General features: G+C 42.6%; 93 protein-coding genes and 1 riboswitch (1 of these 94 running past the window's edge). Of the genes, 81 read left to right on the forward strand and 12 right to left on the reverse strand.

The window, feature by feature from the left end:
- Nucleotides 1-390 precede the first annotated feature (390 nt).
- The 8 genes from WMO37_RS00005 to WMO37_RS00040 all read left to right on the forward strand — a co-directional run bounded on the left by WMO37_RS00005 (nucleotide 391) and on the right by WMO37_RS00040 (nucleotide 9,792).
- Complete coding sequence (locus tag WMO37_RS00005; protein WP_022433043.1) at nucleotides 391-1,599, forward strand: NADP-dependent isocitrate dehydrogenase; 1,209 nt, start codon at nucleotides 391-393, stop codon at nucleotides 1,597-1,599.
- A 21-nt stretch (nucleotides 1,600-1,620) separates the two neighbouring features.
- A complete protein-coding gene (locus WMO37_RS00010) occupies nucleotides 1,621-2,217 on the forward strand; it encodes a CDP-alcohol phosphatidyltransferase family protein (protein ID WP_022433044.1) in 597 nt (198 codons plus the stop codon).
- A 32-nt stretch (nucleotides 2,218-2,249) separates the two neighbouring features.
- On the forward strand, nucleotides 2,250-2,828 hold the full coding sequence (locus WMO37_RS00015; protein WP_022433045.1) for a putative ABC transporter permease: 579 nt from the start codon (nucleotides 2,250-2,252) through the stop codon (nucleotides 2,826-2,828).
- A gap of 99 nt (nucleotides 2,829-2,927) precedes the next feature.
- On the forward strand, nucleotides 2,928-4,733 hold the full coding sequence (locus WMO37_RS00020) for a glycerophosphodiester phosphodiesterase family protein (protein WP_349153948.1): 1,806 nt from the start codon (nucleotides 2,928-2,930) through the stop codon (nucleotides 4,731-4,733).
- Between the two features lie 27 nt (nucleotides 4,734-4,760).
- Nucleotides 4,761-6,494 (forward strand): phosphoenolpyruvate--protein phosphotransferase, encoded by a 1,734-nt coding sequence (ptsP, locus tag WMO37_RS00025; protein WP_227089463.1) that lies wholly within the window; start codon nucleotides 4,761-4,763, stop codon nucleotides 6,492-6,494.
- A 148-nt stretch (nucleotides 6,495-6,642) separates the two neighbouring features.
- A complete protein-coding gene (gene hflX, locus WMO37_RS00030; protein WP_349153949.1) occupies nucleotides 6,643-7,902 on the forward strand; it encodes a GTPase HflX in 1,260 nt (419 codons plus the stop codon).
- A 175-nt stretch (nucleotides 7,903-8,077) separates the two neighbouring features.
- Entirely contained in the window at nucleotides 8,078-8,569 is a 492-nt protein-coding gene (locus WMO37_RS00035; protein WP_227089465.1) for a dihydrofolate reductase, read from the forward strand.
- A 41-nt stretch (nucleotides 8,570-8,610) separates the two neighbouring features.
- Nucleotides 8,611-9,792: a hypothetical protein gene (locus WMO37_RS00040; RefSeq protein ID WP_349153950.1), complete on the forward strand. Its 1,182-nt coding sequence runs from the start codon at nucleotides 8,611-8,613 to the stop codon at nucleotides 9,790-9,792.
- A 102-nt stretch (nucleotides 9,793-9,894) separates the two neighbouring features.
- On the opposite strand, the gene WMO37_RS00045 is transcribed toward WMO37_RS00040, so the two are convergent.
- Nucleotides 9,895-10,824 carry an N-acetylmuramoyl-L-alanine amidase gene (locus WMO37_RS00045; RefSeq protein WP_349153951.1) on the reverse strand — a complete coding sequence of 310 codons (930 nt, stop codon included), beginning with the start codon at nucleotides 10,822-10,824 and terminating at the stop codon, nucleotides 9,895-9,897.
- A 93-nt stretch (nucleotides 10,825-10,917) separates the two neighbouring features.
- On the opposite strand from WMO37_RS00045, the gene WMO37_RS00050 reads away from it, so the two are divergent.
- The 5 genes from WMO37_RS00050 to WMO37_RS00070 all read left to right on the forward strand — a co-directional run bounded on the left by WMO37_RS00050 (nucleotide 10,918) and on the right by WMO37_RS00070 (nucleotide 14,863).
- Nucleotides 10,918-12,189, forward strand: a complete 1,272-nt coding sequence (locus WMO37_RS00050) for a peptidoglycan-binding protein (protein WP_227089466.1) — start codon at nucleotides 10,918-10,920, stop codon at nucleotides 12,187-12,189.
- Nucleotides 12,190-12,487: 298 nt separating this feature from the next.
- Entirely contained in the window at nucleotides 12,488-12,982 is a 495-nt protein-coding gene (gene infC, locus WMO37_RS00055; RefSeq protein ID WP_022433053.1) for a translation initiation factor IF-3, read from the forward strand.
- A gap of 39 nt (nucleotides 12,983-13,021) precedes the next feature.
- Nucleotides 13,022-13,219 carry a 50S ribosomal protein L35 gene (rpmI, locus tag WMO37_RS00060; RefSeq protein WP_022433054.1) on the forward strand — a complete coding sequence of 66 codons (198 nt, stop codon included), beginning with the start codon at nucleotides 13,022-13,024 and terminating at the stop codon, nucleotides 13,217-13,219.
- Nucleotides 13,220-13,256: 37 nt separating this feature from the next.
- The gene (gene rplT / locus WMO37_RS00065) at nucleotides 13,257-13,613 is read left to right on the forward strand and encodes a 50S ribosomal protein L20 (protein WP_022433055.1); all 357 of its coding nucleotides are present in this window, start codon (nucleotides 13,257-13,259) and stop codon (nucleotides 13,611-13,613) included.
- A gap of 203 nt (nucleotides 13,614-13,816) precedes the next feature.
- The gene (locus WMO37_RS00070) at nucleotides 13,817-14,863 is read left to right on the forward strand and encodes an FKBP-type peptidyl-prolyl cis-trans isomerase (protein WP_349153952.1); all 1,047 of its coding nucleotides are present in this window, start codon (nucleotides 13,817-13,819) and stop codon (nucleotides 14,861-14,863) included.
- 219 nt (nucleotides 14,864-15,082) lie between these two features.
- On the opposite strand, the gene WMO37_RS00075 is transcribed toward WMO37_RS00070, so the two are convergent.
- Genes WMO37_RS00075 through nrdG form a run of 3 tightly spaced genes read right to left on the reverse strand, consistent with a single transcriptional unit; the run spans nucleotide 15,083 to nucleotide 16,794 of the window.
- Nucleotides 15,083-15,772, reverse strand: a complete 690-nt coding sequence (locus WMO37_RS00075; protein ID WP_349153953.1) for an MgtC/SapB family protein — start codon at nucleotides 15,770-15,772, stop codon at nucleotides 15,083-15,085.
- A 31-nt stretch (nucleotides 15,773-15,803) separates the two neighbouring features.
- Entirely contained in the window at nucleotides 15,804-16,247 is a 444-nt protein-coding gene (gene dut / locus WMO37_RS00080; RefSeq protein WP_349153954.1) for a dUTP diphosphatase, read from the reverse strand.
- Nucleotides 16,248-16,275: 28 nt separating this feature from the next.
- Entirely contained in the window at nucleotides 16,276-16,794 is a 519-nt protein-coding gene (gene nrdG, locus WMO37_RS00085) for an anaerobic ribonucleoside-triphosphate reductase activating protein (protein ID WP_227089469.1), read from the reverse strand.
- Between the two features lie 454 nt (nucleotides 16,795-17,248).
- Between nrdG and WMO37_RS00090 the strand changes: the two genes are divergently transcribed.
- From WMO37_RS00090 to WMO37_RS00215, 26 genes are all read left to right on the forward strand, one after another.
- Complete coding sequence (locus WMO37_RS00090) at nucleotides 17,249-19,669, forward strand: hypothetical protein (protein ID WP_349153955.1); 2,421 nt, start codon at nucleotides 17,249-17,251, stop codon at nucleotides 19,667-19,669.
- A 65-nt stretch (nucleotides 19,670-19,734) separates the two neighbouring features.
- Complete coding sequence (locus WMO37_RS00095) at nucleotides 19,735-20,571, forward strand: sugar phosphate isomerase/epimerase family protein (RefSeq protein WP_022433061.1); 837 nt, start codon at nucleotides 19,735-19,737, stop codon at nucleotides 20,569-20,571.
- 72 nt (nucleotides 20,572-20,643) lie between these two features.
- Entirely contained in the window at nucleotides 20,644-22,947 is a 2,304-nt protein-coding gene (locus WMO37_RS00100) for a RelA/SpoT family protein (RefSeq protein WP_022433062.1), read from the forward strand.
- 233 nt (nucleotides 22,948-23,180) lie between these two features.
- Nucleotides 23,181-23,813, forward strand: coding sequence for an MBL fold metallo-hydrolase (locus tag WMO37_RS00105; RefSeq protein WP_349153956.1), 633 nt, complete (start codon nucleotides 23,181-23,183; stop codon nucleotides 23,811-23,813).
- A gap of 49 nt (nucleotides 23,814-23,862) precedes the next feature.
- Complete coding sequence (hemZ, locus tag WMO37_RS00110) at nucleotides 23,863-25,284, forward strand: coproporphyrinogen dehydrogenase HemZ (protein WP_349153957.1); 1,422 nt, start codon at nucleotides 23,863-23,865, stop codon at nucleotides 25,282-25,284.
- A gap of 20 nt (nucleotides 25,285-25,304) precedes the next feature.
- Nucleotides 25,305-25,934, forward strand: a complete 630-nt coding sequence (locus WMO37_RS00115; protein WP_022433065.1) for an HD-GYP domain-containing protein — start codon at nucleotides 25,305-25,307, stop codon at nucleotides 25,932-25,934.
- Between the two features lie 24 nt (nucleotides 25,935-25,958).
- The gene (gene aspS / locus WMO37_RS00120; RefSeq protein ID WP_022433066.1) at nucleotides 25,959-27,752 is read left to right on the forward strand and encodes an aspartate--tRNA ligase; all 1,794 of its coding nucleotides are present in this window, start codon (nucleotides 25,959-25,961) and stop codon (nucleotides 27,750-27,752) included.
- Between the two features lie 249 nt (nucleotides 27,753-28,001).
- Nucleotides 28,002-30,524: a methyl-accepting chemotaxis protein gene (locus WMO37_RS00125; RefSeq protein ID WP_349153958.1), complete on the forward strand. Its 2,523-nt coding sequence runs from the start codon at nucleotides 28,002-28,004 to the stop codon at nucleotides 30,522-30,524.
- 130 nt (nucleotides 30,525-30,654) lie between these two features.
- Nucleotides 30,655-31,896: a serine hydroxymethyltransferase gene (gene glyA, locus WMO37_RS00130; RefSeq protein WP_227089476.1), complete on the forward strand. Its 1,242-nt coding sequence runs from the start codon at nucleotides 30,655-30,657 to the stop codon at nucleotides 31,894-31,896.
- Nucleotides 31,897-32,098: 202 nt separating this feature from the next.
- A complete protein-coding gene (locus tag WMO37_RS00135) occupies nucleotides 32,099-33,625 on the forward strand; it encodes a sodium/proline symporter (protein ID WP_349153959.1) in 1,527 nt (508 codons plus the stop codon).
- A gap of 26 nt (nucleotides 33,626-33,651) precedes the next feature.
- Nucleotides 33,652-34,575, forward strand: coding sequence for a hypothetical protein (locus tag WMO37_RS00140; RefSeq protein ID WP_349153960.1), 924 nt, complete (start codon nucleotides 33,652-33,654; stop codon nucleotides 34,573-34,575).
- Nucleotides 34,472-35,566, forward strand: coding sequence for an SPL family radical SAM protein (locus WMO37_RS00145; RefSeq protein ID WP_349153961.1), 1,095 nt, complete (start codon nucleotides 34,472-34,474; stop codon nucleotides 35,564-35,566). The genes WMO37_RS00140 and WMO37_RS00145 overlap by 104 nt, the downstream gene beginning before the upstream one ends.
- The gene (locus tag WMO37_RS00150; RefSeq protein ID WP_022433072.1) at nucleotides 35,554-36,303 is read left to right on the forward strand and encodes an SDR family NAD(P)-dependent oxidoreductase; all 750 of its coding nucleotides are present in this window, start codon (nucleotides 35,554-35,556) and stop codon (nucleotides 36,301-36,303) included. The genes WMO37_RS00145 and WMO37_RS00150 overlap by 13 nt, the downstream gene beginning before the upstream one ends.
- 74 nt (nucleotides 36,304-36,377) lie before the next feature.
- A complete protein-coding gene (locus tag WMO37_RS00155) occupies nucleotides 36,378-36,572 on the forward strand; it encodes a hypothetical protein (RefSeq protein ID WP_022433073.1) in 195 nt (64 codons plus the stop codon).
- 12 nt (nucleotides 36,573-36,584) lie between these two features.
- A complete protein-coding gene (gene nifJ / locus WMO37_RS00160) occupies nucleotides 36,585-39,890 on the forward strand; it encodes a pyruvate:ferredoxin (flavodoxin) oxidoreductase (protein WP_349153962.1) in 3,306 nt (1,101 codons plus the stop codon).
- A 15-nt stretch (nucleotides 39,891-39,905) separates the two neighbouring features.
- Nucleotides 39,906-40,286 carry a thiamine pyrophosphate-dependent enzyme gene (locus WMO37_RS00165; RefSeq protein WP_349153963.1) on the forward strand — a complete coding sequence of 127 codons (381 nt, stop codon included), beginning with the start codon at nucleotides 39,906-39,908 and terminating at the stop codon, nucleotides 40,284-40,286.
- A gap of 169 nt (nucleotides 40,287-40,455) precedes the next feature.
- Nucleotides 40,456-41,379 (forward strand): LysR family transcriptional regulator, encoded by a 924-nt coding sequence (locus WMO37_RS00170; protein ID WP_022433078.1) that lies wholly within the window; start codon nucleotides 40,456-40,458, stop codon nucleotides 41,377-41,379.
- Nucleotides 41,380-41,543: 164 nt separating this feature from the next.
- Nucleotides 41,544-42,608 (forward strand): FIST signal transduction protein, encoded by a 1,065-nt coding sequence (locus WMO37_RS00175; protein WP_022433079.1) that lies wholly within the window; start codon nucleotides 41,544-41,546, stop codon nucleotides 42,606-42,608.
- Nucleotides 42,609-42,671: 63 nt separating this feature from the next.
- Nucleotides 42,672-43,634 carry a methyl-accepting chemotaxis protein gene (locus WMO37_RS00180; protein ID WP_022433080.1) on the forward strand — a complete coding sequence of 321 codons (963 nt, stop codon included), beginning with the start codon at nucleotides 42,672-42,674 and terminating at the stop codon, nucleotides 43,632-43,634.
- A 22-nt stretch (nucleotides 43,635-43,656) separates the two neighbouring features.
- Entirely contained in the window at nucleotides 43,657-45,117 is a 1,461-nt protein-coding gene (locus tag WMO37_RS00185; protein WP_349153964.1) for a 4Fe-4S dicluster domain-containing protein, read from the forward strand.
- Nucleotides 45,118-45,270: 153 nt separating this feature from the next.
- Nucleotides 45,271-45,831, forward strand: coding sequence for an NUDIX hydrolase (locus WMO37_RS00190; RefSeq protein WP_227089487.1), 561 nt, complete (start codon nucleotides 45,271-45,273; stop codon nucleotides 45,829-45,831).
- A 17-nt stretch (nucleotides 45,832-45,848) separates the two neighbouring features.
- Complete coding sequence (locus tag WMO37_RS00195; RefSeq protein ID WP_227089488.1) at nucleotides 45,849-46,634, forward strand: leucine-rich repeat domain-containing protein; 786 nt, start codon at nucleotides 45,849-45,851, stop codon at nucleotides 46,632-46,634.
- A 31-nt stretch (nucleotides 46,635-46,665) separates the two neighbouring features.
- Complete coding sequence (locus tag WMO37_RS00200; protein ID WP_022433084.1) at nucleotides 46,666-47,589, forward strand: alpha/beta fold hydrolase; 924 nt, start codon at nucleotides 46,666-46,668, stop codon at nucleotides 47,587-47,589.
- A gap of 12 nt (nucleotides 47,590-47,601) precedes the next feature.
- Nucleotides 47,602-48,162, forward strand: a complete 561-nt coding sequence (locus WMO37_RS00205) for a DJ-1 family glyoxalase III (RefSeq protein ID WP_022433085.1) — start codon at nucleotides 47,602-47,604, stop codon at nucleotides 48,160-48,162.
- Between the two features lie 5 nt (nucleotides 48,163-48,167).
- Nucleotides 48,168-49,247: a D-alanyl-D-alanine carboxypeptidase family protein gene (locus WMO37_RS00210; RefSeq protein WP_022433086.1), complete on the forward strand. Its 1,080-nt coding sequence runs from the start codon at nucleotides 48,168-48,170 to the stop codon at nucleotides 49,245-49,247.
- A 109-nt stretch (nucleotides 49,248-49,356) separates the two neighbouring features.
- On the forward strand, nucleotides 49,357-49,566 hold the full coding sequence (locus tag WMO37_RS00215; RefSeq protein WP_022433087.1) for an alpha/beta-type small acid-soluble spore protein: 210 nt from the start codon (nucleotides 49,357-49,359) through the stop codon (nucleotides 49,564-49,566).
- 120 nt (nucleotides 49,567-49,686) lie between these two features.
- Here WMO37_RS00215 and WMO37_RS00220 read toward each other — a convergent pair whose 3' ends face one another.
- A complete protein-coding gene (locus tag WMO37_RS00220) occupies nucleotides 49,687-50,166 on the reverse strand; it encodes an acyl-CoA thioesterase (RefSeq protein WP_022433088.1) in 480 nt (159 codons plus the stop codon).
- A gap of 213 nt (nucleotides 50,167-50,379) precedes the next feature.
- On the opposite strand from WMO37_RS00220, the gene tig reads away from it, so the two are divergent.
- The 5 genes from tig (at nucleotide 50,380) to yihA (ending at nucleotide 56,613) form a co-directional block, all read left to right on the forward strand.
- Nucleotides 50,380-51,669, forward strand: coding sequence for a trigger factor (gene tig / locus WMO37_RS00225; RefSeq protein WP_022433089.1), 1,290 nt, complete (start codon nucleotides 50,380-50,382; stop codon nucleotides 51,667-51,669).
- 26 nt (nucleotides 51,670-51,695) lie between these two features.
- Nucleotides 51,696-52,277, forward strand: a complete 582-nt coding sequence (gene clpP / locus WMO37_RS00230) for an ATP-dependent Clp endopeptidase proteolytic subunit ClpP (RefSeq protein WP_022433090.1) — start codon at nucleotides 51,696-51,698, stop codon at nucleotides 52,275-52,277.
- 72 nt (nucleotides 52,278-52,349) lie between these two features.
- A complete protein-coding gene (gene clpX, locus WMO37_RS00235; RefSeq protein ID WP_227089492.1) occupies nucleotides 52,350-53,612 on the forward strand; it encodes an ATP-dependent Clp protease ATP-binding subunit ClpX in 1,263 nt (420 codons plus the stop codon).
- A 22-nt stretch (nucleotides 53,613-53,634) separates the two neighbouring features.
- A complete protein-coding gene (gene lon, locus WMO37_RS00240; protein ID WP_349153965.1) occupies nucleotides 53,635-55,989 on the forward strand; it encodes an endopeptidase La in 2,355 nt (784 codons plus the stop codon).
- Nucleotides 55,990-56,031: 42 nt separating this feature from the next.
- Nucleotides 56,032-56,613, forward strand: coding sequence for a ribosome biogenesis GTP-binding protein YihA/YsxC (gene yihA / locus WMO37_RS00245; RefSeq protein WP_349153966.1), 582 nt, complete (start codon nucleotides 56,032-56,034; stop codon nucleotides 56,611-56,613).
- Nucleotides 56,614-56,764: 151 nt separating this feature from the next.
- On the opposite strand, the gene WMO37_RS00250 is transcribed toward yihA, so the two are convergent.
- The 3 genes from WMO37_RS00250 to WMO37_RS00260 are packed head-to-tail and all read right to left on the reverse strand — an operon-like array spanning nucleotide 56,765 to nucleotide 59,406.
- Nucleotides 56,765-57,280, reverse strand: coding sequence for a DUF4364 family protein (locus WMO37_RS00250; RefSeq protein ID WP_022433094.1), 516 nt, complete (start codon nucleotides 57,278-57,280; stop codon nucleotides 56,765-56,767).
- The gene (mnmL, locus tag WMO37_RS00255) at nucleotides 57,277-58,248 is read right to left on the reverse strand and encodes a tRNA modification radical SAM protein MnmL/YtqA (protein ID WP_349153967.1); all 972 of its coding nucleotides are present in this window, start codon (nucleotides 58,246-58,248) and stop codon (nucleotides 57,277-57,279) included. The genes WMO37_RS00250 and mnmL overlap by 4 nt, the downstream gene beginning before the upstream one ends.
- Nucleotides 58,249-58,251: 3 nt before the next feature.
- Entirely contained in the window at nucleotides 58,252-59,406 is a 1,155-nt protein-coding gene (locus WMO37_RS00260) for an NAD(P)-dependent malic enzyme (RefSeq protein ID WP_349153968.1), read from the reverse strand.
- 239 nt (nucleotides 59,407-59,645) lie between these two features.
- Between WMO37_RS00260 and rho the strand changes: the two genes are divergently transcribed.
- The 14 genes from rho (at nucleotide 59,646) to WMO37_RS00330 (ending at nucleotide 76,899) form a co-directional block, all read left to right on the forward strand.
- Nucleotides 59,646-61,187, forward strand: coding sequence for a transcription termination factor Rho (gene rho / locus WMO37_RS00265; RefSeq protein ID WP_022433097.1), 1,542 nt, complete (start codon nucleotides 59,646-59,648; stop codon nucleotides 61,185-61,187).
- A gap of 186 nt (nucleotides 61,188-61,373) precedes the next feature.
- On the forward strand, nucleotides 61,374-61,580 hold the full coding sequence (gene rpmE, locus WMO37_RS00270; RefSeq protein WP_022433098.1) for a 50S ribosomal protein L31: 207 nt from the start codon (nucleotides 61,374-61,376) through the stop codon (nucleotides 61,578-61,580).
- A 76-nt stretch (nucleotides 61,581-61,656) separates the two neighbouring features.
- Complete coding sequence (locus tag WMO37_RS00275; RefSeq protein WP_022433099.1) at nucleotides 61,657-63,177, forward strand: DUF1385 domain-containing protein; 1,521 nt, start codon at nucleotides 61,657-61,659, stop codon at nucleotides 63,175-63,177.
- A gap of 11 nt (nucleotides 63,178-63,188) precedes the next feature.
- Nucleotides 63,189-64,052, forward strand: a complete 864-nt coding sequence (prmC, locus tag WMO37_RS00280) for a peptide chain release factor N(5)-glutamine methyltransferase (protein ID WP_349153969.1) — start codon at nucleotides 63,189-63,191, stop codon at nucleotides 64,050-64,052.
- Between the two features lie 49 nt (nucleotides 64,053-64,101).
- Nucleotides 64,102-65,175 carry a peptide chain release factor 1 gene (prfA, locus tag WMO37_RS00285; protein ID WP_227089785.1) on the forward strand — a complete coding sequence of 358 codons (1,074 nt, stop codon included), beginning with the start codon at nucleotides 64,102-64,104 and terminating at the stop codon, nucleotides 65,173-65,175.
- 164 nt (nucleotides 65,176-65,339) lie between these two features.
- On the forward strand, nucleotides 65,340-67,346 hold the full coding sequence (locus WMO37_RS00290; protein ID WP_349153970.1) for a hypothetical protein: 2,007 nt from the start codon (nucleotides 65,340-65,342) through the stop codon (nucleotides 67,344-67,346).
- A gap of 353 nt (nucleotides 67,347-67,699) precedes the next feature.
- On the forward strand, nucleotides 67,700-69,667 hold the full coding sequence (locus WMO37_RS00295; protein ID WP_349153971.1) for a methyl-accepting chemotaxis protein: 1,968 nt from the start codon (nucleotides 67,700-67,702) through the stop codon (nucleotides 69,665-69,667).
- Between the two features lie 202 nt (nucleotides 69,668-69,869).
- Nucleotides 69,870-69,995 (forward strand): hypothetical protein, encoded by a 126-nt coding sequence (locus WMO37_RS00300; RefSeq protein ID WP_349153972.1) that lies wholly within the window; start codon nucleotides 69,870-69,872, stop codon nucleotides 69,993-69,995.
- Between the two features lie 130 nt (nucleotides 69,996-70,125).
- The gene (locus tag WMO37_RS00305; protein ID WP_349153973.1) at nucleotides 70,126-70,356 is read left to right on the forward strand and encodes a hypothetical protein; all 231 of its coding nucleotides are present in this window, start codon (nucleotides 70,126-70,128) and stop codon (nucleotides 70,354-70,356) included.
- A gap of 54 nt (nucleotides 70,357-70,410) precedes the next feature.
- Complete coding sequence (locus tag WMO37_RS00310; protein ID WP_349153974.1) at nucleotides 70,411-72,138, forward strand: Hsp70 family protein; 1,728 nt, start codon at nucleotides 70,411-70,413, stop codon at nucleotides 72,136-72,138.
- Nucleotides 72,131-73,186, forward strand: a complete 1,056-nt coding sequence (locus tag WMO37_RS00315; protein WP_349153975.1) for a hypothetical protein — start codon at nucleotides 72,131-72,133, stop codon at nucleotides 73,184-73,186. Before WMO37_RS00310 ends, WMO37_RS00315 begins: the two co-directional genes overlap by 8 nt.
- Before the next feature lie 168 nt (nucleotides 73,187-73,354).
- Nucleotides 73,355-74,800, forward strand: coding sequence for a carbon starvation CstA family protein (locus tag WMO37_RS00320; RefSeq protein WP_022431091.1), 1,446 nt, complete (start codon nucleotides 73,355-73,357; stop codon nucleotides 74,798-74,800).
- 205 nt (nucleotides 74,801-75,005) lie between these two features.
- Nucleotides 75,006-76,013, forward strand: coding sequence for a hypothetical protein (locus tag WMO37_RS00325; RefSeq protein ID WP_022431092.1), 1,008 nt, complete (start codon nucleotides 75,006-75,008; stop codon nucleotides 76,011-76,013).
- 118 nt (nucleotides 76,014-76,131) lie between these two features.
- The gene (locus WMO37_RS00330) at nucleotides 76,132-76,899 is read left to right on the forward strand and encodes an ECF transporter S component (RefSeq protein ID WP_349153976.1); all 768 of its coding nucleotides are present in this window, start codon (nucleotides 76,132-76,134) and stop codon (nucleotides 76,897-76,899) included.
- 153 nt (nucleotides 76,900-77,052) lie between these two features.
- Here the strand turns inward: WMO37_RS00330 and WMO37_RS00335 are convergent, their stop codons facing one another.
- Entirely contained in the window at nucleotides 77,053-78,705 is a 1,653-nt protein-coding gene (locus WMO37_RS00335; protein WP_349153977.1) for a sensor domain-containing diguanylate cyclase, read from the reverse strand.
- 229 nt (nucleotides 78,706-78,934) lie between these two features.
- On the opposite strand from WMO37_RS00335, the gene hcp reads away from it, so the two are divergent.
- The 11 genes from hcp (at nucleotide 78,935) to hisS (ending at nucleotide 95,514) form a co-directional block, all read left to right on the forward strand.
- Nucleotides 78,935-80,608: a hydroxylamine reductase gene (gene hcp / locus WMO37_RS00340; RefSeq protein WP_349153978.1), complete on the forward strand. Its 1,674-nt coding sequence runs from the start codon at nucleotides 78,935-78,937 to the stop codon at nucleotides 80,606-80,608.
- A 303-nt stretch (nucleotides 80,609-80,911) separates the two neighbouring features.
- The gene (locus tag WMO37_RS00345; protein ID WP_349153979.1) at nucleotides 80,912-82,630 is read left to right on the forward strand and encodes a HAMP domain-containing methyl-accepting chemotaxis protein; all 1,719 of its coding nucleotides are present in this window, start codon (nucleotides 80,912-80,914) and stop codon (nucleotides 82,628-82,630) included.
- 129 nt (nucleotides 82,631-82,759) lie between these two features.
- Nucleotides 82,760-84,439, forward strand: a complete 1,680-nt coding sequence (locus WMO37_RS00350; RefSeq protein WP_349153980.1) for an EAL domain-containing protein — start codon at nucleotides 82,760-82,762, stop codon at nucleotides 84,437-84,439.
- A gap of 207 nt (nucleotides 84,440-84,646) precedes the next feature.
- Nucleotides 84,647-85,090, forward strand: a complete 444-nt coding sequence (locus WMO37_RS00355) for an Hsp20/alpha crystallin family protein (RefSeq protein WP_022432860.1) — start codon at nucleotides 84,647-84,649, stop codon at nucleotides 85,088-85,090.
- A 381-nt stretch (nucleotides 85,091-85,471) separates the two neighbouring features.
- Nucleotides 85,472-86,056 (forward strand): TetR/AcrR family transcriptional regulator, encoded by a 585-nt coding sequence (locus WMO37_RS00360; RefSeq protein ID WP_349153981.1) that lies wholly within the window; start codon nucleotides 85,472-85,474, stop codon nucleotides 86,054-86,056.
- 14 nt (nucleotides 86,057-86,070) lie between these two features.
- The gene (locus tag WMO37_RS00365) at nucleotides 86,071-87,555 is read left to right on the forward strand and encodes a DUF6937 domain-containing protein (protein WP_022432858.1); all 1,485 of its coding nucleotides are present in this window, start codon (nucleotides 86,071-86,073) and stop codon (nucleotides 87,553-87,555) included.
- Nucleotides 87,556-87,558: 3 nt separating this feature from the next.
- On the forward strand, nucleotides 87,559-88,923 hold the full coding sequence (locus WMO37_RS00370) for a glycoside-pentoside-hexuronide (GPH):cation symporter (RefSeq protein WP_022432857.1): 1,365 nt from the start codon (nucleotides 87,559-87,561) through the stop codon (nucleotides 88,921-88,923).
- A gap of 32 nt (nucleotides 88,924-88,955) precedes the next feature.
- Complete coding sequence (locus tag WMO37_RS00375) at nucleotides 88,956-91,340, forward strand: alpha-galactosidase (RefSeq protein WP_349153982.1); 2,385 nt, start codon at nucleotides 88,956-88,958, stop codon at nucleotides 91,338-91,340.
- A 63-nt stretch (nucleotides 91,341-91,403) separates the two neighbouring features.
- A riboswitch (M-box (ykoK) riboswitch) is annotated at nucleotides 91,404-91,573 on the forward strand.
- A 163-nt stretch (nucleotides 91,574-91,736) separates the two neighbouring features.
- Entirely contained in the window at nucleotides 91,737-93,068 is a 1,332-nt protein-coding gene (gene mgtE, locus WMO37_RS00380; protein WP_022432855.1) for a magnesium transporter, read from the forward strand.
- Nucleotides 93,069-93,266: 198 nt separating this feature from the next.
- Nucleotides 93,267-94,151, forward strand: a complete 885-nt coding sequence (locus WMO37_RS00385; protein ID WP_227089510.1) for an NAD(P)/FAD-dependent oxidoreductase — start codon at nucleotides 93,267-93,269, stop codon at nucleotides 94,149-94,151.
- 109 nt (nucleotides 94,152-94,260) lie between these two features.
- Nucleotides 94,261-95,514 carry a histidine--tRNA ligase gene (gene hisS / locus WMO37_RS00390; RefSeq protein ID WP_022432853.1) on the forward strand — a complete coding sequence of 418 codons (1,254 nt, stop codon included), beginning with the start codon at nucleotides 94,261-94,263 and terminating at the stop codon, nucleotides 95,512-95,514.
- Between the two features lie 56 nt (nucleotides 95,515-95,570).
- Here the strand turns inward: hisS and WMO37_RS00395 are convergent, their stop codons facing one another.
- Nucleotides 95,571-96,038: a hypothetical protein gene (locus WMO37_RS00395; RefSeq protein ID WP_022432852.1), complete on the reverse strand. Its 468-nt coding sequence runs from the start codon at nucleotides 96,036-96,038 to the stop codon at nucleotides 95,571-95,573.
- Nucleotides 96,039-96,143: 105 nt separating this feature from the next.
- On the opposite strand from WMO37_RS00395, the gene WMO37_RS00400 reads away from it, so the two are divergent.
- Both WMO37_RS00400 and addA read left to right on the forward strand, forming a co-directional pair.
- Nucleotides 96,144-99,470, forward strand: coding sequence for a PD-(D/E)XK nuclease family protein (locus tag WMO37_RS00400; protein WP_349153983.1), 3,327 nt, complete (start codon nucleotides 96,144-96,146; stop codon nucleotides 99,468-99,470).
- Nucleotides 99,415-103,080, forward strand: coding sequence for a helicase-exonuclease AddAB subunit AddA (addA, locus tag WMO37_RS00405; protein WP_349153984.1), 3,666 nt, complete (start codon nucleotides 99,415-99,417; stop codon nucleotides 103,078-103,080). Before WMO37_RS00400 ends, addA begins: the two co-directional genes overlap by 56 nt.
- Nucleotides 103,081-103,157: 77 nt before the next feature.
- Here the strand turns inward: addA and WMO37_RS00410 are convergent, their stop codons facing one another.
- Complete coding sequence (locus WMO37_RS00410; protein WP_349153985.1) at nucleotides 103,158-103,886, reverse strand: FUSC family protein; 729 nt, start codon at nucleotides 103,884-103,886, stop codon at nucleotides 103,158-103,160.
- A gap of 216 nt (nucleotides 103,887-104,102) precedes the next feature.
- Between WMO37_RS00410 and WMO37_RS00415 the strand changes: the two genes are divergently transcribed.
- Entirely contained in the window at nucleotides 104,103-104,615 is a 513-nt protein-coding gene (locus WMO37_RS00415; protein ID WP_022432849.1) for an HD domain-containing protein, read from the forward strand.
- Between the two features lie 17 nt (nucleotides 104,616-104,632).
- Complete coding sequence (locus tag WMO37_RS00420) at nucleotides 104,633-104,830, forward strand: hypothetical protein (RefSeq protein WP_349153986.1); 198 nt, start codon at nucleotides 104,633-104,635, stop codon at nucleotides 104,828-104,830.
- A 79-nt stretch (nucleotides 104,831-104,909) separates the two neighbouring features.
- On the opposite strand, the gene arcC is transcribed toward WMO37_RS00420, so the two are convergent.
- A complete protein-coding gene (gene arcC, locus WMO37_RS00425) occupies nucleotides 104,910-105,848 on the reverse strand; it encodes a carbamate kinase (protein ID WP_349153987.1) in 939 nt (312 codons plus the stop codon).
- Nucleotides 105,849-106,162: 314 nt separating this feature from the next.
- On the opposite strand from arcC, the gene WMO37_RS00430 reads away from it, so the two are divergent.
- The 8 genes from WMO37_RS00430 to WMO37_RS00465 form a co-directional block, all read left to right on the forward strand.
- Complete coding sequence (locus WMO37_RS00430; protein ID WP_349153988.1) at nucleotides 106,163-106,999, forward strand: S8 family peptidase; 837 nt, start codon at nucleotides 106,163-106,165, stop codon at nucleotides 106,997-106,999.
- 139 nt (nucleotides 107,000-107,138) lie between these two features.
- The gene (locus tag WMO37_RS00435) at nucleotides 107,139-107,882 is read left to right on the forward strand and encodes a hypothetical protein (RefSeq protein ID WP_349153989.1); all 744 of its coding nucleotides are present in this window, start codon (nucleotides 107,139-107,141) and stop codon (nucleotides 107,880-107,882) included.
- A 142-nt stretch (nucleotides 107,883-108,024) separates the two neighbouring features.
- Nucleotides 108,025-108,723 (forward strand): ABC transporter ATP-binding protein, encoded by a 699-nt coding sequence (locus WMO37_RS00440; protein ID WP_022432844.1) that lies wholly within the window; start codon nucleotides 108,025-108,027, stop codon nucleotides 108,721-108,723.
- 18 nt (nucleotides 108,724-108,741) lie between these two features.
- Nucleotides 108,742-111,012: an ABC transporter permease gene (locus tag WMO37_RS00445; RefSeq protein ID WP_349153990.1), complete on the forward strand. Its 2,271-nt coding sequence runs from the start codon at nucleotides 108,742-108,744 to the stop codon at nucleotides 111,010-111,012.
- Between the two features lie 108 nt (nucleotides 111,013-111,120).
- Nucleotides 111,121-111,837, forward strand: coding sequence for a response regulator transcription factor (locus WMO37_RS00450; protein ID WP_349153991.1), 717 nt, complete (start codon nucleotides 111,121-111,123; stop codon nucleotides 111,835-111,837).
- A gap of 26 nt (nucleotides 111,838-111,863) precedes the next feature.
- Nucleotides 111,864-113,969 (forward strand): sensor histidine kinase, encoded by a 2,106-nt coding sequence (locus tag WMO37_RS00455; RefSeq protein WP_349153992.1) that lies wholly within the window; start codon nucleotides 111,864-111,866, stop codon nucleotides 113,967-113,969.
- Between the two features lie 52 nt (nucleotides 113,970-114,021).
- Nucleotides 114,022-114,798, forward strand: coding sequence for a ZIP family metal transporter (locus WMO37_RS00460; protein WP_369426201.1), 777 nt, complete (start codon nucleotides 114,022-114,024; stop codon nucleotides 114,796-114,798).
- A 215-nt stretch (nucleotides 114,799-115,013) separates the two neighbouring features.
- Nucleotides 115,014-115,343 carry the 5' portion of a CarD family transcriptional regulator gene (locus WMO37_RS00465; RefSeq protein ID WP_022432839.1) on the forward strand. Its footprint extends 186 nt past the window's final position, so the window shows 330 of its 516 coding nt (coding positions 1-330); the start codon lies at nucleotides 115,014-115,016; the stop codon falls past the right edge of the window.

Genomic DNA, 115,343 nt, shown 5'->3' on the forward strand with positions numbered 1-115,343 from the left:
CTGCCCTAAGCAGGAGCAGAGGAATTTGCCTCCTTGTTTTGCGAAGCAAAATGCGACTGCCCTAAGCAGGAGCAGAGGAATTTGCCTCCTTGTTTTGCGAAGCAAAATGCGACTGCCCTAAGCAGGAGCAGAGAAATTTGCCTCCTTGTTTTGCTGCGAAGTTAAAATACACGTTAAAGATTATAACAAACAAATTTGCCGATTACAATTAATAATAAAAGTTTTTCCGCCGGAATGTGATTTATACGGTAAAATTATTGAAAATGCAGCCATAGAATCACTACGAAGGACAAATGGATATGACAGCAGAACAAGGGTTTACAAAATATAGAAAATACATTATAATAAAATGAAAATTTGAATAAATATAGACAGAGAGGAAAAATGCGCATGGAAAAGATAAAGATGACAACACCGTTAGTAGAGATGGACGGAGATGAAATGACAAGAGTTCTGTGGCAGTTAATCAAAGATGAACTGCTGACTCCTTTTGTAGATTTGAATACAGAATACTACGATTTAGGTCTGGTTCACAGAAACGAAACCAACGACCAGGTAACAATCGATTCTGCTGAAGCAACTAAGAAATACGGTGTTGCAGTCAAGTGTGCAACCATTACACCGAATGCAGCACGTGTTAAAGAATATGACTTAAAAGAAATGTATAAAAGTCCGAATGGAACAATCCGTGCACTGCTTGATGGAACTGTTTTCCGTGCGCCGATTATCGTAAAAGGCATTGAGCCATATGTAAAGACATGGAAGAAGCCGATTACCATTGCAAGACATGCTTACGGTGATGTATACAAGGCCAGTGAAATGAAAGTACCGGGTGCCGGAAAAGCAGAACTGGTATTTACGGCAGAAGACGGTACACAGACCAAAGAACTGATTCATGAATTTAAGGGTGCCGGTGTATTACAGGGCATGCACAACTTAAACGGTTCTATTGAAAGCTTTGCAAGAAGCTGCTTTAACTTTGCACTGGAAACAAAGCAGGATTTATGGTTTGCGACAAAGGATACCATTTCCAAGAAATATGACCATACTTTTAAGGATATTTTCCAGGAAGTTTACGATAACGACTATAAAGCTAAATTTGAAGAAGCAGGTATTACGTATTTCTATACACTGATTGACGATGCCGTAGCCCGTGTTATCCGTTCAGAAGGCGGCTATATCTGGGCATGCAAGAACTATGACGGCGATGTTATGAGTGATATGGTAGCAACAGCGTTCGGTTCACTTTCCATGATGACATCCGTACTCGTATCACCAAACGGATACTACGAATATGAAGCTGCACACGGAACAGTTCAGAGACATTACTACAAGCACTTAAAGGGTGAAGAAACTTCAACCAACCCGATTGCAACCATTTTTGCATGGACAGGTGCGTTAAGAAAACGCGGTGAACTCGATAACATTCCGGAATTGTGTGCATTTGCGGATAAGCTGGAAAAAGCCTGCATTAAAACCGTTGAAAACGGTGAAATGACAAAAGACCTTGCACTGATTACAACACTGGACAATGCAAAGACATTAAATACACAGGATTTCATCAAAGCAGTCAGAAAGACATTAGAAGGACTTCTTTAAGATGAACGGAGGCAGATCAGAGTGAAATTTAAGTTTGAAATAAAAGATTTATTCAAGCTTCCAAATATCCTTTGCTACCTTAGAATACTGATGGTGCCGCTGTTTCTGCACGTTTATTTTACAGCAGAAACACCGCACGACTATTATCTTGCAACATTGATAGTGCTGGCATCGGGAATTACCGATTTTTTAGACGGGCAGATTGCAAGAAGATGTAATATGATAACGGATCTGGGAAAGGTCATTGACCCGGTTGCGGATAAGCTGATGCAGCTTGCGATGCTTGTGGCGCTGATGTTCCGCGTTCCGTACATGTATCTTCTGGTCATTTATCTGGTTGTGAAAGAAGTGGTTTCGACCGTATTTGCTTATATCAGCTGGAGGACGGTGCATCGCAGGCTCAATGGTGCAAAGTGGTATGGGAAAGTGTGTACAGCCCTGCTGTATGCAGTTATGCTCATTATGGTAGCCTTCCCACAGCTTTCAGATGGGTATCAGAAAATGCTTCTGCTGGTATGTGCAGGAGCGATGACGCTTTCTTTTGTAATGTATCTTCGCATTTACATTACAATGTTTATTGACGGCAGAACCGGTAAGAATGATAAGGTCATTTATTAAATCAAGAAAGGTTATGGGAACAGAATAAGGTTATGATAGGCTATACTTTTCATGGCATGAATATGAGCCAGCTGGCATTGTGGTTTTTTATCTACAGCTTCTGCGGCTGGGCAATGGAATGTGTTGTAATCCGCATCCAGCTGGGCAGATGGGAAAACAGAGGATTTGCAAAGCTTCCGTTTTGTGTCATTTACGGCTTTGGTGTGTTTATTGCATATCATTTATTCCAGCCGATTGAACACAATTATGTGGCACTGTATATCTGGGGCTGCATTGCCGCCACGATTTTTGAATATCTGACAGCACAGGTGATGCTCCGGCTGTTTGATGAAGTGTGGTGGGATTATACACATAAAAAGATTAATTATAAAGGAATTCTATGCCTTCAGAGTACACTGGGCTGGGGATTTCTTGCGTTGTTTATCTTTGGGATTTTCAACCAGCTGGTAGAAAATCTGGTATTTGCACTGGACGAAAGATTTGTCTGCTTTTTCGGGGCAGTGCTTACAATATCCTATCTCATTGATTTTACGATACATTTTATACAGAATATCCAGAACAGTGAGAGTTTTAAAAATATGGATATTTTATCCAGAATTATAAGACATTAAGGAAAATACCGCCCATAGGGCGTTGGGTAGAGCGCAGTTGCCATATCGGTAAAGGCGCTTTTGCCATTTTTGAAACAAAAGTAACGGAGATTGTAGAAAATGTTAAAAAAGGCAAAGGAAGATTTGAGTCTGCTGACGCGCAGCGGAAAGCACATATTTGTTTTTGAACTGACATATAAGCTGGCAGCAACGGCGATTGTCTATCCGCTGGCGGTACTGGTATTAAATCTGGTGTTTAGCTTTGCAGGAATCAGTTATCTTACAAATGAATACATTTTAAAAGCGGTTACAAATCCGGCAGTGATTCTGACACTGGTTTTATTAATTGTTCTGTTTGTACTATACTGTAGCTATGAAATGTCTTTTTTAACAACCTGTTTTGAGCTAAAAAGACAGGAATGTACAGCTTCCATTATAGAAACGGGACTCACGGCATTAAAGCATATCCGTCCGTTGTTTCAGATAAAAAATATTCCACTCGCCCTGTTTTATTTTATTATGATTCTTACGATTAACGTGGCGATTTGTGGAAATGTACTCTATTCCCAGACTGCGGTGAATCTGTTTAAGACGTATATTCTGCGAAACACATGGTTTGTAAAAGGTGCATTGATTGCAGGTACGCTGATTATTTATACTGTGATGATTTTTGGGATTTATTCTTTCCATGTGTTTATGCTGGAAGGTGTGGATTTCAGACAGGCTTATAAAAAGAGTGCTGCAATTGTCAAAAAACATTTTGTGGGAACACTTGGTTCACTTGTAATGTACAATCTGGGTGTGCTTGTGATAATCGGTATTTTTTATGTGCTGATTTCAGCAGTTCTGATTGCAGGCGTGAAACTGCTTGCAATGGCGTATATGGGAAGTGCGGTTTATTTATCCGTTCTGCGTGCTATCCGGAGCGGGACGAAATTGTTTCTGGTGTTTATCGCCATTCCCGTATCCTATACGGTGATTTCGCGTATGTATTATAAATACAATACGCAGCCGGTAGATTTTAGTGTCATTTATATCAGAAACCGTTATTACCGGTTAAACAGAACCATCTACTTCGGAGTGCTGATTTTGTCCGTTGTGTTAAATGCAGTTTATGTGGTAGGTTCATTTAATAAAAATCCGTTTGATAAAATTGCTATTTTCCATGAAACGACCATTACGGCACACCGCGGCGCATCTACGGAGGCACCGGAAAATACGCTGGCAGCATTTAAAAGAGCCATGGATGATATGGCAGATTACATTGAACTGGACGTGCAGCTGACCGCTGATGATGAAGTGGTTGTTATGCATGATGCAAGTGCGGCAAGAACAACAGGCGTTGACAGAAAAATTTCAGAAATGACACTGGAAGAAGTTAAACAGCTTGATGCAGGTAGTTCATACAGTGCAGAATATGCCGGAGAACAGGTGCCGACACTGGAAGAAGTATTTCAACTGACGGATGGAAAAATCCGCATTAATATTGAGTTGAAAACGACGGCTTCCAGTGTAAAACTGGCAGAAAAAGTGATAGAATTAATTCATCAGTATAATATGGAAGATAAATGTGTGATTACATCATTTGACTATTATGCATTAAAATATGCAAAGCACTATGATACAAAAATCCAGACGGGATATATTTTGTCGGTGGCATACGGGGATTATTTTAATATGCCGGATATCGACTTTTTCAGCATGAATGCTTCGTTCTTATCCAAAAGAACGGTGGATGCCATTCATCAGTCCGGTAAACAGGTTTTTGCGTGGACGGTCAACAACGAAGTATCTATTAAGAATCTGACGAATAAGGGCGTAGACAATATTATTACGGACAACCCGGTACTGGCACGTGAAACCGTCTATTCAAGGGATACAAGCGAAACACTGATTAATATGATTAAATATGTATTTAACGGCTAAGCGTAAAATGCGGAAACGGGGGCTTATATGATTAGAGGAATAGGTACATCAAAAGGAATCGGAATGGGACGGGCTTTGATTGTAGAAAGTCCGCAGATGGAAATTTCCGTTAAAAAAATCGAAGATACGGCGGCAGAGCAGGAACGTTATAAAAAGGCAAAGGCGCAGTTTATTGAAGAAACACAGCAGATGATAGAGCAGTTAAAACAGCGGCTTGGCGAAAAGGACAAGACAGCACTGATTCTGCACAACCAGATTTATCTGATTAATGACGCGGAAATGGACAACGGCATTTTACAGATGATACAGGAGCAGAAGGTCTGCGCGGAAGCGGCAGTTGAAGAAACGTGTAATCTCTATATTAAGATTTTTGAAAATTCGGGCAGTGAGGCGGTAGCACAGCGCATTGCGGATATTATTGATTTAAAAGACCGTCTGGCGGGCATTTTACTGGGTGTGCATAGTGTAGACCTGACACATCTGCCGGAAAATACGATTATTATTGCAAAGGAACTCCAGCCGTCCATTACCGCGGTTATGGATACAGCGCATGTGGCAGGAATCGTGGCGGAAAAAGGTGGGGAAACCTCGCATACGGCCATTCTTGCAAGAGCGCTTGAAATTCCTGCGGTATTAAGCGTAAAAGATGCGTTGGAAAAAATCGGTAACGGCGATACGGTGATTGTAGACGGTGAATACGGAGAAGTCTTTGTACAGCCGATTCCAAAGACGATAGAAATATATCGCAAAAAACGCAAGTTATATGAAGAACAGGTGCAGGAGCTAAAGAAATATATCAATAAAGATACAGTCACACAGGATGAAAAACGAGTGTGCCTTGCCGCAAATATCGGAAATGCAGAGGATGCCGTCAAGGCGATGGAATCCGGGGCAGAATGTGTCGGCCTGTTTCGGACGGAGTTTCTATTTATGAACGGTGTTTCCATGCCGACAGAGGAAGAACAGTTTGAAGTCTATAAGCGGGCAGCGGTCATCTGTAAGGACAAGGTTTTAACAATCCGTACACTGGATATTGGCGGAGATAAGGACATTCCGTACATGGGGCTGACAAAGGAGAGCAATCCGTTTTTAGGATACCGTGCCATCCGGTTCTGCCTTGGCAGAATCGATGTCTTTACAACACAGCTGCGGGCAATCCTGCGGGCAAGTGCCTACGGCAATATCCGCATTATGCTTCCGTTAATTACCGGTGTGAGTGAAGTGCGCAGCGTGCGGACAATTTTGCAGAATGTCATGCGGGAACTTGACAGTAAAGAAATTCCGTATGATAAGGATATTTTGTTAGGCGTCATGATTGAAACACCGGCGGCGTGTATGCTTGCCGACATTTTAGCAAAGGAAGCCGACTTTTTCTCTATTGGTACGAATGATTTAACGCAGTACACAATTGCGGTTGACAGGGGCAATGAAAATGTTGCTTATCTGTATTCGGCATTCCATCCGGCGGTACTGCGCTCTGTGAAGCGTATTATCGAGTGCGCAAAACGGGAAAATATTGAAGTCGGCATGTGCGGGGAAGCCGCAGGCAATCCGGCAATGATACCGCTGCTTTTAGCATTCGGATTAGATGAATTCAGCGTGACGGCATCAAAAGTACTGGAAACAAGAAAAAATATTGCTTCATGGACGATGAAAGAAGCCGCTGCCGTTACGGATACGGTGATGGGCATGAGCACAGAAAAGGAAGTTTCAGCTTATCTGAGTGATTATATTGCAACAAAAATGTCAAATGGAAAATAAAGGAGAAAGTGTGAAGAATCCTTAAATTAAAGATTCTTCACACAGATATTTGTGCCGCAGGCAGCACAAATATCTTTTTATCGCAGGACTGAATAAATTCAGCCCGCGGTTCCTCCGGCATTGAAATGCCTGCGGAAAAGAGGAATGAATGGCACAGGGATATGATACAGAGGAGCAGAAGGAACGTGTTTTACTGGTTGGCGTACAGTTAGACAATCAGGAAGACATGGAAAGCTCACTTGAAGAATTAAAAGCACTTGCAAAGACTGCAGGTGCGGAAACGGTTGGGAAGGTAATCCAGCCGCGTGATGCGTACCATCCGGCAACTTATATCGGAAAAGGAAAATTAGAGGAAGTCCGCAGTCTTATAGAAGAAACAGGGGCAACGGGCATTATCTGTGACGATGAACTTTCTCCGGCACAACTTAGGAATCTTGAAGATGCACTGGGGACAAAGGTTATGGACAGAACCATGGTCATTCTCGATATTTTTGCTTCGCGTGCAACGACCAGTGAAGGAAAGATACAGGTTGAGGTAGCACAGTTAAAGTACCGCTCCACCAGGCTGACAGGACTTGGGACAACGCTTTCAAGACTGGGCGGCGGTATCGGTACGAGAGGACCGGGCGAAAAGAAGCTCGAAACAGACAGACGAATTATCCGTGACAGAATCAGCCGTCTTTCTAAAGATTTAGAAGAAATCAAGAATCACAGAGAGGTTGCAAGACAGAACAGAAGCCGCACGGCAGTTCCGGTAGCGGCGATTGTGGGATATACCAATGCAGGAAAATCCACACTGTTAAATTATATGACTGATGCGGGAATCCTTTCGGAAGATAAGTTGTTTGCAACACTTGACCCGACAACAAGGGCAATGAATCTTCCAAACGGTGAAAAAATCCTGCTGACCGATACGGTCGGATTTATCCGCAAGCTTCCGCATAATCTGATAGAGGCATTTAAGAGTACGCTCGAAGAAGCAAAGTATGCGGATATAATTGTGCATGTGGTGGATGCATCCTCACCGGACAGGGATATCCAGATGGATGTCGTATATAAAACCTTAAAGGAACTTGAAGTCGGTGATAAGCCGGTAGTGACCTTGTTTAACAAGTGTGATAAGTTTGAAAATGGAGATACGGAAGCGCCGGTTTTACGGGATTTTAAGGCAGATGAAACGGCGTATATTTCCGCACGTACCGGAAGCGGTATTGCAGATTTTGAAGCAATTCTGGAAAAGATTATCCGGGAGAGCCGTGTGCATCTGGTACAGACCTTTGCATACGCCGATGCCGGAAAAATCCAGCAGATCCGCGCACAGGGACAGCTTATCAAAGAAGAATACACAGAAAACGGAATTGAAGTGGAAGCGTATGTGCCGAAAGCACTGTATCAGAAGCTTCAATAGTAGTTGCTTCGCGACAAAGTCGCTCAGAAAAGGAGAAATGCGAAAATCCTTAAATCAAAGATTTTCGCATAACAGAATTGTGCCGCAGGCGTCACAATTCTGGATTTATCGCAGGACTGAATAAATTCAGTCCGCGAATCCTCCGGCATTAGAATGCCTGCGGAAAAGAGGAAGTATGAATTTAATTGCAGCAGTAGATAGGAACTGGGCTATTGGGAAGGCTGGCAGAGAGCTGGTCAATATCCCGGAGGATAAAAAGTTTTTCCGTGAGGAAACGACGGGCAAGGTGATTGTCATGGGACGAAAGACATTTGAGAGTCTGCCGGGGGCAATGGCACTGGCGGGCAGAACCAATATTGTATTGTCTGAAAATCCGGGCTTTGCACCGAAAAATACAATCGTATGCCGGTCATTTGAAGAAACAAAAGAAGAACTGGCAAAGTATCCGACAGAGGATATTTATATCATCGGCGGGGGCAGTATTTACAAGCAGTTTCTGTCGCTGTGTGATACGGCACACATTACAAAGGTAGATTATAAATACGATGCAGATACGTATTTCCCGAATCTGGACAAGCTTTCTGAATGGGAAATCAAAGAAACAAGCGAAGAAAAGACTTATTTTGATATGATTTACGAATTTGTCAGATACAGCAGAAAGAAGTAAACAGACAGAGACCGCAATGTGCGGCAGATAGGAGGTTTTTCTTGGCAAACTATAATAAAAAGAAAAGAAAAGGACTGGCAGCAATTCTTGTGATGGCAATTGTCATCGTGCTTGGCGGAGGTACGGCATTTGCATATCCGTATCTGGAAACGGCATATTCCCCAAAGGCACAGGTATTGGCTGCTTTACAGACAGCGGGAGAAGAATCAAAGCAGGGCATGCAGACCATGATTTCCGAAGTATCGGATTTGCTGACCGGTCAGACACAGCTGGCGGGAAATGTGACATTTACCAGAGCCGAACTGGACGGAAAAGATTATTTAAAAGAGCATGGCTTATCAAAAGGAACATTCAAACTGCAATTAGATGCCGCGAAACGCACGGTAAACGGAAATATAACGGCAGAAGGCAGTGAAAAGAAACGGGAAGCAGAAGTATCTGTGGGCGAAAAGGATTTAAAAGAATTCTTAAAGGAAGCAGGGTACGAATCATACTATAATAGACTGCATACGATATTAAACAGTGTTGATGCGGATACCATGCAGGAGTATATGCAGGTAGCCGATAAGCTGACAGAGCAGGCTTACGGGGCAGCAGGCACGGTGCTGAATCAGAGTACCTATGAAAAAGAAGGGAAAGAAACGCTGGAAATCAACGGCACACAGCTTTCAACGGTTAAATATACCGTAACTGTCGGAAAAGAAGCGTGGATGGCGGGTGTGGAAGACTTCTTAAACCGTGTGTATGCGGATAAAGAGTTAAATTCTTATACCACGATGCTTGCAACGTTTACCGGTTATTCCAAATATGATTTACAGCAGCAGGCAGAAACACTGTTTTCAGATTTTACACAGGTAAATCTATATGTTTATTTAGATAAGGATAAAAATCTTGTTCGCCTGTCAACGTCATTTGACACAGGCTTCTGCGAGGCTGTTTTGGAAGCACAGGGACTTGAAAAATGGAATGAGCAGACAGCAGTCCGTATAAAAAGTGAGCGCTCCGAGCTGACAGCAGTCGGTGAAAATACGGATATGGTATCTAAGGTGAACCTTAATGTCAGATACCATGAAGCCGGCAGCCAGCCTTCCGGTACGGTGGCGCTGACGGTAGAAAAGCAGAACAATTATCTGTCCTGTACTTTAGGAAAAGTGACGGCAAAGGCGAAAGGACATGAGGCGGCAGTTGAATTTACCGGTGAATGTACGTATCAGTTTCGTTAAAAATCAGATAATCAGGTAAAAGCAGTACGGAAAGTTTATTTTTCGTACTGCTTTTTTTGGGGTGCGCCTAGCGGCGCACGCCGGTGATGCAGAAATATAAAATCAGTTATATACAATGAATGTACTGTAGCGGAAGCAGCGGAGACGGCGTTCCATTTTGATTGCATTGGAAAGATATCGGAAAGCCCCCACCTGTACTTTATACAACCCGTCTTCATAAATCATAAATGCAGGAAAACCTTCCATCAGAAGCGAGTTGAGCATACGTTCTGCATTGGATTTATCGCGGAAAGAGCCGACCTGGACACGGTAGAGTTTTTCGGGATCATTGTCTTCCATTGGATTCTGCATCCGGTAAGGAACGTTCATGCCAGGACGTGTTGCAGGACTTGGAGGCAGGGTGGTATCCTGTGCATTCCCCTGATATGCGCCGTTAAAGGCTTCCGGTTCCGGCATATTTTGTACATAATCTGGGATTTCATTAAAATTGATGTCCTGTGCGTAAAGTGTCTTTAAAATACCATCGGCAATGGCCTGTGCAATTTTATTGAAATTTTCATCAAAAATACGGTTATCTTCATCGTCGTTGATAAAACCTGCTTCAATCAGTACGGCTGGCATTTTCGTACGTTTTAAAACGACAAGATTCGGGCGTTCGGTTACACCGAGATTTTTAAAGCCTGCCTTTTCAAGTTCCTCATTGATATTGCGCGCAAGCACGGCTTTGATGCCGGAATCGTTGTATACAAGTGTTTCCACACCATTGTACTGGTTCGGGCGCTCTGAGGAATTGCGGTGAATGGATACAAAGTAATCCGCACCGGCATTATTGGCATCGGTTGCCTTTTTAAATGGGGTTTCATACTCATCATCTTCGCGTACATAGTAGACATTGATACCGCTGTTTTCAAGAATTTGTCCGACAGCGCGGGTCAGCCGCAGTGTATCGTCTTTTTCTTTACGGCTTTTATAAACAGCGCCGGAGTCGCTGCCGCCGTGTCCGGAGTCAAGTGCTATCGTTATTTCAGACATAAAGCCTCCATAACAGTCTTATCACAGTTATATTATTCATCACTTTCCCAATCGTTGCATATATTGATACAAAAATTACCAATGGAGATAGAAATGAACGTAGGGTATGTACACACACTTGAAACACCGGACAATGCGGTTGACCGGGGAACACTGCGTGTCAGTGTTATTGACAGGGATACGAATCAGCCGGTTCAAAATGCAAGGGTGGAGGTTTCTTATACAGCAGACCCGGAGTCAGTGCTGGAGGTGTTAGACACGGATAACAGCGGACTGACAGAGGATGTCGGGCTTGCTGCGCCGCCGTTAGAGTACAGCATGGAACCGGGGATTGAACAGCCGTATGCGGAATATACCGTGACGGTCAGGGCGGAGGGTTATGAGGCATTCAGTGTGTCGGCTGTCAATGTGCTTTCAGGGGAATTAAGCCTGCAGAATATGCCGATGGAACCAAGACGGGTGTCGGAATCACCGAAAAATATTGTAATTGGACCGCATACGTTATTTGCGGAATATCCGCCTAAAATTGCTGAAAGTGAGATAAAGCCGGTCGGAGAACCGGGAGAAATTGTATTAAGCCGGGTGGTGGTGCCGGAAATGGTTGTTGTCCATGACGGCACGCCGGCCGATTCCACAGCACAGAATTACTATGTGCGTTACAGGGATTATATTAAAAATGTGGCAAGCAGTGAAATCTATTCAACATGGCCAAGACAGACATTGGAGGCCAATATCCATGCCATAATGTCCTTTACGTTAAACCGTGTGTATACAGAGTGGTATCGCAATCAGGGGTATAATTTTACGATTACGTCCTCTACGGCATATGACCATAAATGGATTGCAGACAGAAATGTATTTGGGAATATTTCACAGGTTGTAGATGAGATATTTGATACGTATCTGTCAAGACCGAACGTCAAACAGCCGATATTAACACAGTATTGTGATGGAAAAAGAGTCAGCTGTCCACAGTGGTTAAGCCAGTGGGGCAGTAAATACTTAGGCGACCAGAATTATAGTGCGATTGAAATTTTGCAGTATTACTATGGGGATACTATTTATATCAATACGGCGGAAGAAATCAGCGGGATTCCGTCTTCATGGCCGGGAGCGGATTTAGATATCGGTTCATCAGGGCAGAAGGTTAAACAGATACAGGAACAGTTAAATCTAATTGGAGAATTTTATAATGCCATTCCGGTGCTGGTTGCAGACGGTATTTACGGAGAACGTACGGCAGAGGCAGTAAAGGTCTTCCAGCGGATTTTTAATCTGCCGCAGACCGGCGTTGTGGATTTTCCGACATGGTATAAAATTTCCGACCAGTATGTGCGCCTTTCGGGCATTGCAGAGCTGATGTAAAAAAATGCCGTGGAAAATACAAAAAGGTTATTGACAAAGAAACGATAAGATGTTAAACTATAACAGTTGTAAAACGAAGCAGGGTATCCACTCTCACCTTAGCGCAGCAGGCGACTCGGGTTTATATTTTATGAATGATATAATTTTTCACTGGATTTGTGGAGAATACAAGATATTAGGATTAGAGTAGAGCGGATAACGGGAATTGGTTATTCGTTCTATTTTTTTATGAGGAATAGACCTGTTTGCTATTTCAACATCATGCTAATTATGGAGGTGCACTACTATTAGTGAATTAATGATTAACGAACAAATCCGCGACAGAGAGGTTCGTGTTATTGGAGAAGAAGGACAGCAGCTTGGTGTGATGCCACCAAAGGAAGCAATGAAGCTGGCAAAGGAAGCCAATGTGGATTTGGTAAAGATTGCTCCATCAGCGAATCCACCGGTGTGTAAGCTTGTAAATTACGGAAAGTACAGATATGAGCTTGCAAGAAAAGAAAAAGAAGCAAAGAAAAAACAGAAGACAATTGAAATCAAGGAAGTCAGATTATCACCGAATATTGATGTGAATGATTTGAATACGAAGAATAACGCAGCCAGAAAGTTCATTGAAAAAGGCAACAAGGTTAAAGTAACACTTCGTTTCCGTGGACGTGAGATGGCACATATTGACAGCAGCAAGCACATTTTGGAAGAATTTGCTGAGAAGTTAAGTGATATTGCAGTTGTTGAAAAAGCTCCAAAACTCGAGGGCCGGAGCATGATGATGTTTTTAACTGAAAAACGTTAAAATAAATTGAAATTATAGAGAACATTTAGGAGGATTATTATGCCAAAGGTAAAAACAAAAAAAGCAGCCGCTAAGCGTTTTAAAATGACTGGAACAGGAAAGTTAAAGAGAATGAAAGCTTACAAGAGCCATATTCTTACAAAGAAGACAACAAAGAGAAAGAGAAATTTAAGACATGCAGCTATGACAGATGCAACAAATGTAAAGACAATGAAGAAGATTATGCCTTATCTCTAATATGAGGTTGTGTGAATTTTAAGGAGGAATATAGAAAATGGCAAGAATTAAAGGCGGTATGAACGCAAAGAAGAAACATAACAGAGTATTAAAGCTCGCTAAAGGATATAGAGGAGCACGTTCTAAGCAGTACAGAGTTGCAAAGCAGTCTGTAATGAGAGCGTTAACAGAATCATACAAGGGCAGAAAGCAGAAGAAGAGACAGTTCAGACAGTTATGGATTGCCAGAATCAATGCTGCTGCAAGAATGAATGGTTTATCATACAGCAAGTTCATGTATGGTTTAAAGCTTGCAAACATCGACTTAAACAGAAAGGTATTGTCAGAAATGGCAATCAACGATGCAGAAGGTTTTGCAAAGCTTGCAGAACTTGCAAAGTCTAAGTTAGCATAATTTAATCAGCAAAGCTGATAAAATGCCCTCGTGTATGCGGGGGCATTTGTAATATAAAAAATGTGTAATATGTGTGAAAATTGTGTGCAATACCTATGAATTTTATAAGAAATGTGGTATAAACATAAATGATATTGATGGGATTTACCGTCAGCAGCATAAATTACATGATGGGAGGACCGTCTGGTGGCGGTAGAACAGGAATGAAAAAAACAGGATTATTAAAAAGAGCAGGTGTAGCTGTGATGACAGCGGCACTGATGGTGACAGCTGTGGCTTGTAATACTAAGATTAAAGTGAATTTTGAAGCAAAAGCAAGCGACTATGTCAAATTAGGACAGTATAAAGGGATTACCGTATCGGTAGACGAACAGGCAATTGAGAATGAACTGATTGAAAAAAAAGTTCAGAACGACCTGACATCCAATACGACTTATGATGAGGTTTCAAGAGAAGCAAGGGATAAGGATCAGGTAACGGTAGACTTTACCGGAACAATCGGCGGTGAAGAAGTTTCAGGCTTCAGTAACGAAGATTACTCGCTGATTTTAGGAACAGATACATTTGTCATTGACGGATTTATTGATGCATTATACGGCATGTCGGCAGGTCAGACAAAGGTTGTAATTTTAACCGTGCCGGAAGATTTTGAAGATGCACCGGAATATGCGGGCAGCCGCATTGTATACAATATTACAATGAAAAAGGTTGAACAGCCCAATGTACCGATGATTACCGATGCGTATGTACAGGAATATTTTTCATGCAATACGGTAGCAGAATACAGACAGTCTATCAAAGATGATATTCAGGAAACGATTGACGAACAGATTGAAGATGCCAAGAAAGAAGCAGTTCTTACAAAGCTTCAGCAAAACTGTGAAATTACAGGCTATCCGGAAGCATATCTGTCAAGCAAGCAGTCAGAATTAGAAACATCCATTAAGTTCTATGCACTGATGCAGGGCTTATCAAATGATGAGTATTGCCAGAAATCTTTTGGTATTTCATTTGAGGAATACGTAAAGCGTGCCGTAGCACAGGATTTGATTTTCCAGTCTATTATTGAACAGGAAGATTTAAGTATTACAGATTATGAATACAAGGGCGATTTGGAAAGCTTTGCGGATAAGATGGGCTTTACCAATAAAGACAGTTTTGTTGAAAAGTATGGAAAAGATAAGATTGTACGTGCCATGCTCTTACAGAAGGCCCAGGACGTTGTGATGAACAGTGCCGTATACGAATAGCCATATAAATAGTACACCGGCACGCAGCATGGACGGATACAGTCCAAAATAAAAGTCTGAAATTTATATTGTAAAATAAAAGAGATTTACGAGGAAACGGTTTAATAATGACCGGCTTCGTAAATCTCTTTTTTGGTAAGCTGAAATTTTGATAAGTACAATCTGTGAATCCGTAAAGGCAGGCAGCCCAAACCGGAAGATATCCGATATCCGGATAATTCAACGGATTTCTTCGATAATCAGTGAATTAGAAAGACCGCGGATATCCGTTAAAACAGTTTGGCGCATAATGGGATTCTGTACACGCACATAAAATGTGGCAAAACCGGAACGCTGCTCATGGGTCGGATAAATTTCCAGATTATGTAATTCGTAATTATGCAGGTTGCAGTATTCAATCAGGTTCTTGATAAAGGAAGAATCCTGATATTCTGCATAAATGGAGATGTACTTGTTAAAACGCATCAGCCGTTTGTCAACGCGCGACAAAATACGCAGAGAAAATATAATCATAACCGTACATAAAACAGCACCGCAGTAAAAGCCGGAGCCCACGGCAATGCCAATCGTGGCACAGCACCAAAGCCCTGCGGCAGTGGTCAGACCGCGGACATGATTGTTGCGCGTGACAAGAATCGTTCCAGCGCCGAGGAAGCCGATACCGCTGATAACCTGTGCCGGAATCCGGGCAGGGTCTGTGCCGCCAAGCCGTTCACACATATAAAGATTGGTGATACAGGCAAGAGTTGCACCCAGACACACAATCACATAAGTACGAAATCCGGCGGGGTGTTGTTTCTGCTCGCGTTCAATTCCCAGTGCACCGCCTAAAATCAGGGCAAGCGCAATTCTGAATAAAATAGAAAATAAATTCAATTCGCTAAAAACAGGAATATTTTCAAAATACATAGAACCTCATTTCAAAGCAGTTTCGTTGCATCTATTTTGTTCCGGTAGAACCAAAGCCGCCGTTTCCACGGTCTGTTTCGTCTAAAGAATCGGCTTGGTCAAAAGCGGCGGTAATAAACGGTGTCAGTACAAGCTGTGCAATGCGGTCGCCCGGTTCAACGGTAACAGCTTCATTTCCATGGTTATAGAGTGCAACCATGATTTCACCGCGGTAATCGGCATCAATGACACCGACCTTGTTGGCAGGAGCAATGCCTTTTTTACATGCCATGCCGCTTCGTGCATACACCAGACCGACCAGTCCTTCCGGAATGGCAATGGCGATACCGGTGTGGATAAATTCAGTTTTTCCCGGTTCAATTGTTACAGGCTGTTCCATGCCGGAATAAAGGTCTGCACCGGCAGACTGGGCAGTACCGTAAGTCGGAATAATAGCATTTGGTGTCAGTTTTTTTAATTTTACAATTGTGTTCATAAGATAATCTCCATTCGTTATTTTTTTATTAGAAAAGCAAAACGGGACTTCCCTTGGCAAGGGATTCCTGTACCAGAATTGTGCGCTGGTTGGAAGAGCCCTTAAATTTTAAATTCAGGCTTTTGAGTTCCTGCATAAATTTTCCGTCCACAAGGACATCAATATAGGAAAGCATTTCGCGGGTGACATCCCATTTTTCACACATCTGTTCACAGATGTCTTTGTCAAAAAGGTATCCGGTAAAACACCAGATATTTTTTTGCGGAAAGCGGCTTTTGGTCTGCTGTAACAGCGGAAGAAGCCCCTGCTGGTTGGCATATTCAAACGGTTCGCCCCCAAGCAGTGTCAGCCCGGCAATATAACCGGGTTCTAATGAAGCCAGTATAGCATCGATGGTTTCCTGCGTAAACGGCTTTCCGTATTCAAAATCCCATGCGATTTCATTAAAACATCCCGGACAGTGGTGTGTACAGCCGCTTACAAACAAAGAAGTGCGCACTCCCGGTCCGTTGGCAATATCACAGTATTTAATTTCAGCGTAGTTCATATTAATCCCCATTTCCGCAGGCATTTCGGTGCCGCCTGCCTTATATTGAGCGGTTTGTTGCGAAGCAGCGGTAAAAATCCGTGCGGGCGTTACAGTTATGGGTTTTCGCCCAACATCATCACATTAGTATATCAGAAAAAGCACAAAATCACCAGTGTAAATTTATTGCAGCAAATAAGACCACATTCTTGAATAAAAAATCAGTAGTTTCCCCAAAGCCAACCGCCGATTCAGTAGAAACATACAGAAAATATGTTATAATGTGCGTAAGCAATGAGCAGTGCCGTATGAAAGCGGAAAAAAGAGCTGTGCTTGCACAAAGCGCTTTTAGACGGTTTCATACGATAGGGCGAATGCCCGACAGTGGGAAAGCGAAGCTTTCCCGCGGCACTGCGAATAAGCCTGTAAAAAGCGGAAAAAAGAGCTGTGCTTGCACAAAGATTGGAGGAAAATTATGATAGAAATTTATTGCGAGAAGTTATATAAATATTCAAGAATCGAGGAACCGGTCAGTGTGACAATTCCGTTTAAAAAAGGAGCATATACGAAAACAGAGGATATGGCGGTTTTGCAGAACGGCAGTCCGGTATTAATCCAGCCAAAGGTGACAGCACGTTATGATGACGGAAGTATCCGCTACCTGTTTTTGCGTTTTCTGGCGGACTTACCGGCAAATAAAGCAGCGGTATTGCAATTTGATGTTAACGCAAAAGCCGGCACCAACAGTAACATAAATAAAACAGCCGGAAAAGGAATGACAGCAACAGTAGAAAAGGTTGCAGACGGCTTCCGGGTAGATACAGGGTGTTTAAAATATGAAGTCGCCAACCACAGCGGCAGCATTTTTAAAGAACTCGATGACGGCAGAAAAATATACAAAGCTGCAGATTTTGAAGGACCGTATTTAAAAGATGGTAACGGAGATACCTATGATATGCAGATTGATACATGGCGCGTGGTGGAAGCAGGTCCGGTCTGCGTGATTTTATCGGCGGAAGGAAGCAGTCTATGCAGCCGGGCAGACGATACAGTCAATAGTGGTACGGGTGGCGCAAAAAATATCCGGTTTGAGCTGCGGCTTACGGCATATGCGGGCAAACCATGGACAGAGGTATCCTATCGGATTATTAATACGACAGATGAGCCGCTTGCGGTAAAGTCACTGGTATTTCACTACAAAGCAGGGACAGAAGCTGTATCAGATGCATTGATTCCGATGAATTTTGATGCGGAAACGGATTCGACAGGCTGTGGGGATACGCTGACAGACAATTCGGCAAATGAAGGTCCTCTTTTTCATACAAGGGGCATATTGGAACTGGAAGCTATTGAAAAAAAGACACCGCCGGAAACTGTGCGGACACTGGTTGGAAGTTCTAACTATAAAACGGATTTCTTTATTGGAAAAGACGGTGAGCCGGTCAATAAAGTGATTGATGCAAAATATTTGTTAAAAGAGGCAAATGAGCATTTTGCAGAAGTATTATACGGAACCTTTATGGCAGACCGCACCGATGAGAAGGACGGACTTTGTATTACCGTTTATCAGGCACAGCAGAATTACCCGAAGGCGGTGCGTGCCGATAAAAACGGAATCAGTGTGATGCTTGTGCCGGAAGGTGTGGGAAATGTTGTGATGCAGCCGGGTATGGCAAGAGAACAGCAGTTCTTAATGCATTTTCATGCACCGGAAGAACCTGTCTGGGAGCTGGATAACCGGAGTTTAATTTATCAGATGCCGGACAGACCATGCATTGCACCTCGCATTTTTAAGGAAGCAGGTGTTATGTTAGATGTTTTCCCGGAAAAGCTCAATAATGATGTGGAAATTGCATTAATGGGAAAAGCGGATGCCCATGCACGCTGTTATGGAATGTTAAACTGGGGTGATACGTGGGATTCCGGTTACACCATGCAGGGCAGGGGTAACGGCAGAGTTGTGTGGTCAAATAATGAATACGACTTTCCGCATTCCTGCGCATTACAGTATGCGCGCACGGGGGTAAGAAGGTATCTGGATTATCTTTTAGTAACGGCAAAACACTGGATGGACGTTGATATCTGCCATTACAGCAAAAATCCATTGCGCATCGGCGGACAGTGGGAGCATACGGCAGGGCATTGTGCCAACGGCGTAATGGTATGTTCGCATGAGTGGGTGGAAGGCTTGTTAGATTATTATCATTTTTCCGGAGATGAGCGGGGACTGGCAAGTGCCATTGGTATCGGTGAAAATGTATTGCGTCTTTTGGATACACCGATGTATGCCCATGCAGGGGAAGCCAATGCCAGAGAAACTGGCTGGGCGCTGCGTACGCTGACAGCACTTTATATAGAAACTCACGACAAAAAATGGGTGGAAAAATGTGACTGGATTATTCACAGCTTTGAAGTGTGGGAAGATGAGTACGGAAGCTGGCTGGCGCCGTATACAGATAACACTGCAATTCGTGTGGGCTTTATGATTTCCGTTGCGGTTGGAAGTGTTATGCGCTATTACCGGGAATTTCCGCAGGAAGACATCAAAGAAATGCTTATCCGTGCGGTGGATGATTTAATAGAGAACTGCCTGATGGATAACGGACTGTTTTATTATAAGGAATTGCCAAGTCTTGCACGTCTTGGCAACAATACACTGCTGTTGGAATCACTTGCGATTGCTTATGAATTAACCGGAGATAAAAAATACCTTGCGCCGGGACTTGAAACCTTTAAACGAGCCATTTATGAAAAACCGTCGACTATCAACGGACAAAAACGTGAGGAAGAAGATGCCATTATTGGTGCAGGTTCCAGTACTAAAGGCTTTGCACAGAGTTTTATACCTTTAATTACTTATTATAAAGCACTGTCTGAAAATGATATGACATGGTGATTTGACGAAAGCGGGCATTGCGTAGTAAAATAAAAGAAAAATGATGTCAGAATGGAGAATAAGCTATGAGATTAGGTATTAGAGCACATGATACAAAATATGCACCGCTGGATGAAATGGTGGCAAATATCCACAATATGGGATTTCACTGTATGCACATTGCGCTGGCAAAGTCTATCAAGGAATTTAAGCCGGAAATCGAAACGATGACACCGGGACTTGCGATGTATATGAAAGAAATCTGCAGAAAAAATGATGTGGATGTGGCAGTCCTTGGCTGTTATCTGAATCTTTGCAACCCGGATCCGGAACAGCACAAAAAAATCGTGGATAAATATATTGCATCGATTCGTTTTGCAAGCATTTTAGGCTGCGGTGTGGTTGGAACAGAAACAGGCGCGGTTAATACCGAATACAAGTACGAGCCTGCAAACCATACAGAAGAAGCGTTACAGACCTTTATTGAAAATTTAAGACCAATTGTAAAGTGCGCAGAGCAGTTCGGTGTGATTATCGCCATTGAACCGGTATGGAAGCACATTGTATGTACCGTGGAACGCGCAAGAAAGGTTTTAGATGCGATTGATTCTCCAAATCTCCAGATTATCTTTGATCCGGTAAATCTGCTCTGCGTGGATAACATTGACAGACAGGATGAGATTATCAATCAGGCATTTGAACTGCTTGGTGATGAAATTGCAGTCGTACACTGCAAGGATTATGTGGTCGAAGGTAATGAGTTAAAGTCGATTGCAGCAGGAACCGGAAGCCTGAACTATCCGCTCCTTTTAAAGAAGATTAAAGAGCATAAGCCGTATGTACACTGTACGCTTGAAAATACCGTTCCGGAAAATGCGGCGGCTACAAAAGAGTTTATGGAAAAAACTTACGCTTCCGTATAGGGGTTGTATTTTTTTGTATCAGAATATATAATGGTAATAATTTTTCCTATACAGTGAACGCGGAGGTAGCGTATGCCAGAAGAAATAGTACGAGTAAACGAGGCAAATCAGAAATCAGACAGATTGGAGAAGCAGGTTGCGACACCTGCGGATTTTACCAGCCCTGAAGTGTTATATGAGGATTTGATACAGGAAATCCGTAAATACCACCCGTCATCGGATTTATCCGACATTGAACGGGCTTATAAGATAGCAAGGGACGCCCATGAAGGACAGAAACGTAAATCAGGTGAGCCGTATATTATCCATCCGCTGTGCGTGGCAATTATCCTTGCAGAGCTGGAACTTGATAAAGAAACAATTATTGCGGGACTTTTGCATGACGTGGTAGAAGATACTGTGATGACGAGTGAAGACGTTACGAGAGAATTCGGTGCGGAAGTGGCACTGCTGGTTGATGGTGTTACGAAGCTGACCCAGTTAAATTACCAGCATGATAAGATTGAAGTGCAGGCAGAAAATTTAAGAAAAATGTTTCTTGCCATGGCAAAGGATATCCGTGTTATCCTGATTAAACTGGCGGACCGCCTGCATAATATGCGGACGATGCAGTATCAGACACCGGCAAAGCAGATTGAAAAATCGCGTGAAACGATGGAAATCTATGCACCAATTGCACATCGTCTTGGTATTTCCAAGATTAAAGTGGAACTGGATGATTTATCCATGCAGTATCTGATGCCGGATGTTTATCAGGATCTGGTTGAAAAGATTAACTTAAATAAAGCAGGCAGAGAAGCATTTATCGACAGCATTATCAAAGAAGTCGGCATGCACATCAGCAATGCGGGCATAGAAGCAGAGATTAACGGACGTGTCAAGCATTTCTTCTCCATTTACAGAAAAATGGTCAATCAGAATAAGACACTCGACCAGATTTACGATATTTTTGCCGTACGTATTATTGTAGATACCGTGAAAGACTGTTATGCGGCACTCGGTGTTATTCATGAAATGTACAAGCCGATTCCGGGACGTTTCAAGGATTATATTGCCATGCCGAAGCCGAATATGTATCAGTCCCTGCATACCACGCTGATTGCATCAAACGGGCAGCCGTTTGAAATTCAGATTCGTACTTATGAAATGCACCGTACTGCTGAATATGGTATTGCGGCACACTGGAAATATAAGGAAGGCAAGAGCGGAGAAACGGGCAACGAATCCGAAGAAGCAAAGTTGAGCTGGCTGCGCCAGATTCTGGAATGGCAGAAGGAAATGTCCGATAACAAGGAATTTTTATCGTCTATTAAAAATGACCTCAATTTGTTTTCGGACAGTGTGTACTGCTTTACACCATCCGGTGATGTCAAAAATCTTCCGGCAGGTTCCTGTCCGATCGATTTTGCATACAGTATCCACAGTGCTGTCGGTAATAAGATGGTCGGTGCAAGAGTCAATGGAAAGCTTGTCAATATTGATTATCAGATTAAGAGCGGTGACCGGATTGAGATTATTACATCACAGAATTCCAAAGGACCGAGCCGTGATTGGTTAAGCATTGTCAAAAGTACACAGGCACGCAATAAAATTAACCAGTGGTTTAAGCAGGAATTAAAAGAAGACAACATTTTAAAAGGAAAAGAAATGCTGTCAACATACTGCAAGACGAAGGGTATTGTATTATCAGAACTTACAAAGCCGGAGATTATTGAAAAAGCGCTGCGCAAATATGGCTTTAAGGACTGGGAGTCCATGCTGGCATCTGTCGGACACGGCGGATTAAAAGAAGGACAGGTTATCAACAAACTGTCCGAAGAATACGAAAAGCGCAAGAAAGCAGAAATTACCGATACACAGGTGCTGGAAGAAATCGTCCAGAATGAAGCCAAAGCCAATAAGGAAACGTCCAAAAAGAATAAGGGTGGTATTGTTGTCAAAGGCATCCATGATGTCGCGGTTCGTTTTTCAAAGTGCTGTAATCCGGTTCCGGGTGATGAAATCGTCGGTTTTGTCACAAGAGGCAGAGGTATTTCCATTCACCGGACAGACTGTATCAATATTTTGAACTTTCCGGACAGCGAGCGTGCAAGACTGATTGAAGCAGAATGGGAGTCTACAGGTTCTAAGGAAGAAAAATACGGTGCAGAGATTAACATTTTTGCCAATAACAGAACAGGACTAATTATTGATATTTCCCGTGTATTTACGGAAGCAAATATTGATGTGATGTTTATGAACAGCCGTGTCAATAAAAAAGGACTGGCAACGATTAACATGGGATTTGATATCCACGGAAAAGAAGAATTAAACCGTCTGGTTGATAAGTTAAGGAAAATCGAAGGCGTGACGGATATCATGAGAGCCACCGGCTAAATTCCGAAAAGCCTTATATCTAAGCTTTTTCGGAATTTGAAAAATCCTTATATCAAAGATTTTGCAAGGTATTGGCAAACGGCAGGTATCTGAAAAAGCCATAAATGGCAGCTGTTTCGGAATTTGAAAAATCCGTATACCAAAGATTTTTCAAATAGCAAAATTGTGCCGCAAACGGCACAATTTTACGTGGTGTTGGCGGTATGAGGACTGCTGGAAGGAGTATATTATACATGGGTAAGATTGAACTGGATTTCAGGGTGCTGGGAGATGTGGGGACGAACTGTTACCTGCTTTGCAATCAGGAAACCAAAGAATGTATATTAATTGATGCGCCGGATTTGCCGGACAGGATTGATGAAATGATTGCGGCATCCGGCTGTAAGCTTTGTGCAGTCCTTTTAACACACGGACATTACGACCATATTTTAGCGGCAGAGGAAGTACGCAAAAGACATAACGTGCAGGTGTATGTATCCGAAGATGAAAAAGAACTGTTGCACAGTCCGCAGATGAATCTTTCGCAGGACTATGGGCGCAGTACGGTGCTTGATGCAGATGTGTACCATAAGGACGGAGCTCATTTATCTCTTGCGGGACTGGATATTGAAGTCTTTCACACACCGGGACATACTGCGGGCGGAAGCTGCTATTATATCGCAGAAACGGGCATTTTGTTTTCAGGAGATACGCTGTTTGCAGCATCTGTCGGCAGAACCGATTTTCCGACCGGCAGCATGAGTGCCATTGTGCGTTCCATTAAAGGAAAGATTCTTGTCCTGCCGGATGACACAAAAGTTTTTCCGGGACACGGAGAATCGACGAGTGTGGCATATGAAAAGAAATACAATCCGTTTTTGCAGTGAAAATTTTAAAGATATAAAAATGCAACAAACAGTAAGTTAGGAATGAAACATGATATATATAAAAATATCCGACATGGATTTTTATGATGATGCAGTGGTGCTTATTAAATCCTTTTATCCGCGGACAGAGGTCATGCAGTATCAGGAGCAGGCAGAGCAGACACGCACAGCACAGGATATTGTGATTGAACCGGAAGTACCGGAAAAAGACGGGCGTTCCAAGAAAGAACTCCACGAAGCGTTTAAATGTACACTGTATACAAAGTTATCTGCACAGTTAAACAAGACACTGCCGTGGGGCTATCTTACGGGTGTGCGCCCAAGTAAAATCGCCTATACCCTGTTGGAAAAAGGTGCAGACCGCGAGCAGATTTTGGAAGAATTTACAAAAAAGCACCTTGTCAGTGAGAAAAAGGCGCAGCTTGCCTTACAGGTTGCACAGACAGAGAAAAGCATTTTGGAAAAAATGGATTATAAGAACGGATACAGCCTGTATATCGGGATTCCGTTTTGTCCGACAACCTGTCTGTACTGCTCATTTACATCTTATTCGCTGGCGGCATATCAAAGCAAAGTACAACCGTATCTGGAAGCTTTATTAAAGGAAATGAAATACGTATCGGAAGCGATGCGTGGACGGAGACTGGATACGGTTTATTTTGGCGGTGGAACGCCGACGACGTTAAGCGCAGGACAGCTGGATATGTTACTGACAGAGCTGGAGCGGCAGTTTGATTTGTCAGCGTGCCGGGAATTGACCGTAGAAGCGGGCAGACCGGACAGTATTACCTATGAGAAGCTGTGTGTATTAAAGGCACACCATGTAGACCGCATTTCCATTAATCCGCAGACAATGAACCAGCAGACACTGGATTTAATCGGGCGCAGACATACGGTGGAGCAGATTGAAGAAGCATTTGCACTGGCAGGAAAAGCCGGGCTTGACAATATCAATATGGATATGATTCTTGGACTGCCGGGCGAAAATAAAGAAATGGTACAGCATACGCTTGAAAAAATAAAAGCACTTGCACCGGAAAGCCTGACCGTTCATTCGCTTGCGATTAAGCGTGCAGCGGCATTAAATATCTGGCGCGAAAAATATCTGGATTTGCAAATGGACAACAGCGACGAAATCGTATCCATGGCGGCAGATTATGCACACCAGATGGGACATCAGCCATATTATATGTATAGGCAGAAGAATATGGCGGGCAACTTTGAAAATGTGGGTTACAGCAAGCCGGGGCTTGAGTGTATTTACAACATTTTAATTATGGAAGAAAAGCAGACAATTATCGCAATGGGTGCAGGTGCTTCTACAAAGATTGTTTTTCAGAATGAAACAGAAGGCGGACAGGCAGGACGCATTGAGCGGATTGAAAATGTAAAGGACGTCACGAATTACATACAGCGGATTGATGAAATGATTGAGCGGAAACGAAAGTTTTTCAGTGAAAATAATTTTTAATGAATGGACTGGAGGAACATATGCAGGACTGCGGACTGGAAGAAAATATTATCAATGATTTCAAAGATGGTATTTCTCACGGGATACTGGTCGGAAATTTGACTTATGCGCTTGCAAAAAGGCTGGGCATGAGCGAAGATGAAGCGTATGAGTTAAAGCTGGCGGGAATGATTCACGACGTTGGTAAATTAAAGCTCTCCCCATACCTGTACGGACGTAACAGTGACGGGTTATCCATTGAAGAAATGAAGTATATGCGGATGCATTCCAAAATCGGATATGAATATCTGAAACGGTATGATTTTTCAGATACGGTTATGAAAACGGTGCTGTATCACCACGAATGTTTTGACGGAAGCGGGTATCCGAATAATTTAAGCGGGGAGGAAATTCCGTTTGGCGCAAGAATACTGCGGCTTACCGATGAATTTGCGGCGTTGATTTCTGAGCGTCCGTATCGAAAAGCATTTGACATTGATACCGCAGTGGATATAATAATAGAAGAAATCAAAAACATGGATATGCGCGTGTTTTTGGAATTTCAGCGCATGATTCACGAAGAATCCACGCTGAAGCTTATAGAGGACAGTAAAATCCGGCTTGAGAATCTGGATATTTACGATTTATTGAATGAAGAAAAGCCGCAATAGGCGAGTTTAGGAGGAAGTTACAACATGGCTGAATCAATGGTTGGCTTAAAAAGAACACACAGATGTACAGAAGTTTCTGCCGCAAATATCGGGGAAACCGTAACCGTAATGGGCTGGGTACAGACCAGAAGAAATCTGGGCGCACTCATTTTTGTGGATTTAAGGGACAGAAGTGGTATTTTACAGATTTTATTTGATGAAAATACGGTCGGAAGCGAAGGCTTTAAGAAAGCATACGGTATCCGTAACGAATATGTTATTGCAGTAGTCGGAAAGGTACAGAAGCGTTCCGGCGCAGTCAATGAGAATTTAAAGACAGGTGATATTGAAGTGGTTGCAGAACAGATTCGTGTATTATCAGAATCTGAAACACCGCCGTTCCCAATTGAGGAGAATATCAATACAAAGGAAGATTTACGATTAAAATACCGCTGCCTGGATTTAAGAAGACCGGATTTACAGTCGAATATTATGATGCGCAGTAAGGTTGCGACACTCACAAGAGCATTCCTTGCAAATGAAGGCTTTCTTGAAATCGAAACACCGATGCTTACAAAGAGTACACCGGAAGGCGCAAGAGATTACCTTGTACCGAGCCGTATTCACCCGGGTAAGTTCTACGCACTGCCGCAGTCACCGCAGTTATTCAAGCAGATGTTAATGTGCTCCGGTTATGACCGTTATATGCAGATTGCAAGATGTTTCCGAGATGAAGATTTAAGAGCGGACAGACAGCCGGAATTTACACAGATTGATATGGAATTATCATTTGTTGACGTAGATGACGTGATTGATGTCAATGAACGTCTGTTAGCTTATCTGTTTAAGGAAGTGTTAGACATTGATGTGGCTTTGCCAATCCAGCGTATGACATGGCAGGAAGCAATGGATCGTTTCGGTTCTGATAAGCCGGATTTAAGATTCGGCATGGAATTAAAGAATATTACGGAGCTTGTGAAAAACTGCGGCTTCGGCGTATTTACATCAGCCATTGAAAACGGCGGAACAGTCCGTGGTATCAATGCCAAGGGACAGGGTGCAATGCCGAGAAAGAAGATTGATGCACTTGTGGATTTTGCAAAGGGTTACGGCGCAAAGGGTCTTGCTTACATTGCAATCCATGAAGATGGTTCGTTAAAGTCTTCATTTGCAAAATTTATGACAGATGAAGAAATGCAGGCAATCGTTACGGCTATGGACGGTCAGGCAGGCGATTTACTGCTGTTTGCCGCAGACCGCAACAAGATTGTATGGAATGTTTTAGGCGCACTTCGTGTTGAACTGGCAGGTCAGATGGGTCTGTTAGACAAGAACGAATACAAGTTCCTCTGGGTAACGGAATTCCCGCAGTTTGAGTGGTCTGATGAAGAAAACCGTTTCGTGGCAATGCATCATCCGTTTACAATGCCAATGGACGAAGACCTTGACCAGCTTGAAACCAATCCGGGCGCAGTCCGCGCAAAGGCATATGATATCGTCTTAAACGGTACGGAAATCGGTGGCGGAAGTGTCAGAATCCATCAGGCAGACGTTCAGGCAAGAATGTTTAAGGCACTGGGCATGTCTGATGAAGTGGCAAATGAGAAGTTCGGCTTCCTCTTAGATGCTTTTAAGTATGGTGTGCCGCCGCACGCAGGACTGGCTTATGGTCTGGACAGACTTGTTATGCTTATGGCAAAATGTGACAGTATCCGTGACGTAATTGCTTTCCCGAAGGTAAAGGATGCTTCCTGCCTGCTGACAAACGCACCGGATGTGGTCGATGCAAAGCAGCTTGAAGAATTATCGATTGCCATTGAAGAAGAACAGGAAGTTTAAATAATTTTAAAAAATTGGCAAAAGCCGCTGTCCGTATGATCCGGGTGGCGGCTTTTGGATAATTTTTTCCTGCGGCGGGCTTACACTTTGTGAAAATACACAAAAACACTTTTGTATATCTTTTTGTTATGGTTAATTTTTACAGGAAAGAGTTGAAAAAAACGTACAAATAATGTATGATAATATCATCTAAATTGCAGACATTATCGTGCAGTTAAAATATTGGAGGAAAAATAAAGGAGTATTATAATGAGTGGTAAAGAAACACAACAAGGCAATTATAAATTGCCGGGGGAGAATACGGCAGGGGAGTCTGTGGCAGTACCGTCATCAGAAGCAGCCGTGGAAGAATATGATACTCTTGATAATAACGGTATACAGGAAACAGCAGATTCAGCAGTGCAGGCAGAAACAGCAGATTCAGCAGAAACAGCAGATTCAGCAGATTCAACAGATTCAGCAGATTCAGCAGATTCAACAGATTCAACAGATTCAGCAGATTCAGCAGTGCAGGCAGAAACAGCAGAAATGGCTGAAATTGCGGATACAGCCGGATATGTGGAAACGGATAATGTTGAGGAATCGGAACCCATGGACACAGACGGCATAATGTTTGAAGATGTACCCCAGGAAGATGCAGAGCCGGACAGTGAAGCGGCTCATGCAGGGAATAAAAGGAAGGGCATAAAGAAGATCAAAAAACCGGAGATTCCACAGGGCAGACTGCTTGTTAAATTAATGTCGAGCATTAAATTTAAGCTGATTGGTGCATTTATCATACCGATTGCATTGATTATTATTCTGGGTGTGGCTTCTTATACAACCGCTTCTAAAGCAATTACAAAGAGTTATACACAGTCATCGCAGTCGACGATTACCAAGACGGCAGATTACTACAACCTGATGTTTACGAATGTAAAGGCAACGGCAACGGATATGGTTAATAATTCCATGGTACAGGAATACTATTCCGGTGTATACGGCAGCGATCCGATTACAGAGGGCAATAATTATGCAACACTGCGTGCCAATTTAACCTCTACAGCACTGGGAAATAAGGCAATTTCAAATATTTACATTTTTGGTAATTACGGAAAGCCTTTATACACGGCAACGATAAAAGATGCTGACAGTGCAGGATATATAGACAAGATTAAAAATTCTGCAGAAGGTAAGACAATCGACCAGAAGCGTTCTACATGGTTTTCAAGCCGTGAAGTATTGGATGCGGCAGGCGGCGCGGCAGATTATTCTGTAAGCTTTGCAAGGCAGCTGCTCGGAACATCTAAAAAGGCAATTGGTTATATGTTCTTTGACTTGGATGTTGATTATGTTACGGAGCCGCTTTCAGATATTGATATGGGTTCAAAGAGCATTATCGGTCTGATTGCGCCGGACGGCGGTGAAATCGTAGTATCTAATTATATGGATATTCAGGATGGACAGCAGTATTTTACGAATCAGGAATTTTTTACAAAGCTTGCAGACAGTGAAGATGTAAGCGGAAGCTCTTATGTAAAATATAATGGCAGAAAGCAGCTGTTTATCTACTCCAAGACAGACGATGGATTTACCGTATGTGCATTGATTCCGCAGAGCGTGATTGTATCACAGGCACAGAAAATCCGTATTGTAACCATTACCATTGTAGTGATTGCATTCCTGATTGCGATGGTAATCGGCGGCTATCTTGCTTATTCATTCAGTCTGACGATTAAAAAGATTATGGATAAGCTGGAACTGGCAGCAGGTGGTGATTTAACCGTACATATTGATGTTAAAAGCAAAGATGAATTTGGAAGGCTCGCGGCAAGTACCAATGGCATGATTGATAATGTAAAGCAGCTGATTGAAAAGACAAAGACAGTATCGGAACGTGTGGATACTTCGGTATCAACCGTTTCGGACAGTGCAAAACAGCTGTTAGCTGAAACACAGGATATTACAGCTTCTATCGAAGCGATTGAACAGGGCGTTGTCCAGCAGGCAGAAGATTCAGAGCATTGTTTAAGACAGATGGATGCTTTATCAGATAAGATTAATATCGTATCTGATAATTCGGATAAGATTGCAAAGATTGCCGATGTGACAACCGGTATCGTAGCAAGCGGCATGGCTTCAATTAGTGAGTTAAAGATTAATGCCGGTTCAACGGTTGAGATTACACATCAGGTTATTGAGGAAATTGCACAGTTAAAAGAATCGTCCAAGGCGATTGCAAAAATTGTTGATGCGATTAATGAGATTGCAGAACAGACCAATCTGCTTTCGTTAAATGCTTCGATTGAAGCAGCAAGAGCCGGCGAGGCAGGACGTGGTTTTGCAGTTGTAGCTTCTGAAATCCGTAAGCTTGCAGAGCAGTCCGTAAACTCAGCAAATGAGATTCAGAAAATCATCGGTACGATTAATGACAAGACCAATGATACCGTTAGGATTGCAAAGAAAGCCGAAGATGTTGTAGAAGTACAGGGCGAATCCCTTGAAAATGCAGAGAAGGTTTTTGCACAGATTCAGAGCAGGTTTGAAGAACTGTTAAGTAACTTAAATGAGATTACAGGCGGTATTGATACAATTGCCGAAGCAAAATCCGTTACAATTGACTCTATCCAGAGTATTTCGGCAGTATCCGAGGAAACAGCAGCATCTTCCGAAGAAGTAACCGAAACAGCCAACAGACAGCTCGGCGCAGTGGAAGGACTGAATACGGCGGCAGAAGATTTATTAACAAATGCACGTCATCTGTCAGAAGCCATTGACTTATTTAAGATTTAATTATAAAATTATAAGAAAGATGTTGGGGACACACCCCAAAGTCATTCACCCACTTATGAGCTAGCTCATGTGGGTGAGTGAACTTTTGACCCTGGTATCGTAAGAATTATAAAAAATGGAGGTTGTATTCATGTATTCATTCAATGAAGTATCAAGTTTTGATCCGGATCTTGCAAAAGCGATGGATGACGAACTCGCAAGACAGAGAAGCCACATCGAGCTGATTGCATCAGAAAATCTCGTAAGTAAGGCAGTTATGGCAGCAATGGGTAGTCCGCTTACCAATAAGTATGCAGAAGGATATCCGGGAAAGAGATATTACGGCGGCTGTGAGTATGTTGACGTAGTAGAAACACTGGCAATAGAAAGGGCAAAGAAGTTATTCGGCTGTGAATATGCCAATGTTCAGCCACATTCTGGTGCACAGGCTAACTTAGCAGCATTCTTTGCTATGGTAGAGCCGGGAGATACCGTTATGGGAATGAGTCTTGACTGCGGCGGACATTTATCACACGGTTCACCGGTTAATATTTCAGGTAAGTATTTCCACATCGTACCTTACGGTGTAACCGCAGAAGGCTTTATCGACTATGATGAAGTATTAAGAATCGCAAAAGAGTGCAAGCCGAAGATGATTATTGCAGGTGCAAGTGCATATGCAAGGGTTATTGACTTCAAGAAGTTTAGGGAAATCTGTGATGAAGTCGGTGCATATTTAATGGTAGATATGGCACACATCGCCGGTCTTGTAGCAGGCGGTGCACATCCAAGCCCGATTCCGTATGCAGACGTTGTTACAACAACAACCCATAAGACACTGCGCGGACCAAGAGGCGGTATGATTTTAAGTTCAGCAGAAGCTGCTGAAAAGTTCAAGTTCAATAAGAGCGTATTCCCTGGTATTCAGGGCGGTCCGCTGATGCATGTTATCGCAGGTAAGGCAGTCTGCTTAAAGGAAGCCTTAGACCCAAGCTTTAAGACGTATGCAGAAAATGTTGTAAAGAATGCACAGGCACTCTGCAACGGATTAATGAACAGAGGATTTGATATCGTTTCCGGCGGTACAGACAACCACTTAATGCTTGTAAACTTAATCAGTAAGGGAGTTACAGGTAAGGAAGTAGAAAAGCTCTTAGATGCAGCCAACATCACATGTAATAAGAACACGATTCCGAATGACCCGGCTTCTCCGTTTGTAACAAGCGGTATCAGACTGGGTACGGCAGCTGTTACAACAAGAGGCTTTAATGAAGCGGATATGGATATTGTAGCAGATGCAATCGCAATGCTTGTAGAAGATGTCGATGCAAATAAGGCAAAGGCTATGGAACTGGTTAAGGGATTAACAGACAAGTATCCGTTATACGAATAATACATAAAAAGTAATAGAATAAAATAGAAAAGCTGCTGCTTTCATCAATCAAAACCTGAAATCCGGACAGAACACAGTCGGAAATTCAGATACACAGATTGAAAAGCGGCGGCTTTTTTGTTGATTTGTCGAATATTTATTTACTGAAATTTTAATTTGTGTTATAATTTTATGGTTTAAATCGAAAAAAAGAGGTAGAATTATGTCACAAATTATTATTATGGCCGCGATTCTTATATATCTTGCGGCAATGTTAGGTGTTGGTTTTTACTGCTCGAAGCAGAATAACAGCGTCGATGATTTTTATCTGGGCGGCAGAAAATTAGGCCCGTTTGTAACAGCGATGAGTGCGGAAGCATCAGACATGAGCAGCTGGCTGTTAATGGGACTTCCGGGTGTTGCCTATCTTTCCGGTGTTGCAAGTGCAGCATGGACAGCCATTGGGCTTGCAATCGGTACATATGTCAACTGGCTGATTGTAGCCAGAAGAATCCGTGTGTATTCCAAAGCCTATGAGGCATTTACCGTGCCGGATTTCTTTGCAAAAAGATTCGGTGATAAGAAAGGAATCCTGACAGGCATTGCGGCACTGATGATTATTATCTTCTTCATTCCGTATACGGCTTCCGGTTTTGCAGCTTGTGGTAAGTTGTTTTCCAGCCTGTTTGGGGTGAATTATATGGCAGCCATGGTAATCAGTGCAGCAGTCATTGTCGGCTACTGTGCATTGGGCGGATTTCTGGCAGCAAGTACAACCGATTTGATTCAGAGTATTGTTATGACAATCGCGCTGGTGGTTGTAGTGGTATTCGGTATCAATGTTGCGGGTGGATTAGATGTGGTAATAGATAATGCAAGGCAGCTTCCGGGTTATCTGGATTTCTTCCACAGCTATTCGGTAGAAACACAATCTGCGGAAAAATACAGCTTTTTAAGTATTGCTTCTACAATGGCGTGGGGATTGGGCTACTTTGGTATGCCGCATATTCTGCTTCGCTTCATGGCAATTGAAGATGAAAATAAATTAAAGATTTCAAGACGTGTGGCAACCATCTGGGTTGTGATTTCTTTAACAATTGGTGTATTTATCGGTATTGTAGGTTACAGCATGTCAAAAGCAGGCGCAATTGAAGTGCTGACAGGCAGCAATTCTGAAACGATTATTGTACGGGTGGCACATTTATTGAGTACATACGGTGCGATTCCGGCGATTATCGGCGGACTGATTCTTGCCGGTATGCTCGCGGCAACAATGTCTACGGCAGATTCACAGCTTTTGGCGGCGGCTTCCGCAGTATCGCAGAATCTTGTAAAAGACTGTTTCCATATTAAGATTACCGAGAAAATGTCTATCGTAGTGGCACGAATCACCGTTGTTGTGATTGCCGTTATCGGTGTATTTATGGCAAGCAACCCGGACAGCTCTGTATTTGATATTGTATCTTTTGCATGGGCAGGCTTCGGTGCAACCTTCGGACCGGTTGTACTGGTATCTTTATTCTGGAAGGGTGCGAACCGTTACGGTGTTCTTGCGGGTATGGTATCCGGCGGTGTCATGATTTTCCTGTGGAAATATGTCATCGCAAAGCTTGGCGGTGTATTTGCAATCTATGAACTGCTTCCGGCATTTATCGTAGCTGTAGCAGTTATTGTTGTTGTCAGCCTTGTAACCGGAGGACCGGAACAGGAAGTGCTTGAAAAATTTGAACAGGTTAAGGCACAGAATTAGTAAGAAATCAAAAATGAGGAGAAGCGATGATTTATTTATTTACAGCGTTGTATGATGAAGCCTATCCGTTTTTGCAGTATTACAAAATGAAAAAAGAAATAAATTCCCTTCCGTTTGAAATGTATCGCTGTGAGGAACAGCAGATATGCCTTACAATTACGGGAACGGGAGAAATTACAGCCGCGACAGTTGTCGCGGCTGTCTGTGCAATGGGACATGTGAAAGCGGGAGATATCTTTGTGCAGTGCGGCATATGCGCAGGCGCAGAACAGAAAAAAGGTGTGGCTTATCTGTGCAGCAAAATTACGGAAGAAGCGACACAAAAGACATTTTACCCGGATATTTTATACAGGCATCCGTTTCCCGAAGCTGCGGTTGTAACAGGAATGAACGTGCGGCGGAAAGCAAGTGTGTCAGAGGAACATGTATGTCAGAAAGCGGATATGCCGCAAAATACGGATACGGCAAATCCGGTAAAATTATGTGACACGGAATTATATAATATAGAATTATATGACATGGAAGCGGCGGCGGGGTATCAGGCGGCACATCATTTTTTCGGTCCGCATCAGATGTTTTTTATAAAAATCATATCCGATAACGGTGTACAGGAAAAAATGTCCGCAGATACCGTGCGTGAACTGGTGCAGGCACAGATTGGACAGATTGCGCAAGCCGTGGAACGGTTTGCAGCGGCAGAAAGAGATTATGCGCGGGAACAGCAGGTGTTATCACAAGAGGAACAGCGGCAGGCAGAACGTCTTAGTCATGATATGCACTGTTCTGCCGTCATGGAAGCAGAACTGTTCCAGCTGTTAAAGTACTGCCGGTTATCGGGTATAGATTATGAAGACACAATCCGGGACGGTTATGCGGCAGGAAGTCTGCCGTGCAAGGATAAAAAAGAAGGGAAGCGGTGTCTTGAACAGCTTAGAAAAGAATTGTTATAACGGACGGTTTTCGCATATTTATGTGGAAGAAGCGGTTTGGAATCATCCGAGAACACAAAAAATTCTGTCCCGCTTTCCGCAGGCACAGGTGATACCGGTACATCATTATAAAGATGTCTTCTGCCGCAGGGGACAGAGCGTGGTCAGACAGCATAAAACGCAGAATCTCATTCTGGCAGAAAAGAAAAACAATCTCATTTATCAGGGCGCGCCGGTCTGCCAAAGCTTTGGTAATCACTGGTTTTATTATACGTCCTGCATGATGAACTGCATTTACGATTGCGAATACTGCTATCTGAAAGGCATGTATCCTTCTGCAAATGTAGTGCTATTTGTAAATTTAGAAGACATTTTTGCAGAAGTGGAGCGTTTGTTAGAACAGCACAGCGTTTACCTGTGTGTGTCGTATGATACGGATTTGCTTGCGGTCGAACCGGTCATCGGTTATACGGCAGAGTGGATGCGGTTTACGACGGAACATGAAAATCTTACAATTGAAGTGCGGACAAAAAGCGCCAATGTGCATTATTTTAAACAGCAGGCAGTCACAGAGCGGGTAATATTTGCATTTACCATGTCGCCTCAGCCGGTCATTGCGGCATATGAACATTTTACGCCGGATATGCAGGCGCGGATTGCGTGTGCGGCAGAAGCAGTACAGTGGGGATTTTCCGTGCGTCTGGCATTTGACCCGATGATTTACTGTAAGGACTGGGAAAATGTTTATGCAGAAATGCTTCAATGCGTTGACGAACAGATTGACTGGAAACGGCTGGTGGATGTAAGTGTCGGAAGTTTCCGCATTTCAAAGGAATATTTAAAAAATATGCGGAAGAAAGAGCCGCATGCGGCAGTGGTGCAGTTTCCGTATACCAATGTGGGCGGTGTGTATCAGTATCCGCCGGAACTGCTGACGCGCATGGAGGGATTTCTGACCGGACAGCTTGAAAAAAGACTGCCAAAAGAAAGGATATTTTTATGGGAAGAATAGAGCAGAACACGGATATGGCAAATGTGGCAGATACGGCGGTTGTAACGGGATCGTCTTCCGGAATCGGACTGGCACTCAGCCGTATGCTTGTCAAAAATGGGTATGAAGTTTTTGGTTTTGGAAGAAATTTTGAAAGAGCAGAAGCACAGGAGTTTTGCAAAGAACAGCCGGAAAAATTTCATGCGGTGGTCTGTGACATTACGGACACGCAGGCATTGTGTGCGCATATTAAAGAGATTGATAAGAATTACCGTGTCACGGTGTTGGTCAATAATGCGGGGGTCGGTTATTACGGTCTGCATGAAGAATTAAATCCGAAAAAGATTCAGAAAATGGTGCGCACGAATCTGGAAGCACCGATGATTCTGACACAGCAGCTTTTGCGAACATTAAAAAAGAACAGGGGGACAGTCTTAAATATATCCTCTGTTACGGCAGCGCAGTCCAATCCGCACGGCTGTGCATACGGTGCGACAAAGGCAGGGCTGTCCGGCTTTGCAAAGAGCCTGTTTGACGAGGTGCGCAAATACGGTGTGCGGGTGATTACGATACAGCCGGATATGGCAAAGACCGATTTGTACCGCAATGCAGACTTTTGTGAAGGAGAAGAAGAAGCATCATACCTGCTGCCCGAAGAAGTGGCGGAAGCGGCGGCATTTGCACTGGCACAAAGAGAGGGGCTGGTAGTGACGGAAATCACAGTAAAGCCGCAGTTCCACAGAATACGGAGAAAATAAGCCGTAAATGGTGAATAATCGGCGGCACACAGGCAATACTGAATGTCATAAAAACATCGAAAGGAAGCAATGCGATGAAAGAAGACATTCAGCAGGCACTTGACGGCAGAAAAAATGCACGGTTACACAGTACACAGGAAAGAGCGGGTGAAAAAAATACAGCCCAAAACGATATAAAACAAACAGATACGGCGGCGGAAGTTCCGGTGATTGATGAAAATGCTGCCCTCCATGCCAAAGAATGGGTGGATAACGGCAGCCGGTTATAAATGGAGGATGTTATGGGAAAAGTAATTATGACAGTAGACGGGAATACTGCCGCCGCTTATACCGCCTACGCATTTACACAGGCTGCGGCGATTTATCCGATTACACCGTCATCGGCGATGGCAGAAACGGTGGATAACTGGGCAGCACAGGGCAGAAAAAATATTTTTGATGAAACGGCAGATGTGGTGGAAATGCAGTCCGAAGCCGGAGCAGCGGGCGCAATGCACGGCATTTTACAGTCGGGAACACTCGCCTCCACATTTACGGCATCACAGGGACTGCTGTTAATGCAGCCGACTCTTTACAAAATGGCGGGAGAACTTCTGCCGGGGGTACTGCACGTGAGCGCGCGTGCGCTGGCGGCACAGGCACTCAGCATTTTTGGTGACCACCAGGATGTCTGTGCAGTACGCCAGACAGGCTGTGTCATGCTCGCATCGTCATCGGTGCAGGAAGTCTGCGACCTTGCTGCCGTAGCACATTTATCGGCAGTCAAAGGAAGACTGCCCTTTATCCATTTTTTTGACGGCTTCCGCACGTCCCACGAAATCCAGCGGATAGAAGCATTGTCCTATGAAGATTATGAAGAAATGCTTGACAAAGAAGCGGTGCAGGCGTTCAGGGAACGCGCGCTGTCACCAAATCACCCGGTTATGCGCGGAACGGCGCAGAATCCGGACATCTATTTCCAGACAAGAGAAGCTGCGAATCTTTTTTATGAAAAAATTCCGGGAATTATAAAAGAATATATGGCACAGATTGAGAAAAGAACCGGCAGGACATACCGCTTTTTCCAGTATTACGGTGCTAAAAATCCAAAGTACGTAGTAATTGCCATGGGTTCGGTGTGTGAAACCATACGGGAAATCCTGCCGCAGATGAACTGTGCAGATACGGATTGTGATACCGGCAATTCCGGTATGCAGGACGACATCATGAAGGACAACATAGGTATATACGGCATGATTCAGGTGCATCTGTTCCGCCCGTTCAGTGCAGAAGATTTTTTAAAGGAACTGCCGGAGAGCGTGGAGCGGATTGCCGTGTTAGACCGTACAAAAGAACCGGGCGCACTTGGAGAACCGCTGTATCTGGATATCTGCGGCGCGCTTTACGGAAAGGAAAATGCACCTCTGGTTATCGGCGGGCGGTATGGACTTGGCTCAAAGGATACGACACCGGCGCAGATTGCCGCAGTCTTTGACAACCTGACGGATGTACAGCCGAAAAATCATTTTACAATCGGAATTGAAGATGATGTGACACATCATTCGCTTGCCGTTCATCCGGATTTTCCGATACAGACACCGGCAGGGCTTATGCAGTGCAAATTCTGGGGGCTGGGCTCGGACGGTACGGTGGGTGCAAACAAGCAGGCGGTTAAAATCATCGGAGAATATGCAAAGCCCTATGTGCAGGGATATTTTTCGTATGATTCTAAAAAGTCGGGCGGACTTACGGTTTCCCACCTACGTTTTGGCGATACACCAATCCGCTCGGAATATTTGATACAGGAAGCGGATTATATCGCCTGCCACAATGAATCCTTTTTAAACAGCGGATATGACCTGACAGAAGGCTTGAAAGAAAACGGCATATTTGTATTGAATACGCAGTATGGCGCAGAGCAGATTGGCGGAAAACTGCCCAAAGAAATGGTTCATGCGCTGATTGAAAAAAATGCACGGCTCTATCTGATTGATGCGGGAAAGCTGGCACACAGTCTGGGACTGGGAAACCGCATTAATATGATTATGCAGGGCGCATTTTTTCATCTGACCGGGATTCTGCCGCAGGAAAAAGCACTTGCCTGTCTGAAAAATTCCATACAGGCGGCATACGGAAAAAAAGGTGCAGACATTGTAGAAAAAAATATAAAGGCGGCGGAATACGGTTTTCGGGAAACAAAGCTTGTGCCTGTTGAATTGCTCCAGTCCACAAGAGAAGAACGGGAAAATGTGCAGGAACCCGAATTTATTGAAAACATTTTAAGACCTATGGAAAAGGCAAAGGGGGACAGTCTTCCCGTCAGCACTTTTTATCCGCTGGCGGACGGCACATTTCCTGCCGGTACAACCGCATATGAAAAACGCGGCATTGCGGCATTTATTCCCGAATGGATTGAAAAGAACTGTATCCAGTGCAACCAGTGTTCGTATATCTGCCCGCATGCGTGTATCCGTCCGTTTCTGTTAAATGAAAAGGAACAGGCGCTTGCACCAAAGAATTTTGAAAGCAAGGCGGCGGCAGGAAAAGAGCTTGCAGGACATACGTTCAGGATACAGGTCAGTCCGCTCGACTGTACAGGCTGCGGCAATTGTGCGGACATCTGCCCGGCAAAGGAAAAGGCGCTTGTCATGCAGCCTGCCGCAAAGCAGATAAAAGAACAGGCAGACAACTGGGCGTTTGCTGTCAGTGCGGTGGCGGATAAGCCGGAGCTGATGACCAAAGAAACGGTCAAAGGCAGTCAGTTTGCACGGCCGCTCATGGAATTTTCCGGTGCGTGTGGCGGGTGTGGTGAAACCCCGTATATGAAGCTTGTGACACAGCTTTTCGGGGAACGCATGGTGATTGCCAATGCGACAGGCTGTTCCTCAATCTGGAGTGCTTCCGCACCATCCATGGCATATACGTGCAATGCCAACGGAAAAGGTCCTGCGTGGGCAAATTCCCTGTTTGAGGACAATGCGGAATACGGCTACGGTATGCTGCTCGGTGCAAAAAAACAGCGGGAAACGCTGATACGGCTGGCGGAAGAATTTGTCAGGGAGTGTGAAAGCGGCGTGGAAAATGACGGCATTGCAGACAGCGGAAGCGGGATATCAGAAGCGCTGGAACACTGGCTTGCAGTGCGTGATAATCCAACAGCCTGCACTGCGGCGGCAGAAGAGGTGAGTGAGAAGCTGGCGCAGGGGTTGAAAGAGGCGGTAACGCGGTCAGATGTACCGGTGGCGGTATCGGAACAGGCAGAATGGACGTCACGGCAGATTCAAAGGCTGTCGGAAATTCAGAAGCGGGTGGATTTTCTGGTGAAACGCTCACAGTGGATTGTTGGCGGGGATGGCTGGGCATATGATATCGGATACGGCGGATTAGACCATGTCCTTGCCAGCGGTGCAGATGTGAATGTCCTTGTCTTTGATACGGAGATTTACTCCAATACCGGAGGGCAGGCATCAAAGTCCACACCGGCAGCAGCCGTGGCAAAATTTGCCGCCGACGGTAAAAGGACGGCGAAAAAAGATATCGGCGCAATGGCGATGACCTACGGAAATGTCTATGTGGCGCAGATTGCCATGGGCGCGGATAAAAATTAGACGATAAAAGCGATTTTGGAAGCGGAGCAGTATGACGGTCCGTCCCTGTTAATTGCCTATGCACCCTGTATCAGCCACGGCATTAAAGAAGGCATTGGAAAGAGCATGGCAAGCATGAAACAGGCGGTAGATGCCGGATACTGGCATCTGTACCGGTATAATCCGCAGCTTATAAAGGAAGGAAAAAATCCGTTTGCACTGGATTCCAGACCGCCGAAGGCTTCCTTTACGGAATTTTTAAGAAGCCAGTTACGCTATGCGGTGCTTGAAGCGCAGTATCCGAAGGAAGCAAAGGCACTGTTTGCAAAAGCAGAGGAAGATGCCGGCAGACGGTATCAGCGGTATCGGGAAATGGCGGAAGAACTTAAAGAGTTAGAGAAAAAGAAAAACGATTAAAAAGTGAATAAATGCAACAAAAAATGAAAGCGGAATGCTGTATTATAAACATATTTTCCTGCCGGGCAGGTGGGAAATTTATATGACAGGTATTCCGCTTTTTAATTTACAGAAAAAGATGAAAATGATAAAATATTAGTATATTTTTGGAAGTGAAGGGGTGTAAGCAATGACACTGACACAATTAAAATACGCGATTACCGTATCAGAAGCAGGTTCCATGAATCAGGCGGCAAAGGAACTTTTTATTTCACAGCCGAGCCTGTCGCTTGCCATACGGGACTTAGAAGAGGAAATCGGTGTGGAACTGTTCCGGCGTAGCAGCCGCGGTATTTTACTGACACCGGACGGCGAAGAATTTATTGGATATGCCAAACAGGTCGTAGAGCAGTATCAGTTAATTGAATCCAAGTATGTACAGAAAGAAAAAGTAAAGAAAAAATTCAGTGTTTCCATGCAGCATTATACCTTTGCGGTCAATGCTTTTGTGGAGATGGTGAAACAGTTTGGCATGGATGAGTATGAATTTGCAGTGCATGAAACAAAGACGTATGAAGTTATTGAAGATGTCAGAACGTTCCGTAGTGAAATTGGTATATTGTATCTGAATGAATTTAACCGGAAGGTGCTGACCAAGCTTTTTGCCGAGTATAATCTGGAATTCCATGAAATTCTGCGGTGTGGTGTATATGTATATATGTGGAAAGGACATCCGCTTGCAAATAAAAAAGAAATTGATATGGAAGAACTGGCGGAGTATCCGTGCCTGTCCTTTGAGCAGGGAAGTTACAATTCCTTTTATTTTGCAGAGGAAGTTTTAAGCACCTATCAGTATAAGCGGCTGATTAAGGCAAATGACCGCGCAACCATGTTAAATCTGATGGTGGGACTCAATGGATTTACATTGTGTTCCGGTATTATCTGTGAGGAATTAAACGGTTCGGAATACTGTGCAGTCAAACTCAAATCCAATGAAGAAATGTCAATTGGATATTTGTATAGAAAAGGTGTTGCCATCAGTCTTCTGGGACAGAAATACCTTGATGAAATCGCAAAATATCAGGATAAAGCAATGGGCAGTTATGTCATATAAAATCCCAAAGACAGTGTTTAAAATACTGGTAAAGATACATAAACAATGATATGATATAAAAGTCAGAATATAAAAAGTCATTTTTGCTGACAGGTGATGGAAAAATATAAATGCACCGGTGAGTAAAAAATAATTTATAAAAACGAAAGAAGGGGTATAAGCGTATGGAGCAGTTTGTTGGAATGAGCAAAACAGGCAGCATAAAAGAAGCTGCCGAAGGATTAAAAAATCCTCAGTTTTTAATGCTGTTTGACAGCAGTAAAGAACGTTTTAAAGAAAGCGTATCACAGCTGGAAGAAATGTTTCCGGGTGTGCCAAGTATTGGGTGTGTGGGACAGTTTTACGGAAAGACACAGGTGCTTGAAAATGGTGTTATGGTTGTTGGATTTTCCGGTGGAATCCGTGCGGCAGCGGATGTTTTTACTGATGTATCCACAATGCCGGTAAAATGTATCAGAAAATTCCAGCAGAATGTTACAAATATCAGTGCATCAGCGGATAATACCGTGTTAATTGATTTTTGCAGCGGCAATGATGAATGTGTGCTGGCAACGATGGAATCCGTTCTGAAAAGCAAAAAGATTCAGCTGACCGGCGGAACGGCATGGGAAGGACTGGTATGCTGTAACGGACAGGTTTATGAAGATGCCTGCGCTTATGCACTGGTTAAAAATGAATCCGGCAGGGTTAAGGTTTATAAAGAAAATATTTATCTGCGTAAAGATGCAGTAAAGCATATTGTTACGAGGTCTGAACCGCGTACTTATACGATTCAGGAAATTGACGGCAGACGGGCGGAAGACGTTTATACAAAAGAACTGGGGATTTCGCCGGAAAATATTACGGAACAGACCATGGTAAATCCACTTGGACGTGTTATCGGTGATGAAACCTATATTATTTCGATTAAAGAGCGTACCGGAAACGGCAGCTTTTCCTGCTATAGAAAAGTAAACCCAAAGGATAACATCTGTTTTTTACAGGCGGGAGATCACAAGCAGATTTTACAGGAAACCATTGAAAGTATCCACAAAGATTTTTCAAAGATTTCGGGCGTATTTTCGGTAAACTGCCTGTTCCGGTATCTGTATTTCCAGCAGAAAGGTTTTGTGAACGAATATCTTGAAGAAATGGGAAAGCTTGGCAGTCATGCAGGACTTGTCGGACTTGGGGAGCATTATAACGGACAGCATACGAATCAGACAATGTCAGCAGTGGTATTTGAGTAAACACTAATAGCTTTAATGGCAGATGAGCGGTATCATGACAGGAACGTTAGAAAAGAGGTACATATGGGATTATTTCATAAAAATAAACAAAAAGAAGCTGTACAGGAAGTAAAACAGCCGCAGATTTCGTTGGAAGATAAGGCATATCCGATTATTTATACGGCAAATTATATATCAGAGCGCTTTGAAAATCTTTCCGATGAAGAAGTGGTTGTCAGCAATCAGATTGTCGGGATTAAAGAGGCGTTTGATAATGTTTTAACAGAGATGGACCGGTTATCTGTACAGATTCAGAATTTCGGAAATACATTTTCGGGAATACAGAATGCATCGGAGAATTTCAGCAGTGTGCGTGACGGCATTATTGCATCTGTAGATACGGCACAGGAAAAGGTGCGCGAATTAAAAGCGGACTCTGCGCGTGTAACAGACAGCTTTCATGTAATGGATACGACATTCCAGAATCTGGAGCAGGCAGTCGGAGAAATTAAAGAGTGTACACAGGGAATCGTTGATGTGGCAAACCAGACCAATATGCTTGCGTTAAATGCTTCAATTGAAGCGGCAAGAGCCGGTGAGCAGGGCAGAGGGTTTGCGGTTGTTGCGGAACAGGTTCGTGAACTTGCAGACGAGATTAAAAATCTGATTCAGGTTATCAGTGAAAGAATCAAGAATGTAGAGGACGGCACAGGAGAATTAAGCCGTTCCCTGCGAGAGTCAGAACAGATTTTAGACGAGAATACGGAAAATGTAAATTCGGCGCATGACATTTTTGAGGAAATTAAGGGGAAGGCAGATGCAATCGGACAGGTGCAGAACAACATTGCAGATGCAATTCAGGATTCAACGAAAGAAGTGGAAAAAATTTCTGATTTTGTAGTGTTATCCAGAACATATTATGATAAAGTGCTTTCTTGTATTGAAGATATTGAAAAAAGTGATAACATAAAGACAGCGGTGTTTGATGACATCAGAAATATGCTTTTACAGGTTGAACCATTGGCAAAGGATATATCAAAACAATAATATGTAGAAAAGAGGAAGAATTATGCTGACAAATGACGCAACAATTTTAAAAATAAAACACGAAGTTCTGTATCAGGTGGCAAAGCTTGCCTATGCAGGTGAATTTGATGAGAAAAAAGACGAACTTGCTTATAAATTAATTCCGGGGCCGAAGCCGCAGTTTCGCTGCTGCGTCTATAAGGAAAGAGAAATCGTCCGCCAGAGAGTAAGACTGGCGGAGGGTTTATGTCCGACAGAGAGTGACCACAGTGGTTCTAAAAATGTAATTCAGGTAATAGAGTCTGCGTGTGCAGACTGTCCGTTATCCCACTATATTGTAACGGATAACTGCCGTAAATGTATGGCAAAGGCCTGTCAGCAGTCCTGCAAGTTCGGGGCAATTTCAATGGGCAGGGACAGAGCCTATATTGACCCGGACAAATGTAAGGAGTGCGGCATGTGTGCAAAAAACTGTCCGTACAATGCGATTGCGGATTTAATCCGTCCATGTAAAAAAGTCTGTCCCGTCAACGCAATTACCATGGATGAAAATGGCATCTGCGTGATTGATGAAGAAAAATGTATCCGCTGCGGACAGTGTATTCACAGATGTCCGTTTGGTGCGATCGGTTCAAAGACCGACATTGTGGCAATTATAAAAGATATGCTGGCAGGTAAAAAAGTCGTTGCGATGTTTGCACCGGCAATTGAGGGACAGTTTGGCAGGGAAATCACAATGTCAAGTATTCGTACTGCCTGCAAAAAGATTGGATTTGCTGATATGGTGGAAGTCGGACTCGGTGGTGATATGACAGCGGCGGCTGAAGCGGCAGAGTGGCTCGAAGCACACGAGCAGGGCAAAAAGATGACAACCTCCTGCTGTCCGGCATTTGTCAACATGATCCGCAAGCACTATCCGGAACTGGCAGACAACATTTCAACAACGGTTTCGCCGATGTGTGCGGTATCCCGTATGTTAAAGGCAAAGGATCCGGGTACGGTAACGGTATTTGTAGGACCTTGTATTGCCAAAAAGAGCGAAGTCAAGGATAATGACATCGAGGGCAATGCAGATTATGTATTAACAATCGGTGAATTCCGTGCAATGATGCGTGCAAAAGACGTGCAGTTTGAGCCGGAAGAAAATGATTCACAGCAGGCAAGTGTATACGGTAAGCGTTTCGGAAACGGCGGCGGCGTAACAGCGGCAGTGTTAAAGAGCATGGAAGAAACAGGCACAGATACATCGGGACTGACAGTTGAAAAATGTGCCGGTGCGGCAGAAGTAAAGAAAGCATTAACATTGATGAAGGTCGGACGCCTTCAGGCAGATTTTGTAGAAGGCATGATGTGCGAAGGCGGATGTGTAGGCGGACCGAGCCAGCACAGAAGCGAGATGCAGTTTAAGAAAGACCGCGACACACTGATTGCAGAAGCAGATGACAGAGGTGTTCATGAAAATCTGGAATCTGTAGATATGGAAGCATTTGCGATGCACCGCTAAACTTGCATTTTTGCAGAAAACGCCTCAACGTTGTCACTTAACTTCGGCTTTTTTCTGCAAAAAATGCGGGAGAGGGTGGCAACGGGAGTGCGCGGCGCATTGTTTATTAATAAAACAGGTGGATGACCTGATTAAAAGAGGATTTGGACAGGTATGAGATTTGATAAGATTGAAAAGGTGCATGAAGGTGCATTTATTGACCGGTATAATGTAAGTTATACAACCCAGGATCAACGGAAAAAGGTCTATGAGATTATCAGCAGAAATAAGGATTTAAAGACACTGGAGGATTTGCATAATCCGCATACAGACGGCGTTGTAATTATTATGACAGATGCCGGTGGTGAAAAAATTCTCTTAAATAAGGAGTTCCGCATGGCTGTCGGGGAGTGTGTATACAACTTCCCGGCAGGGCTGATTGACAGTGGTGAAACACCGAAGGAAGCGGCGGCAAGGGAATTAAGGGAAGAAACAGGACTTGAGATTGTTGAGATTGCCGACCAGCTTTATGACAGCTACAGCGCCATCGGATTTTCCAATGAAACCAATGCTGTTGTGATCGGTACAGCAGCAGGCACATTTGCGCCGAGTACGTCTACGATGGAAGAAATTCAGGCAGGCTGGTATACCAAAGAAGAAGTAAAGAATTTATTGAAAAATAAGCATTTTGCGGCAAGAACGCAGGCATACTGTTACTTGTGGGCAATGAATTAAGAAAGAGTGGGAAAAACGTGAGAAAAAAGACAATTTTGACAATGGTATTGCTGCTGGCAACAGTTATGCTGATGCCGCTTTCAGGCTGCAAAAATAAGAAAGTAATACCGGTATTTACGTATGAAAAAAACGAAGATGATACCATTACGATAACGGGGCTGACCGATAAAGGCAGAGCGGATTCTAAGCTTACGATACCGGCACAGCTTGACGGCAGTACGGTAACAGCAGTTGCGGGAGAAGCATTTCGTGATGACTACAATGTAACCGAAGTGGTATTTGAAGAAGGCGTAAAAAGTATCGGTGACAATGTATTTTTAAACTGTACCATGTTACAGACCATTGCATTTCCACAGTCACTGGAAAATGTGGGTACACATGTTGTAACCAATACACGCTGGGAGAAGAGCCGTCTGGAAAGCAGCAATGAAATTATTGTCAATAATATTTTACTTGCGGTGAAAGAAAACCTTACAGAGTATACAGTGCCGGAAAATGTTGTGAGCATCGGCTCGGGTGTCTTTTATGATAACACGGTATTGGAAAAAATCACGCTGAACAGCCGGGTAGAAGCAATCGGTAATTATGCATTTTCAGGATGTAGCAGCCTGACAAAGCTGGAGCTGCCGTCTTCTGTTAAAAAAATCGGTTATGCGGCATTTAACGGCTGTACAAAGCTGGAATTATCTGTTAATTCCGGTGTGGAAGAAATCGGACAGGACGCATTTTTAGATGTGGAGCAGCTTGCATATGACGGAAAACTGACGGGTAGTCCGTGGGGCGCAAAAAGCATCAAAGAATAAAGCAAAGAATAAATGAGAACGGAGGCGGCATATGAAGGTTACAGACAGACATTTTTTATCGGCAGACCATAAGAATCACATCCACGTGAAAATCTGGGAGCCGGAAGGAAACGTGCAGGGTGTCATTCAGATTGCACACGGCATGATTGATTATATTGAACGTTATACGGCGATGGCAGAATATTTTGCAAAAAAAGGTTATGTCGTTGCAGGAAATGACCATCTGGGACATGGCGATTCTGTTTTGACAAAGGAAGATTATGGATATTTTACGGAAAAAAATGCAAGCCGTTGTGTCGTTGAAGATATGCATAAGCTGACGGCGATTATGAAAAAGAAATATCCCGATGTTCCGTATTTTCTGCTTGGGCACAGCATGGGATCATTTTTGTCACGAAGATATATTACGGAATATGGCTATGAATTAAACGGTGTATTGCTGCTTGGTACAGGCAATCAGCCCGATATTGTTGTAAAATCGGGAATTTTGCTGGCAAAACTGGTAAGACTGATTAAGGGTGAGCGTTACCGCAGTCCGTTTTTAAATCATCTGATGTTTGGCAGTTACAATGCAAGAGTTGTCAATCCGGTAACGGATAAAGACTGGGTGTGTGGCAATGCTGAGGTGATTAAAGAATACGTGGCAGATGAAAAATGCAGCTATCTGTTTACGGTAAACGGATATCTTGGACTGTTGGATACGATTGCCTATGTAAAGAAAGTATCTAATATCCGTAAAGTACCAAGAGATCTTCCGGTGATACTGGCAGCAGGGACAAAAGACCCGGTGGGCGGTTATGGCAGAGATGTCAAAAAGCTGTTTGTGACTTACAGCAGGCATTTTTACGATGTGGAACTGCGGCTGTATGAGGATTGCAGACATGAGCTGCACAATGAACTGATACAGGAAGATGTATTTGAGGATTTATACCAGTGGATTTGTAAGCATAGATAAGGAAGGAAAAGGATGAAGGTATATACATTTTTAACAGATGGGTTTGAAACAGTGGAAGCACTGGCGGTTATTGATATTTTAAGGAGAGCGGGCATTGAAGTGGAAACGGTATCCATTACCGGAAATGAACAAGTATGTTCGGCTCAGAATATTACAGTAAAGGCGGATACATTATTTAAGGCTCAGCCGGTTTGTAAAGAAGACGTTTTATTCTTGCCGGGAGGTCCCGGACATAAGCAGTATAATGAATGTAAGCCGCTTTTGAAACTGCTTGAAAAGCACCACGCGGAAGGCGGACGGATTGCTGCAATCTGTGCAGCACCGAGTATTTTAGGACACCTTGGCATATTAAACGGAAAGAAGGCAACGGCATTTCCGGGCTTTGAAAAGGATTTAACAGGGGCAGAAGTGCTTACCGCACCAGTTAAAGTGGTGACAGACGGCAATATTACAACGGCAAGAGGCATGGGGGCTTCTATTGAACTCGGACTTGAACTTGTCAGACTGCTGATAAGTGAAGAAAAAGCACAGGAAATCGGACAATCTGTGCAGTATCTGGAAAAGCAGGCATAAGAATCATGGAAAATGAATACTTAGACAGTTACGAAAGAGCCAAAAGAGCGGATAGAGAGAGAAGAAGTCATGCCAGGCAGATGAAGCGCAGACGGCAGAAGCGTTTAAAAATGATAAAGGGAGCGATAACGGCTGCTGTTGCCGTCGTAGTTGCAGTATGCTGTATTTTGTATACAACCCGCGGCGAAGGCGGTGGTCAGGCAGATGGCATTAATTCACAGCAGATGGCGCAGGATGCCATGCAGGCACTGGCACAGATTTCAGAACCGGAACAGAAATTCAAATATCCGTCCGTCAGTGAAAATTATAAAGAAATCGTTTCGGAAGAAGTCAAAAGTCCGTATGTTGCATTACTCGACGTAGAAAACAGTCAGGTAATTGCAGGAAGGGGATACAACGAAAAGATTTATCCGGCTTCCATGACAAAGGTCATGACGCTGATTGTTGCGGTAGAGCAGCTTCAGGATTTAAACCAGACCTATGCGCTGTCGTATGAGCTGCTGGACCCGCTGGTGCGTGAGCAGGCATCCCGGGCGGGATTTGATCCGGGTGAAATGGTTACGGCAAAGGATTATCTGTATGGACTTGTACTGCCGTCAGGTGCAGATGCGGCGGTAGCCCTTTCGATTATGACAGCCGGTTCAGAAGAAGCATTTGCGGATTTAATGAATCAGAAATGCAGTGAAATCGGCTTGAAAAATACACATTTTATGAATGCATCGGGGCTGTATGACGAACAGCAGTATACAACACCGGTTGAAATGGCAATGATTATGCAGTATGCAATGCAGAATCCGACATGCGCAGAGGTGCTTTCAACGTACCAGTATACCACGACACCGACGGCTCAGCACCCGGAGGGAATTAAGCTTTCCAGTACGATGTTTAGCAGAATGTATGGTAATGAAGTCGAGAATGTGACCATCATGGCAGGAAAGACAGGATATACGCAGGAGGCGGGAAACTGCCTTGTAAGCTATGCACAAAAGAACGGGCATCACTATGTTGCATTGACAGCCGGGGCATCTTACAAATGGCACGTCATTTTTGATGATTTTGAAATTTATAAAACCTATCTGCCGTAGTTTTTACAAAAATTGTCATAATAATTGATTTACGGCTGCACATACTAATACCAAGATAAGCAACGAAAAAAGTTCTTATCTAAAACAAATATCATGGAGGTGCAGTATTATGACAAACTCTAATTCTAATTCAAAAACAAAGAAGGAAGCACAGGACGCACTTGACAGATTCAAGATGGAAGTTGCCTCAGAAATCGGTGTAAACTTAAAAGAAGGTTACAACGGTGATTTAACATCAGCAGAAGCAGGTTCTGTTGGCGGTAACATGGTTAAGAAGATGATTAAAAGACAGGAAGAGCAGATGTCACAGGGCAAGTAATCTGTCGGTAAAAAGAAGATTGTGCCGGTGACACAAAAAAGAAAAGCCACAGTTTCCACGGAAATTCAAACCTTGAATCACCGTGAAATGCTGTGGCATTTCTTTATGTTGTATAAGAGTTTAAAAGCCTTCTTCGCGCCGGGTTTTGCGCAGTGCAACGCGGCGTTCGGCAGCCTCCCATTTTGCCTGCTCCTCAATGGAAGAAACTGACAGTCGCGGAACGCGGACAGGATGGTCGTTTTCATCAAGGGCAACCATAATAAAGAAGGCGCGGTTGACAGGATAACGTTTGCCGTTTTTCTTTTCCACGTAGGTGTCAATGCGTACTTCCATGGAAGAATTGCCAACATGGGTCAGATAGCCGATTAAAACGATGACATCACCCAGATAACATGCTTCCTTAAATTGTAAGTTGTCAATGCTTGCCGTGGTAACGTTACATTCGCAGTGGCGTTTGGCAACAATGCCTGCAACTTCGTCAATCCACATTAAAAGCTGTCCGCCAAAAAGTCTTCCAGCACCGTTCATATCACGGTTACATAGTAAATGTGAAACCTCTGTGCGGGAAACTTCAACTGATTTTTCTTTTATCTCATTCATATAAATCCCCATTCCCATTTTTTTTATCTGTCATCCGGACAGATTTGATAGTATTCTTACTATAACATAAACACAGGCGGTTCGTGAAATAAAAAATAAATAAATTGAAGAAAAATTTTACTGGTAAAGTAAAAAAAGTTATGTTATAATGCCTAATATGTACGTTGTACGCTAGAAAAATTTACATATATCTTTAAGGAGGAAATAGTAACAATGAGTTTTAAAGTAGAACAGATGGAAGAAAAGAACATGGTCAAACTCGTAATCGAGTCAACAGCAGAGGAGTTTGAAGCAGGTTTAAATAAGGCTTATAATAAAGATAAGAACAAGATTTCTATCCCGGGTTTCAGAAAAGGTAAGGCACCTCGTAAGATGATTGAGCAGATGTATGGTGCAGAAGTATTCTACGAAGATGCAGCAAACGCTATCATTCCTGAAGCATATGCCACAGCAGCTGAAGAAAGCAAGTTAGAAATCGTTTCACAGCCTAAGATTTCTGTTGTACAGTTAGAAAAAGGCAAGCCATTCATCTTCGCAGCAGAAGTAGCTGTAAAGCCGGAAGTAGAACTTGGCACATACAAGGGTGTTGAAGTAGAAAAGGCTGATACAGAAGTAACAGATGCAGACGTAGAAGAAGAATTAAAGAAGGTTCAGGAACAGAACTCAAGAACAGTAACAGTAGAAGACAGAGCTGTTAAAGACGGCGATATGACTGTTATTGACTTTGAAGGTTTTGTTGACGGTGTTGCATTTGAAGGCGGAAAGGGTGAAAACTATCCTTTAACAATCGGTTCTCATTCATTCATCGACAACTTTGAAGAACAGTTAATCGGCATGAACATTGGCGAAGAAAAAGAAATCAACGTAACATTCCCGGAAGAATATCATGCAGAAGAATTAAAGGGCAAGCCGGCTACATTCAAGGTATCCGTAAAGGAAATCAAGGAAAAGCAGCTTCCTGAATTAGATGATGATTTTGCACAGGATGTATCAGATTTCGATACACTTGCTGAATACAAGGAAGACTTAAAGAAGACAATTTCCGTTCGCAAGGAAAATGAAGCAAAGGCTAAGAAGGAAGACGAAGCAATCGCTAAGATTGTAGAAACATCTAAGATGGACATTCCGGAAGCTATGATTAATACACAGGTAAACAGAATGGTAGAAGACTTTGCACAGAGATTACAGCAGCAGGGCTTATCTATCGACCAGTACTTCCAGTACACAGGTATGACAGCAGATAAGATTGTAGAAGAAATGAAGCCGGAAGCTGTTAAGAGAATCCAGACAAGACTGGTACTTGAAGCAGTTGCAAAGGCAGAAGATATTCAGGTATCCGATGAAGAATTCGATGCAGAGCTTCAGAAGATGGCTGATATGTATAAGATGGAACTTTCACAGATTAAAGAATTTATGGGAGAATTTGAAGGAAAGCAGATCAGAAGTGATATTGCTATCCAGAAGGCAGTAGATCTTATCGTAAATTCAACTGTAGAAAAGTAATTTTCGCGTAAGAAAGGACAGAAATTATGAGTTTAGTGCCTTATGTCGTTGAACAGACCAGCCGTGGAGAACGGTCATATGATATTTATTCAAGACTTTTAAAAGACAGAATTATCTTCTTAGGAGAAGAAGTGACAGATGTATCTGCAAATATTGTTATTGCACAGATGTTATTTTTAGAGGCAGAAGATCCAAGCAAGGATATTCACCTTTACATTAACAGTCCGGGTGGTTCTGTATCTGCCGGATTTGCAATTTATGATACAATGCAGTATATTAAGTGTGATGTATCTACGATGTGCATGGGACTTGCAGCAAGCATGGGTGCATTTTTGCTTGCGGGCGGTGCAAAGGGCAAAAGACTTGCTCTCCCGAATTCTGAAATTATGATTCATCAGCCTTCAGGCGGTGCCAAAGGACAGGAAACAGAAATCAGAATCGTTGCAGAAAATATTTTAAAGACTAGAAATCGGTTGAATGAAATTCTGGCAGCCAATACTGGCAAGTCAGTAGAAGAAATATCTCGTGATACAGAGCGTGATAACTATATGACAGCACAGGAAGCTGTAGCTTATGGTCTTATTGACAGCGTAGTTGAAAAGAGATAGTTTTAAATGACGGGACTGTTGCTTTTCGCAACAGTCCTTTTATAAATTACATTATTATTGTTGGAGGATTTCATGGCAGGCAGAGGTATAGATGAAAAGTTGAGATGTTCATTTTGCAATAAGACACAGGATCAGGTAAAAAAGCTGATATCCGGTCCGAACGGAATTTACATTTGTGACCAGTGTGTAAGTATTTGCAGTGATATTCTTGATGAAGAATTTGAAGAAGAAGAAGATGACGGCAATCCGGCAGAAGATATGGAAATTAATCTGTTAAAGCCAAAAGAAATAAAAGAATTTTTAGATGACTATGTTATCGGACAGGACGAGGCAAAGAAAGTACTGGCTGTAGCGGTTTATAATCATTACAAGAGAATTTTATCAGGGAAAGACGTTGATGTAGAATTACAGAAAAGTAATATTTTAATGCTGGGTCCGACAGGTTCCGGTAAGACATTTCTTGCTCAGAATCTGGCAAGACTTTTAAATGTGCCGTTTGCAATTGCAGATGCAACCACACTGACAGAGGCGGGGTATGTCGGTGAAGATGTAGAAAATATTTTATTAAAGCTGATTCAGGCAGCAGATTATGATATCGAAAAAGCACAATATGGTATTATTTATATTGATGAAATAGATAAGATTACAAAGAAATCAGAAAATGTATCCATTACAAGAGATGTATCGGGCGAAGGTGTACAGCAGGCACTTCTTAAAATTTTAGAGGGTACGGTGGCTTCCGTTCCGCCACAGGGAGGAAGAAAACACCCACAGCAGGAACTGATTCCAATTGATACAACCAATATTTTATTTATCTGCGGTGGTGCATTTGACGGTCTTGAAAAGATTATTGAATCCCGTATGGATAAGAGTTCTATCGGATTTAATGCAGATGTCCATGAAAAGATTGAAGCAGAAGTCGGTGAGATGTTCCATAAGGTACTTCCGCAGGATCTGATTAAATTCGGACTGATTCCTGAATTTGTAGGCCGTGTGCCGGTGGTTGTTGCATTGGATTCCTTAGATGAAGCTGCACTGGTAAGAATTTTAAAGGAACCGAAAAATGCGATTTTAAAGCAGTATCAGGCATTGTTCTCTTTAGATGAGGTAGAACTGGAATTTACAGACGAAGCGGTTGAAGAAGTCGCTAAAAAGAGTTTTGAAAGAAAGACGGGTGCCCGTGGCCTTCGTTCTATCTTAGAGGCAGTTATGAATGAAGTGATGTACGAAATTCCGTCAGATGATACGATTGCAAAATGTGTAATTACAAAGGATGCCGTAGATGGAACAGCAAAGCCTTTGATTGAGTACCGCTCAGAAAATGTTGCAATGTAAAAAACTAAAAGGTTAGGTTTATATGGAAATGAAAAATATAAATTTGCCATTGATTGCATTAAGAGGTATGACCGTGTTGCCGGACATGGTCATACATTTTGATATAAGCAGAAAAAAATCAATTCATGCAGTAGAAAAGGCAATGGAAAAAGACCAGAAAATCTTTCTGGCAACACAGGTTGACCCGGAAGTTTCTGACCCGGAATACGAAGATTTATATCATGTAGGTACACTGGTAAAGATTAAACAGCTCATAAAGCTGCCAAACAGCGTAGTGCGTGTTCTGGTAGAAGGTGTGAAGAAGGGTACGCTTGAAGGTGTTACGCAGGCGGATGGAATGCTTGTGGCAGAGGTTGCAGTAAATGAGCAGCCGCCGCAGGAATTAGACCCGACACTCAATAAAGCCATGCTTACGGGGTTAAGAGAACTGATTCGTCAGTACGCACTTGCCAATCCAAGGATGAGCCGTGACATTTTAAAGCAATGGCTGGGTATGAACAGTGCCAGAAAGCTGCTGGAACGGTTTACAATCGACTATCCGATGGAGTACAGGGAACGCCAGCATATGCTGGAACTGGATTCTTTGGAAGAAATGTATGAATATGCGGGCAAACTCTTGATCGAAGATACGAATGTCAGCAGAATTAAAGAAGAGCTTTCTGAAAAAGTCAAAGAAAAAGTAGATAAACACCAGAAAGAGTATATTTTAAGAGAGCAGTTAAAAGTCTTAAATGAAGAATTAGACGGCGAAGATGACGGTTCTGAAATTGAAGAATTTTGTGCTGCAGTAAAAGAACTGGAAGCAGCTGCGGAAATTAAAGAAAAAATCCGCAAGGAAATCAAGCGTTATAAAATATTAAGCCAGGGGTCAGCAGAAGCGAACGTGGAGCGCGGTTATATCGAAACGCTGCTTGAAATGCCGTGGGATAAGATGTCAGAGGATAACCGTGATTTAGATGCTGCAGCACAGGTGTTGGATGAAGATCATTATGGCATGAAAAAAATCAAAGAGCGTATTTTAGAATCGCTCGCAGTCCGTAATATTACAAGCAAGGGTGATGCACCGATTCTTTGTCTTGTAGGACCTCCGGGAACGGGAAAAACTTCAATTGCGCGTTCTGTGGCAAAAGCACTGAATAAAAAATATGTGCGTATCTGTCTGGGTGGTGTACGTGATGAAGCAGAAATCCGCGGACACAGAAAGACTTATGTCGGTGCAATGCCGGGCAGAATTATTACGGCATTTAAAGCGGCAGGCGTGAAAAATCCGCTTATGCTGTTAGATGAAATTGATAAAATCAGCAGTGATTATAAGGGCGATACGGCTTCAGCGCTGTTGGAGGTATTAGACAGCGAGCAGAACAGCCATTTTGTCGATCACTATATTGAACTGCCGACAGACCTTTCACAGGTGCTTTTTATTGCAACGGCAAATGATTTATCAACTGTCAGTAGACCGCTGTTAGACCGAATGGAGATTATCGAGGTCAGCTCATATACCAAAAATGAAAAGCTGCACATTGCAAAAGAACATTTAGTGCCAAAGCAGCTTGAGAAAAACGGACTGATGGCAAAACAGCTGAAATTTTCCGATAAGGCGCTTGAAAGCATGATTGACGGATATACAAGGGAAGCCGGTGTGCGAAGCTTAGAGCGTGAAATCGCAAAGGTATGCCGCAAGGCAGTGCGCCAGCTCTATCACGGCAACGGAGAATTGAATGAAGAAGTAAAGAGTATCCGCATTACAGATAAGAATTTAAAGGATTTCTTAGGAAAAGTAAAATTTAAGCCGGAGAATATCCATAAAAAGAATGAAGTCGGTATTGTGCGTGGACTGGCATGGACAAGTGTCGGCGGGGATACGTTAGAAATTGAAGTCAATACAATGCCGGGTAAGGGTGAACTGATTCTCACCGGACAAATGGGTGATGTCATGCAGGAATCCGCACGGATTGCACTGACTTATGTGCGCTCTATTACATCAGGCAGGAAGTATAAGGTCGAACAGGAATATTTTGATACACACAGTATTCATTTACATATTCCGGAAGGCGCAGTGCCAAAGGATGGTCCGTCAGCTGGTGTAACAATGACAACGGCGATGCTTTCTGCAGTGACAGGAATTCCGGTTCATGCCGATGTTGCAATGACCGGGGAAGTGACACTCCGCGGCAGAGTGCTTCCGATTGGCGGATTAAAGGAAAAACTGCTCGCGGCAAAGACGGCAGGAATGAAAAAAGTCCTTGTTCCGTCCGAAAACAGAAGTGACGTGGAAGAATTTGATGAAGAAATTACAGGCGGCATGGAGATTGTTTTTGTTTCGGAAATGAAACAGGTACTTGAGCATGCACTGGTTCCCGGGAATCAGGATAAATAGTGAAAATGTATGGCATGAGATGTCAGCAGAATGGAGAGTTGTATGATTATCAAAAAAGTAAATCTGGATATTGTCATTGGTGTTACAAGCGCAATTCCACAAACTGAACTGCCGGAGGTGGCATTTGCAGGAAAATCCAACGTGGGAAAATCTTCACTCATCAATGCGTTGATGAACCGTAAGTCTTATGCCAGAACATCTTCACAGCCGGGTAAGACACAGACAATCAATTATTATAATATCAATGATGCAATGTTTCTGGTGGATTTACCGGGCTACGGCTATGCCAATGCCAATCAGCAGGTAAAAGCAAAATGGGGTAAAATGGTAGAAAAGTATCTGAAAGTGTCCAAACAGCTTCGTCAGGTCTTTCTGCTGATTGATATCCGTCATGACCCGTCAGCCAACGATAAAATGATGTATGACTGGATTGTTGCAAATGGATACCACCCGGTTATTATTGCAACAAAGCTGGATAAATTAAAGCGCAGCCAGATTCCAAAGCATGTTAAAGCTGTCCGCACAGGACTTGGACTTGAAAAAGATGATATATTAATTCCTGTTTCCTCACAGACGAAGCAGGGAATCCCGGAGCTGTGGGAAACGATTGAGCAGTATTTATAGATTGGGTTTTCTATATGCCCCTGCTTCAACGTTAGCACTTGACTTCAGTATGGGCATATAAAAACCCCGAGAGGGAAGCGGAAGCCCGGCAGAATAAGTATTTTTTCATTCACTTATTCTGCCGGGCTTTTATTATAAATATAGTTTTTATTTACATCAGCTTCCGCATAATGAAATCGTAGATTTCCTGACTGCCTTCGCGCCATTTGGAACACATGGCATCGGCCTGTTCTTCTAACGGGACGGCAATGTTTAACTCAATGAGGTTGGTTTTGCCTTCTTTTACGATGCAGTGTACGATGTAGTCGCCGTTTGTGGAACGGTAGTAGTCGGACAGGGTTCCGGTTTCACAGCGCAGTTCGTATTTATTTTCAATCAGATAGACATCGATTTCTTCACGGATTGCATTGGATATTTTGTTGCTGAAAAAGGAAATGGTGTCTTTTCCGGAAGATGTCAGCCGGTACTGGGTGCTGCTTCGGTATGTCAGGACATTAACAAAGCCATCATCTGCAAGGGAGCTTAAAACTTCCTGCAGTGTAAAATAGGTTGTATATTGTTTGTCCAGCATAAAATCAGCAATCTGGCTGTTGGAAAGTGGGAAATTCACTTTACTTAACATATATAAAACCATCAATTTGTATAAAGTAGTTGCTTCTGTATTCATTGATATAACCGTCCTTGACAAATGTTATTCTCTTTAAAATACCGGTTCATCCGGTTCATTACCTGTTTTTTGTTGGCACTCCATAAAGGAGCTTTCAGCAGTTTTTTTGCACCGTCACCCGTCAGCCGGTGAATTACCATATCCGGCGGAAGAATCTCTAAAATTTTCCCAAGGCAATCAAGATATTCGTCTTCCGTCATGACGGTAAAAAGCTTTTCTTCATAATCGCGTGCAAGGTCTGTGCCGGAAAGAACATGTAACAGCTGGAGTTTAATGCCGGAGGCTCCGCTGTGTCCGATATAATCTGCGGTCTGTAACATCATTTCCTGCGATTCAGAGGGCAGTCCGAGAATCATATGCACAATTGTTTCAATTCCGGCATCAGACAGCATTTTCATGGCATCATCAAATACAGAAAGACTGTAGCCGCGGCGGATATAGCGGGCGCTGCTTTCATGGATTGTCTGAAGTCCCAGTTCAACCCAGACCGGTTTTATGGCATTTAATTCAGAAAGCAGTGTAACAATCGCTGGTGTAATGCAGTCCGGTCTTGTTGCAATAGAAAGAATCCGGACGTCATCGTGCCGGATTGCTTCGGTAAAAATCTGTCTTAAATAATCGGCCGGTGCATACGTATTGGTGTATGACTGAAAATAAGCGATATACTGACCGCCGTTATATTTACGGCTGATAAGTGCTTTTTCGGCTTCAATCTGTGCAGCAATGCCTGGAATTTTAGTATGCTGCGGTGTCACAATGCCTCCGGCAAGTAAAGAGGCACTGTTTCCAATCAGTGCCTCTCCTGAAAAATCACCGGAACCGCCTGCACTGCAAAAAATACAGCCACGTGTGTCAATCCGTCCGTCACGGTTGGGACAGGTCATGCCGCCGCTTAAAGAAAGCTTGTACATTTTACAGCCATACGTTTCCTTTAAATATTCGCTTAGTGAATAGTAGTAAGGTTTCATGGACTATCTGGTAATATGGTCTTTTACAGCCTGACTTACGACATCAGCAACGCGTTCATCAAAAGCTTCCGGTAAAATGTTGACATCGCTGACTTCATCCTCAGGAACTAAATTAGCAATGGCAAGTGCAGCAGCCAGCTTCATTTCCTCGGTAATCTGTGTTGCACGGCCTTCGAGTGCGCCTTTAAAGATACCCGGAAATGCGATAACGTTGTTGACCTGGTTCGGAAAGTCAGAACGGCCTGTACCGACCACTTTTGCACCTGCAGCCTTTGCAACGTCCGGCATAATTTCAGGAACCGGATTTGCCATGGCAAAGATAATCGCATCTTTGTTCATGGACTGAACCATTTCAGGAGTTACAATATTCGGAGCGGAAACACCGACAAAAATATCAGCACCCTTTAAAGCATCCGCCAGTGAACCGGTCTTATGTTCAAGATTCGTAACATCCATCATGGATTCCTGCATCCAGTTTAAACCTTCGCTTCCTTTAGAAAGGATACCGGACTTGTCGCACATGGTAACATGCTTAAATCCATATGTAAGGAGCAGCTTTGTAATGGCAACGCCGGCAGAACCGGCACCGTTTACAACAACCTGACAGTCTTCTTTTGTCTTTCCTGTAACCTTTAAACCATTGATAATACCGGCAAGTACAACAATTGCGGTACCGTGCTGGTCATCGTGGAAAACAGGAATGTCTAAGAGTTCCTTTAAACGGGACTCGATTTCAAAGCATCGCGGCGCGGAAATATCTTCAAGATTAATTCCGCCAAAGGCAGGTGCAATATTGACAACAGTCTTGATAATTTCCTCTGTATCCTGTGTGTCCAGACAAATCGGCACAGCATTGACACTGCCGAAGGATTTGAAAAGAACAGCCTTTCCTTCCATAACAGGCATGGCTGCGTGAGCGCCGATGTTGCCCAGTCCTAAAACAGCACTGCCGTCTGATACAACGGCAACAGTGTTTGCCTTAATGGTGTACTTGTAAGCTGCTTCCTTATCCTTTGCGATGACCTTACATGGTTCAGCAACACCCGGAGTATAAGCTAACGCAAGGTCTTCCCTTGTTGCAATATCCATCTTTGGTGTTGTTTCAAATTTTCCGTTCCATTCCTCATGAAGCTGTAAAGCCTTTTCTGCATTTGTCATTATAAATAATACCTGCCTTTCTTAAAAATCCAAAGATACTTTAAATCATACCATATACAAAATCTGACGGCAATATATTTTTAGAAAAAGAAAGGTTTGAAATTATGACAAAAAGGTGTATAATAGAGAAACAGTAATGAGATTTTCATAAGTGGTGCTGATTCAGTAACCGGATTCCCTGTTTATATTTGTTATATTTATTTATAGGAATGGAATTTATTTTAGGAGAGTATTAAGATATGAGAGAAAAACTTCAGACATTATCTTTAGTTGTATTACGTGAGTTTGCAAAGGATAAAAAAATCAAAGGAATTACAGCGATGCGCAAGGCAGAGCTGATTGATGCAATTATTGAAGCTTCAGGTGGAGAAGAAGCACAGGCAGAAGCATCGGAAAAACAGAATACCGAAGCACAGAGTACACAAAGACAGGAAGAACACCAGGAGGTTCAAAGTACGGCAGCACCGGCAGCACGTACCGGAAGAAGTGAAGAAACACCGCGTTACACAAGAAACGATAATGCACAGAGAAGCAATGAGCGTCCGCATTATGAAGAACGCCGTGAATACCGCCACTATGAAGGCAGACAGGATTATAAAAACGACAGAACGGAATACAGGAATGACCGTCAGGACTACAGAAGTGATATGAAATCCGATGAACCCGATGCAAACGGAATCCTTGAAGTCCTCGCAGAGGGATATGGATTTATCCGCTGTGAGAATTTCCTGCCGGGTGAAAATGATGTGTATGTATCGCCGACACAGATCCGCCGCTTTAATTTAAAGACAGGTGATATTATCAAAGGACCGAAGCGTATCCGTACACAGAATGAAAAATTTTCAGCGCTTTTATATCTTGAGTCTGTCAACGGATTAGATCCGATGCTTGCAACCAAAAGACCGGCATTTGAAAAACTGACACCGATTTTCCCGAATGAGAGAATTCATTTAGAGAAAAATACAAATACCGTGGCAATGCGCATGGTAGATTTGATTTCTCCGATTGGCAAGGGACAGCGAGGCATGATTGTATCACAGCCAAAGTCCGGTAAGACAACCCTGTTAAAGCAGATTGCGACAGCCGTAACCAAGAACAACCCGGAAATGCACCTGATGATTCTGTTAATTGATGAACGTCCGGAAGAAGTTACGGATATTAAAGAGTCCATTACAGGGGATAATGTGGAAGTTATTTATTCTACATTTGATGAACTGCCGGAACGTCACAGACGTGTATCTGAAATGGTTATCGAGCGTGCAAAGCGTCTGGTGGAGCAGAAACAGGATGTTATTATTTTATTAGACAGTATTACAAGACTGGCAAGAGCCTATAATCTTACTGTACAGGCAAGCGGACGAACCTTATCCGGTGGTCTGGACCCGGCGGCACTGCATATGCCAAAGCGTTTCTTTGGTGCGGCAAGAAATATGAGAGAAGGCGGAAGCCTTACCATTCTGGCAACGGCATTGGTTGAAACGGGCAGTAAGATGGATGATGTTGTATTTGAAGAATTTAAGGGAACGGGTAACATGGAACTGGTACTTGACAGAAAGCTGTCTGAAAAGAGAGTGTTCCCGGCGATTGATATTGCAAAGTCCAGTACACGACGTGAAGATTTGCTGTTAAGCCGCGAAGAACAGGAAGCGGTAGATATTATGCGGAAGGCGTTAAACGGACTAAAGACAGATGAAGCAGCAGAACGCATCTTAGACTTATTTGCAAAGACAAGAAATAATGCAGAATTTGTACAGACCGTCCGCAAGAACCGTTATATATAGAAACCGGAGGTTTATGAAAGGACGGACCGGTCTGTTAAAATCAGAAAAAAATTTTAAAAATAATGCTTGCATTCATAATATCCTTATGATACAATAAGAAAGCTGTTTATCACAGATAAAGAGATCACTTTGTGAGATTCGTCTCACAATGACAATACTTATTTAAATATTAAAGAGGTGAAAATCATGAGAGAAGGAATCCATCCAGAGTACCATCAGGCAAAGGTTGTTTGCAACTGTGGTAATGAATTTGTTACAGGTTCAACAAAGGAAGAAATCCATGTTGAAATTTGCTCAAAGTGCCATCCTTTCTATACAGGACAGCAGAAGGCATCATCTGTTCGCGGACGTATTGATAAGTTCAACAAGAAGTACGGCGTACAGAACAATTAATCAGAACATAAGGTTGAGGTTGACCAGACCTCAACTTTTTTGTTATTATGGTAAAAAATATGCTTAGAGGTGTGCGATGAAACCATCAGGAATCGGCGGACAGGCTGTTATTGAAGGAATTATGATGCGCAATAAGGATCAGTATTCCATTGCAGTCCGTAAGCCAGATAATGAAATAGAAGTAACAGTCAGAGATTGTAATCAGCTGCAAAAGAAACATCCGTGGCTGAATTATCCGATAATCCGGGGAGTATACAGCTTTGTGGATTCTTTAGTAACGGGAATTTCCACAATCAATTATTCGGCTTCGTTTTATGATGATCCGGCAGAGCAGAAGAGTACAAAAGCCGATGAAATCGGAAGGGCTGTTTTTAAAGATAAATTAGAAGCGGTTTTAATGGCGTTTACGGTTATTTTATCTGTTGTATTTGCAGTAGGACTGTTTATGCTCATTCCGTATTTTGTATCCAGACTGCTGACACCTTATGTTTCTTCTCAATTTTTGTTGAATTTTATAGAAGGTCTTGTGAGAGTTGTCTTATTTATTTTATACATACTGGCAATTTCACAGATGAAGGATATTAAAAGAACATTTATGTACCACGGTGCAGAGCATAAGTGTATCAACTGCATTGAGCATGGCGCAAGACTGACACCGGAAAATGTAAAAAACAGCTCGCGTTATCACAAGCGCTGCGGAACAAGCTTTTTGTTTCTGGTGATGTTTGTCAGTGTGATATTTTTTATATTTATCAGAATCGAAAATACGGCGGTGCAGCTCGTTTTAAGAATCCTGCTGATTCCGGTCATTGCGGGAGTTTCATATGAATTAATCCGCTGGGCGGGCAGAAGCGAAAATGTATTTATCACAGCACTCAGCAAGCCGGGGCTGTGGCTTCAGAAGCTCACGACCAAAGAACCGGATATGGATATGATTGAAGTGGCGATTAAAGCAGTAGAAGAAGTCTTTGACTGGGAAGCATTTTTATTGGATTATTATAAGGATACCGAACAGCCGGTAGCGGAAATGGCAGCCAACGAAGCTTCTCTTGCGATTACATCGACCATTACGACAGGTGCGGATCGGAATACACGTTCCTTAAATCCGGATGAAGTTGTACAGGAAAATACACAGCAGACGACACAGCCTGAAAAAGAATATATTGCACCGGATGATACGGATATATTAGAAGGCGGTCAGATTACGGACGCAGAGGGTGCAAAAGAGCAGGAAAAGAATCCGGACAGCACTGAAAATTCAGAACAGCAGTCCGAAACCGGCAGTCCGGCAGAAAATAAAGAAAAGTCTGAGCCGGAAAGTGAAAATGCAGATATAAAACAGCAGTCAGAATCACAGGAATCAGAAGCCGGAGAAGATGATGAGGACGATGATGAACTGCCGGAGGGCTTTGAAATTATAGAAGACCCGCAGGAATCTGTGGACACGGCAGCACAGCAGGCATCCGAAAGTAATCTGTCAGTAGCAAGCGATAAGGGGCTTGAAGAAGGCGACGGCTTTGAATTTATCGAGGATGAAGAAGACGAAGATTACGCAGAGGAACTTCCTCTTTTCAAAGAGAGAGTGGATAAAAAGTGATGTGCAGGGATATGATGATACAGGAAAATCTGACCATATCCGGCGCGGTGCGTGAGGGTGCAAAAAGACTGAAACAGTGCGGCATTGAAAATGCAGACTACGACAGCTATGCCCTGTTGTCTGAAATCAACGGCATGGACAGGACATATTATCTGATGAATGGATCAAAGCTGCTTACCCGTGTAGAACAGGAACGTTTTTTTGACTATATTGAACGTAGAAGCAGTCATGAGCCGTTGCAGCACATTTTAGGCAGGGCATTTTTTTACGGACATGAATTTAAGGTCAGTCCCGATGTACTGATTCCAAGACCGGATACGGAAGTGCTTGTGGAGCAGGTGTTAAAGGTCTGTACGGACGGTATGACAGTTGTAGATATGTGTACCGGTTCAGGCTGCATTCTGCTGTCTGTTGCACTGGAACGAAAGCTTTCAAAGGGTATCGGTGTGGATATTTCCGGGAAGGCACTTGCGGTTGCAAAGGCTAATCAAGAAGCCCTTGCACCGGAAAATGTGACACTGATTCAGAGCGATTTATTTGAAAACGCAGGAAAGTATCTTATGGAACAGTCCGTGGATATTGTGGTTTCCAATCCGCCGTATATCTGTACAGAGGTGATTGACAGTTTATCGGAGGAAGTGCGCCTGCATGACCCGGTGCTGGCATTGGACGGACATGAGGATGGATTATATTTTTACAGAAAGATTACAAAGCAGGCGAAAGGCTTTTTAAAACCCGGCGGCCGGCTGTTTTACGAAATCGGCTATGACCAGTCTGCGGCAGTCGAAGCACTGCTTTGTAAAGAAGGCTATACACAGGTGTCAACCGTAAAAGATTTGGCGGGACTTGACAGAGTCGTTATGGGCAGATTATAAATAAAGAAAGACAGAGAACCGGAAAGAAAGGATAAAATAGATTATGGATATGTTTGACAGATTGGAAGATACCGTAAACCGTTATGAGGATATTACGGCAGAACTGGGAAATCCGGATGTGGTTAATGACCAGAACCGTTTTAGAAAGCTGATGAAAGAGCAGAGCAGTCTGGCTCCGTTAATTGCTACGTATACAGAATACAAAAACTGTAAGCAGACAATTGAAGACAGTTTACAGCTTTTAGATGAAGAATCCGATGAAGAATTAAAGGAACTGGCAAAAGAAGAATTAAATGAAGCGAAAAAACGCGTAGAAGAACTGGAAAATGAAATTAAAATTTTACTTCTGCCAAAGGATCCGAATGATGACAAGGATATTATCGTTGAAATCCGTGCGGGTGCGGGCGGTGATGAAGCGGCACTTTTTGCGGCAGAGCTGTTCCGTATGTATACCCATTATGTAGAATCAAAGGGCTGGAAGGTCGAAGTTGTCAACGCGGATGAAACAGGCATTGGTGGTATGAAGGAAATCGAATTCATGGTAAAGGGACAGGGTGCATACTCTGTTTTAAAATATGAAAGCGGTGTACACCGTGTACAGCGTGTGCCGGAAACAGAATCCGGCGGACGTATCCATACTTCTACGGCTTCGGTTGCAGTTATGCCGGAAGCAGAAGAAGTAGATATCCAGATTGATGAAAAAGATATCCGTATCGATGTTATGCGTGCTTCCGGAAACGGCGGACAGTGTGTCAATACAACGGATTCCGCTGTACGACTGACCCACTATCCGACAGGCATTGTTATTTATTCACAGACAGAAAAGTCACAGATTCAGAATAAAGAAAAGGCATTTGCTCTCCTGCGTGCAAAACTCTATGATTTAGAGATTCAGAAGGCACATGATGCGGAAGCAGATGCGAGAAGAAGCCAGATTGGTACAGGTGACCGTTCTGAAAAGATTCGTACTTACAACTTCCCACAGGGACGTGTAACCGACCACAGAATCGGTCTGACGCTGTATAAGCTGGACAAGATTATGGACGGCGATATCCAGGAAATCATCGATGCCTGCATCGCGGCAGACCAGGCAGCTAAATTGGCGAAAATGGGTGATGAATAAAACTGAAATTTATATACTATAAAACGGCGTGAGACATCTGTCCCACGCTGTTTTTCTCGTTTCTGCCGAAAAATAGACACATGCCAACTGCACAGCGGATAAAGGATACGATAAGATGACACCATAACTACCAGATATTTACACAGGCAAAAGGAGGAAATTTTATGGTGAGAATATTAAAAAAGTTCAATCGGAAATCCACCCGGAGAAGTAGAAGTAAGAGAAGTAAGGCAGCAGCGATAGCCCTGACAACGGTAATGGCATTGTCGGCAGCGGTCGTATTTACCGTACCGAAGGCAGAGGCGGCAAACGGTCCGTGTGATGAAGGGGACTGGGCGTATGCCTATATTGCAGTGGGTAACAGCGAAACCAAAGACAACATATTTTCATCGCAGGGAAGCAACGCAATTGACGGGGTATCCTACGATAAGGCAAGCAACACATTAACTTTGAACCAGTACAAAAATGCAGACAATTATATTGCAACCAACATGATGGGGGATGATTTTAAAATCCGCCTGATAGGTGAAAATGAAATAAGCAGTATTGTCGCATACGGCGATGCGTGGGGCGGATCTGTTACAATCTGCGGGGACGGTTCGCTTACGGTAAACCCGAAAAAACAGGAAGACTACGGTGTGCGCCTTTATGCAGAGGGAACGGCGTCCGTGCTTTCCGTGGAAAATACCTGTAATGTGACGATTTATGCAGGACAGGCAGGAAAAGTGCTTTACACGACAGGAAATCTTACGGATAAGGTAATAAAGGATAACGGGACATTGCAGGAAACAACACAGTATCAGATTTCACATCCGCTGGATATTGCAAAAATTTATGCAAAGTATTATGCGTATGACCCGTCAACAACCAATGTAGTTTATACCAACGGAGATTCTTCATATTACACTTTAACCTATTCATTAAATGAGAATGACGAAATTACGGCATATAACCTGTATCAGCTCACGAAAAAAGAAGCGCTCGGTGACATTTATTATGCGGTAAAGATAGGAAGCTATGACACAATGCCGGAAGGTTACAAGCAGACTGTTTTAGACACAGACATCTCATATTATGATGCGGCATGGGGCAGTGGAGGAACAAGTAATTTAGTGATCAATACGGCAACAAATGAAAAGTATGCAATGGTATATGACTATGATTCTGAAACCGGAAGTTCTGTTTACAGAATCTGCGCATTGCGCGATTTCTTAGGAATGGATGAACAGGGAAGAGATGAAGTATGGCTGGTTGATTATGACAATCCCGTGTCTGTTATACCGGCGGCATCAAGGGGGCAAGACGAACAGCTTCCTGACGGTTTCAAGTATGATGGAGAGGAACAGGAAAATGTTTTTAATATCGAAGTGTCTGCGGATAAACTGACATTTACGGCAAAGACAGATGTCGGTGATAATGAAAATCCGGCTCCGGATGAAAATAAAAATGGACTGCAACAGTCAGCAGATGGTAACTGGTATTATTACACAAATAACAATATTGATTACAATTATAACGGTTTAGCAGCAAATGAATATGGCTGGTGGAAGATAACCAATGGAACAGTAGATTTCAACTATACAGGAATGGCAGCAAATGAGTATGGCTGGTGGTATGTAAGCAATGGAACAATTGACTTTGGTTATACCGGAATGGCAGTAAATGAATACGGCTGGTGGTACATGACGAATGGAGCACTGGATTTTAACTATACCGGAATGGCAGTAAACGAATACGGCTGGTGGTACATAACCAACGGAGCATTGGATTTTAACTATACCGGAATGGCAGTGAACGAATACGGCTGGTGGTACATGACGAATGGAGCACTGGATTTTAACTATACCGGAATGGCAGTAAATGAATACGGCTGGTGGTACATGACGAATGGAGCACTGGATACTAACTATACCGGAATGGCAGTAAATGAATACGGCTGGTGGTACATGACCAACGGAGCATTGGATTTTAACTATACCGGAATGGCAGTAAACGAATACGGCTGGTGGTACATGACGAATGGAGCGTTGGATTTGAATTATACCGGATTAGCAGTAAATGAATATGGCTGGTGGTATATGACCAACGGAACAGTAGACTTTACGTATAACGGTCTGGCTGAGAATGAATATGGTGTCTGGAATGTAGTAAATGGACACGTAGAAGTTTAAAATGATATGATATCAGGGTCAAAAGGTCTAAACCCACATGAGCTTGCTCATAGGTGGGTGAATGACCTTGTGACCTGCCCAAATATGAGCATAAAAGTGGGATGATAGTTCCACGATATGCGAATATTGGGTAGGATTGTGGGAGTGCGCAGCACGGAACAATCCGTAGATATCATAGTTGGGGGCTTTTGTTCCACACCATTTTTTTGCGGTTCATGAAATAAACACAAATCAATCATTTTTTCATCACATTCCGTTGATATATTCATACCAATGAATCGCAGGAAGCTGCGGAAAATCAACAGAAGAAAGAATATCGGGACAGTGACAATCCGGTAGATGAGGAAATGAAGATGAAAAAGAAAATCAGTGCAAAAATACTGGTACTGGCAGGCATTTTATTTGCCGCCGGCATTGCAAGCGTATTGTTAGGCTTTTTATTTATCCACAGCATGAATAAGAAAAGCCAGAAAATTTCCAATGAGTGTATGGAAGCCGTTACTTTAATGGCGGACACATCGACCTCTATTGAAAAAGTGCAGAAATACGCAAACAGTTCGGCGGCATTCAGAATGCAGAACCAAATGGAAAAGAATAACAACAGTTCGGCATCGGACAGTACACAGAATACGTCAGATGTCATGCCGCAGGCAGAAAATATGCAGGCGGAAAATGCACAGTCTGAGAGCGGACAGTCAGAAAACATGCAGATGATGCAGGGTGACAGCCAGCAGGGCACGCAGGATACCACGGGCATGTCAAATCAGCAGAACACCGTATCAGGCGGTTCAGGCGCGCAGGCGGCGGGAAATGCGACAGACAATGCTTCGGATATGAAGACCAATATGGAAAATGAAATCCAGAATCTGACGGCATCTTTTGAAGCCTTAGAAACAGCGGTGAAAGCATTCGGTAATGCAGAAGTGTTAGCCGGTCTGGAAGAATATGAAAGCGTATATGAAGAATACAGCACTAAAATCCAGTCCGTATTAAGCAGTGACAGCAACAGCATGGATGATTATTTTGAACTGACAGCAGAGGGAGACGACAGTATTACTTCAAGACTTGAAACAGCGGCAGATAATCTCAATACATTAATCAGTGCACAGGTCAGTGAAGCATCAAGCCAGTTAAATGAGCAGTACAGCCAGTCTATTATGGTATATGCGGTTATTCTGGCAATCATGTTGATCATTGGCGCAGCCATTATCGTGATGATTATGTTTATTATCAAGCCGTTAAAGTCAGCAAACCGCCAGCTGAATGATATTATCAAAAATATTGAAGAAAGTAATGGTGATTTAACGGCGAGAATTGAAGTGAAATCCGAAGATGAAATCGGGGAACTGGTTGACGGAATCAATTCATTTATTGAAAAGCTACAGCTGGTTATGAAAGATATTAAAAGTAAATCCGATGCCCTACAGGAAGCTTCCGCAAATATGAACTGTCAGATTACGGCAGTCAATGACAATGCAGGCAGTGTATCCGCCGTTATGGAAGAAATGGCAGCGAGCATGCAGGAAATCTCAGCAACGGCAGAACAGCTCAGCGCAGGGTCAGACAACATTTTCCATGCAATTGTGAATGTAACGGACCAGATTACAGAGGGAAATGAAATTACTGCCCGGATTCAGAAAAAATCTGTGCGCTACCGTGAAGATACCGAGCAGGGAAGACAAAGCACAAACGATATGGTAGCACAGATTAAAGACGGTTTAAACCAGTCGATTGAAAACAGTAAGCAGGTGGCACGGATTCAGGAACTGACAGAAGACATTTTAAGCATTTCATCACAGACCAATATGCTGGCACTCAATGCTTCGATTGAAGCAGCAAGAGCCGGAGATGCCGGAAAAGGATTTGCAGTTGTTGCAGAAGAAATCAGGGAACTGGCAGAGGACAGCAGAAAGATTGCTAACAGTATTCAGGAAATCAGTCTGGTAGTAATTGACAGTGTAAAAGATCTGACAGGCAATTCGGGAAAACTGCTTGCTTATGTCGATGAAAGTATTCTGGCAGACTATGAAAAATTTGCAGCGATTACCAATGAATACCGTGATGATGCGGCAAAGGTCAACGATATTCTGGAAAATTTTGCGGTAAATGCAGAAACACTCAAAAATACCATGGCAGAAATGAATTCGGGTATCAGTGACATTTCAACGACGATTGACGAAAGCAGTCAGGGTGTCAATGATGCGGCAGACAGTGTCGGCGGTATTGTGGATTCTATCAATGATATTGAAAAAGATGCTGAAAAAAATACGGAAATCGGACAGAAGCTTCAGAATTATGTCGAAGTGTTTAAAAAGTTCTAACGATTCAATATGAAAGCTTAGACTGTCAAATGGGGCGTGTGACTCCTTAAACGAAGAAATTAGAACCACCGGTAAGGCGGCAAAAAAGAGTGAGTATATTAAAACGTATTCACTCTTTTTTTATTGTCAGTGGCAAAGCAATATGATATAATTTTTAATTATAAGAAAAATTGCGTGAAAATATAGACAAAAAGGAAAGTATATGAAAAAAACATTGTCGGCGCTTATTAAAATCAGTTTTGCATTGGGCTGTGAAAATGATTTTGACACATTGTTTGCAAAGAAAGGCTATTCATCCATTCAGGAGGTTATTAATGAACAATTATAAAAGTTTACAGGTGTGGATGAACGATAAAAAAGTAGGTACGTTGGCAATGGCGGCAGGATATTCAGGAAATTGTAAATGAAGAACTAAAAGACTATATTTAAAATGCAGGACACAGAAAAGGAGAACAAACATGATGAATCCGGCAGCAATGATGAAATTAATGAATGCAAAAAATAAATTTACGGTAAACCATCCGAAATTTGCAGCGTTTTTAAAGGCAGTTTTTTCAAGAGGAATCGAAGAAGGAACGGTGATTGAAATAACTGTGCAAAGACCGGGCGAAGCACCGATAACATCGAATATTAAGGTGAAGGACAGCGATTTGGAACTGCTCCAGAGCTTAAAAGATATGGGAAACTAATTTAAAGCAGGAAATTAAAGGCAAAAAGATAAAGGATAAAAAGGGGGAGAAAAAATGGCAGTCATTGGCATTGATTTGGGAACAACAAACAGTCTGGCGGGCGTCTGGCAGGACGGAAAAGTAGTGCTGATTCCGAATGCATTTGGAGAGTATCTTACACCATCCGTTGTCGGCATCGGAAAAAATCAAGAGGTATTTGTGGGCAGTGTGGCAAAAGAAATGCTTGCAACACAGCCGTATGATACGTTCCGTGAATTTAAAAGAAATATGGGCACAAATTTTCTGTACGGAAACGGCAGAAAAAAATACCGTGCAGAAGAACTTTCGGCATTTGTATTAAGAAGATTAAAAGAAGATGCGGAAAAGTTTCTGGGCGAAGAAGTGACGGAAGCGGTTATCAGTGTGCCGGCGTATTTTGACGATAATAAGCGCAATGCCACAAAAAATGCAGGCAGACTTGCAGGATTAAAGGTAGAACGTCTGATTAATGAGCCGTCAGCGGTGGCATTAAAGCATCATACGGCAGAAAGAGGCGCAGAAAGCTTTATCGTGTTCGATTTCGGCGGCGGTACGTTAGATGTATCTTTGGTGGAAGCATTTGACAATGTCGTGGAAATACAGGCAGTTGCCGGAGATAATTATTTAGGCGGAAAAGATTTTAATGAAATCATTGCGCAGGATTTTTATGAGCAGAATCAGATTTCAGAAGCATATTTAACGAAAAATGAGCAGGAAAATGTTTTAAAAGAGGCAGAGGCAGTAAAAAAAGAACTGACCGATAAAAATGAAGCAGAGCGGCAGGTGTATATTAAAGGCGAAGCCTATACGCTGAAAATGACCAATCAGAGGCTGATCCATCTTTCAGCGGAGCTGTTTTCAAGAATGGCAAAACCAATCGCAAAGGTCATCAATATGGTGGGAATCGAATTAGAGGAACTCGACAAAGTCATATTGGTCGGTGGATCGTCCAAAATGCCCGTGGTACAGCAGTATATTAAAGGACTGCTTGGCGACAAAGTGCCTGTGGTACTGGAGGAAAATCCCGATGAGAGTGTAGCATACGGTGTCGGCATGGCAGCGGCGATTAAAGAGCGCACCGGTGATATTAAAGATATGCTTTTAACGGATATTTGCCCGTTTTCGCTCGGTACGGAACTCTATGACGGCAGTTTTTCGCCGGTTATTGAGAAAAATGAAACACTGCCCTGCAAGCGGACGATGTATTACACAACGGTCCGTAACAATCAGATAACCATGAACTTTCCGATTTATCAGGGAGAAAATATAAAGGCATCGGACAATTTAAAAATTGGGGAAATAAACTTAAAAAGACTGCCGAAAGCACCGGAAGGAGAACAGGTTGTCAAGGTGACGTTTATTTATGACATCAATGGCATTTTAGATGTCAATATAGAGTCATCCGTTGAAAAAGTCCATAAAGTCATCGTCAATAAGCAAATCGGACTGTCGGAAAAAGAACTGGAAAAACGGGTGGAGCAGTTAGAAAAAATGCCGTTACACCCGTGGGAAAAAGAGGAGAACCGTCTGTTATTTGAAAAGGCGGAAAGACTGTATGAGCAGACGACACCAAAGAACCGTCAGGTTATTCAGGAGTGCCTGCGGTATTTTAAGGAACTTCTGATAAACACAAAAGGCAGAAAAGTACGGCAGGAATATGTACGCATTATGGCGATATTGGACTATATAGAGCAGAATCAGGTCGATTTCGGACCGTATGATGAAACGTTCTGGCAGAAAGAAGAGGAAGATACCGATGAATAAATCTATATGGGAATGGCTCGAAATTGAGCCGACAGGAGAAATTTCAGAGATTAGGGCGGCGTATGCCCGTCAGGTAAAAAAGTATCATCCTGAGGATACACCCGAAGAATTTGAGCAGCTTCAAAAAGCTTATAAAAGTGCGCTCAGACAGGCAAGAGCGGCAAAGCGGATGGAAACGGTGCCGCAGTCGGTACAGGAATCCCAAAAGTCCGGCAGCGGTTTTGAAAAACGGGATATGCCGGGATTTTTTGAAAATGCGGGAATGACAGAAGAACCGAATGTGCCGTCATGGGAAAATACAGGCAGTATGTCCAGTGTTACATCAGAACCGGGAACAACACCGGATTTGGAAATTGCCGGTACGCCGGATGAAGTTGAATCTGAAATTGTATCTGATTCTGAATATGATTTTGCGGAAGTCGGAAAGGACGAACCGGAGCAGCAGTGCTTAAAAGAGATTGAATATATCATTATGAATCCGTATCTGAGAAACACGGAGGAAGCATGGAATATATTTTTTAACCGGGAACGGTATAGACAACTGTTTAAACAGCAGGAATTCTGCGAAAAAATGCAGGACAGAATCTGCCGGATGTGGGGGCTGCAAAGAAAAACACTGTTTCTTATTGAACAGCAGTTTAAAGCAGAAGGCTATGAGCAACTGATAGAGAAAAAAGAGTGGAAGCAGAAAAAATCTTTTATAAGAAATTTACACATTATTTCCTATAAAAACAAAAAGACACAGAAACAAAAAAATTTAAACAAGCTGCTGGAGAACCAGACAAACGGGTTAGAAGATTATATGGATCTGTATATGAATTATACGTCTCAGAGCTACGGTGCGGTATACGAAGAATACCGGATTAACCGGTGCCAGTTTAAGCAGATGCTCATTTCCATAATAATATTGATTTTATTTATGATAATAGGTATCTGTGCGAACCGGTCCGTACAGAAAAGTGCAGCCCAAAAAAGGCAGGAACAGCAGCAGGAGCGTTACGTTGATGGGCTTAAAAAATCCGTAAAAGTACAAAAAAGTAACCAATAGAATAGATAAAAATATTATAAAAAATATTAAAAATGCACAAAAAACGTCGAAATTTTTCGGCGTTTTTTTTGAACTAAAATGTTGCATTTTATCGAAAGATGACTATAATAATGATTAAGAGATCAGTACTGTGAACAATAGAATATTTAAAGTAAGGAGGGAAAAGCTATGATTAGTTTTTTCATTTGTCTGCTTCTTTTAATCGGCGGCTATTTTGTCTATGGTAAGGTTGTAGAGAATACGTTTGCACCGGATGACAGAGAAACTCCTGCGGTAAAGATTAACGATGGTGTTGATTATGTAGTAATGCCGCAGTGGAAACTGTTTCTGGTACAGCTCCTCAATATTGCGGGCTTAGGACCAATCTTTGGTGCGATGCAGGGTGCTTTATGGGGACCGGTTGTATTCTTATGGATTACTTTCGGTACAATATTTGCCGGCGGTGTACATGATTATTTTTCAGGAATGCTTTCAGAAAGAAACGAAGGTGCTTCTATTTCAGAAGTCTGCGGTATCTATCTGGGCGGATTCATGAAGAATGTTATGAGAATCTTCAGTGTGGTTTTACTCGTTATGGTAGGTACCGTATTCGCAGTAGGACCGGCCGGATTAATTGTTACATTATTTAAGAACGGCAATGTATCAGGAATTGTTGCAAGTACAGAATTTTGGCTGTGGATTATTCTTGCATACTATTTCATTGCCACATTTATTTCAATTGATAAGATTATCGGACGTATTTATCCGGTATTCGGTATCTGCTTAATCATCATGGCATTAGGTGTTATTATTGGTGTCTTTACACATTCAGATTATCAGATTCCTGAAATCTGGTCACACTTTACCAATATGCACCCGAAGGGAACACCAATCTGGAGCGTTATGTTTATCACCGTAGCGTGTGGTGCGATTTCCGGTTTCCATGCAACACAGTCACCACTGATGGCGCGTTGTATGAAGTCTGAAAAGCAGGGACATTTCGTATTCTATGGTGCGATGGTTGCAGAAGGTGTTATCGCATTAATCTGGGCAGCAGCAGGTTGTTCAATCTATGCAGTAACAGATGGTTTAAGTACTGGTTTAAGTGCCATTCTTGCAAATGGACAGTCCGCAGCAATTTACGATGTATGCTCTAAGACAATGGGCGGTGTCGGTGTTGCCCTTGCAATGATTGGTGTTATTGTATGCCCGATTACATCAGGTGATACAGCATTCAGAAGTGCAAGACTGGTTCTTGCAGACTGGTTTAAGGTTGACCAGTCTAAGTTTACAAAACGACTGATCTTATGTGTACCGCTTTTAGCAGTTGGTGCAGTTGTCGGACATCTGGATTATACAATCGTTTGGAGATATTTCAGCTGGACAAACCAGACACTCGCTATGATTGTATTGTGGACAGCAAGTATGTTCTTATTCAGAGAAAAGAAGAATTACTGGATTACCGTAGTACCGGCAACCTTTATGAGTGCCGTATCTATGACCTATTTCTTCTATGCACCGGAGTGCTTGAACCTCGGTACAACAGTAGCTTACCCGGCAGGTATCATTTTAGCAATTGTATTCTTTGGCATCTTCATGTATGCAACAAAGAAACAGCCAAAAGAAGCTGCATAACAGTAGGCGTTTAGAAAATCTGTAAATGCATTTTACAGAGGTACATAAAAGATAAAATAATTTAGATTAAAGGGGATGCCACATGAAAATAGTTGAAAGCAGACGATGTTTCGTGTGGCTCCCCGTCTTTATTCTTTGGTGAAATAATAGAAAGAATAGAAAGGACACACCAAAGAAACAATGACTGAAGGAAGGGGCTGGTTGTATGTTGTGGAAACCACGTTGTTTAGGAAAAGAATCGCTTGAAAAGGAAGAATTGGCGCAGGATAAAAAGCATTGTAGAAAGTTTGGACCATGCGGAGTGGGAGAAAAAGCGATTTATCTGAACAGTTTTTATTTTGAGAGAAGATATTACATTCCGCTCACTTCCGTAAAAAGAGTATTTAAAAGAGTTGCGATGAGCAAAGGCGGATTCACAGGAAAGGGATTATTTGCAACGATTCCGTATCTGGTTGTGGAATATGACAATGGCGAAGAAAAGCAGTGCAATTTCAAATTTGAAGAAAATGTCGATTCTTTATTAGCCTATTTAAAACAGACACATCCTGAAATCCGGCTTCACAGCGCAGAAGCGGAAAAAAGACTGAAAGAAAAAGAACGTCTTGCAGCAAAGAAAAAAGCAAAGGTTCTGACAAAAGAAGCACAGGAGAATATTGCCGTATTAGAGAATTGTATGCAGTATCTGAATAAGAATGAAGAATTAAGTATTGCATTAAGTGCAGGGGCAAAAAGAAAAAGAGTGTATGACAGAAGTAATCCGGCATATAAATGGGTAGCACTCAGCATTACGCTGTTGGGAGCAGCGGCATTGCTGTATGGTATCTACGCATTGATTACACATGCTGGATTTGCAATGTATTTCCTGTTGTTTGGACTGGCTTCCATTTTCTTCTTTTCCAGTGCCAATGTTTTACCGACTGCAAGAAACAATAAAAAGTACATTGAAACACATTTGGAACAGGCTGTTGATGAAATGCAGCAGTACATCAGACAATATCCGGACTTTCCGGTTCCGGCATGGTATGCACATCCGGTCGTGTTAAAGAGAATGATTGATATTATGCAGGAAGGTCGTGCAACGACCATCGAAAAGGCACTTGAAGTTTTAAAGAGTGATTTAAAAGCATTAAATTCCAGCGTGGCAGTAGAGCAGGAAGAATATGATGAAGTTATGGCAATCAAGCCGATGTTTTTAATTCGTGAGTATCAGTAAAGTAAACTGACCATAAAACAAAAATAAACTGGCTATATAAATAAAATTCAAATTGGTGCTTTCATAATTGCCAGTAAAAGCTTATTCTTATCCGAAGCAAAAGGAACGGAGGATGAGGATGATGAAAAAGTCAGGAAGTATTATTGAAGCAGTTGCAGGCGCTGTGATTTTTGTAATCGGTCTGGTATTGTGTTTTCACAATTATGTACAGAAGGGTAATACGGCATATGCAGTATCATTATTAGTTGCAATTGCAGGTGTGATTGTATTGATTGCGGGTATTTGTAATATCGTGTCCAAGGGAGAGCGTAAACCGGTTGATACAAAGGTATTGGCGCAGGCAGCGCTGTGTGCAGCATTATGTTATGTAGGTGCAACATTTATTAAAATTGATGTTCCGGTCGGAACAGAGAAAACAATGTTTCACTTCGGTAATGTATTCTGTGTTTTAGCGGCATTGTTAATCGGTGGTGCATGGGGCGGTTTAGCCGGAGCAGTCGGTATGACAATCAGCGATTTGACAACGGCGTATGTAACGAGCGCACCAAAGACCTTTATTTTAAAGCTTTGTATCGGTCTGATTGTAGGATTTGTAGCACATAAGCTGTTTCATCTTTCAAAAGACCATTCAGCAAAGTATGTAACCGTTGCAACGATTGTATCAAGTGTATGCGGTATGGCATTTAATATTGTGGCAGACCCGGTTGTGGGATATTTTTATAAATCCTATCTGCTCGGTGTTCCGCAGGACCTTGCCAAGGCACTTGCAAAAATCGGTGCGATTACAACATCGGTTAATGCAGTCATAGCAGTGATTGTAGCAACGATTATTTATCTGGCATTACGTCCGGTAATGAAAAAGACAGGAATGCTTCGGGAATTGTAAAAAAGTTGGAAACTGACATAGAATAAAAAGAGGAACGATATGATAACAGATGAGGTAAAACTTTGATAGTATCATATCGTTCCTCTTGTTTTATACTGACTGTTTAGAATATAGAAAGTGCGTGATTAAAGCGGTTGCACGATAGGTTGTCCTTTAATTGTAATTAAGATAGTAGGTGTTCTTGCCCAGTTCTTTCGCCTGATACATCGCTGCATCAGCACCCTGTACCATATAGCTGTAATGCAGCTGACTGCCGTTTTCAGCAAAAATGCCGATACTGCAGGGAATAGACATTCGTTCACCGGTTTCTAAGTTTATAAGACCTTCCTGTAGTTTTTCAAAAACTGTACGGATTTCATTTTCAATAGTTGTCTTTGAATCGACTGCGGCAAGGCAGAAAAGAAATTCGTCACCACCGTTTCTGCCGACAATTCCGTTAATGTTTTCTTTTAAAATAGAGGCAACAAAGCGGATAACGCGGTCGCCTTCCTGATGTCCGTAGAGTGTATTATAGTCACGGAAATTATCAATATCCAGAAAGCCGACGGCAATGCGGGTATGTGTGTCGTTTGCCTGTTCAATCATAGCATGTATTTTATTTTCAATGGCATTTTTATTGAAAAGCTGTGTCATCGGGTCTAACTGTGTTTTTTTGGTAAGATATCGTTGATATTCCTGCTGATGTACTTCATTGGCTTCAGCATAGGCTAATAGTGCATTAATTTTATTGGATAAATTACCAAGTTCATCATTTTTATCATACGGAATACGTAGTGCATAGTTTTTTTGCAGCTGGACATTTTCAAGCGTGCCGGAAATCAGGTGTACCGGTTTGGTTATTTTTTTCGTAATCAGGTAATGTACCAGTAAAAGGACAACGGAAGTCCAAAGAACTGTTGTGCCAAGCAGGATGCGGTAGGCAGTTTTCATTTTCTGATAAGAACTTAAATCAATAGTAATAAAAATTATCCAGTCTGTGTAATGAACCGGTGCATAATATATCGCGTATTCATTTCCGGAAACGTTAAAATAAAATTGTCCGGAAGTGTTAGAATGATTGGTGCAGGATAAATGTTCAGTAATTTTCTGCCATATGGCGTTGTCATTGGCATCAGTCAATGAATCGGAAGTAGATTCATCCGGATTGCCGGCAGTGATAAAAAAGTTATTGTTATCAATAAGATAGAGCAGCCCGTTTTCCCATAAAGTTGTATTGGAGCGGTAGTTGTCAAAGTATGAAGTGGGAATTTCTTCTACAACATAGCCAATTATGTTTTGTGTATTAAGGTCAAAAATACCGGAGTATGCAGCAACAACAGTAGTCATTTCACCATCAATTAACCGCTGGTAGGCATCGGAAATTATGAAATTGCCGTTTAAAGAGTCTGAATCAGCATGGGCAAAATAATCTGAAGTTGAAGCAGTAATATTTTCACTGGATGCAACAATGTTAAAATTGGTATCTATAATGAAAAGACTCTGTAAAAAATCACAATGGATTTTTCGCTCCCATAACATATTATTAATATAGGAAATGGAATCATCATCTGAAATGCTGCCATCCAGACTGGAATGAACAGCATCCTGTATCATTTCATACTGGGTAATCATATTAATCGTATCTCTACGGGCTTCACAAAAACTCTCGATACTGGATATGGTAGATTCACTGATAAAGCGCAGATTTTCCTGCATCATGCTTTTAGTGTTTTTATTATTCTGTACAATCATGACAGAAGCAAAAATATAAAGCGGAATCAGTGAAGCTGTCAGCAGGATAATATATAAAGTGTGTTTAATTTTCATATGAAATCCTTTCATTTGGTCTGCAATAAATAATAGTAATGATTATCAGATAATAGTATATTGGTACTATAATATAGTATTTTGGTAGGAATGTCAATGGAGAATACAGGAAATCATAAAACTTTAACAAATTAGATTTTATAAACAGTGTATGCAGTTTCAAAGAATGTCAATACTTATATCTTGAAAGAACGAATATACCGCAATTGCGGTAGGAATGGAGAGGAAAATGAGTAATAACATGGATTTGGGGTATGAGATGTTCTGCTATCAGTGCGAGCAGACGGCAAACGGAAAAGGCTGCACGAAAATGGGTGTCTGTGGAAAGACACCGGAAATCGCAAATTTGCAGGATTTGCTGATTTATCAGGCAAAGGGAATCTGCTGTTATGCAAAAAAATTATTGGAAACAGGGGAACATGCGCCTAAAGAAGTGGTGCGTTTTTTGGAAAACGTTCTTTTTACAACGCTTACAAATGTAAATTTTGATGCAGATGTACATGTGGAATTATTAAAGGTATCGCAAAACATTAAGGAAGAATTGCGGGAGCAGACAGAGACAGAAATCAACCGCCCGGCAGCAGTTTATAATCTGCCGGAAACCAAAAGTGAAATGTTAAAAGATGCGCCGATGGCAGGAATTATGTATGACAAAGAACTTGACGAAGATATCCGTTCATTAAGACAGACGATTCTTTATGGATTAAAAGGCATCAGCGCATACGGACATCAGGCAAGAGAACTGGGATATTACAGCACACAGGTCGATGATTTTTATATTTACGGATTGGAAGCACTTACAGACGATGCGTTGACGGTGGAAGAATTAATTCGGATGACGATGCGTACCGGTGAAATGGCATTAGAGGTAATGAAACAGTTAGATGAAGCGAACACAAGCGTTTATGGCAATCCGTATCCGCATAAGGTGAGTGTTCGTAGAAAAAAAGGACCGTTTATCATCGTATCGGGACATGACTTTAAAGATTTGGAAATGCTGCTGGAACAGACCAAAGGCACAGGTATTAATATTTATACCCATGGGGAAATGCTGCCGGGTCACGGCTATGAAGGATTGAAAAAATATCCGCATCTGGTGGGCAATTTTGGCGGTGCATGGCAGGACCAGCAGAAAGAATTTGACAATCTGCCGGGCTGTATTTTAATGACAACAAATTGTCTGATGCGTCCGCGTGAGGGGTATAAGGACAGGATTTACAGCACCAATGTTGTCGGCTGGGAAGGAGTAAAGTATATTCCTAAAAAGGAAAACGGCGAAAAGGATTTTCATGAAATCATTGAACAGGCATTGGCACTAGGTGGATTTTCCGATGATGAAGAAGAAAAGGAAATTACAGTGGGTTTTGCACATCAGGCGGTGCTGACCTGTGCTGAAAAGATAGTAGAAGCCGTAAAGGACGGAACAATCCGCCATTTCTTTTTAATCGGCGGCTGTGACGGCGCAAGACCGGGAAGAAATTATTATACGGAATTTGCAAAAATGGTGCCGCAGGACTGTGTGATTCTGACACTGGCATGTGGAAAATACCGCTTTAATAAGCTGGACTTTGGTGAAATTGCCGGACTGCCGCGTCTGATGGACGTCGGACAGTGTAACGATGTTTATTCGGCGGTACGCATTGCCACTGCACTTGCCGATGCGTTTAATACCGATGTAAACGGACTGCCTCTTTCCATGATTGTGTCCTGGTATGAGCAGAAAGCAGTAGCGGATTTGCTCGCACTGTTAAGCCTTGGCGTCAGAAACATTTATTTAGGACCGACACTCCCTGCCTTTTTAAGCCCGAATGTATTGCAGTATCTGGTGGATACGTTTCATATCCGTGCAATCAGCAACGCGGAAGATGATATTAAGACGTGCCTGAAGCAGAATATTGCATAAAGCACTTAGAATTTTCGAGAGTTGTTTATATTATGGGAAATAAACAACTCTCAAAAAATCTTGTTATGGAAAGAGAACAACAGCCGGAAATTTTAAAATCCATATTAGATTAGGCTTCAAAAAAACAATAAAAATACAAAAAAAAATAAAAAATTTTATTGCATTTCAAACTAAATTGTGATAGTTTTAACACGATTAACTGAGAGACAATTATAAAGCTGGGGAATTTCAGTCGTTTCTGAGCTTTTTACAATGGAATTCAGTAAAAAAATTCATTCAAAAAACGAAAGAAAGGGAAACCATATGGCAAAGTTAAAAAAATGGATAGGTAATTTAAAAGTTGCAGAGAAATTGAAGGTATATCGGATGGCGGTATTAGTTATGACAGCGTTTTTCGTACTGGTGGCACTTGTATCGACATTAGTGATTCGTTCGAATATACGTCATATTACGGAAGTGTGGTCTCCTTCACTTGAGTATCTGCAGGAATTAGAAACAATGACTGCTAAGTATAGAATCAAGCAGTATCAGCATCTTGTAGAATCAGATGCCGCAGCGATGGCTACGTGTGAAAAAGAAAATGATAATATAGAAAGTCAGATTAAAGACGCGACAGCTAAGTTAGGTGAGATAATTAATTCAAATAAGAAAGCACAGCAAGGAAAAGCCGATTACGAAAAGGCAACTTCTGCGTGGGAAGAATACTTATCAACTTCAGATGAAGTATACAAATTGAGTAGAGATAATAAACAGGCTGAAGCAGCGAAGATTATGATCGGAAGTGCATATGAAAGCTATATGTCATTTGTAAAACAATTAAATACATTACATGATGATTTCCAGGTGGAATTAGATAATGCGAAAACACTTGCCAACATCTGTACTATTATTATTTTTATTGTCATTATTGTAACAGGAATCGCGATTGCAGTAGTTGCAACAGTTATCGGAAAGATAATTACAGATTCAATAACAGAACCGGTACAGCAGATAGATGCAGCAGTTGCCAGTCTTAGAAAAGGTGAACTGTCTAATATAGAAATGCTTACTTACGAATCAGATGATGAGTTCGGAGATACAATAAGAATGCTGAAAGAAGCAATGAATATTCTTTCAGATTATGTCCGTGAGATTTCTCAGGAGGTTAAATTGATAGCTCAGGGTGATTTGACAAGAAATGGTGATGATATTACACCGTTTCTGGGTGATTTTTCAGAATTGAAAGAGTCACTTGTATATATTTTAAAACGATTTAACAGTACATTGTCAGAAATTAGCGGTATTGCTGAACAGGTTACACATAACGCAAAGGAAGTTGAAAGTGCATCAAAGTCTTTATCAGATGGTGCAACGGAACAGGCCGGAGTTATTCAGGAATTGAATGCAACAATAGATACAGTTGTTGACCTTGCTGTAGATACTGCAAAGGAAACAAAAAATGCATCTGAACGTGTAAAAGCTTCTGCGAACAAAGCGAATGAAGAAAAGGAAAAAATGAATGTTCTGTTGACAGAGATGGAACATATTACAGAAATATCTAAGGAAATAGGTAATATTATTACAGATATTGAAGATATTGCTTCACAGACTAATTTGTTAGCTCTTAATGCTTCGATAGAAGCTGCCAGGGCAGGTGAGGCAGGTAAGGGCTTTGCGGTAGTAGCAGATCAGATAGGAAAACTTGCTGCAGACAGTGCGAAGTCAGCGGTAAATACAAGAGATTTAATAGATAAAACTTTAGTTGAAATTCAACGAGGAAATTCAGTTACAATTACAACGGCAGAAGCTTTCAATCAGATTATTTCGGACATGGATTCGTTTGCAGAAATGGCAGAGAATACAATGGAGAAAGCCAATGCACAGGCAGAGTCATTAGAGCAGGTCGGACAGGGAATTGAACAGCTTTCAGGTGTTGTACAGAGTACAGCAGCATCATCAGAAGAGAATACAGCAATTAGTATTAATCTCTCAGAGGGTGCAGATAAGATGAATGAGCGTGTAAACAGATTTAAGTTATTCTAAAGGTTAAAAGAGAATTATAATGATATTGGGGCATAAAAGACCTGATTCCACTTATGAGCAGGTTCATGTGGGGTTAGGACTTTTAACTCTGGTATTTTATGATACGATTAGGAAAGAAAGGTTCTTGTTGTGAGTGAGAATATATTTAAGGTATTTGGTAAGCTGCCAAAAGAAACTTTATTAGAAATAATCGCAAAATGTATGGATGATTATCTATATGTATATGATTTGCAGAATAATACAATAGAATTTTCTGAATCGGCTGTGAACCGTTTTAAGATATCGGATAATGTTATGAATAATTTTACTAATGATGTTTTACAGTTGGTTTATGAAGAAGACCGTAAGATGCTCCAGGAGCACCTTGCGGCTATATATGAAGGAAAAGAAAAGGTACATAATCTTCATTACAGATGGCTTGATAAAGAAGACATGCCGGTATGGATTAACTGCCGCGGTATAGTGATTGATGATTCACAAGGGAACGCACAATATTTGGTTGGCTGCATGAAAGAGACTGGCAATCAAAGAAGAGCAGATAATGTCACAGGATTGCTTGGAGGTCCTGAATTTAATGCCTATATGCGCTCGCAGAAGACACACCTTTCTAAGGGATTTCTTATGCATATAGGAATAGATGATTTTGGAGCAATCAATAGTTCACGTGGAGCGGCTTACGGCAATTATATTCTGAAAAGTGTAGCTGACTGCATGAAGGAATGTCTTTCTGATAAACAGAGGATATATCATCTTGTAGCCGACCAGTATGTGATTGTTGATTTGGAACATTCTTCAAAGGACTATGCCGCGGAGCTTAAGAAAAAGATAGATGACAGACTGTATAAGTTTATAGTATCTGAAAACTACGAGGCTGTTTTTTCGATTTCTGTTGGTGTTGTGGATGCGGTAACATTTTGCGAAGGCTACGAGGAGTGCCGCAAGAAATTTGCATTTGTCCTTAAAAAAGCCAAAAAAATGGGAAAAAATGGATTCTATATATTTGATGATAACGACTACGAGAGCTTTTTAAGAACAGGAAAGATAGTAGCGGCACTCCGTAATTCTGTTGTGAATGGATTCAACGGCTTTGAGGTGTATTACCAGCCAATTGTGGATTGCAGCTCAGAGCGGGTTATTGGTGCAGAGGCGCTTATGCGTTTCTCAATGACCTCTGAAGAAGATACGGAGACAGTTTCACCAGTAGACTTCATCCCATTACTGGAAGAAACCGGGTTAATTATCCCGGCAGGAAGATATATATTAGATGAAGCAGCGAAAACATGTTGTGAAATGCAGCAATATATTCCTGATTTTAAGATGAATATAAATGTTTCATATGTTCAGATTATGCATGGCAATGTTGAAAGAGATATATTGGATGTGATTAAAAAATATGATTTACAACCGGATTCCATATGTATTGAAATGACGGAAAGTGGATTTATGGATATGACACCGGTATTCTGTAAGTTCAGGAAAGCGTTGGATGAGAACCATATCTGCTTTGTAATAGATGATTTTGGCACAGGGTATTCTAATTTCCATTGTATACGTGATATGAATCCCAGCTATGTGAAAATGGATAGGGATTTTACTGCAAAGGCGATGAATGATGCAAGAGATTATGAATTGTATAAAAACATCATTCCGATGGTACATAGTATTAATGTCAGGATATGTGCAGAGGGCATTGAAAAAAAAGAATGGAGCCTTAAAATGAAAGAAATGCAGGTTGATTATTTACAGGGATACTATTATGGCAGACCCTGTGAAAAAGAACAGTTTATTCAACGATATAAATGTTCATAACAGCCGCAGGCTTTTTGACGGATCATCTGGTACACAAAAAAATTAAAAAAAATTAGCACTCGCCTATTGACAGTGCTAATAATAAGTGCTATAGTACAACTAGAACAAAGGAAAGGAACAAATAAAGAAATTGAATTTGTTTTAAAACATCCCGGTTCCAGAGTAACAGGTAAATGAGCAGCGATTTTAGAAAAGGAGAGATGACTTATGTTAATGCCTAGTATTTTTGGAGAAGATTTATTTAATGATGATTTTATGAATGGATTTAAGTTCCCGGATGTAGACAAGGTTCTATATGGTAAGCACGCTTCTAATGTTATGAAAACAGATGTCAGGGAAACGGAAAGCGGTTATGAAGTAGATATTGATTTGCCGGGCTTTAAGAAAGATGAAATCAGTGCCAGCCTTGAAAATGGCTATCTGACCATCAGTGCTTCTAAAGGTCTTGACAAAGATGAAGAAAAGAAAGACGGCAAATATATCCGCAAGGAGCGCTATGCTGGCGCAATGAGCAGAAGCTTCTTTGTTGGTGAAGACCTGACACAGGAAGATATCAAGGCAAAATACGAGGACGGTATCTTAAAACTTTCTGTTCCAAAGAAAGAAAAGGCACCGGTCAAGGGTGATAAGTATATTGCCATTGAAGGATAACCTGTAACTGCAAATTGTGACTGTACAACTTATAAGGCATTTTGATGAAATGTCAAAAATGCTGATAAATAACCCTATATAATAGGTAGAAAGACTCCACAGCCGGAGAAATTCATAGGCTGTGGAGTCTTTTTATTTAATACAAAACTATCAGGGGCAAAAGCCTAAAATCATTGCGGTTGTCAGGCGCAAAATATAGTGGAAGATTATGAAAAATACGAACAAAAATATGTGATACATGCACAAAAAATAAAAAGAAATACATATAAAAATAGCAATTGCGCACAAAAATAAAATATGATATAATAATGGAAACTAAAAAATAAAAAATAGTTTCCAACAAAAGTACTACACAAAACACAAACGGAGAAGGAGGGAACGATGAAAGAAAGTATACAGGAACAAAAACTGCAGCAGAAGATTTTAGAGGGTACGATAGAAGCCTTTAATCAAAAGGGATTGAAATTCACCATGGATGACCTTGCAGGAATCCTCGGCATGAGCAAGAAAACCATATATACGGTCTTTTCAGACAAGAATTCTCTGTTTCTTTCCATGGTTGATTACCTGTTTGATACGATAAAGGAAAGCGAGCGTGCCATATTGGAAAATGAAGCATTGTCCACAGTGGAGAAAATCAGGGCAATTCTCGGTGTCATGCCGGACAGCTATAAAGACATTAATTTTGCGAAGCTGTATCTGCTCAAGGAAAAATATCCTGAAATATACACAAGGGTAGAACAGCGGCTGGAAGGCGGCTGGGAAATGACGATGGGACTGCTGGAACAGGGAATAAAAGAAGGATGTATCCGTCCCGTGAATTTATCCATTTTTAAATTGATGATGGAAGCCGCACTGGAGCAGTTTTTCCAGCGTGATATTTTAGTCAACAGTGGACTTTCCTATACGGAAGGGTTAAGCGAAGTGGTTGGCATTTTACTGGACGGAATCGAGAAAAAGGCATAGAAAGGGGCAAGGTTATGGAAGACAAATCAAAAATGATTTACGGCAATGAAATCGGCCGCAAGGCATACAGAAATGCCATTCATTCTAAGAAAAAATTTATCAAAAAATATGGCGATGATACCGGCACAAAATATCCGGTGCGGCTTCGTAAAAATGCGGTGCTTGGCGATACGCTTGGCATTGTCGATGTGCGTGTTGCCAAAAAGCACGGCACAGCCGGAGAGAAAAATCAAACGATACCGTTTGATACGGAAAAAGGCATTATTGTGGGAAATATCCGCATGGGCTTCGGTCATTACCGCATTTCCATGGCGATTGCTTCGGCGGCACATGCAATGGGCTATGTACCGTACTGGATGGATTTGAATTCTTATGAAGATACGACCTGTACAAAGGTTATCCGTGCGCAGAATGATTTATACTCACTGGGGTCAAGATTGTCCCAGAAAAGCCGTCTGTTTAACCGGTTTGTCTGGGAACCGATGAATTACGAGGGCTTTAGAAAGCTTTCTTACAATGCATCAGACCAGAAAAATGCGGAACTGATGGCAGCTGTATTTGCAAATGTGCCAAAAGAAATTCCGGTCATTGCCACACATGTATGGCCGGCGCAGGCGGCGGTGCATGCGGGCATGAAGCGTGTTATCAATGCCGTGCCGGATAACTGGCCAATGGCATTGCATTTGTCAGAGGGCAGTATTCATACGGTGCAGACGCGTTTTGCCTACCAAGGCTACCGTATTTTAAACGGCATGGATAAAAACAAAGTGTTAAATCCAATGCCAAAGGACAGCCTTGTGTATACAGGCCACTACATTGACCATGAGCTGGTGCAGGGAATCGAAGAAGACTGTGCGGCAAGGCGGGCGCGCAAAATGCAGAAAAAACCGATGCGCTTTCTTTTGACGATTGGCGGTGCGGGTGCGCAGAAAGAAATTTTTGCAGAGATTATCCGTTATTTAATACCGCATATCAGGGACGGACGTGCTGCACTGTATGTCAATGTGGGCGATTATAAAAATGTATGGGAGCAGTTAAAGGCAGAAATTCCGCAGATGAAGACACTTTCTTGTGAACATTTTAACAACTGGGAGAATACAAAAAAGTTTGCAGAGGAAGCCCTGACGGGAGAAGTCACGGGAATCCACGGATTCTGGCATGAAAATATATTTGAAGCGGTTTACTGTACCAATCTTTTGATGAGAAGCTGTGATGTGCTGGTTACGAAACCGAGCGAACTGGCATTTTATCCGGTGCCGAAGCTGTTTATCAAGCGTGTCGGTGGACATGAACAGTGGGGTGCAGTCCATTCGGCAGAAATCGGTGACGGTACGCTGGAATGTCGTGACACCGGTCATACACTGCAAATGCTGGAGTTGTTTTTAAATGAAGAAACGCTGTTATTTCAGATGTGTAACTGCATTGAAGCCAATAAAAAAGCAGGCATATATGATGGGGCATACAAGGCGGTGGAACTGGCAGCCGCAGAAAGTAGGTAAGGTATGTTAAGTAAAAGGGAAATGGCTTCTTACGGACTGGGTGCCGTGGGAAAAGACATGGTTTATATGTTTTCGGCAAGTTATATTTTGTATTATTATCAGGATATTTTAGGTGTCAGCGCGATTGCAATGGGCATGATTTTAATGGCGGCGCGCGTGTTTGATGCGTTTAATGACCCGGTTATGGGGGTTATTGTGGCAAAGACAAGGACACGGTTCGGGAAGTTTCGTCCGTGGCTGTTTGTGGGAACGGCGCTCAATGCCATCGTGTTGTATCTGATGTTTGCGGCACCGCCTGCATTGGACGGCGGCGGGCTGGTAGCCTATGCGGCGGTTACATACATTTTATGGGGTGTGACCTATACCATGATGGATATTCCGTACTGGTCCATGATTCCGGCATTTACGCAGGGAGGAAAGGAACGTGAAAATCTTTCCACGCTCGCACGTTCCTGCGCCGGGGTCGGTTCTGCACTTGTAACGGTTATCACTATGCAGTGCGTCTACTTTTTCGGAAACGGCAATGAAAGAACGGGCTTTAAGTGGTTTGCCCTGATTTTATCCGTATTGTTTTTTGTATTCATTCTGATTACCTGTCTGAATATCAAAGAAAAATCAACGGTTGATGTCGATGCGCCGTCCATAAAGCAGATGTTTAAGGCATTACTGCAAAATGACCAGGCAATGACGGTTGTTATTACCATTGTGCTGATTAATACATCGGTATACATTACGTCCAATCTGGTGATTTACTTTTTTAAATATGATTTCGGCGGTGCGGACTGGTACAACGGCTATACGCTGTTTAACACCTTTGGCGGTGCAATACAGATATTGTCGATGATGATTCTGTTTCCGTTACTGCGTAAATTTTTAAATACAATCCGCATTTTTTACGTGAGCTTTGCCATGGCGATAGCAGGATATTTAGTGCTGCTGGTGCTTGTATTTACAACAATGTCCAATGTATTTATACTGTTTATTCCGGCATTTTTCATCTTTGCGGCAAACGGCATGTTACTGGTGCTTACAACCATTTTCCTTGCCAATACCGTGGATTATGGTGAATTAAAAAATAAGCGCAGGGACGAGAGCGTGATTTTTTCTATGCAGACATTTGTTGTAAAATTAGCTTCCGGTGTAGCGGCACTGGTTGTATCCGTGTGCCTGTCGCTGAGCCATTTAAGTCAGGATACGGCAGTTGTGGCGGGAGAAGCCGCACAGGCAGGCGGTTCGCTGGTCGGACTGCGTATGACAATGACGGTGCTTCCGATTGCAGGACTGTTACTTGCTGTGTTTTATTTTCACAAGAAATATATTCTGACAGAGAGTAAAATGGAGGAGATTAACAATACACTGCGGGCTTAAAAGGTATATATGATAAAGAAAGGATTTCCGATATGATTATGATAGAAAAAAATCTGTATGCACTGCATACACGGCATACGTCTTATGTATTTTGTGTCATGGAGAGCGGACATCCGGAGCATTTGTATTATGGAAGGCGGATTCATGCACAGCAGACCGTAATGATGGAAAAAAGGGCATTTCTTCCGGGCAATACGATTGCGTATGACAGCAGTTTTGAAAATCTTTCATTGGAGGATTGCTGTCTTGAAATGTCATCTTACGGAAAAGGCGATATCCGTGAACCGTTTATTGAAACAGAATATGCGGATGGCAGTACAACGGCGGATTTTTTGTTTGAGAGCGCACAGATTTCCGAAACAAAATGCGGCTTGCAGACACTTCCGGGTGCATATGATGAAAACGGCAAATCCGAACAGCTCAAGGTCGTTCTGGCAGACAAAGAAGGAAAAACAAAGCTGGAACTGTATTATGACGTATACGAAGACTGCGATGTGATTACAAGGCGCGCTGTTTTTAAAAATGAAGGAGAACAGCCTGTGAAGCTTAGGCGGCTGATGAGCATGCAGCTTGATTTACACAGGGCAGACTATGTGCTTTCAACATTTCACGGCGCATGGACACGGGAAATGAACCGCAGTGAAGCCGTGCTTGAAACCGGAAAATATGTCAATGAATCCTTTACGGGAACGTCATCGAGCCGTGCCAATCCGTTTATCATGCTTGGCAGAAAAGAAACGACCGAGGACACCGGAGAGTGTTTCGGAATAAATCTTATTTACAGCGGCAGTCACTATGAAGCTGTAGAGGTGCAGGCAGGACGTACAAGAATCGTTTCCGGTATCCAGCCGAAAAATTTCTGCTTTACGGTTGGCACAGGTGAAGTTTTTGAAACACCGGAAGCGGTGCTGACCTATGCGGCATCAGGTTATAATCAAATGAGTCACCAACTGCATGATTTTGTGCAGGAGCATGTTGTTCGCGGCACATGGAAACGGAAACTGCGCCCGGTGCTGTTAAACAGCTGGGAAGCGGCGTATTTTGACATTAACGAAAGGAAACTGCTACGCCTTGCAAAGGCGGCAAAAGAAGCGGGAATCGAACTGTTTGTCATGGATGACGGCTGGTTTGGAAACCGGAATGACGATAAGAGTTCCCTTGGGGACTGGTATGCCGATGAAAAGAAGCTGCCGGGCGGACTTTTGGGAATTGCGCAGAAAATCAAAGCACTTGGACTGGATTTTGGTATCTGGGTAGAACCGGAAATGGTGAGTGTCAACAGCCGTTTGTATGAAAAGTACCCGGACTGGGCAGCTGCCGTTCCCGGCAGGAATCATTCCGAGGGCAGAAACCAGCGGATTTTAGATTTAGCCAATCCGCAGGTGCAGGAATTTGTCATTGAAGAAATGAGCCGTGTTTTTTCCGGTGCGGATATTTCTTATGTCAAATGGGACATGAACCGGATTTTCAGTGATGATTATTCACCGTATCTGCCGCCGGACAGACAGGGTGAAGCAGCACACCGCTATATCTGCGGGCTGTATCACTGCATGGACGTATTGACAAAACGTTTTCCGGATATTTTATTTGAAGGCTGTGCGGCAGGCGGCAACCGCTTTGACCTCGGCATTTTGTGTTATTTTCCGCAAATCTGGGCAAGCGATAATACAGATGCGGTCAGCCGCGCGCAGATTCAGAACAATTACACTTACGGCTATCCGCCGTCCGTGCTTAGTTCACACGTTTCAGCAAGCCCGAATCACCAGACACTGCGCCGCACGCCGCTTGAAACACGCTTTGCCGTGGCGGCTTTCGGGAATTTGGGTTATGAATGTAATTTCTGTGATATGTCCAAAGAAGAACTTGAGGCGGTGAAAGCACAGATTACCTTGTATAAAGAAAAGCGGGAGCTGTTCCAGCGGGGAATTTTTTACCGCGGCAGAAGTTTTTCGGACAGGGATATCCGTGACAGCAGTGTACTGTCGGCGGGCGGCGGCAGTCTGATGGAGTGGAGCTGTGTCAAAAAAGATACTTCCGAAGCGGTCGGATTGCTGATGAATAAACTTGCGGTGGCAAACACGCCGCATACATGCTTTTATGCAAAGGGATTAGACCCTGAAAAGCAGTATCATTTTTACAATCGTGCGTTAAAGTACAATATCAAGGATTTCGGGGATTTGGTCAACACCGCATCGCCGGTGCATATCCGTCAGGATTCCCTGATACAGCACCTCGCCGCCAAATGGATTAAAATAAACGGTGAGCGGGAGGACTACCATGTATTCGGCGATACGCTGATGTACTGCGGTGTGCGCTTAAAGCAGGCATTCTGCGCAACGGGACTGAATGATGAAGTGCGTTACTTCCCGGATTTCGGCGCAAGGCTTTATTTTATGGACGAAGAAAAAACACGGTAAGTATGATTTTTACGAAAAAAGCAGTTGACAGATTTTATTTTCTGTGTCTATAATGAAAAAAACGAAATACTTCGGTAGGTGAGGTTACCACAGGGATTTGGATTTTCCTAAGGTTGCTGCCGCAAATTTGTGGAGACACAAATCGTTGGTCAGCAGGCTATGTCGGTTTAAGGCATAACCTAATGCAACTAATATGCCCTGTGATGCTAAAGCTTGGACGACGGAAGCACAGCGCCAGATAAAGAAACAGGTGCGCAAAGATTAAGATTGAATTTCAAACTCCGTCGTCAGACGGAGTTTTTTTAGTATTAAAGGAGGTGAGGCAAATGGATTCGGGCGTCAGTTATCATTCGGAAAATTTACAGAATACGGATACGACAGAAGGGAGCATAGAAAATGGAGAAGAACATTTTTATGGAACTTCTGGCAGCAAGAGAATTCAAAGCAATCAGAAGCATTTTAAATGTGATGAATGCAGTAGACATTGCCTCACTGCTGTCAGAATTTGAAGAAAAGGAACTTGCACAGGCATTCCGTCTGATTCCGAAAGCAAAGGCAGCCGAAGTTTTTGCCAATATGAGCAATGCAACACAGAGCTGTCTGATTGATGCTTTCACGGAAACGGAATTAAAAGAAATCATAGACGATATGTTTATGGACGATACCGTGGATTTACTGGAAGATTTACCGGCAAATGTCGTAACAAGGATTTTATCCAATATCAATCCGCAGAAGCGTGCGCAGATTAATATTCTGCTGGATTATCCGCAGGACAGCGCAGGCAGCATTATGACAACAGAATATGTGTCACTCAAGCGCACCATGACCGTAAAGCAGGCAATGGCACATATTAAAGAAGTAGGAATCCACAAGGAAACGATTTATACCTGCTATGTGCTTGAAGCGCGCAGACTGGTAGGCATTGTGACCGCCAAAGACTTAATGGTGGCAGATGACGACAAAACGATTGAAGAACTTATGCGGACAGAGATTATTTTTGTGCATACGGGCGATGACCAGGAGCAGGTCGGACAGTTATTTTCAAAATATGATTTGCTGGCACTTCCGGTTCTGGATACCGATGAATGTATGGTCGGAATCGTTACGGTCGATGATGCACTCGATGTTGTGGTTGATGAAGCGACAGAGGATATATCACTCATGGCAGCAGTCAATCCGAGTGAAAAATCTTACTTTGAAACACCGGTGCTGACACATGCCAAAAACAGAATTGTGTGGCTTTTGGTGCTGATGTTATCCGCTACGGCAACGGGCGTGATTATCACACACTATGAAAATGCGTTTGCGGCAGTGCCGATTTTAGTATCCTTTATTCCAATGCTGATGGATACAGGCGGTAACTGCGGTTCACAAAGTTCCACGCTGATTATCCGTGGGATTGCACTGGGAGAAATTACCTTTCGTGATATTTTTAAGGTGATGTTTAAGGAATTCCGGATTTCAATTATTGTCGGTGTGATTCTGGCACTGGCAAACGGGCTTAGAATCCTGCTGATGTATAAGAACTTTTCACTGGCGGTTGTCATTTCAATTTCACTGGTTATTACAGTTATTTTTGCAAAGCTTATCGGCTGTATTCTGCCACTGCTTGCAAAGAAGCTGCATTTTGACCCGGCAATTATGGCATCGCCGCTGATTACAACGATTGTGGATACCTGTTCAATACTGATATACTTTAATGTGGCAACGGTGGTATTCCATTTATAATTAAGGTAAGTGCAAATATGTGAGGACACGGACAGAGAACAGATTTTTATCGGATACGAAAATTACCGTGGATTGCGGATAAGAACGGGTATGACATACATATTTTGCAATATACTAACAGAGTAATATGGTGCAGAGGTGCGAAAAAATTTGAAAAGCACTGAAGAAAAATGCAAAAAAGTGAAAGGAGCATGACAAGTGGCACAGGATATAAAGACTGCGGACATTGCGATTATCGGTACAGGACCGGCGGGCATTTCTGCCGCTATTACCGCAAAAATCAGAAATAAAGAGATATTTTTGTTCGGCGCTGAGCCGGTGAGCAGTAAGGTGGCAAAAGCACACCGGATTTTAAATTATCCGGGACTGCCTGCCGTTTCGGGAGAGGAGCTGGCACAGGCATATAAAAGACATTTGGACGAATTGCAGATTGCGGTTACGAAAAAAAGAGTTCATGCCGTTTATGCAATGGGCAGTTATTTTGCCATTCAGGCAGGACAGGAGCAGTACCGGGCAGACAGCGTGATTTTAGCCTGCGGCATGACGGCGGATAAGCCGTTTCCGGGTGAAAATGAATTTTTGGGACGCGGCGTCAGCTATTGTGCAACGTGTGATGCACAGTTTTTTAAAGGAAAGACGGTCGCAGTTATCGGATATACTAAAGAATCCGTTGAGGAAGCACAGTATTTAGCGGAAATTGTGGGAAAAGTGTTATACTTTCCAATGGGCAAAGAAGCTGTATTGCCGGGGCTTTCCGGTAACATTGAAATCTGTACGGAAAAGCCGGCAGAGATTACCGGCACGATGAAAGTGGAGCAGTTAAAGACTGACGGAAAGCTGTATCCGGTGGACGGCATTTTCATTTTACGGGAAGCCGTCTTTCCGGGACAGCTCGTTCCGGGCTTAAAGACCGAAAAAAATCATGCCGCCGTCAATCTGCAGATGGAAACGAATGTGGCGGGATTATTTGCCTGCGGCGATATTGCGGGAACGCCGTATCAGTATATTAAAGCGGCGGGACAGGGCAATGTTGCGGCACTTTCGGCAGTGTCTTATTTAAACCGTAAAAAAGAAACTGTGTGATGACCGTGTGCTTAGGGCGCAAAGAAGTGTGTGAAAGACCTTGTATTTCAAATGCCGGATATGGTATGATAAGAAGAAGTGAGTTTAAGGAAAAGTCTAGGAGGCAATTATGAAGGTTACACCGGTTAAAGGAACAAACGATTATCTTCCAAAGGAAGTGGAAATCAGGGATTATTTACAGCAGAAGATTCTTGAAGTCTATCTTGCCAATGGATTTGAACATATTATTACACCTGTAATTGAAGATATTGAAAATCTGGATAAAAGTGATGGCGGAGAAAATCTGAACCTCATTTTCAAGATTATGAAGCGTGGCGATAAGCTGGATAAGGCACTGGCATCAGGCGTGACTTCGGAAAATGAGAATGTGCTTGCGGATATGGGACTGCGTTATGATTTGACACTTCCGCTCAGCAGATATTATGCGAATAATAAAGACAAGCTGACACTTCCGATGAAATGTATCCAGATGGACCGTGTGTATCGTGCAGAACGTCCGCAGAAGGGCAGATTAAGAGAATTTATCCAGTGTGATATTGATATTATCGGTTCAGAATCCAACGATTCGGAAATCGAACTGATTTTAACAACCACAAAGGCATTACAGGCAATCGGCATGAAGAATTTCAAAGTTAAGTTAAACGACAGAAGACTGTTACGTGCCGTATTAATGCAGATGGGCTTTGCGGAAAATGAATTAGACAGTGTGTGCATTACATTTGATAAGCTGGATAAAATCGGCATGGACGGTGTAGAAGCAGAACTGACAGAAAAAGGATTTGCAAAAGAAGCCATTACAAAGTTTACACAGTTCCTTGAAAAAAATGATTTTAGTCTGGATTCTTTAAAGGATATGCTGGAAGATAAAGAACCGGCAGAGAGTCTTGAAAAGATTATGACAACAGTGAAGGCACTTTCAGCAGGGGCATACGATGTGGTCTTTGATTTATCACTGGTCAGAGGACAGGGATACTACACAGGAACCGTTTTTGAAGTGGAAAGCATTGACTTTAAGGGCGCAATCGCAGGCGGTGGAAGATATGACAATCTGATTGGCAAGTTTTTAAACCAGTCCATTCCGGCAGTCGGATTTTCAATCGGATTTGAGCGTATTTTCTCTATCCTTATGCAGAACGGCATTGAAATTCCGGACGGCAGTAAAAAGATTGCCGTATTATATGAAGACGGACATTTAACAGAAGCTGTCAAGACAGCTGAAAAGTTAAGAAGTGAAGGCATGATTGCATCCCTTTATATAAAACCGAAAAAGACCGGTAAGTTTTTAAGTAAATTAGAGGAGCGCGGCTATGCCGGATTTTACAATGTAGAACAGGCAGAAGAAGTCAGCTACTTTGGTGCATAAAAGGAAAAGAGCTGTGGCACAAAAATCAGAAATCCTGATTGCGTGCCACAGCCTTTTTATTGTATCGTGCATTTATCGAGTGCTGTCTGAATGGCATTCAGAAGCATTGTAGCGGTGTATTTGTTCTCAGCGGGATATGTAATATTTTTGGTAGAACCGCTTTCAATTACGGAAGCACACAGTTCGGAAAAGGTGCTTTCCAAAGAAGGGTAGAGCGTTGTAACCGGTTCGGATAAGTTTACGAGTGCAATATTCTGAATACTGTTTTTATCGACTGTCACTTCGATATCTACGGCGTTGCCGTTTAAAGAAACACCGGCTCTGTAAACACCCGGTGTATAGCAGGCGGAAACACCCGCAGAAACAGATTTGGCACCGTTGACAGAGCTGGCTGCGGCATCTTTAGAGCCGCCTGCAAGCGATGAAATCATAAAAATCAGTAAAAGAATGGCAATCACCGCGGCAATGGCACCAATCAGCAGTTCACGGCGGTGTAAAACAATAATTTTTGTCTTTGAATTCATATCCACACACTTCCATAATTGTTATCATTGATGGTATACTATATGCAGAAAATGATTGAATCATGACAGAATAATCGCCGGAGGTTCGGCAGAAATGAGGGAAATATGTCCTTACAGTTTATTACAGGGGGAAGCGGTGCAGGAAAATCAGAATATTTAAGCCGTTTAGTCTGTGAAGAATCTGTCAGAAGACCGCATGACAATTTTATTGTGGTTGTTCCTGAACAATATACTATGGAAACACAAAAAAAACTGGTGCATATGCATTCACGCAAGGGGATTTTAAATATTGATGTTGTCAGCTTTGAACGCCTTGCATACAAGGTATTTGAAGAACTGGGCGGCGGAAACCGTCCGGTATTAGACGATACCGGAAAGAACCTGATTGTACGGCGCGTACTTGAAAAAGAGAAGAAAAAGCTGGATTACTTTGGCAGCAGTATTGAAAAAACAGGTTTTGTTTCGGAGTTAAAATCCGTGATTTCCGAACTGCTTCAATATGGTATTACACCGCAGCAGCTTGGTGAAATCGGAGAGAATGTCAAAGAAAAGCAGCAGCTCTCCGCAAAATTAAAAGATATCCGTCTGGTTTACAAAGAATTTATGGCATTTTTGTCAACCAATTATATTACGTCTGAGGAAATTTTAGACGTATTATGCGGACTGGTGGAAAAATCAAAGCTGATTGCCGGTTCGGAAATTATTTTTGATGGATTTACCGGGTTTACACCGATTCAGTACAAACTCATGCGTCTGTTGCTGGTATACAGCAAAGGTATTAAAATATCAGTAACGATTGATAAAAAGGAACGTCCGACAGGACATGAAAGCTGGAACAACCTGTTTTTTATGAGTAAAGAGATGATGAACCGTCTAATTGCGATTTGTGAGGAAGAAGGAATCAACGTTGACGATACCGTGTGCGTGGACAGGGACATCAATTACCGCTATGAGGGTGCGAAGGACTTAGCATATCTTGAAAGAAATCTGTTCCGCTATAAGGGCGGTGTGTACACCGGTACACCGGAAAATATCCGCATTTACGAGGGTAGTAATCCCAAAGAGGAATTGCAGTATATCGTATCCGAGATTTTACAGCTGACAAGAAAAGAGGGCTTTCGTTATCGTGATATTGCCGTTGTTACGGCAGATTTGGAAACATACGGAAAAGTTGCCGCCAATATGATGAAACAAAATGACATTCCGGCGTTTTTGGATTATAAACGCTCTGTCGCCGCCAATCCGTATGTGGAAATGCTTTGCAGTGCCTTGGAGATTGTAGAAAAAGGATATCCGTATGACACGATGTTCCGATATCTGCGTACGGGGCTGACCGGCATTTCAAGACATGACATCGATATGCTGGAAAATTACTGTCTGGCGGTAGGTATCCGCGGCAGCCGTGCATGGCATGAACCGTGGAAAAAGAAAATGAAAAGAAGCACGTACCAGCCGGAACTGGAAACGTTAAATGCCCTGCGGGAGCAGATTATGGCGCCGTTTTTGAATCTGGAGGCGGTTTTAAAGGATAAAGAAGCCAATGTGCGGGCATATGTCACAGCCGTTTATGAATTTGTGACGGCTCTGCACAGTGCCGAGCAGATAAAGGCGCTTTCGGAGTGTGAACCTGCCGGCAATGAATATGAACAGCTCTATGCAAAGGTGCTTGAATTGTTTGACAGGATTGTGGAACTGCTCGGTGAAGAAAATGTTTCATTAAAGGAATTTAACAGGATTGTAGCGGCGGGCTTTGAAGAAATGAAAGTGGGACTGCTTCCGCCGACCTCCGACTGTGTGATGATTGGTGATATCGAAAGAACACGTCTTGACAATGTCAAAGTGCTGTTTTTTGCGGGAGTCAATGACGGTGTTGTGCCAAAGAAAAATGAAAATTGCAGTGTGCTGTCGGAAACCGACCGCAGTATACTGGAAGCACAGGAAATCGTACTGTCACCTTCTGCAAGGGAAAAAGCATTTATACAGAAATTTTATCTGTATCTGATGATGACAAAGGCTTCACACCGGCTGTATTTATCGTATGCAAAAAAAAGCAGTGACGGAAAGACGGCACTTCCGTCATATTTAATCCGTAATGTAAGACGCATGTTTCCGGATGTGCGCATAACGGATGCCGACGGGCAGGATGGACAGTTTGTCTATTTAAAGATTCCGAAGCAGGATATTGAGTGGAATACGGAAAATTATATTAAGACGTTGAGTGAAAATGCGGCGCTTTTGTTATACGGAACACAGCTAAAGGGTAGTATTTCGGCATTTGAAACGTATGCTTCCTGCCGTTTTGCGTATTTTCTGGAATATGGCTTAAAGCTTTCACAAAGAGAAGAATACCGTTTTGCGGTACAGGATTTCGGTACGGTTCTGCACGGTGTTTTGGAAGATGTGTCGCGGCAGTTAAAAGAGGAGAAAAAATCCTTTTCCCTGTTATCCGATGAAGAACGAAAAAAGCGCGTATCCGAAAGCGTTGTGCGGATTGCTGCAGAGTACGGCAACACCATTTTAAAGGATAACAGCCGTAACGAATACATGATTAAAAGGCTCACCGATTTGGCGGACAGGACGGTCTGGGCAATCGGAAAGCAGTTAGAACGCGGTGAATTTGCACCCGATGCATATGAAATGAACTTTTTAGTTGATGAGCATGAGGTACTTGGTGACAAGTCGCTTTATATGCAGGGCAAAATTGACCGCATTGATATTTGTGAAGATGATAACAATGTTTATGTGCGCGTGGTGGATTACAAAACCGGCAAATCGGATTTTGATTTGTTAAAGACATTTTACGGCTTAAAATTACAGCTTGTAACATATATGAAGGCGGCACAGCGCATCGAAAAGAAGCGGCACCCGGATAAGAATATTATTCCGGCGGGGATTCTTTATTACAATATTGACAATCCGATTATAGAAGTACAGAGCATGCCCGATGAAGAAGATGCAGATTATCGTGAAGCCGTTGATGAAATGATATTGGAAAATCTGCGTATGAAAGGTGTTGTCAATGAGGATACGGAAATTATCCGTAAAATGGATGACCGCGGAGGAAAGTCGGCGGTTATTCCGGTTGCGTTTAAATCAAACGGGGAGCTGGATATGCGAAGCCACATTTACAGCACGCAGAAGTTTGAACAGCTCACAGACTATGTCACCGAAAAGTCGGCAGATATGGCGGCGGGAATTTTTGGTGGAAATGTGGACGTTAATCCGTACCACACGCAGAAGGAAGATGCCTGTACATATTGTCCGTACCATGCGGTATGCGGTTTTTCACCGGATATTCCGGGAGGGCAGTCCCGCAGCTTAAAGACATTCAGTGATGAGGAAATATGGAAAAAAATCAGGGAAGGAGTTGATGAAAATGGCAAACCGCTGGACAGAAAAACAGTTCAAGGCAATCCGGACAAACGGCTGTAATATTTTAGTTGCTGCCGCCGCAGGTTCGGGTAAAACGGCGGTGCTGGTAGAACACATTATCCGAAAAATCACGGCAGAAGATGGCACAGACGTGGACAGAATGGTCGTTGTAACCTTTACCAAGGCGGCGGCGGCGGAAATGAAGCAGAGAATCCGTGAGGCGCTCGATGCAATGCTACAGGAGAATCCGGGAAACGAGCGGTTAATCCGTCAGATGACGTTGATTCACAATGCCCCGATTACGACGATTGACAGCTTCTGTTTAAATATTGTGCGCAATTATTTTACGGATATTGAATTAGATCCGGGTTTCAGGATTGCGGACGAAGGTGAAATGAAGCTGCTTGAAAATGATATTATGGAGGAGATGCTGGAGGAATATTATGCTTCCGAAAATCAGGTGTTCTTTGATTTTGTCGATGCGTATGGAACGGGACGTGACGATACGAAAATCGTGGATATTATTTTAAAATTATACCGCTTTGCAAGAAGCTATCCGTGGCCGGAGGAATGGTTTAAAGACTGCCTGTGCATTTACACGCAGGCAGATATCGACACGGCAGAACAAAATGCCGCAATCGGTTATCTTTTTGATACGGTCAGAAGACGTTTTAAAGACTATGACAGACAGTATGAAAAACTGGAAAGTATCTGCAATGAGCCGGACGGACCGCTGATGTATGCAGCAGCAGTACAGTCTGACCATGCGGGAATCCGTCAGATTCTGGATACGCAGAGTTATGAAGAACTGGTGCGTAAAGTGCGCCTGCTGTCTTTTGAAACGCTTGGAAGAAGCCGCAGTAAGGATATTTCAGAGGTAAAGAAGGCAGCAGTCAAGCAAATCCGCGATGAATATAAGGCTTATGTGACAAAGACGTTACAGGCGAAATTATTTACAAAGGAATTTGCAAATTTATTAGAGGATATTCGGGAAAATAAACCGGCAGTTGAAATGATGATGACACTCGCACAGGATTTTTACAGGCGCATGGATACAGAAAAGCGTGAAAGAAATGTCATTGATTTTAACGATATGGAGCATATGGCGCTAAACATTTTAGTCAAAAAAACGGAAAACGGCATGGAATACACCAAAGCGGCAGATGATTTAAGCGCATATTACGAGGAGATTCTCATAGACGAATATCAGGACAGCAATATGCTTCAGGAGGTTATTCTGACTGCGGTATCTAAGGGAAAATACAATGAAGCGGATAACAATATCTACATGGTGGGTGATGTGAAGCAGAGCATTTACAAGTTCCGTCTGGCGTGTCCGAAGCTGTTTATGGATAAGTACAGTACATATACCGATACGGACAGTCCGAATGTCAGGATTGAACTGCAGACCAATTTCCGAAGCCGCGAAAATGTACTTGAATGTACGAATGATGTTTTTTACAGGGCGATGAATCCTTACTTTGCAGAGATTGAGTATGATGACAGGGCAAGGTTAAATGCCGGGTTTGAGTATCCGAAATATCAGGCGCAGAATGAAAATGCGATGACATTTGCAGATGATCCGGATACGATGATTTATATGATTGATATGAATCAGGAAAAACTTTCCCCGGAGGACGAAGACCGTTCCGCAAGAGAGCGTGAAGGCGCTGCTGCCGCGGCTTTGATTCAACGGCTGACACAGCCAAAGGAAGACGGCAGTTTTTATATGGTTTATGATAAAAATGCCGAAAACGGCTACAGGAGAATCCGTTACAGTGACATCGTGATTCTGACAAGGACTGTCAGCGGCTGGGCGGATACATTTGTCAATGTGCTGATGAATGAAGATATTCCGGCATATTGTGACGCGTCAGAAGGATATTTTGATGTGCGTGAGGTCAAACTGCTGTTATCGTATCTTGCCGTAATAGATAATCCACTGCAGGATATTCCCATGGCGGCGGTCATGCTGTCCTTTTTTGGCAGATTTACAACGGAAGAACTCACACAGATTCGCATGAAAGACACCACAAAGCATTTGTATGACGTCATGCAGGAAAGCGATGATGAAAAAGTCGTGCAATTTTTAAAACAACTCGACAGTTTCAGGGAAAAGGCAGAGCGTTATCCGGTCAGTGATGTTTTGTGGGAGCTGATGTATGATACGGGATATTACCACTATGCCGGAACAATGCCGGCAGGTACTCAGCGGCAGGCAAATCTGGATATGCTTTATACAAAGGCGGCGGCATTTGAAAAGACCAGTTACAGCGGACTGTTTCAGTTTCTGCGCTATATTGAGCGCCTTAAAAAATACGAGGTGGATTTTGCGGAAGCTTCCGTGCTTGGTGAAAATGAAAATCTGGTGCGTGTGATGAGTATTCATAAAAGTAAGGGGCTGGAATTTCCGGTTGTCATTCTGGCAGGAATGGGAAAGAGCATTAACCAGATGGATTCCCGCGGGGAAGTGGTCCTGGATACGGACTTTGGTGTCGGAACAAATGTGGTACATTTAGATAAACGTATCAAGAATCCGACTCTGTTAAAATCAGCGGTATCACAAAAGCTTATACAGGAAACAATCAGCGAGGAACTGCGTGTGCTGTATGTTGCCATGACAAGAGCGAGGGAAAAGCTGTATATGATTGGCACCGTAAAAGACGCACAAAAAGCAGTAGAGGGCTGGCAGGCGGTTTCAGATGAATTGCTTGCCGGAGGCTGGTATTCGTACTCGTATGAAGCCGGTTTGAAAAATTATTTTGATATGGTCATGCCGGCAGTATTGCTGCCGCAGAATCTGCGTAAAGGGACGTTTCAGATTGTGGAATTTAAGAAAGAAGAATTGCAGGTAAGTGATGATATTTCAATGGAAGTATCACAGGCAGAGACGGATATTTCAAAAGAAGCAGGGCAGGAATTAGAAAAACTGCCGGATTATCCGTATGCCGATGAACCGGTTATGAAACCGAAGGTCACAGTGTCGGAATTAAAGAAAATGCAGCAGGATTCGGATTTTGCAGAAACTGCCTATATGCCGGAAAGCTTAAAACAGGCAGTGGATGAACAAAATGAAGATGAATTATTGCCGGAATTTATCGCAGGCAGGAAAAAGACGTTACAGGGAAGCCGGAGAGGTACAGCATATCATCGCGTGATGGAATGTATGGACTATGATACAAAACCAGAAAATACTGCTGTAAAAGCATTTTTAAAGCAGCTTGTAGAGGAAGAAAAGCTTACCAAACAGCAGGCAGACAGTATCCGTGTATCCGATATTGTTGCATTTATGAAAAATCCACTGTTTGAACGGATGAAACGGGCAAAACAGGCAGGTGTTTTTCATACGGAACAACCGTTTGTCTTTATTGATTTATCCGAACAGTCTGATAAATCAAAACAGGACGATACGAACCAGCCGGATAAAAACAATGGCGGACAGTTGATTCAGGGTGTTATTGATGTATATTTTGAAGAAGATGGAAGTCTTATTCTGGTGGATTACAAAACGGATAAGGTGTCAAAAAAAGGCGGTGAAGACGAATTGCGCAGGCGGTATGCACTCCAGTTAGAATACTATGCAAAAGCGCTGTCGCAGCTGCTTCAGAGACCTGTAAAGGAAAAAATTATCTATTCATTTTCATTGGGGAAAGATATAGAGCTTGAATAATTTTAATATCATCGTGGAAAACAAAGACAAGACCGTGTTTGTTTTCCACGATTTTTTAGGAAATAAAAGCACAAGAATTAGGAAATCTTTGCAAGCTGTGTACTGTGCTTCATAATGACATCCTTCATAACAAGGATATCAGACTGGATTGATTCAAGCTGGTTTATACCCTGGGAATATCTTTCATATGTAGATACATAGCAGGACTCAATCGTGTTCAGACGTGGAACAACATTCTGTTCCAGTGTGAGGTTAATCTGCGTAAGCTGTGACTGCAAAGAATCCCTTGTTTCGGCGATTTCGGTACGGAGGGAGCTTTGCAAAGAATCCCTTGTTTCAGTAATCTCAGTATGCAGGGCTTCGCGTGTTTCGGCGATTTCGGTACGGAGGGAACTTTGCAAAGAATCCCTTGTTTCAGCAATCTCAGCATGCAGGGCTTCGCGTGTTTCGGCGATTTCGGCACGGAGGGAACTCTGCAAAGAATCCCTTGTTTCAGCAATCTCAGCATGCAGGGCTTCGCGTGTTTCGGCGATTTCGGCACGGAGAGAATTCTGCAGGGTTTCCCGTGTTTCGGCGATTTCAGTACGAAGAGAACTCTGCAGGGAATCCCGCGTTTCGGCGATTTCAGCACGAAGAGAATTCTGCAAGGAATCCCTTGTTTCAGCGATTTCGGCACGGAGGGAACTTTGCAAAGAATCCCGCGTTTCGGCGATTTCAGTACGAAGAGAATTCTGCATATTTTCCAGCATACCAGATATTTCCCCTAATAAGTAGGTTACGGTTTTGTTGGATAACTCGTTTGACATATTTTCACCACCTTTCGTATTCTTAGTATACAGATAATAACATACTATAACGCATTTGTCTATATTTATTTGACCGTAATTTCAGATGAAATTTTTATGAAATTTTTAAAGGGCATTTTGTTTTCGGATAACAGTTGTCTTCAAAGAAGGGGTATAGTATAATAATACAAATTGTTTTAATCGCAGATAAAAAATCACTTAGGAATGGAGTTTAGTATGGAAACAGGAAAGGTCATTGAGGCTGCAATTGCTTATTTTGAAAATGATATTCGCAGAATCAGCCATTTGCTGAAAGTATATGGTTTTGCAAAGGCGATTGGAGAGAAGGAACAGCTGGATTTATTTACAATGGAATGTCTGGAAACCGCGGCAGTGCTTCATGATATCGGCATTAAAATATCAGAGGAAAAATATCAATCCAGTGCAGGAAAGTATCAGGAACTGGAGGGACCACCGGTGGCTGCTGTAATTTTAAAGAAACTGGAATTTCCGGCGCCGGTGACAGAGCGGGTGGCATATCTGATTGGACACCATCACACCTATGATAAAATAGAGGGAATGGATTATCAGATTTTAGTTGAGGCAGATTTTCTGGTAAATATCAATGAAGACGGCTTGGACAGCAGTAAGCAGGGGCTGGATTCTATCCGGAAAATCAAAGAAAATATTTTTAAAACGAAAACAGGAACTAAAATATTAGAGTCTATATATCTGAGTAAAGTAAATTAAAAGAAATGGAGAAAAAAATGGCAAATCAGGTCAATAGCAGTACATTTAAAAAGAATCAGTCACAGAAGAAAAAGAATCCGTGGATACCGCTGGTTGTTATCGTAGTTCTTGCGTTGTTAATGGTTTTGTTAAACTATTTTATGTTAGATGTAACCAATGCGGTATATCAGACCCAGCAGGAAACCGTACAGACAGAATCAGCTACGGCAGAGTAAAGCAACAGTCAATAAAAGCAAACAAAAAGGAGAAATTTCTAAAATCAGAAATTTCTCCTTAATTTTTTACGCAATATTTTTATGCGGTAATTGTTGTTCCTGTCTTTCCGGCAAGACTTGATTTTGCCTTGTCAAGGTTTGAAATAACGGCCTTTCTTTCGGAATCAGCAGTTACGAAACGAATGGAAGCGTCAACCTTTGGAAATGTTGTCTTTGCAGGGAAATGACCGGCTTTGATATAAGTGTGTAAGTCGGAAGCAGAAACCTGTTCAAAGACTTTTTCATTTGGTGTTCCTTTTTCAATTGTAAGATTGTCGTATGCTGTCAGGAATAATAAAGTCTGTGCGTTGACCAGTTCTGCCAGTTTGGCAGCAGTGTAGTCCTTTTCAATAATGGCGCTGGCACCTTTTAAATGTGTTCCCTGCTGTAGTACAGGAATACCACCGCCGCCGGCAGCGATTACAATCTGGTCTGCATCAAGCAGTGCCTTTACGGCATCAATTTCATAAATGTCGATTGGCAGTGGAGCAGCGATAATTCTTCTGAATTTACCCGGTTCTTCTTCAACAACATGGTTGCCTTTTTCTTCCTCGGCTTCGGCTTCTTTTTTTGACATAAATCTGCCAATGATTTTGGAAGGTTCGCTGAATGCCGCATCAAACGGGTCTACACGGACCTGTGTAATGATTGTAGAAACAGTTTTATAAATGCCGCGGTTTAATAATTCCTCGCGGATTGCATTCTGTAAGTCGTAACCGATATATCCCTCACTCATTGCACCGCAGACGGACATCGGGGCAACGGTTCTGTCGTCTGGATTTAAACGGGCAAATTCAGTCATTGCAGTCTGAATCATGCCGACCTGCGGACCGTTGCTGTGCGTAATGACAATCTGATATTTTTCTTCTACTAAATCTGCAATTGCAGCAGCAGCTTTTTTAACATTTTCCTGCTGTTCCGGGAAAGTTTCACCAAAAGAATTTCTTCCGAGAGCAACAACGATTCTTTTCTTATCCATATTAATCCTCATTTCTGCGCACGCTTTGTAATTCTAAGTTGTATTGCACATAACAGGCTTGTGCCAAGTGCGCAAAGTCACAAATCCTGCAAATGAATTCTGATACTTTATTATAAAATATTTGCAGGGAAAAAGCAAATATTATCAAGCATGAAAAATAAACAGCATTTTTGGCAGATGAGAAATCGCCGGGTGCAAGTAGTAACATTGAAGATATTTACCATATAATAAATACAGATAGGTGGAGGGTAAATAGCTTTGGCGGTATTTACATCGCAGATTTATGACAAAGCTGCTCGAAAGTGAGGAGTTGTATGCAGACAGGAGTTGCAATTGTAGATACAGGAATTTACCGGCATAGAGATTTTGGCAGCCGTATTACCGGTTTCGTTGATTTGGTTCATGGGAAAAACAGCGTTTATGATGATAGCGGACATGGGACACATATCGCGGGAATCATAGGCGGGGACGGGAGTGCATCCCGTGGACGGTATAAAGGAATTGCCCCGCATTCGGCACTGATAGGCGTAAAAGTTCTGGATGCACAGGGAAACGGGAAAATTTCAGATGTGGTGGAAGGACTCCGATGGATTTTAGAACAGAGAGAGCGGTATAATATCCGGGTTGTTAATATTTCGTTCGGAACGGTACCGGACCATGATGTGCAGGAAGAAAAACAGCTTAACCGGCAGGTGGAACAGCTATGGGATGCCGGAATTGTTGTGGTAGCGGCGGCAGGAAACAGCGGACCGGACAGAAATAGTATCACCGCACCGGGAAACTGTAAAAAAATTATAACCGTCGGTTCGTATGACGATACCAATTTTTCGGGTGTACGCGGAAGGAAAGTGCGGTATTATTCCGGCAGAGGACCGACGGAGGAATGTGTGATCAAGCCAGAGGTTGTTGTGACAGGATCCAATATTATTGCGTGCAGCAACCGTAAGGATGCATATGCAAAAAAAAGCGGAACATCAATGTCTGCTCCCATTGTCAGCGGAGCAGTTGCCAGACTTTTAGAGGAAAGACCGGACTATACACCGAAAGGTGTAAAAATGCGGCTGTTAAAGTGCTGTGAGACTATTGCCATTCCGGAAAATCAGCAGGGTTTCGGCGTACTGAACATAGTGAAATTTATAACGAGTGGGTAAAATAGTGTATGGTCATATGGTTTATTTGAAAAAAAACAGGATTTAATGTGATAATACTTATAATTATAAAAATGTGTTATTATAATACAGAATACATTTTTCAGGGGGAATGAGTACAAAAGAAACTGGAGGAGGAAAAATGTACGTTTGCTATTCTAGAAGCAAAAACGAAAGTCATGCAAAAGCCGTTTTGTATCACTTGGAAAATTGGGGATTTACAATGCCTGAAGAAGACGGAGAGAAAAATATTATGAGGGAGGTGACGTATGAACAGGAATGTGAAAGTATCGCAAGGCATCAGGAAGCCGTAGTAGTTTTAACACCGCAGCTGATACAGGATATAACAGCTCTTGTGGAGCTGGATATTTTAAAAAGCAGCTTTGAAAAGGGCAGAATTAAAATTGTTGTATTTTTATACGGGGTTGAATCTTCTACACTGCCGCAAAGACTTTCGTGGCTTGGAAAGGCACAGCTTGTGCGGGTTACGGGAATGGAATCGGTATTTGAGGGAATGTGCCATGCAGTGGCAGTGCGGATTGAGGAGGAGCTGTTTAAACAGGGTGATTTTAACAGCTGTAAGAAGAAATTTTATGCGTTTTTGGCACGGGATGCGTATTTAAAACGCATTTTTCGTGAGTATACAAGTCTGGAAGCGTATGCCGCAGGAACAAAGATTGTGCTTATTTATGCAATGTACTGTTATATTGAAATGAGGTACACAACAAGGATAACGGAGCCGTTTTACGGCAATTGTATCCGTAAACTGTATGAAAATGTAGATTATTATACACAGTGGGGAACATTGCAGTTAAGAATTGCGGAACGCAGTCTGTTTTTAAGCATTTGTCATATGAAAGAAATACCGGAAGAAAAAGCAGTTTAGATTTATGCGCAGGGAAAGAAGATAGGGGAAATAAATAGAACTTGACAAAAGAGTTAGACAGGGCTAACATTATGAAAGAAGTTAGCAGTGTCTAACTCTTTTTATGTTACGATAAATGAACATAGTCGGTAAGGAGAAATTTATGTTTTTAGAGATTGAACAATTACGGAAAAGTTATGGAACGGGTGAAAACAAAGTGGAGGTTTTAAAAGGGATACAGCTTGGTGTGGAGAAAGGGAAAATCTGCGTACTGCTGGGACCTTCCGGTTCGGGAAAATCTACACTGCTTAATATCGTAGGAGGCATTGACACGGCAGATTCCGGCAGTGTTACCGTAGCAGGCGAGGTTATGCAGGGCATGAACGACAGGCAGCTGACAGAATACAGAAGAAAGCATTTAGGCTATGTATTTCAGGCATATAATCTTATCGGAAATCTGACGGTACGTGAAAATATCGAAGTCGGCGCATATTTAAGCAGCCAGCCGTTAGATATTGATGAACTGCTTGATGTGCTGGGACTGACAGAACATCAGAACAAAATTCCGAGCCAGTTGTCCGGCGGTCAGCAGCAGCGGACGGCAATCGGCAGGGCAATCGTGAAAAATCCGGATATTCTGCTCTGCGACGAGCCGACCGGCGCTCTTGATTATCATACCTCAAAGGATATTCTGGCACTGATTGAGCGGGTCAATCAGAAATACGGCAATACAATTGTCATAGTCACCCACAATGACGCGATTAAAAATATGGCAGACCAGATTGTAAAGCTCAAAGACGGTCAGATTCAGGATGTTGAAATGAATGCCGCTAAAGTACCGGCGGAGCAGTTAGAGTGGTAAAACGGGGAGGTAAACAGCATGAAAAATCCATTGCGAAAGCGTTTTTTAAGGGAATTAAAGCAGGATTTCGGAAAATATGCCGTGATATTTTTGTTTATAACACTGACAATCGGGTTTATTTCAGGTTTTCTGGTCGCTGATAACAGCATGACCCATGCATACGATGAAAGCTTTGAAAAATACAATATTGAAGACGGCAATTTTGAATTGGAACAAAAGGCAGATGCGGTGCTGCTTAAAAAAGTAGAATCAGAAAATGATGTGGTGCTGTATGAGAACTTTTATAAGGAAGTACCAAAAGCCATCTCAAATGCGACACTGCGTATTTTCGGCGAGAGAAATGATATAAACCTGGTGTGTGTCATGGAAGGCAGAGCACCGCAGAAGGATGGAGAGATTGCACTCGACCGCCTGTTTGCCGAAAACAGGGAATTAAAAATCGGGGATTCGGTTGTTCTTGGCGGAGAGAAGCTTGAGATTGTAGGAACAGTGGCACTGTCCGATTATAGCGCGCAGTTTCAGAACAATTCGGATATGATGTTTGATGCAACAAACTTTGGTGTTGCCATTGTAACGAAAGGTCAGTATGACAAACTGGATGCGGGAACGGAGCATTTCATATATTCATGGAAAAATAATAAGACGGATTTGACGGATTCACAGCAGCGTGATTTGTCCGATGACATTTTAAAACAGCTCGTTTCCCTGCGGGCGGGCATTACCAATATTACACCGGCAGTAGAAAATCAGGCCATTCATTTTACGGGTGATGATATGGGCAGTGATAAGAGCATGATCCAGGTACTTTTATATGTCATCATGGTTATTCTGGCATTTATTTTCAGTGTAACGATTGCAAGCATTATTGAAAAGGAAGCTTCTGAAATCGGTACAATGAGGGCGCTTGGCTTTACCAGAGGTGAACTGCTGCGTCACTATATTACACTTCCGGTTACGGTAACACTGATTTCCTGTGTGCTGGGAAATATATTGGGATATACAGTATTTAAAGATGTCATGGCAGGAATGTATTATCACAGTTACAGTCTTCCGACATATATTACATTGTGGAATCCTTATGCATTTGTGATTACAACGGTTGTGCCGTGCATGATTATGATTGTGGTCAATACAATTGTATTGTATACAAAGTTAAAATTATCACCGCTTAAATTCCTGCGCCACGATTTAAACCACTGGCGTGAGAAAAAGGCAGTGCGCCTGCCAAAGGTTTCTTTTATGGCAAGATTCCGGATGCGTATCCTGATTCAGAACAAGGTAAATTATCTTGTGATGTTTTTAGGCGTAACATTTGCAAGTCTGCTCATTTTCTTCGGACTTTTGATGACACCGCTTTTAGACCACTACGGTATGCTGGTAGAGGAAAATATGATCAGCGATTACCAGTACGTGTTAAAAATGCCGGTGCAGACGAAAAATGAAGCTGCGGAAAAGTATGCGGTCAAGTCACTGATACTGGATAAAACCGACAGAAAATTAAAGGAAGAAATCAATGTCTACGGCATCCGTGAAGATTCAGATTACATTACAGGCATTGAGTTACACAAAAACGGCAACGGGGTCTATGCTTCTGAGGGTATTTTAGAAAAATATAAACTTTCAGTCGGCGATATGCTTGCGCTAAAAGACGAGTACAGCGATGACACCTATGAATTTGAAATCCTTGGCACGTATCCTTATCCGGCATCCTTTACGTTATTTATAAGCAACAGCCGGTTTGAAGAACTGTTTGACAAGGAAGAAGGCTATTTTAACGGATATTTCAGCAATGAAGAACTGACCGATTTGGACAGTAAGGCAGTAGCGGCAACGATTACATATGATGATATGACAAAGGTTGTGCGACAGTTAAAGGATTCCATGGGACAGATGTTCCCGCTGATAACAGTATTTTCCGTATTTATGGCAGTCCTGATTTTCTATCTGCTGTCAAAAATTGTGGTGGAAAAAAATGCAACGGCAATTTCCATGCTGCGTATTTTAGGGTATAATAAATCAGAAACCGCAAAGCTGTATATGATGTCCACCACGATTGCAGCCGTGATTTCTGTATTGTTAAGCCTTGGCATTGCGGCTGTTGTGATGCGGATGCTTTACGACTATTTTATGCAGGAAATGGCAGGCTGGCTTACCTACTACGTGGACCCGGCAAATTATGTGTGGGCAGTTGTACTGGGAATGGCATCATACGGTGTTTCAGCGGCGTTACAGTATCGCAAAATAGGAAAAGTAGGCTTAGAAGCAGCACTCAAGAGAGCAGATTTATAAAAACGACATTGCAGTGCTTAATTTGTTAAGAAAAATTTAAGAAGAATCAAAACTCCTTTCTAAGATTTCCTTCCTATACTACATGCATGCTTAGAAAAGGAGGAAGCAATGGAAGCTAATATATTAGTTGTTGAAGATGAAAAAGGAATACGGGATGCCATAACGATTTACTTAAAAAATCAGGGGTATTATGTTTATGAAGCCGAAAACGGCGTACAGGGACTTGAAATGGTAGAAAATCACACCATTCATTTGGCAATCGTAGATATTATGATGCCGGTTATGGATGGAATTACCATGACGATGAAGCTGCGTGAAAAATATGATTTCCCGTTGATATTTTTAAGTGCCAAATCAGAAGATATTGATAAAATCACAGGGTTAAATATCGGTGCAGACGATTATATCACAAAGCCCTTTGGCTCAATGGAACTGCTCGCAAGGGTCCATTCCAATCTGCGTCGGTATGAACAGATTTTGCAGTTAAAAAAAGCAGCATCCGCGTCCCAAAAAGAAACAGAAGAAGCGCATACGCTGACAGCAGGCGGACTGGAACTGGATTTGTATACAAAACAGCTGACGGTGGACGGAAAAAATGTAAAGCTGACACCAAAAGAATACGCGATTTTGGAGCTTTTAATGCGTTCACCGGGCAGGGTTTATTCGGCAGAACAGATTTATGAAAATGTCTGGAAAGAGGAAGCTATAAACACTGAAACCATCATGGTACATGTCCGAAAGCTGCGTGAAAAAATTGAAGTCAATCCCAGAAATCCACGGTATCTGAAAGTGGTGTGGGGTATCGGTTACAAAATTGAAAAATAAAAACGTTTGCAGGAAGGAGAACGTTTATGGAAAAGAAGAAAAAAAGAGTATTTGTGCTTGGACTTGTGGCCCTTTTAAGCGTGATATCAATCGGCATGATTTTGCTGTGCCGGAATATTCAATCAGAAAATCAGGGTACGCAGACAGTAGATGTCAGTGCAGTCAGCAGGGAAATGCTGCTGTTTATGCTTGATCAGACACGTGTTGTCAATAAAGACTATTCCGTGCTGTCGCTGGGAGAAGATGTTCCATACAGTATCCGTTCAGAACTGGAATATGTTATGGAAGAAGAACTGCTTACAGCAAGGGCAGATTTTATCAACTCGCCCAATTTTGCATATCGTATTACCAATACGGCTACCGGCGAAAAAACAGAGGGCGGCGATACGTCACTTTTTGTAAAAGACCATCAGATGTACAGTACATTTACTTATGATGCCGATGGAAATGTAACAAGTACGGGAGATTATGTTTCTACGGATTTTACTTATATGAGTGCATACCAGCTGCTTAAAAACAGTATCTCAATTTCTACCAGCAATGCGAGAGAAACGTATGAGATTTATGGAAAGAGTATTCCAAAATCCCAGATTCAGCTTCGTGTGCCGCAGAATCTCAAAGCTGAATTTGCCATTCCGCAGAATCTGACTGAAAATAATGATATCATCTGGTACAATACCGAGAATCTTGTTCATGGAGAAATGAGCGGCAGATTTTTAGCTGTTACGTGCTGTATGATGGTATTTTTTATCGGTTTATATATTCTGTTTTATCCGGTGAGTGTGGAACAGGAAGTCAACCTATTCGCATTTATGCGAAAAATAAAGGCGGAAATCAAATGGGCATTTTTAGGGACGGTGCTTTGTCTTGCGTACATCGGCATGGCATTTTTGGACGTGTATACCATGACCGGGGAATTGCAGACAGCACTGCAAATGCTTGGAATACCGTATGCAGAGCTTGTGCCTGTTGTGTTACAGTTTATCGGAATGATGCTTACAGGATTGTTTACAGCCATGGGTATTTTTGAAATCAAATATATGCTGACATCAGGTTTTTGCCGGTATTGGAAAGAAGATTCCCTTATCGGAAGCATCTGCGGAAATGTGAAAAGACGCTTTGAAAAGCTTTCAGAGGTGGATTTGAGCGACAAAACAGATACGGTGCTTTTAAAGTATGTACTGATACAGATGGTAATCGTCGGTGTGATTGCGTGCTTTTGGAGTTTTGGTATTGTGCTTTCAGTCCTTTACAGCGTGCTGTTGTTTTTCTATATCAGGAAGAAGCTAAAAAAAGTACAGAAGGATTATCAGGTTTTGTTAGAAGAAGCACACCAGCTTGCAGACGGCAGATTTGATGAAGAAATTACACAGGATGTCGGTATTTTTAATGCGTTGGGCGACGAATTAAAAAATGTCCGTATCGGCTTTGAAAAAGCGGTCAGTGAGGAAATAAAATCGCAGAATATGAAGACGGAGCTGATAAGCAATGTTTCGCACGATTTAAAAACACCGCTGACCGGTATTAAAAACTATGCGGAGCTCCTGGGACAGGACAATGTAAGCGGGCAGGATAAGCAGGTGTATCTGGAAAATTTACAGCATTATATTGACCGGTTAAACAATCTGATTGAGGATTTGTTTGAAGTCAGCAAGGTCAACAGCGGCAATATTGAGTTAAATCCCGTGGAGCTGAATGTCGTTGCACTGATACAACAGGCACAGGCGGAAACGGAGGATTTGTTAAAACAGAAAAATCTGACGGTGATTCTTGATGCACCGGAAAACGGTATTGTGCAGGCATTAGACGGTGATAAGACGTACCGTATTTTTGAAAATCTGTTTACGAATATTGCAAAGTACACACTGCCCGGCACGCGGGTTTATGTGAGCGCCACGGCACAGCCTGAATACACGGAAATTGTATTTAAAAATATTTCAGAAGCACAGATGAATTTTACACCGGAAGAAATCGTGGAGCGTTTTGTGCGCGGGGACAAATCCCGTCACGAAAGTGGAAGTGGCATCGGACTGGCGATTGTGAAAAGCTTCACAGAGGTACAGAACGGAACATTTTCAATCGAGATTGATGGAGATTTATTTAAGGCGGTTGTGCGGTTCAAAGTAAATTGAACTTGCAGAAACGTTGGTATGATTTGCCGGCAGAATGGAGGAGGGTATGAGTATTGATGTTTTAATAGGAATTTTGATTCCGTTTGTGGGGACAGCACTGGGAGCAGCGTGTGTATTTTTCTTAAAAGATCAGATACCGGCGCTGGTGCAGAAGGGACTGCTGGGATTTGCTTCCGGCGTTATGGTGGCGGCATCCGTGTGGTCACTTTTAATTCCTGCGATTGAAATGAGCGAGGATATGGGGAGAATGGCATTTGTTCCGGGGGCAGTGGGAATTGCCGTCGGCATGGCATTTTTACTGCTCATGGACAGACTGGTGCCGCACCTGCATTTAGGAGCGGAAAAGTCGGAAGGGCTGCCTGCCCATTTAAAAAAAACAACGATGCTTGTCCTTGCGGTAACGTTGCATAATATCCCGGAGGGTATGGCAGTCGGTGTGGCATTTGCCGGATATCTGTCCGGGGAAGGAACAATTACGCTTGCCGGGGCAGCGGCACTTGCGATGGGTATTGCCATTCAGAATTTCCCGGAAGGGGCGGTGATTTCAATGCCGCTTCGCAGTGAGGGACAGAGCCGTTTAAAGGCATTTGTATGCGGCACGCTTTCCGGCATTGTAGAGCCGATTGGCGCAGTGATTACGATTGCATTTGCGGGCATTTTAACACCGATTCTGCCCTACATTTTATCGTTTGCCGCAGGCGCCATGCTTTATGTCGTGGTAGAAGAATTAATTCCCGAAGCCTCCGAAGGCAATCACTCCAACATCGGAACACTGGGCTTTGGTGTGGGATTTGTCGTGATGATGATATTAGACGTAGCACTCGGATAAAATTAATAATCGCTTATTCACCGGAGGTTATTTAGAAATATTGTTTAATTTGCAAAAAACTGGAAAAAATAAAAAAAGAACTTACGAAAAGGGGAAAATTCCTTTAAAATGAAGATGATACCAGGGCGGATTGTGGGAGTGCACAGCACGGAACAATTCACAGGTATCACAAATATGTAGGTAAAATGTTGGTTTGCAGAAGAATGGAGGAAACAATGTTTCAGATCGGTGAGTATGTGGTACATGGAAACGACGGAATCTGTGAAGTAAAAGACATTACACAACTGGAACTGCCGGGCGGCAGTTCTAAAAGGCAGTATTATCTGCTGGTTCCGCAAAAGGAAAAGAACGGACGGATTTACAGTCCGGTGGAAAGCAGCAAAGTCCAGACGCGCAAAGTCATTACAAAGCAGGAGGCAGACACGCTGATTCGTGAAATTCCTGCAATTCAGGCGGCATGGGTTGAAAATGAAAAGCTGCGGGAAAATGTATATAAAGAAGCAATCAAAAGCTGTGATTTGCGGGAACTGGTAAAAATTATTAAA

The organism is Lachnospira intestinalis (genome assembly GCF_040095895.1).
Classification (GTDB): Bacteria; Bacillota; Clostridia; order Lachnospirales; family Lachnospiraceae; genus Lachnospira; species Lachnospira intestinalis.

Bases quoted from the DNA above. Each gene is read 5' to 3' on its own strand.
- WMO37_RS00005 (WP_022433043.1), top strand. From the start codon at position 391: ATGGAAAAGATAAAGATGACAACACCGTTAGTAGAGATGGACGGAGAT.
- WMO37_RS00015 (WP_022433045.1), top strand. From the start codon at position 2,250: ATGATAGGCTATACTTTTCATGGCATGAATATGAGCCAGCTGGCATTG.
- WMO37_RS00020 (WP_349153948.1), top strand. From the start codon at position 2,928: ATGTTAAAAAAGGCAAAGGAAGATTTGAGTCTGCTGACGCGCAGCGGA.
- ptsP (WP_227089463.1), top strand. From the start codon at position 4,761: ATGATTAGAGGAATAGGTACATCAAAAGGAATCGGAATGGGACGGGCT.
- hflX (WP_349153949.1), top strand. From the start codon at position 6,643: ATGGCACAGGGATATGATACAGAGGAGCAGAAGGAACGTGTTTTACTG.
- WMO37_RS00035 (WP_227089465.1), top strand. From the start codon at position 8,078: ATGAATTTAATTGCAGCAGTAGATAGGAACTGGGCTATTGGGAAGGCT.
- WMO37_RS00045 (WP_349153951.1), bottom strand. From the start codon at position 10,824: ATGTCTGAAATAACGATAGCACTTGACTCCGGACACGGCGGCAGCGAC.
- WMO37_RS00050 (WP_227089466.1), top strand. From the start codon at position 10,918: ATGAACGTAGGGTATGTACACACACTTGAAACACCGGACAATGCGGTT.
- infC (WP_022433053.1), top strand. From the start codon at position 12,488: ATGATTAACGAACAAATCCGCGACAGAGAGGTTCGTGTTATTGGAGAA.
- rpmI (WP_022433054.1), top strand. From the start codon at position 13,022: ATGCCAAAGGTAAAAACAAAAAAAGCAGCCGCTAAGCGTTTTAAAATG.
- rplT (WP_022433055.1), top strand. From the start codon at position 13,257: ATGGCAAGAATTAAAGGCGGTATGAACGCAAAGAAGAAACATAACAGA.
- WMO37_RS00070 (WP_349153952.1), top strand. From the start codon at position 13,817: ATGAAAAAAACAGGATTATTAAAAAGAGCAGGTGTAGCTGTGATGACA.
- WMO37_RS00075 (WP_349153953.1), bottom strand. From the start codon at position 15,772: ATGTATTTTGAAAATATTCCTGTTTTTAGCGAATTGAATTTATTTTCT.
- dut (WP_349153954.1), bottom strand. From the start codon at position 16,247: ATGAACACAATTGTAAAATTAAAAAAACTGACACCAAATGCTATTATT.
- nrdG (WP_227089469.1), bottom strand. From the start codon at position 16,794: ATGAACTACGCTGAAATTAAATACTGTGATATTGCCAACGGACCGGGA.
- WMO37_RS00090 (WP_349153955.1), top strand. From the start codon at position 17,249: ATGATAGAAATTTATTGCGAGAAGTTATATAAATATTCAAGAATCGAG.
- WMO37_RS00095 (WP_022433061.1), top strand. From the start codon at position 19,735: ATGAGATTAGGTATTAGAGCACATGATACAAAATATGCACCGCTGGAT.
- WMO37_RS00100 (WP_022433062.1), top strand. From the start codon at position 20,644: ATGCCAGAAGAAATAGTACGAGTAAACGAGGCAAATCAGAAATCAGAC.
- WMO37_RS00105 (WP_349153956.1), top strand. From the start codon at position 23,181: ATGGGTAAGATTGAACTGGATTTCAGGGTGCTGGGAGATGTGGGGACG.
- hemZ (WP_349153957.1), top strand. From the start codon at position 23,863: ATGATATATATAAAAATATCCGACATGGATTTTTATGATGATGCAGTG.
- WMO37_RS00115 (WP_022433065.1), top strand. From the start codon at position 25,305: ATGCAGGACTGCGGACTGGAAGAAAATATTATCAATGATTTCAAAGAT.
- aspS (WP_022433066.1), top strand. From the start codon at position 25,959: ATGGCTGAATCAATGGTTGGCTTAAAAAGAACACACAGATGTACAGAA.
- WMO37_RS00125 (WP_349153958.1), top strand. From the start codon at position 28,002: ATGAGTGGTAAAGAAACACAACAAGGCAATTATAAATTGCCGGGGGAG.
- glyA (WP_227089476.1), top strand. From the start codon at position 30,655: ATGTATTCATTCAATGAAGTATCAAGTTTTGATCCGGATCTTGCAAAA.
- WMO37_RS00135 (WP_349153959.1), top strand. From the start codon at position 32,099: ATGTCACAAATTATTATTATGGCCGCGATTCTTATATATCTTGCGGCA.
- WMO37_RS00140 (WP_349153960.1), top strand. From the start codon at position 33,652: ATGATTTATTTATTTACAGCGTTGTATGATGAAGCCTATCCGTTTTTG.
- WMO37_RS00145 (WP_349153961.1), top strand. From the start codon at position 34,472: ATGAAGACACAATCCGGGACGGTTATGCGGCAGGAAGTCTGCCGTGCA.
- WMO37_RS00150 (WP_022433072.1), top strand. From the start codon at position 35,554: ATGGGAAGAATAGAGCAGAACACGGATATGGCAAATGTGGCAGATACG.
- WMO37_RS00155 (WP_022433073.1), top strand. From the start codon at position 36,378: ATGAAAGAAGACATTCAGCAGGCACTTGACGGCAGAAAAAATGCACGG.
- nifJ (WP_349153962.1), top strand. From the start codon at position 36,585: ATGGGAAAAGTAATTATGACAGTAGACGGGAATACTGCCGCCGCTTAT.
- WMO37_RS00170 (WP_022433078.1), top strand. From the start codon at position 40,456: ATGACACTGACACAATTAAAATACGCGATTACCGTATCAGAAGCAGGT.
- WMO37_RS00175 (WP_022433079.1), top strand. From the start codon at position 41,544: ATGGAGCAGTTTGTTGGAATGAGCAAAACAGGCAGCATAAAAGAAGCT.
- WMO37_RS00180 (WP_022433080.1), top strand. From the start codon at position 42,672: ATGGGATTATTTCATAAAAATAAACAAAAAGAAGCTGTACAGGAAGTA.
- WMO37_RS00185 (WP_349153964.1), top strand. From the start codon at position 43,657: ATGCTGACAAATGACGCAACAATTTTAAAAATAAAACACGAAGTTCTG.
- WMO37_RS00190 (WP_227089487.1), top strand. From the start codon at position 45,271: ATGAGATTTGATAAGATTGAAAAGGTGCATGAAGGTGCATTTATTGAC.
- WMO37_RS00200 (WP_022433084.1), top strand. From the start codon at position 46,666: ATGAAGGTTACAGACAGACATTTTTTATCGGCAGACCATAAGAATCAC.
- WMO37_RS00205 (WP_022433085.1), top strand. From the start codon at position 47,602: ATGAAGGTATATACATTTTTAACAGATGGGTTTGAAACAGTGGAAGCA.
- WMO37_RS00210 (WP_022433086.1), top strand. From the start codon at position 48,168: ATGGAAAATGAATACTTAGACAGTTACGAAAGAGCCAAAAGAGCGGAT.
- WMO37_RS00215 (WP_022433087.1), top strand. From the start codon at position 49,357: ATGACAAACTCTAATTCTAATTCAAAAACAAAGAAGGAAGCACAGGAC.
- WMO37_RS00220 (WP_022433088.1), bottom strand. From the start codon at position 50,166: ATGAATGAGATAAAAGAAAAATCAGTTGAAGTTTCCCGCACAGAGGTT.
- tig (WP_022433089.1), top strand. From the start codon at position 50,380: ATGAGTTTTAAAGTAGAACAGATGGAAGAAAAGAACATGGTCAAACTC.
- clpP (WP_022433090.1), top strand. From the start codon at position 51,696: ATGAGTTTAGTGCCTTATGTCGTTGAACAGACCAGCCGTGGAGAACGG.
- clpX (WP_227089492.1), top strand. From the start codon at position 52,350: ATGGCAGGCAGAGGTATAGATGAAAAGTTGAGATGTTCATTTTGCAAT.
- lon (WP_349153965.1), top strand. From the start codon at position 53,635: ATGGAAATGAAAAATATAAATTTGCCATTGATTGCATTAAGAGGTATG.
- yihA (WP_349153966.1), top strand. From the start codon at position 56,032: ATGATTATCAAAAAAGTAAATCTGGATATTGTCATTGGTGTTACAAGC.
- WMO37_RS00250 (WP_022433094.1), bottom strand. From the start codon at position 57,280: ATGAATACAGAAGCAACTACTTTATACAAATTGATGGTTTTATATATG.
- mnmL (WP_349153967.1), bottom strand. From the start codon at position 58,248: ATGAAACCTTACTACTATTCACTAAGCGAATATTTAAAGGAAACGTAT.
- WMO37_RS00260 (WP_349153968.1), bottom strand. From the start codon at position 59,406: ATGACAAATGCAGAAAAGGCTTTACAGCTTCATGAGGAATGGAACGGA.
- rho (WP_022433097.1), top strand. From the start codon at position 59,646: ATGAGAGAAAAACTTCAGACATTATCTTTAGTTGTATTACGTGAGTTT.
- rpmE (WP_022433098.1), top strand. From the start codon at position 61,374: ATGAGAGAAGGAATCCATCCAGAGTACCATCAGGCAAAGGTTGTTTGC.
- WMO37_RS00275 (WP_022433099.1), top strand. From the start codon at position 61,657: ATGAAACCATCAGGAATCGGCGGACAGGCTGTTATTGAAGGAATTATG.
- prmC (WP_349153969.1), top strand. From the start codon at position 63,189: ATGATGATACAGGAAAATCTGACCATATCCGGCGCGGTGCGTGAGGGT.
- prfA (WP_227089785.1), top strand. From the start codon at position 64,102: ATGTTTGACAGATTGGAAGATACCGTAAACCGTTATGAGGATATTACG.
- WMO37_RS00290 (WP_349153970.1), top strand. From the start codon at position 65,340: ATGGTGAGAATATTAAAAAAGTTCAATCGGAAATCCACCCGGAGAAGT.
- WMO37_RS00295 (WP_349153971.1), top strand. From the start codon at position 67,700: ATGAAAAAGAAAATCAGTGCAAAAATACTGGTACTGGCAGGCATTTTA.
- WMO37_RS00300 (WP_349153972.1), top strand. From the start codon at position 69,870: ATGAAAAAAACATTGTCGGCGCTTATTAAAATCAGTTTTGCATTGGGC.
- WMO37_RS00305 (WP_349153973.1), top strand. From the start codon at position 70,126: ATGATGAATCCGGCAGCAATGATGAAATTAATGAATGCAAAAAATAAA.
- WMO37_RS00310 (WP_349153974.1), top strand. From the start codon at position 70,411: ATGGCAGTCATTGGCATTGATTTGGGAACAACAAACAGTCTGGCGGGC.
- WMO37_RS00315 (WP_349153975.1), top strand. From the start codon at position 72,131: ATGAATAAATCTATATGGGAATGGCTCGAAATTGAGCCGACAGGAGAA.
- WMO37_RS00320 (WP_022431091.1), top strand. From the start codon at position 73,355: ATGATTAGTTTTTTCATTTGTCTGCTTCTTTTAATCGGCGGCTATTTT.
- WMO37_RS00325 (WP_022431092.1), top strand. From the start codon at position 75,006: ATGTTGTGGAAACCACGTTGTTTAGGAAAAGAATCGCTTGAAAAGGAA.
- WMO37_RS00330 (WP_349153976.1), top strand. From the start codon at position 76,132: ATGATGAAAAAGTCAGGAAGTATTATTGAAGCAGTTGCAGGCGCTGTG.
- WMO37_RS00335 (WP_349153977.1), bottom strand. From the start codon at position 78,705: ATGAAAATTAAACACACTTTATATATTATCCTGCTGACAGCTTCACTG.
- hcp (WP_349153978.1), top strand. From the start codon at position 78,935: ATGAGTAATAACATGGATTTGGGGTATGAGATGTTCTGCTATCAGTGC.
- WMO37_RS00345 (WP_349153979.1), top strand. From the start codon at position 80,912: ATGGCAAAGTTAAAAAAATGGATAGGTAATTTAAAAGTTGCAGAGAAA.
- WMO37_RS00355 (WP_022432860.1), top strand. From the start codon at position 84,647: ATGTTAATGCCTAGTATTTTTGGAGAAGATTTATTTAATGATGATTTT.
- WMO37_RS00360 (WP_349153981.1), top strand. From the start codon at position 85,472: ATGAAAGAAAGTATACAGGAACAAAAACTGCAGCAGAAGATTTTAGAG.
- WMO37_RS00365 (WP_022432858.1), top strand. From the start codon at position 86,071: ATGGAAGACAAATCAAAAATGATTTACGGCAATGAAATCGGCCGCAAG.
- WMO37_RS00370 (WP_022432857.1), top strand. From the start codon at position 87,559: ATGTTAAGTAAAAGGGAAATGGCTTCTTACGGACTGGGTGCCGTGGGA.
- WMO37_RS00375 (WP_349153982.1), top strand. From the start codon at position 88,956: ATGATTATGATAGAAAAAAATCTGTATGCACTGCATACACGGCATACG.
- mgtE (WP_022432855.1), top strand. From the start codon at position 91,737: ATGGAGAAGAACATTTTTATGGAACTTCTGGCAGCAAGAGAATTCAAA.
- hisS (WP_022432853.1), top strand. From the start codon at position 94,261: ATGAAGGTTACACCGGTTAAAGGAACAAACGATTATCTTCCAAAGGAA.
- WMO37_RS00395 (WP_022432852.1), bottom strand. From the start codon at position 96,038: ATGAATTCAAAGACAAAAATTATTGTTTTACACCGCCGTGAACTGCTG.
- WMO37_RS00400 (WP_349153983.1), top strand. From the start codon at position 96,144: ATGTCCTTACAGTTTATTACAGGGGGAAGCGGTGCAGGAAAATCAGAA.
- addA (WP_349153984.1), top strand. From the start codon at position 99,415: ATGGCAAACCGCTGGACAGAAAAACAGTTCAAGGCAATCCGGACAAAC.
- WMO37_RS00410 (WP_349153985.1), bottom strand. From the start codon at position 103,886: ATGTCAAACGAGTTATCCAACAAAACCGTAACCTACTTATTAGGGGAA.
- WMO37_RS00415 (WP_022432849.1), top strand. From the start codon at position 104,103: ATGGAAACAGGAAAGGTCATTGAGGCTGCAATTGCTTATTTTGAAAAT.
- WMO37_RS00420 (WP_349153986.1), top strand. From the start codon at position 104,633: ATGGCAAATCAGGTCAATAGCAGTACATTTAAAAAGAATCAGTCACAG.
- arcC (WP_349153987.1), bottom strand. From the start codon at position 105,848: ATGGATAAGAAAAGAATCGTTGTTGCTCTCGGAAGAAATTCTTTTGGT.
- WMO37_RS00430 (WP_349153988.1), top strand. From the start codon at position 106,163: ATGCAGACAGGAGTTGCAATTGTAGATACAGGAATTTACCGGCATAGA.
- WMO37_RS00435 (WP_349153989.1), top strand. From the start codon at position 107,139: ATGTACGTTTGCTATTCTAGAAGCAAAAACGAAAGTCATGCAAAAGCC.
- WMO37_RS00440 (WP_022432844.1), top strand. From the start codon at position 108,025: ATGTTTTTAGAGATTGAACAATTACGGAAAAGTTATGGAACGGGTGAA.
- WMO37_RS00445 (WP_349153990.1), top strand. From the start codon at position 108,742: ATGAAAAATCCATTGCGAAAGCGTTTTTTAAGGGAATTAAAGCAGGAT.
- WMO37_RS00450 (WP_349153991.1), top strand. From the start codon at position 111,121: ATGGAAGCTAATATATTAGTTGTTGAAGATGAAAAAGGAATACGGGAT.
- WMO37_RS00455 (WP_349153992.1), top strand. From the start codon at position 111,864: ATGGAAAAGAAGAAAAAAAGAGTATTTGTGCTTGGACTTGTGGCCCTT.